The organism is Flavobacterium crocinum, from assembly GCF_003122385.1.
GTDB lineage: Bacteria > Bacteroidota > Bacteroidia > Flavobacteriales > Flavobacteriaceae > Flavobacterium > Flavobacterium crocinum.
Window position 1 is genome coordinate 4267685 of record NZ_CP029255.1, and the last position, 115343, is coordinate 4383027.

Here is a 115343-nt window from a genome sequence, read left to right on the forward strand (position 1 = left end):
CCACTTTTACAATCTTTAAACAAAATACGGCCAACAGCAATAGTATCGTTTCAGACAATGTAAACTGTCTTGTAATAAACAGGCAAAATAAAATATTTATTGGAACTGATGTAGGTTTAAATATTTATGATATTGATAAACAAAGATTCAGTTTTTTTGAAACCAACGGAAAAACATTTTTATACAAATCAATTAATGCCTTGTATGAAGACAGGAAAGGAAATATTTGGGTAGGCGGTCCTACAGGAATTCATATCTACAAAAATTCAAAACTCGAATATCAACATTTTAGACAAGCTTCAGGCGAATCACTTACTTATGATATAAACTGTTTTTTTGAGGACAGCAAAGGGCAAATGTGGGTAGGAACCTATCATCACGGATTAGCATTACTCCAACCCAAAAACAATAATTTTAGAATATTTGATACCAATAAAGGCTTGCCTAGTGATAATGTATTAGCTATTACTGAAGATAAAAATGACAATTTATGGATAAGCACAGATAATGGACTTGCTAAATACGATCCTTATGTAAATGCTTTCAGAAGTTTTAACATAATTGATGGTCTTCCTGATAATCAATTCAATACAAATTCTGTTCTAAATGATAGTGAAGGCAAGATTTTCTTCGGCACTTACAATGGTCTCGTTAGCTTTAATCCTCAAAACATACAAAAAAACACATTTGCTCCTACAACTGTGTTTTCAAATCTTAAATTATTTAATATACCTGTCAAAATTGATGATAAAAGCGGAGTTTTAAATGCGGACATTAATTTTATTAAAAATCTGACTTTCAAACACGATCAAAACATTTTTACAATAGAATTCTCCGCTTTAAACTTCGTCAAATCGAACAAAAACAAGTATGCGTACATGCTTAAAGGTTTTGAAAAAAACTGGAACTATGTTGATATTCCGTCTGCGACTTATACTAATTTACCGGCTGGAGATTATCAGTTTTTAGTAAAATCAGCCAACAATGATGGTATATGGAACAGGAATATCAAAAAAATTAATATAAAAGTTCTTCCTCCATTCTGGAGAACCTGGTGGGCTTATCTCATTTACTTAACTGCAGTGTCTATAATTGCTTATTATATCGCCAAATTTTTAAAAGCCAGATCACAACTTAGACAAGAACTTCATTTTGAAAAAATGAAACTCGATTTTTTTACAAATGTTTCTCATGAAATCAGAACTCCGCTAACTTTAATTTTAGGGCCAATTGAAAAACTTGAAAAATTAACTACAGAAAATAGTCTTGCAAACAAATATGCCGTAAGCATTAAAAACAATACAAACAGATTGTATCGTTTAGTTAACGAACTATTAGATTTTAGAAAGGCTGATTCGGGTAAAATGCATCTTTACTTTGTTAAAGAGGATCTTGTCGGTGTTATAAAAGAAGTTTTTGATAGTTTTCAAACACTAGCAGAGGTAAAAGACATTCAGTATACATTTAAATGCTTTTATCCTGAAATCCTAGTCTACTTCGACAAAAATCAAATAGAAAAAGTTTTTTTTAATTTATTGTCCAATGCATTCAAATTTACAAACAAGGGAGGCGCAATAAACCTTAAAGTTACATTAAAAGCAAAAAACGTAAAAGTCAGTATAACAGATAATGGCAAAGGCATACCAATCAAAAATCTGGATGATATTTTTACTAAATTTTATCAGGTAGATCAAAGTATGGGAACAGGTATTGGCTTAGCTCTTACCAAAAGTCTTATAGAGCTTCACAAAGGAAAAATAAGTGTAAAAAGTAAACCTGCAACACAAGATAAAGCAGGAAAAACCACTTTTACAGTACTATTAAAATTGGGTAAAGATCACCTCAATGAAATCAATATTTTACCAATGTCTCAAAATGAAAATATCATCATTGAAGATATTGAAGACAACCTGTCTGAAATTATAACTGATAATTTGACGGAAGAAAATAAAATTAAAACGGCATCCATATTAATAGTCGAAGATAACGATGAAGTCAGGGATTTTATAAAACAATCCTTAGAAACTAATTATTTTGTTTATGAAAGCGAAAACGGATTAGAAGGCTGGAAAACAGCACTTCAAATCATTCCCGATCTAATTATTAGTGATGTAATGATGCCTATTATGGATGGTTTGGAACTTTGCAAAAAAATTAAAACCGATTTGCGAACTTCTCATATTCCAGTCATTATGTTAACTGCAAAATCAGCTCCTGTTCATCATTTGCATGGTTTACAACATGGTGCAGATGCTTACATCACAAAACTTTTCAGCGATCAGATTTTACAGCTGAAGATACAAAACCTGCTTTCGTTAAAAGTTGCATTACAACAAAAGTATAGCGAGCAAATACTAAAATTACCTATTATAATAAATTCAGAATCCTCAAAGGACGAAGTGTTCCTCCAAAGGCTTCAGCAGATCGTAGAGGAAAATATAAGTAGTACAAATTTAGACTTAGCATTTATAACAACAGAAATTGGAATGAGTAAGTCTGTTCTTTATAAAAAATTCAGTGCACTTACCAATCTGTCTTTAAACGAATTCATAAAAAACCAAAGATTAAAACATGCGGTGGAACTATTCCAAAAAGGAGAAACTTCAACCTTAACAGTTGCTTTACAGGTTGGATTTAATGACGTAAAATATTTTAGTCGCGAATTCAAAAAAAAATACGGTATTACACCGAGTGAATATCTTAAAAATAAAGGGGAAATCTGATCTTAATTTTTAATTTCCTCAAACAATTAGTATTGTACTGACGGAAATGTGTCTCTATTGCTAAGGGAGAAAATAGAAATAATATGTTCCGATCCTATGGATCTTTTTAAATGAGACTTAAATCCATATAACCGGATTAAAATCCGACCCTACAATATCTATCGAGCCTATGGCTCTTTTTTCATTATTTCAAACAATTATATAAATTCCGTTAGGAATGAAAAATATTGTAGCAACGGATTTTAATCCGTTGAAATTAAAGACGATTTTAAGAAAGTTCCGTAGGAACGGCACATTTGTAAAGCGGATCATCGTGCTGGCGAGCTTGGTTTTATTACGCTCCAACGCTTCGGAGAAGCGAAATATTTATAGAAACATATTAATATTTATAACAAAGCTCGAGCGGAGCGACATTTTTTTACAATTTTTATATATTTCGCTCCACTGGAGCTTTTTCCATATGGGCATAATTGAATTTCTATAAATATTTCGCTTCTCCGAAGCGCGGAAACATTTTTAAAACGGTATTACTTTTCCAACAACGACAAATCCTCCCAAACATCAACATAATTGCCGTTTTCCGCAATTAAAAATCTGCTTCCGGGAGCTAATCCCAAATAAGGTAAAAGCAACGGGCAAATTTCTTCTAGATGAGACGCATGCAAAGGCTTAAAAAAATCATCGGCTTCAGAATAATTGCCTGCATAGATATACCATCCGTTTGTACCGTTTTCAGCGCGAAGTCTTGATCCGTAAATTGGCATTTCGTGCTTATTCTCAATTATATTTAATGAAATTCCAATCTTTAGATTTAGATCACAAGCTTCAAAATTCAAACCGTATTTATCGCAGATTTCTTTTTGAATTTCAATTAAATTATCTTTTTCTATCATTACTTCTAAAAATTAAAAATACTTTGGATCTGTCATCCATGTTATTTCGTTATCTTCATGAAATATCGGACAAAGAATTATTTCTTTCTCTCCTTTCTCATTGATAATATACCAATCTGTTTTGGTATCAACTATTAAATCAAGAAATTTTTTTTCCTCTTCTGCCTGACTTAGATATAGATCATCATCCTCAACTCCTTCACCTAATAAAATACTATCTTGTATAGAGAATTTTACAAAATCTGACATAAGTTCATTTTCAGATGGCTCAGCCAAATAATCAAATTTGTACACAATATCTCCGGAACTTCTCATGTCCCAGTTGGTTTCAACAATCGATCCGATATTAAGGTCTTTCCAATACAATTCGAATTTCTTCATTTCTCTTTAATTTTAAAATCTAAATATTACAAATTCAAACTAACCACTCACTAACCAACTTCCTGTACGTTTCACCAATCGGCAAAGCATTTCCGCTTTTCATGACAATCTGATTTCCATCAATCACTTTAATTTTATCTTTTGGAATAATATACGAACGATGAATCCGAATAAACTGATTCGTGAGTTTTTCCAAAATATCTTTCATATTTTCCAATGCCATAATTTTTTCATCATTGGTATGAATTCGGATATAATCTCTTAAACCTTCAATATACAAAATATCATTTAAAGCAATTTTATAATGTTTTCGGTCAGCTTTTACGACAAGATAATCATTGTCCGGTTTTTCATTAACCTGAAAAGTTTCCTGCCAGCGAATGAACTTTTCTACACTTTGATAAAATCGGTTAAACGTAATTGGTTTTAGTAAATAATCAATCACATGAAACTGAAAAGCTTCCAGAGCATATTGCGGATAAGCCGATGTAATAATAAAATTGTACTTCTGATTGAACATCTGCATCAACTCAATTCCCGTTAATTGTGGCATCTGAATATCAATAAAAATCAAATCGACTGATTCTGTGTTTAGAACTTCAATTGCTTTAAATACATCGCTGTCTGCATACAAAACATTCAACATTGGAACTTTAGAAGCATAATCGGCAATTAGTTTTACAGCAAAAGGTTCGTCGTCCAGAATAATGCAATTTATTTTTTTATTCATTTTAAATCTATTTCAAGTTCGGCTCTAAAATGGTTTTCTTCTTTTGTAATTTTCAGTTGGTGTTTTTCAGGATAATGAATCTCTAAGCGCTTTTGTAAATTGTCCAAACCTATGCCACCCAAACTATCTTTTTTCTGTGTTCCGATTGTATTTTTTACTTTGAAAGTTAGTTTTCCTGATAAGACTTTCAGGTCAATTTCGATTGGTTTAGTATTCGAAACCGCTCCGTGTTTTAAAGCATTTTCAACCAAAGGCGATAAAATGTACGGCGGAATTTCTTCAAATTCATTCTCCAATTCCAGCTTCAAATCGACAACAACATTTTCCTGATGCCTTAATTCTTCGAGTTTAATATACGCTTTTATATAATCAACTTCGTCAGAAAGTCTGATTTTTTCTTTTTGAGATTCGTACGTGGTAAAACGCATAATCTGACTCAGTTTATCAATTGCCGTCAATGACTTATCTGACTGAAAATAAACCATTGAGTAAATGTTATTTAAAGTATTAAATACAAAGTGCGGATTAATCTGTGCTTTCAAAAATTTGATTTCAGTATTCTTATTTTCCTCCAAAATAATCTGGTTGTATTCCAAAAGGCGAATCGAATAAATCACAAACCAAAGAAACGAACTCAGGATAATTGTCATACTGCTGTATTGCATATTATCGAGCATATAATTCAGAAAATTAATATCGGTATAATTTACTTTATCAAATAAAATTTTGGTTATGACTTGTTCTGAAAGAAATCGGAGAAAAGTAAAAACCAGATAAGAAACAAAAACACCAGCAAAAAGTCTTTTCCAGTTAAAAGCTTTAAAAACCTTTTTCATTACAATCAGATAATGAAAATAAAATGTCAGAACAAAGACAATAAAATAAGTCCAAAGAAATAAATCGGGTGTAAAAAAATGTGCGCTAATCGGATTTTTCACGAAAGTGAAATAAAAAATTAGAACCCAATAAATAAGATGAATCAAGCATTCGAGCTTTTTAGTAATAGTGCCTTTATACATTTGGTATATTTTTAAAACAAAGATATACATTCAGTAAAAAGCTTTTTTACGGGTTTGCAGATTAATGAGCAGGGTTTGTCGATAAAAGTGGTATTTCAGTTTTAATTGGAACAGTTTTGCCCTGTAATTAAATTCAAAACCATGAACAGAATCATTTTAATAGCCGTTTTATTTCTATTTCAAATTAACGCCAGTGCTCAACAATTTTCTATAAAAGGGAAAATTATCAATCAGAACAAAACGCCTTTGGAATTTGCTACAGCAACTTTATTACAAACCGATAAAAAACTTTACCAACAGACTTCTACAGACAGTTTAGGTAATTTTATGTTGAAAGCTGAAAAAGGAAATTATGTATTGATAATAGAACAATTTGGAACCGAATTCAGGAATAAAGAAATAAGCGTAAATCAAGATCAGGATTTAGGAATTATTGAAGTGAAAGAACAGATTCAGCTGGAAGGTTTGACGGTAAAATCCAGAAAAAAACTGGTAGAACAAAAAGTAGACAGATTGGTTTTTAATGTCGAAAACTCCGTTACTGCAACTGGAGGAACGGCTTTGGATGCTTTAAAAACTACACCAACAATAAGAGTACAAAACGAAACCATTTCTATTGTTGGTAAAGGAGAAGTTCTGGTGATGATTGACGATCGTATAAACAAAATGACACAGGAAGATTTAACCGCATTTTTAAAATCAATTCCTGCAGATAATATTAAAAGTATCGAAGTGATTACGACTCCGCCTGCCAAATACGAAGCCGAAGGAAACAGCGGATTAATTAATATTAAACTGAAAACCGCTAAAACCAATTCCTGGAATGCCAATCTTGGAACCTCTTTTGTTCAAAGAAGTTACGCCAGTGGAAATGTAAACGGATTATTTATTTATAATCACAAAAAACTTTCTTTGCAGACTTCTGTCAATAAAGGAAAAAACCAACTTAGAACTACTTCTGATAACCGAATTTATTATACAAATGAATTATGGAAACAGGACATTACAACAAAATCAGAAACTGATTTATTGAGTATAGGATTGGGTTTTGATTACAAACTAACAGAAAAATGGACCACCGGAATTAAGTATTTAGGAAGTTTTAATGACAGAACTTCGGCAAACAATCCGTTAACGACTCGTTACAATACTTCGGGAGAAATCAATTCTTATATTTTATCTGATGTAAAGGGCCAAAACAAACCGCAGATGAATTCTGTGAACTGGAACAATTCGTTTAATTTGGACAGCAATGGCAAAAATATTACAGTCGATTTAGATTATTTCAATTATCAAAAGAATGATTCCAGAATATTCTCAGGAAATGAAATGAATGCTGAAAAAGAAAATATAGACGTAACTTATTTTTCTGCTATTAATTCGAATGTTAATCAACTGAAGAATTATTCAGCAAAAATTGATGTTACACTTCCCTATTCTTTCGCCAACATTAGTTTTGGAGGAAAAGGATTTTATACGAACACCAAAAATAATTTGAATGTTTTTGATAACGAAACAGGAACACCGGTTTTAAATACCAATTACTCTAACATTTTTACTTATAAAGAATATAATCAGGCTTTGTACTTTTCGGCAAGTAAAAAACTAAATGAAAAATGGGAAACACAAATTGGTTTAAGAGCCGAAGCCACACAAACAGAAGGTTTTTCAGAGAATCTGGACCAAACGAACAAAAACAATTATGTAAAGCTTTTTCCAACTGCTTATTTGACGTATACGGCCAATGACAACAATTCTTATTCATTAAACTATAGCAGAAGAATCCGCAGACCCGATTTCGATTATTTGAATCCGTTTGTGATTAAAACGAGTCCGTTTTATTATTCAGAAGGAAATCCGTTCTTGAAACCGTCTATAATTGATAATTTGGAGTTCTCGTACATTCGCAATCAGAAATGGGTTAATAACATCTATTTCTCTCAGGTTTCAGACTTCGGACAGGAATTGGCTATTATCGATCCTGAAACAAACATCACCAAAAGCACACCTATTAATTACGCTAATACCTATCAGATTGGAATTTCGACTTACTATAATTTCAATAAATTCAGCTGGTGGAACAGTTTCATGGGTTTTAACCTGAATTATCAAAACGTAAAATCGAAAACGAATCTTATTGCATCTGTAGACGGCTACAACGGTTATATCTACAGTAATAATGATTTTACAGTAAATAACTCCAAAACAGTATTTCTTGGTTTAAACTACGGATTACAATTGCCAGGACGTTATCAGGTTTTTAATATTTCGACTTTAAATATTTTGGATGTTTCGGTTAAGTTTTTAGCTCTGAAAAAGAACCTATCGATCACGCTTACTGGCGAAGATTTATTAAATGCGCAAAAGCCATTAATTTCTTATTACTCTAACGGAATTAAAAATACAATGAAAAATTACGGAGATTCAAGAGGTTTTAGAATTGCTTTAAGCTACAAGTTTGGTAATAAAAATGTGAAATCGAAAGAAAGAGGTTTTGGAAATGAAGAGGAAAGGAATCGTGCGAATTAAACAAAAATTTAAAAAATTAACTTAGAAAAAAACAGCTCTAAATTTCCTTTATTCTAAGGGCTTTTCAGCTGTTTTTTACTCTTTTCAAAGAAAAATCAAAACAAAAAAACAAACAAAAACTTGCATATATGACCAATCGGTCATATATTTGCATCGTAAAATACAATTCACCATGACAAAAGGGGAAGAAACCAAACAATTTATTATAGAAAAAGCCGCTCCTATTTTTAACACAAAAGGAATTGCAGCTACTTCTATGAGCGATATTATGGAGGCAACCAAATTGTCTAAAGGAAGTATGTACGTTCATTTTGAGAATAAAGATGTTTTGGCCTGCGCTGCTGTAGACCATAATATGAACGTATTAAGCACAAAACTTCAGACAGCTGTTAGTCAGGGAAAAACTGCCGAAGAACAACTTATCGCTTACATAGATTTTTTCAGTAATCCGTTAAATCCACCAGTAATTGGAGGATGTCCGTTATTGAATTTTGGAACTGAAGCTGATGATACCAATCCAATTGTAAAAGAAAAAGTAAACGCAGCAATCAAACGCGGACAACAGCTATTAACATCCATCATAGAAAAAGGAATCGCAGACGGAGAATTTAACCAAAACTGGAATGCAGCAGAATTTGCAGCCGTTCTTTTTGCTTCGCTTGAAGGCGGGCATCTAATGACCAGAATGTCCGGTAACAACGATAAAATGAAAACCATAACAACAGCACTTAAAAAAAATATAGCTCATAAAAAGCTGTAATTTTTTTTATTATAAAAATGACCGATTGGTCATATTTAAAAATAATTCATAATTTAAAAAACAAATACCATGTCAAAAACAATTTTAATTACAGGAGCATCAAAAGGATTCGGAAGAGCCTGGACAGAAGCTTTTTTAACAAAAGGTTATAACGTTGCAGCAACAGCCAGAAATGTGGATACCTTAAACGATCTTAAAGAAAAGTATGGAAATTCAATTTTACCTTTAACACTAGATGTAAATAATCGTGCAGAATCTTTAGAAATCGTTCAAGAAGTAAAAAATCATTTTGGAACAATTGACGTTTTGATCAACAATGCAGGTTACGCACTTACAGGCGCTGTTGAAGAAGCGAGCGAAAAAGAAGCAAGAGAACAATTTGAGACCAATTTCTTTGGAACTTTATGGTTAACGCAAGCCGTTCTTCCGATTATGAGAGAACAAAAAAGCGGCCATATTATTCAGGTGTCATCTATTTTAGGATTAGCCACTTTACCAACCGGAATGGGATTATATAGCGCTTCAAAATTTGCAATTGAAGGTTTAAGCGAAACGCTGGCTTCAGAAGTAAAACAATTCGGAATCAATGTTACTTTATTAGAACCAAACGGTTACGCGTCTAACATTTGGCATACGGGAATTACCAGCGAAAGTTTACCCTATTATGACGAAATTAAAAAAGCTTTGGCTGAAAGAGAAAATATATTTGGTAAAGTAGAAGCCACAGCTCCGGCAATTGTAAACTTAGTTGAAAACGAAAATCCTCCTTTAAGATTATTACTTGGAAAAGTAGCTCTGCCATTCGTTAAACAAAGCTACGAACAAAGGCTTGAAAGCTGGGAAAAATGGAATGATGTTTCCGTAGAAGCCCATGGTTAATTTCATTTTAAATATTTAATAATAAAGGCAGTCAATCACAGACTGCCTTTATTATTTTTAGAAAGTATCTCTATATTTATCCATTATCGTTTTGAACAAATCTTTATTGGAAGGTGGTGATAATACAATAGCTTTAGAACCCGAATTAATAGATTCATCTATATCTGTTAAACTTTTTCCTCCGGTTGCCATTACAGGAAAACCCGGAAATTTAGCTGTAATTTCTTTTACAATTTTATTCGTGTTTGTTCCTCCCGAAACATGAAAAACATTTACTCCCGCTTCTATTCTATTCTTTAAAAAATCAAAATCAGAAGTAGCGACAGTTGCAAAAATGGGTATGGAAACTTTTTGTCTGATCTTTTTAATGTCTTTATTCTCAAACGGAATATTTACAATAATGCCCGACGCTCCCATTTCTTCTGCGTAAATTGCCATTTCCAGAGATTTTTTTCCTTTCGTCTTTCCTCCTCCTACTCCGCAGACAACAGGTTTACCAGAAAAATCAATTAGTGTTTTTATGATTTTTGGCGAAGGCGGAAAAGGATAAACCGCCAAAATAGCATCGGCATCATTATTCTCGATTAAAGCCATATCGGTAGAGAATAAAAATGATTTTAAATTATAATTTCCTAATATTAATCCCTGACAATTATTCTCAATAATATCAGGCGTACTCAGTTCTTTAGCGATGTTTTTATTTCTCCTAAACAGCTTGTCCCAGAATGAAATTTTCTTTTTGCTTCCCCAAATTGAATTGATCTGCATGCTTCTATTTTTTTACATTTTGACCAAATTTAGTATAGTGAAATTTATTTTTTTTATAAAATGCAGCCTAAAAATTACATCTTGTAATGAGTACAGGAAAATTTGTAGTGAAACCAAAAATTGAATATTTATCGGTGTTTAAAATCAAATTATCTCATAAAAAAGAAACATCTTTTGCGTGTATTTTTTGAGTAAATTTAGATAGCTAAATCAATTCCGGATTAGATTAAAAAACATTGCAAATGCTGACACAGGAAAATACAGGTTTAATAATCGTTGATGTTCAGGGCAAACTCGCCCGTATTGTACAGGAAAGCGAAAAAATGATTGCTAATCTTGAAAAACTAATTCGTGGCTGTCAAATACTTTCGGTACCGATTATCTATCTCGAACAAAATCCAAACGGACTGGGAAATACTGTTCCCGAATTAGAAAAACTATTAGCAAATCAAAAAGCAATAGAAAAATATACTTTTAATGCATTTGAAAACGAAGAGTTTCAGCAAACCGTTTTAAAAGCAAATAAAAAACAGTGGCTAGTTTGTGGTATTGAAACGCATATTTGTGTCTACCAAACTGCTATGGGGCTATTAGCTCATAATTTTGAAGTCGAAATTGTGGCAGATTGCGTTTCTTCCCGCTCAAAAGAAAGTGTTGATCTGGCTTTGCAAAAAATGCAACAAAAAGGAATTAACTTAACGAATGTTGAAATGTGCCTTTACGAATTGGTTAAAGATTCTAGAAACGAAAATTTTAAAGCGATATTGAATTTGATCAAATAATTTAAAATTTATATAAAGTATATTTTTTGTGTTTTTAAAGTGTTAAGTTTACACTTAACTTATTAACTTCAAAAACCACTTTATGAGATTAATTCTATTCGCCTTGCTTTTTCTCTTCTATTCTAGCGCATTAAAAGCACAATCTACTTCAGCCTTAAGTCCGGATAAAAGTCTGGAACTAAAAATATCAGTGACAGATGGGAAAGTATTTTATAATTTATTCTATCAACAAGAAGAATTTCTAAGCCAATCACCTTTAGGACTTTTGAGTTCAGTAGGGGATTTTACAAAAGATCTTAAATTAATTGGTAAAACTTCTTCTAAAATTCAAGAGTCGTATAAACTAAACCGTTCAAAAGTAAGTGAGGTAAACTATCTGGCAAATGAAACTAAGTTTACGTTTGTCAATAAAGAAAATGATACAATCCATATAGTCTTCAGGATTTCTAATAATGATGTTGCTTTTAGTTATTGGATTCCAAAAAGCAAAAAGAATAGCAATGATTGTATTGTTGAAAAAGAAATAACTGGTTTTAAACTTCCGTCGGGAACAACGACTTTTATAACACCACAAGCTCCGCCTTTAAGTGGCTGGGAGAAAACAAAACCATCTTATGAAGAAGAATATACAAGAGAAGAAAAAGTTGGAACAAAATCACAATACGGATTAGGTTATACTTTTCCTGCGCTTTTCCATTTAGGAAACAAAGGCTGGTTATTAATTTCTGAAACCGGAATTAGCGGTAATTACCCTGGAACAAGATTAAGTGATGCTGATTCAGAAGGAATTTATTCTGTTAGTTTTCCTCAGGAGGGCGAAAACAATTTTAATGGCGCGGTTACAGCCTCTTCTACTCTGCCCATGCAAACATCATGGAAAACAATTACACTGGGAAAAACATTAAAACCAATTGTAGAATCTACTGTTTCTACAGATGTTGTAAAACCGCTTATAAAATCTTCAAAAGTATTTGACACAGGTCGTGCAAGCTGGAGCTGGATTGTATGGCAGGATGAAAGTTGCAACTATAACGATCAAAAAACTTTTATTGATCTAGCAGCAAACCTAAAATGCGAGTTTATTTTAATTGATGCGCTTTGGGATGTAAAAATCGGTAAAGAAAAAATGACTGAATTGGTAAATTACGCAAAATCGAAAAATGTCGGCGTTATTTTATGGTACAACTCTAACGGGAACTGGAATACAGCACCACAAACTCCAAAAGATAAAATGAATACCGCAGAAGCCCGCAGAAAAGAAATGCAATGGCTACAGCAAATTGGAGTAAAAGGTTTAAAAATCGACTTTTTTGGCGGAGATAAACAAGTTACCATGAAATTGTATCACGATATACTAATTGATGCAGCCGAATTTGGTTTGGGAATTAATTTTCATGGCGCTACACTTCCGCGCGGATGGGAAAGAATGTATCCTAATTACATGACGAGCGAAGCAGTATTAGCGTCAGAAAATTTAGTTTTTCAGCAAGGATTCAGTGACAGATATCCTTCAACAGCCACTATTTATCCTTTTACCAGAAATACAGTTGCAGCAATGGATTTTGGTCCTGTTTTCCTGAACAAACGTCTACATCGTGATCCAAACAAAGGAACAGTAAGAAAAACAACGGATGCTTTTGAAATGGCAACTGCTGTAGTATTCTTTTCGCCAGTTCAGCATTGGGGCTTAACTCCTGAAAACTTACAAGAAAAACCTTCTTACCTATTTGATTACTTAAAAAATGTCCCAACAGTATGGGATGAAACAGTATACTTAGATGGTTATCCTGGAAAGTATTGTGTAATTGCCCGTAGAAAAAACACAAAATGGTATATAGCTGCAATTAACGGTGAAAACGTCCGCAAAAAAATCACAGTCAATCTTCCAATGTTAAAAGGAAAAGGAGTTTCTATTATAGCTGACGGCAATGAACAGGAATCTAAATTTAGTATTCAAAAATTGCAAAATACAACTTTTGATTTTAATCTTTCTCCAAATGGAGGAACTGTAATATTTACTCCTTAACAAACAAAAAAAACATTTTTATACCTAATAAAAGCTGAATTTCATATTCAGCTTTTTTACTTTAAACAAATTAATAAATGCTAAAAATAACACTTCGCTGAATGACGGAATTAATAATTAATCGTTATTTCATTCGCTAATCCTTTGTCAATGCCGACAATCTTTACTATTTTTATCAAATCGTGTAGTTCTTAAGCTACAGAATTTAATATTTTATAAAAGACAAATTTAGAATGAACAACCACAAAAAACTTAAAGCAGTCGCTTTCGGAGAAGTACTTTGGGATATTTTTGACAACATAAAAAAAATTGGCGGAGCTCCATTAAACGTGGCGCTTCGTATGAAAGCTCTAGGAGCTGATGTTAATATGATCAGCTGTGTAGGAAACGATTCAGACGGCGAAGCGATTATCAATGAAGTAAAGAAATTAGGTTTAAATACAGAAACAATTCTGAAATCAGATAATTATCCAACCGGATTGGTTAATGTGACTTTGGACGAAACTAAATCCGCCACTTATGAAATTCTTTATCCTTCTGCCTGGGACAAAATTATTTTAAATGATACTGCCAGAGAAACTGTTCAAAATGCCGACGTTTTAATTTATGGAAGTTTAGTTTGCAGAGATGAAGTTTCCAGACAAACATTGGAAGAACTACTTCATACAGACGCTTACAAAGTTTTTGATGTTAATTTAAGAAAACCTCATTATACTTATGAAATTCTAAAACAGTTAATGGACGCAGCCAATTTGATTAAATTTAATGATGAAGAATTAATGGAAATAAGTGCTGCTTTTGATTCTCCTTACACTACTTTAGAAGAAAACATGAATTTTATCTGCTCTTTTACTAATGCCATTGCTATATGTGTTACAAGAGGAAAAGATGGCGCTTTATTATTGTGGGACAAACATCTTTATGAAAATACTGGCTATGTTGTAAAGGTTGAAGATACTGTAGGTGCTGGAGATTCTTTTTTAGGCGCTTTGGTAACTTCGCTTTTAACTGGCAAGGAACCGCAGCAGGCTTTAAACTTTGCTTGTGCAACCGGAGCTTTAGTTGCTGGTTCTTCCGGAGCGAATCCTGAAATTCTTTTATCGAGAATTGATGATTTGATTAATCAGAATTAAATAATATCCTAGATTAGTTTCACGCAGATTTTGCAGATTTAAGCAGATTTCTTTGTTTTTTTTTATAAAAAATCTGCGTGAAAATTTAAAAGCTCAGTGGAGCTATATATTCTCACAAATATTTCATCAAATTGAAGAAATCAATCAAATTAAAAATCTGCTTAAATCTGCAAAATCTGCGTGAAAAACAAATAACATGAATCTTTCCATAAAAAACAACAAACTGACTTCTTTAGCAAATTTTTATAATTTAAACATCCAAAACACACTTCAAACATGGGAAATATGTAAATTTTAAATGGAATTATTTCTTCCTAATCTTTATGGGTGCAGTAACTTGCGAATTCTAAATAATTTAAGGAAGAATGATGAAAAAATTACGAATTTCTCTTATCAATATACACGGACTCTTAAAAGGTTCTGGACTCGAAATCGGTCGTGATGCCGATAACGGCGGACAGACCAAATATATTTACGAATTAGCCGAATTTTTATCCCAGCATGAAGATGTCGAACATGTACATTTGTTTACCAGATTAATCGACGATCCTTCTCTTTCGCCCGAATATGCAGTTCCTGTCGAAATTATAAATGATAAATTGGATATAAGACGAATTCCATTTCTGGGTAAAAAATACAAAGCAAAAGAACAGCTTTGGGAAGGTCTGGATACTTTTGTAAATGGTGTTGTACAGCACATCAAACAACATAATATTTTTCCCGACTGGATTCACTCTCATTACGGAGATGCCGGTTACGCAGCTGCCGAATTATCGGCAATATTAAATATTCCTTTTGCACATACTGGACACTCATTAGGTTTTTACAAGAAGAAAAAATTACTCGAAAGTGGGCAAACTGAGGAAGATCTTGAAAAGAAATTCAAATTTGCCGCCAGAATTGCCGCCGAAGAACGAACTTTAGAACTCTCCGAATTTATTGTTACTTCTACAGAACAAGAAATTGAAACCTACAAAGCTTACAAGAATTTCGAATTAGCCAAATACCACGCTATTTCACCCGGAATTGACACCAGAAAATTTGTTCCTTATTACTTTCAGGAAAGCGATACGGAAAAAAATCTGGAAGAAGCACAACGCAAATACTGGGTTGCCGAAAGCATTTCAAAATTCCTTACCAATCCACACAAACCCATTATTCTGGCGCTTTCAAGACCAGATCGTCATAAAAATCTAAATACGCTTATTGAAGTTTACGGTAAAGACAAAGAACTGCAAAGTATTGCTAATCTCGTCATTTTTGCCGGAATACGAAAAGATATTGCCAAAATGCCTGAATCTGAAAAAGACGTTTTGACTGATTTATTGCTGTTAATGGACAAATACGATTTGTACGGAAAAATGGCAATTCCTAAAAAACATGATGTCGAAAATGAAGTTTCTATCATTTATCGGTATGCTGCAGAGAAACGAGGTGTTTTTGTCAATTTAGCTTTACATGAAAACTTCGGCTTGACCGTAATAGAATCGGCAAGTTCGGGGCTTCCGGTTGTGGTTACTAAAAATGGCGGGCCTTCAGAAATTATTCCCGTTTGTCAAAACGGAGAATTGGTTAATCCGCAGGAAGAAAGTCAGATTAAGAAAGCGCTTCGAAATATTTTAACTGATGAAAATCGATGGAAATACTATTCGAATAACGGTGCACTTAATATCCAAAAATATTACAGCTGGGTCAGTCATGTCAATCAATATGTAGAATTGGTTAATGAAAATTTATCGCTTTCATCTGGTGCCGGCATTAAAAAACAGCATTATCCAAATATCAATATCAGTCGATTAAAAAGAAAAATTGATCATCTTTTGGTTTCAGATATCGACGGAACTTTGATCGAACCTAAACTGGCTAATCCGGGTTTAAAAGAATTAAAAACACACCTTACCAATCGTACGGATAAAATGGCTTTTGCAATGGCTTCTGGCAGGAATTTAGAGTTGGTTAAAAAAGTAATCGACGAAGAAGAATTTCCCCTCCCCGATTTTATTATCTGTTCTGTCGGAACTGAGATTTATTACACCAACGGAAAAGATTATATTTTGGATAAAGGCTGGGCAAAATTCTTAGCCGGAAGATGGAAAAGAGAGGATATCGTAAACCGGTTAAAAGCTGTTAAATGGATAAAACTTCAGGAAGAAGAAGCACAGAATCCTTATAAAATCTCTTATTATTATGAAAAAGAACATTACAATCATGACGAATTAATTGAAGCTTTGGGAACAGGCTGGTACAAAGTAAATATTATTCCGAGTCATGGGCAGTTTCTGGATTTCATTCCGAAAAGAGCTTCTAAAGGAAATGCAATTAAGTTTTTATGCCGAAAATGGTCAATTCCATTATCAAATGTTATTGCAGCGGGAGATTCAGGAAACGATGTTGATATGTTTAGAGGTACTATAAGAGGAATTATTGTCGGCAACCGAAGCGCAGAACTGGCAGATTATGAAACGACCAAAAGCATTTATGTTGCCAAAACATCTGCTTCCGAAGGAATTTTGGAAGGATTAAAACATTATAAAATAATAAAGTAAAAATTAAAGCCACGAATTTTTAATTCGAGAAAATTAGGGCAATTAGTGGCAAAAAAATATTAAACACATAGAAACATAGATTTTTTTAAAGATTAATAAAAGAATTTAGAAAAAAACTAGTTTCTAACACATAGCCAACACAGTTTGTCATCCTGACGAAGGAAGGATCTCCGCAAGTAGCTCCGCATAGTGAATCGCCAATCTTTGTAGAGTTTCTTACGGAGATCCTTCCTTCGTCAGGATGACAAGTTTGAGAGTAATATAGTAATAATGAAAACTATGTTTTTATTGTAAGTGAAATGCCTTTCAAGACAAATCGTAAATATGTTTCTATGTGTTTAAAAAAAAATTTAAGCCACGAATTGCGCTAATTTCCACAAATTTTTAATTAGATAAAATTCGTGGAATTTGTGGTAAAAAAAATTAAACACATAGAAACATAGATTTTTTTTAAAGATTAATAAAAGAATTTAGAAAGAAACTAGTTTCTAACACATAGCCCACACAGTTTGTCATCCTGACGAAGGAAGGATCTCCGCAAGTAGCTCCGCATAGTGAATCGCTAATCTTTGTAGAGTTTCTTACGGAGATCCTTCCTTCGTCAGGATGACAAGTTTGAGAGTAATATAGTAATAATGAAAACTATGTTTTTTATTGTAAGTGAAATACCTTTCAAGACAAAGCATAACTATGTTTCTATGTGTTTTAAAAAAAATTAAGCCACGAATTGCACGAATTTCCTCGAATGAAAAATTTGTGAAAATTCGTGCAATTTACGGCAAAAAAATTAAATACACAGAGCTATGTTCTTTATTGTAAGTGAAATGCCTTTCAAGACAAAGCATAACTATGTTTCTATGTGTTAAAAAAAAATTAAGCCACGAATTACACCAATTTCCTCGAATGAAAAATTTGTGAAAATTCGTGCAATTTGCGGCAAAAAAATTAAATACACAGAGCTATGTTTTATATTGTAAGTGAAATGCCTTTCAAGACAAAGCATAACTATGTTTCTATGTGTTAAAAATAAATTAAGCCACGAATTGCACTAATTTCCACAAATTTTTAATTAGATAAAATTCGTGGAATTTGTGGTAAAAAAATTAAACACATAGAAACATAGATTTTTTTTAAAGATTAATAAAAGAATTTAGAAAGAAACTAGTTTCTAACACATAGCCCTCACAGTTTGTCATCCTGACGAAGGAAGGATCTCCGCAAGTAGCTCCGCATAGTGAATCGCTAATCTTTGTAGAGTTTCTTACGGAGATCCTTCCTTCGTCAGGATGACAAGTTTGAGAGTAATATAGTAATAATGAAAACTATGTTTTTATTGTAAGTGAAATGCCTTTCAAGACAAAGCATAACTATGTTTCTATGTGTTAAAAATAAATTAAGCCACGAATTGCACTAATTTCCACAAATTTTTAATTAGATAAAATTCGTGGAATTTGTGGTAAAAAAAATTAAACACATAGAAACATAGATTTTTTTTAAAGATTAATAAAAGAATTTAGAAAGAAACTAGTTTCTAACACATAGCCCACACAGTTTGTCATCCTGACGAAGGAAGGATCTCCGCAAGTAGCTCCGCATAGTGAATCGCTAATCTTTGTAGAGTTTCTTACGGAGATCCTTCCTTCGTCAGGATGACAAGTTTGAGAGTAATATAGTAATAATGAAAACTATGTTTTTATTGTAAGTGAAATGCCTTTCAAGACAAATCGTAACTATGTTTCTATGTGTTTTAAAAAAAATTTAAGCCAAGAATTACACCAATTTCCTCGAATGAAAAATTTTGTGAAAATTCGTGCAATTTGCGGCAAAAAAAATTAAATACACAGAGCTATAGTGAAATGCCTTTCTAAGTAAAGGAAAGCTATGTTTCTATGTGTTTAAAAATTAAAAAAAATATAATAACAGATTAAAATAAGTAATAAAATGTATTCAGGATCAGGATTTAGCAACTGGGAAATTGGAGATGTCGATGTATTTATAGATGAAAAAGGAATTCATCATTTGTTTCACTTAATTATTCCTAACCACGATTATATTGCCCATGCGATATCTAAAGATGGCCTTTCTTGGAAACGTGTCAAGAACGCTTTGTTTGTTGGCGATCCCGGAGAATGGGACGACGATATGCTCTGGACAATGCACATCAGTAAAAGATCGGAAGGAGACGGTTATGAAATGTATTATACCGGTTTAAAACGTCAGGACAAAGGAATTGAGCAAAAAGTAGGAAGAGCCATTTCGACCGATTTATTAACCTGGAAAAAAGAGAATTTATATGGACTTCCGTTTCAAAGTGAAGCACCGCATTATGAAAGCAAAAACAATAATCCGAGAGAATGGATAAGTTTTCGAGATCCTTTTAAATATCAATATAAAGGAGACGATTATTTATTAATCTGTGCCAGAAGTGCTTCAGGACCAACTTACAGACGTGGCTGTATCGGAATTGCTAAAAGAGAAGCAGAAGGTTATGTTTTACAGAAACCGCTTCATATTCCGTATGTGTATGATGATGTCGAATGTCCCTGTGTTTTTGAGATTAAAGGAAATCATTATCTACTAGGTTCCATTCGGGAAGATATAAAAGTCCGCTATTGGTCTTCGGCTGAATTTAGAGGAGAATATTCGGCTTTTCATAATAATGTGCTGATGCCTCAGGGAAATTATGCGGCAAGAGTCGTAAAAGACGGAAAACATTTTCTGGTTTATAATTTCTATTTCGCAGATGGAAATGTGAATACGCACCGCGTTATTCCGCCTCCAAAGGAATTGGATGTGGATAAAAGCGGTCGTCTTTTGCTAAAGACTTATTATTATTGGGAAAAACTCTATAAGAAAACCATTCTTCAAAAAGACCTGCCACAGCCAATGCCGATTCTGGGAAATCCTACTGCTGAGTTTGTTCAGGAAAATGAAAATAAATGGCGATTTGGATGCCGAAGTGGTTATGAGATTTACGGCTTCGAAAAGCCTTCCAACGATTTTGTCTGGGAAGGTACTTTTTCTGTTGAAGGAATGGGAAAAACGGGATTTGTAATTGAATGTGATAAAGAAGGAACGGGTTATTATATTTCAATCGACTTTATGAATGGTTTCGTTCAGTTCAGAGCTTGGGGATTTAATGAAAAAGATGTAAAGAATAATTTTATCTTTGAAAATATTCAGACCAATCAGTTTGAAATTAGCGAAGAAAAACAGATTTCTTTTAAGATCATCCGTTATGGAAATTACTACGAACTTTCGATCAATGAAATTGTAAAACTGACCTTGCTAGATTTTAAATACAACGAGGGAAAAGTTGGTATTTATGTTTGTTCGGCGGTTATTTCTATCAGCGATTCTAAAATTCATGTTATTCCGGAACCAGAAAATGAATATGCAGCATCCGATCCTGAAAAATATGATAATGAGTTGCAACCGAATTCTTTAATTTGAAATCTATACAATTAATTTTTAAACACATAGCCCCGATAGCTATCGGGGATTCTCTTTGAGCGGAAAAAGACATTTCACTTTTAATAAAAACACATAGCATTAAGTTTTTAAAAGCCACGAATTTCTTGGATTTCCACAAATTTTTAATTCTCGAAAATCTGTGATTTTTTTTGGTAAAAAACAATAAACACATAGTGCTATGTGTTAGAAACTAGTTTCTTTTTGTACTCTTCATTGACAATAAAATTCTATGTTTCTATGTGTTTTACATTTATTGCCAGCAGTACATCAAAGAAATTAATTACTATTTAATTTAAATAATTATGAAAATTCAAATCCATAAAATCTTTATTGCTTTAGCATTTTTGCTGATTTTTAATTTAGCTAATGCACAGCAAAATGATAAAGAAAAATGCCGTTATATTAAAATCCCAAATGGTTATTTGATGGTGCTTCGCGAAGGCGATAATGTTTTGGCTTTGATTGAAAATCTGGCGAAAGAACAAAATATCCCGTCCGCTAATTTTACCGGAATTGGTTTTGCACAGGATGCAACTTTCGGATTTTATGATTTCAGCCAGAAAAAATTTCATCCTAAAACTTTCAATAAAGTCGAAATGGGAAGTATAACTGGTTCTATCGCCTGGAGCGGAGAAAAACCATCGATTCACATGCACGGCGTAGCAACCGATGATAAATTCGATGCTTATGGTGGTCATATTTTAGCGTTAAAAGTTGGAACGGGTTCTATGGAAATTTATATTACTGTAAACAGTGAAAAATTAGAAAGAAAGATTGAACAGCCGTTGAATGCTAATGTTTTACAATTGCCTTGTTTGAAGTAAGCTTTGAATATAATTTTTAAACCAAAAGCCCCGATAGCTATCGGGGATAGATTTTGCTTTGTCTTGAAAGGCATCTCACTTACAATAAAAAACATAGCTTTCATTATTACTATCTTACTCTCAAACTTGTCATCCTGACGAAGGAAGGATCTCCGTTAGAAACTCTACAAAGATTGGTGATTCACTATGCGGAGCTACTTGCGGAGATCCTTCCTTCGTCAGGATGACAAACTGTGTGAGCTATGTGTTAGAAACTGGTTTCTTTCTAAAGTCTTTTATTAAGTTTTTAAAAAGAAAAAATCTATGTTTCTATGTGTTAAAAAAAACTAATTCTCAAGTTAATACAGTTGTTTTTATTTTGAAAGATAAAACTTATATTGCCTTCTTCAACTGATAGTAAACAACATGCCACAAAGTCCTTCCCCTGAAGATGTAAAGAACATTTTTGAAACCTATTTTACCGCAGATATGACTATCTGGAAAGGATTCTCGGAGAAAATTAAAGTACGGGAATTTGAAAAATCAGAAATCATAAAAGATTACAATGCTATAGAAAGATATCTAAACATTGTTATAAAAGGATCAGCAGGATTATTTGTTTGGGATGGGAAAAGAGATATCTGCATCAATCTTCTTTATGAAAAAAGTTTCATTAGTGATTATATGTCTTTCTTAAATCAACAGCCCACAGTTATCAAAACGGAAGCATTGGAAGAACTGATTTTATGGTCAATTTCTCATTCCGATTTAAACGAATTATACCAAAAATCTGAAACGGGTTTACGAATTGGCAAAGCGATTTCTGAAATGCTTTATGTACGCAAACAGCAGGAACAAATTAATCTCTTAACGCTTTCTCCTCAGGAACGTTATTTAAAACTTATAGAAGGTCGCCCGGAAATATTCCAGAGAACGCCCTTAAAAATCATAGCTTCTTATCTCGGATTAACAGCAGAAAGTTTAAGCCGAATTCGAAAAAGAGTTATGGAAAAATGATTTCTTACCCAAAGTCAATTTTATTCTCATTTGAGCTCGCTAAGTTTGCTTTACTAAATCAAACGAAATAACTTATGAAAACTAAAATCAACTTTGGCGCTATAATAGTTTATTATGTAATTGCAGTAATCTGCAGATATGTTGCGGTTAAAACCAATTTATTATCAGGAATTGAAAATCCGTATTTAGCTATTCTTCTTCGTGGTGTCGGCCCAGCTTTGGGTGCTTTGGCTGCGATAAAAATATTTTCTCTGCAAAATCCAATGTCTTTAAAAGGAATTTACAAAAATGCCATCGTTCCGTTTGCTGTTTATTGGTTGTTACCGGCTGTTTTAATTGCTGGAACTTATTATTTTGTTATGGGTAAATTCCCAATTTTATTAATGTTTACGGTTTTAGTGTACGGACTTTTAGAAGAAATTGGCTGGCGAGGTTTTTTACAGGAACAATTAAAATCGCTTCCTAAATTTACTTCGATCTTAATTATTGCGGTTCTTTGGTTTGCGTGGCATTTAAACTTTGAAACCACTTCAAGCAATATGATTTTCTTAGGAATCATCTTCTTTGGCAGCTGGGGAATCGGAAAAGTATATTCTTCTACAGGATCTTTATTGGCAGTTGCCGGAGTGCATTCTCTAAACAATTTTTTCCGCAATGGCTTGCATGATACGGAATTAACGCTGATCGTGACTTTATTGATTATCTGGGTTGGCTTTATTATAATTTATAACAGAAAAAATAAAAAAGCACTAAATCCAATTGCTGAGTAGTTCCAAAAAATTAAATACATAGAAACATAGATTTTCTTAACGCTAAGAAAAGTCGTTTCACTTTTAATAAAACACATAGTAATACGTTATGTTATGCATTATGAGCTTTTTTTGTCATCCTGACGAAGGAAGGATCGCACTAGAAGCTCAGTAATCTACGTCGCCAATCTTTGTCGAGTTACGTTTGTGATCCTTCCTTCGTCAGGATGACAAACTGTGCGGACTATATGTGAGAAACCAGTTTCTTTTTCTATTCTTTTTCAAACTAAAAAAAAATCTATGTTTCTATGTGTTTAAATTAAACGGTTTTTTAATTCAATTGCTCTGAACTTTCTATTCTTAAACAATGTTCAGCTCCAAGATAAAGCGGATTTCCATGTTTTTCAGACCAGAATCCGTCGAGTACATCTTTGGTAATACATCGATAAACCGCGACACCTTTATAGGTTTCTTTATCATCTCCTTTGTAGCTGAAATTAATAACCAGAATATTGTCTTTAAAGAAACCGTGTCCTTTCTGAACTTGCGAATTATTGATGAGCCAATGCGCCACAATTCGGTTATTTTTATCCAGATTTAAAGTCAAAACACCTTTGTAAGTTATTTCGTTACTTTCGTCCTGATTGCTTCCTGAAATGGAATATTTACCAACTAAATCTTGTATCGTCATTTACTTTTTTCTAATCTTAAAATGAGGTTTTATGGGCTCAAAGGTACAAATTGAAAAAAGAATGTTTCTTTTGATTTTATTTCCCTAATTCTAAAACACTCTTCAACTCAAATTCAAAATTGTGCATTTGGAAACCATCAATCAATACATTTCCTTTTTTATCAATAACAAAATATTTCGGAATTGCTTCAAATTTAAAAAGTTGTCGAAGATAATTATAGTCATCTACTGATAATCTAAAGCTGTTTTTTAGTTCCTGATCCTTTATAAATTTAGAATAACCAGATAAAGGCGATTCTGTTTCTTCTGTTATAAACAGAAACTCAAAGTCTTTATTTCCTTCGTATTTTCTGCGTATCTCCTTCATATTTTTAATGTTTCCAACGCATGGCGCGCAACTGGTAGACCAAAAATCAACAAACAAAATTTTTCCTTTAAAGGGATTTATAATTTTATTAAAAATATCAGTCGCTTTTCCCGGAGGTAAAACATAAGCTTTGGAACTTTCAGACGGAAAAACCTGGTTCAGAAGAACGTTTCCTTCTTCAATTACAAAAGGAGTTGTTATTTCTTTTTTCTGATTTTCCCAATATGTCATGGCCTTTTTTCTGTCTGCTCTACTGGTATCAAATTTAAGTTTCCTCACTTTTGTAATATCATAAACTAAATTATGCTGTAATCCCAATACATTTGTTACTACAGAATCTCTTAGTCTGCTATATTCTTTTGCTATATTTAAAGAATTGGCATTCACTAATGGCATAACGTACTTTTCATTGTATAATTCGACTTCTTTCCTGTATTTTTCTCTAAATTGCTTTACTTTATTCTCTCTATTTTCGACAACTGTTTTAGATGCATTTGATGAATTGTAAATGGCATTTAGTAACTCTCTATCTTCCTTTGATATTTTGACTGCCTGCTCATCTAAATAAGCTAAGATATTTTTTTCTGGCGTGACTCTGAATATTTCCCGACTTGGCTCAACACTAAAAGGCTGGCTGAATTCAAAAAGATTCTCAAATGTTCCAAATAGAGAAGATACCAAAAGACTTTGATCATTTAAAGGGAATTCTTTCAGGAAATTATAGAAACTATTATCAAGTGTATTAACTGCTTTTTTGTCCGGGTGTGCCAGAGATCTGAATTTTATTTGCGGAAACTCAAACAAATTAATAGCCGTTTTTAAATAAATATCATTTTTTATAATAACAGCCGCTTTACTGCTGAATTGATGACTTTTGATATAATTATCAAGGCTTTCTAAATTTTCTTTTTGCTCTGCAAATTGATTACTTTTGAAATCCTCGGCAGGAAGAGAATTTATCTTTCGTTCTGTATCTTCAAAATCTATTATATTGTAATCAAAATTTAGCAAATCGTTGTTTATCTGCTCCAGTGTTCCTTTGTAAAACACTTTCTTAAATTTGGAATTATCAGAAACAGGCAGTAAATCCTTTATATCAACTATACATGCAACAACCTGTCCGGGTTCAATATACAAAGGAATCGAGACATCTTTAATTATGGCATTCAAATATATAGGGTATGATAATGGAAGATCAGCTTCAAAACGTCCATCAGGATGAATTTGTATCACCGCAGGTAAATCCTCTGAAGTAATCTCATTAATCCAATAGACAATTCCGGTAGTAAACCCTAAGTTTTTATTGTAACCGTTAATATATCCGATAAGTCGTCCATTAGTTTTATTGTAAAAATCCGAAGAATTAAAATCTGCAATGGGTTGCTTTTTTATTTTTAAGAACTCACTATTCATCCATTCCTCAATTTCTTTTGGAACTTCTACAGCAACTGCTGTTTTCTCTTTTGAAACATCCGCAATCTTATTGTTTTTTTTATTTGCTGTTTGTCCATTCACTTCAGGAATAAACAATGACAATGTCATAAACACTAGTAACAGTCTTACTTTTTTAATTTTCATATTTTTTACTCACTTTTAAGTTTATTAGTAAGTAAAAAAAATCGGACATATCCCCTAGTGAAGAAAGTCATTTTTTAAAATATTTTTCCAATTCCACTAAAATTATGATTGAACTAAAATAAAAACAGACTGTCTTTTGACAGCCTGTTTTTTCCAAAAACTAATTCTAAAATTAGTTAAAAATAATTGTGTGATCTTTTTCTACTCTCAACAGAGAATTAGATTTTTTTGCTGTAAAATTCTTTGCTTCGGAACGACTTACATTTCCTTTATACTGCATTACAAAATTGACATCATTCTCACTCGAAGTAAGTACTCCGTCTTTATAATAACTCGCCGTGCCTTTTCCCGTAAAACTGACTTTATAATTTTCCCCATTTTCCGAAACTTTAAATGTGCCGCTGGTTGGTTTTATACTGACACCATTAGTTACCGACATACCGCCTTTTTCTGCATTAATGTTTTTCCCTAATAATGATTGTCCCCATTTTGTAAAAGTATAAGCCGTTGCTTCAGAATATCCGCCAAAACTGTAATCGCCCTTTGCTAAATTATTTTTTAATGAAGAAAACAATTCGAAGTACACTACTGCTCCATCTTCTTTATCCGAAATGGATTTTGATCGTAACGAAAAATCGATATTATAAGCATTTCCCCTTACACCATAATTTTCAAGGTATCCCTGTGATAATTCTACCGTCTGGCTTCCAATTTTCAGATAACCCTTGTTTGCATTAGCATCCTGATCACTTTCATTATCACTTGAACAAGATGATAATAAAGTAATGAAAACCAGCATTATTATTTTAAAACTATTATTCATATCTATAATGATTTATTTTTTATACTGATGAATTTCGTGTTGCAAATCAGGGATGAAAATTGAAAACTTTCATCCCATGATTCTATAAACTTATTTAACTATAATTCTAGCCGTTTCTCCTGTTTTTAAACTTTTGATAAAGTAACTTCCAGAAGCTAAATCAGAGATTGAGATGTCAGTCTCTAAACCAATCACATCTACTTGTTTAACTAAAAGTCCATTCATACTGAAAATAGCCAAACGATCCAATTCTGTGCTTGATCTTAAAGTAATCTTGCCACTAGCAACCGTTGGGAAAACTAAAAACTCTCCCAGCTTTTTCCAGCGTCCGTAAACCGTTGCATTTTCCTTTTGAGTAGTACCAAAACCTGTTACTTCTTTTCCGTATAAAGCATCAGCATACCAGCCTAAGAATCGGTAACCTGTAGCTTGTGCTTCTTCTAAAACAAAAGTGGTTCCGGTCTGTACACTTGTTTTATTTGGATTAACGGCTCCAGATGGCAGATTCAAATAAGAAATACTGTAGAAAGTCGGTGGAATTACCTCATCTTTTTTGTTATTCCCATCAACACCCCAGAAAGCATAAAACGTTTGATTTCCTGTTGCTGTAGCTCCAATTTCTTTAATCGAATTCGGTGTTGTTGCAGAAGCCGACCATCCGAAGAAAGTATAATCCTTTAAAGTTGGAACAGGTAAAGTCAGTGCAGTACCTTCTGTATATTCAACAGGAGTTAATCCAATTATAGCTTTGCCATCAATTGAATTCATGTAGCTAATTCCCGATTTTACAACAGGTTTGGGATCTGGTTTATTGTTTCCTCCTTCTCCCCAAAACGCATAAAACGTTTGATTTCCTGTCGCTGTTGCCGGAATGGTTTTGAGTAATCCTGGTGTAGTTACAGAAGCCGACCAGCCAAAGAAAGTGTACCCTTCCAATTTTGGTATTGGCAAATTGGTTACCGCTCCTTCCATAAATTCAGATGGAGATAATGTAATGGCTTTTCCGTCTATCGAATTCACATAATTAATTATTGAAAACTTAGCATCTGCTTTTAGCCATCTTGGATCTCCAAGAACTCCGCCTTCCAATGAAGCTTTTGCTAAAGGAGAATTTTTAGAGAAGCTAAAATCTCCCGAAACAGGATTTGGAAATGAAAGTGATAATAATCCTAAACTATTAATTGTTTTAACATTAGTTTCAGTAACCGTAACTGTTCCTTTAACAATTTGTGAAGTTACTCCAACCAAAAGATTATTATCCAAAACTGCTTTTCCTGCACCAATTGCGTGATTAGAATTGAACATAAAAATCGGTTTTGGATTTTCACGTTCGTCCTGCATGATATTGTTTTTAAAGGTATAAGTCGAAGTGTTGCTGTACTGATTATTGATAAACACAAAACCATCCTGGCTTCCCGAATTATGAATGGTATTATTTTCAATCGCAACATTTAAGCTTTCATTGACCGCATCTTTTTTCTGAAGCATTATAAAACTATTTCCTTTTTTGTAATTAAAAACCGTTGAATTTTTAACCGAAATCGTATTTACAATATGTGAATCGGGTTGAATAAAACTCGCGCTTTCTGAAGCCGTTCCATCAATAATACAATTCTCTAAAACTATCTTAGAAATTGGATGATCGCTCGCACCTTCCGTTACGAATAAGCTTTGTTTAATTCCTTTAATAGAAGCATTTTTTATTTCAAAAGCCGATACTCCAGAACCATTTTTAAACTGAAATACATTAGAGTAGGTATTCGTTAAATCAAAATCAACTCCTGAAAAACTGAAACTTCCTGAAAAAATTTCTGCTTGATCAGATAAAAATGAACCTGCAAACACTGGCTTTGAATTTTCGTCAGGAACGAAAGTGTATTTATGATTTTTAACCGTAAGTGCTGTACTTGTGGTATAAGTACCACTTGCCATTATAAACTTTGAACCATCTTCTGCGGCGTTGTATTTCTCTACAAAATTCTGCGGATTTACATACACATCTAAACTTCCATTTTGTACCGCTGTGATATGATTGACCAAACTATTGATATAAACTTCAATATTGGTATAAATTCCGTCAACTGTTTTTAGATTTCCGTCGGCCGCGCTGGCAGGATTTAAACCTTTTTCAGTTTCCCATTTATCTGGCATTCCATCTCCATCTGTATCTAATGGAGCTTCGCCAGTAGGAAGAACTGGCCATCCTCCAGTTGCCGATGGTGTATCAATATAACCGTTTGTACTTCCGTTGCCTCCGTTCATAATACTTGCTGTTCCAGAACGTGTATCATCTACCGCTCTTTTGTCAACAGCATCTCTAAAAAGATTGGCTCCAGCATTCTCCAAAACCAATTGATACGCTTTTGTAGCACTATGCGTTGTTATTTCGCCTGGTGCGTGAGGTGTACTCATTTTTATTGAAGCTTTATCAGCATCGCTTACTGGAAGCTGACTGCCGTGAAACTGACTGTAAACTCCATATGTCCAGTTATCCTGAGTAGCTCTTTCAGAACCTACCACGTAATTTCCATCCACAAAATATTTACCCCAGATGCCGTATAATGGCGAAGTCGTATCTAAACTTCTTCCTGTAGATAAAATTCGTTCTTTGGTAGAATTGGAAGTTCCAGGTCCAGGTTTCCAGTAATTGTTTACCAGATTCACGTTCATAGCATCTCCGCCATAACAGCTGTTTCCTCCCCAGTTATAGATTACGTTATTACGAATATCAACTAAATCGGTTTTAGCAAAAATATCATTGGCATATTCTCCTAATCTTGGATTACGGCTATCATGATGCGCTAACAAATTGTGATGGAAAGAAGCATTTTTACCTCCCCAAACACCTCCGTAACCGTGAGCTCCTTTTGCATGAACAGAATTTCGAAGACTTTCAGAAATAATACACCACTGAAGCGTAAAATTTTCATTTTGATAAAAAGATACACATTCGTCTGTAGACCAGCTCATCGAACAGTGATCGACAATAATGTTCTTTTGAAAACGTCCGCCTAAAGCATCATTTTCTACATCATGGGTATCTCCCATTCTAAAACGTAAATAACGCAGGATAATATTATTTCCTCTTACCTTAACGTTGTAATCTTTTAAAGTAATACCTCCGCCCGGTGCTGTTTGTCCGGCAATAGTAATATTATCGGTGATGTTTAATTCGCTTTTCAGTTCGATATTTCCAGAGACTTTGAAAACCACAATTCTCGGCCCAGCCTGATTAATGGCTTCACGAAGCGAACCTGCTCCGGAATCGTTCAGATTCGTTACATAAATTACTTTTCCACCGCGACCTCCAGTTACGTATTTACCATAACCTTCTGCTCCCGGAAATGCAGGAATAGTTTCACTTCCTCCGCCTGTCGCTTCTTTCTTAACTTCGATTTTTCCTTCTCCTGTAAAAAATTCCGGATTCGTTGTTTTGTCGTAAGTTCCTTCTTTAAATTCTACTCCGTTAACAGTTAATTTTTGTACATTTAAAACAGTATTTAAAGATGCTTTTCCGTTTTCTGTAATAATCAGATTTAAATTGGAACCAGCCGCTCGTTCATGGCTGAAAACAATATAATTGTCCTGACCAACTTTTATCGTTCCCGAACCAAAAGCATTTGCCGAAGCTCCTTCAATTACAGTTGGATAATTTAGGGCTGGGAATTTGGTGCTTTTTTGCGTCACGTCCCAAGTTCCGATAAACTCGCTGTTATCTCCTTTCAACAATAAAGTTCCTGTATTCGCATTCACTCCCTGACCTGTATTTAAAGGAGAAACAATTCCATTTCCTGAAACTGGTCCGCTTAAAGTCAATATGGTTTGATTAGCAATGCCTGAGATCATTTCGAATTTTACATTACCGGAAACAATCATTGGTGCTTCTAAAGTCATTCCTGCACCGCTTGTATTATAATAAACTCTTGTACCGTCTTTGAAAGTTAGATTTCCTGTCGATTTATGAGCGCCTCTTAATCGAAGTGTCCCTGCACCTGAAAAAGTCATATCGGCTGGAAAAACGGTTGCAGTTGTTTCTATTTCTTTAGTACAAGAAACAGTTTTACCTGCAGCAGGCATTTCGGCAGGACTAAAGTTGGCTGCATTATCCCAGTTTTTATTTACAGCTGCTGTAAAATCATAATCGAAACTGCCTGGAGGAATCACTTCGTCTGGTTTATTATTCCCCGCTGTTCCCCAGTAAGCATATACCGTTTGATTTCCTGTCGCTGTCGCTGCAATTTCTTTAAGTGTGTTTGGAACTGTAGCAGAAGCTGACCATCCGTAGAAAGTGTAACCATTTAAAGTCGGTACAGGTAAAGTTAAGGCTGTTCCCTCTGTATATTCGACAGGAGTTAGTCCGGCTATAGCTTTTCCATCAATCGAATTTAAATAAGAAATAGGAGATTTTACTACTCCACCGTTAATTGTCATGCTGATGCTACTGATTTCGCTCAATCCTCCATATTCATTTGCTGCCTGAATGGTGTAAGTATAAGTTCCCGCTTTTGTGTCCGTATCTGCATAAAGGGCATCTGTTGTAATAGCTAAGATTTTACCCTCTTTACTGATTACATAACACATCGCATATTTATTTTCATCCCATTTTAAAGTATTCTTGTCAGATACTAAAAGATTAGAAGGTTTTGTAACTTGTTCCACTATCGTGCGCGGATCCCATTTATCAGTTCCGCTTAATACATTTTCTATAGTATATTCGTCAGCCTGAGCTTTTGTCAAAACTGGATTGTAATTTCCTGTTTTTGAAACGCCATCAACAGTAAAGGTATTGGTTCTGTTATCGGTGTTAACAGCAATTCCGTTTCCGTTTACGCTGTTGTATTCTGCGAAAAGTGCCGGATACGTTCCCATATTTGCCCAACCTAATACATTTGGTTCGTTGATCATTTTAGTATTTAGGTAAACCGCTCTAGGTGCATTCTGCCACGGACGGCCTAAATAATAACTTGTAGCTGCAGTGATTGTATTGTTATTAAAAATATAACCGTATTGCGTTGCAGCGTCATGATTTGGTGCTACGATATAACCAGAAGCCACTGAAACCAGTTTACATTCTTCAAACCAATGTGTTCCGCCTCCGCAGATAAAATCCACATCACCTTCAATGGTTGATTTATAATAGAAACTTCTTTTTCCGCCTGTAACTTGCGTGTCTTGTTTACTTCTTAAACGAACTCCGTTATACACATTTCGATCTCCTGCCGGATTAAGAGCTGGTCTTTGGCCTGATGTTGTAATTCCGTCTTTATGCTCGATTGTTACATTTTCCATGTATAAATCATTGGCTTCAATAGAAAGAACCGCATTTTTGATTCCCCAGCCCGGATTTCCCTGCAGAATTACTTTATCTTTTGATTGTGCCACTAAGGAAACGTTATTTTTTCCTGTTGGAAGTTTCAATACAATATCCTGCGGATTTGTTCCGTCTCCACCTAAATTATAAGTTCCGTTTGTAATCAGAACTAGAAATCTTGAAGCAGAATTATTTGGTGCCAGATTAAATGCCTCTGCTATAGTTTTGACATATTTTTTTGAAGCAATTTGTTCATCCGTAGCATTGGCATCAACAATTAAATCAAAATTACGTTTAACAGGAACCGGTTTTTCCATTGTTTTAAAGGAAAGAGTCAATGCAGGCCCGTTGTTTCCTGAAAGATCTTTTACAAATCCTGCCGGAATGGTAAACGTATATTGTTTATTATATTCTAATCCGAAATAGCTAAACTTTACCGTTTTATTGATAAACTCCGCATTTAGATTTTTTCCGTTTAAAACGGCTTGTCCTGTACCAAATTGAACTTGTTCATTATAATTCAAAATGATGTTTCCATTTGCCCCAACTGAACTTGCTAATTCTGCAGGCAATGAAGATTCTAAAACAGGTGCATTCGTATCAACCACCAAAACCTCATCGGCTTTAATCATCAAGTTGGAAATAATCGTTGCAGTTACATCAACAGCAGATCCATGTTTTGGTCCGTTACTATTTGGAAACCATCTTAAATAGATCTTTTCTTTTCCTTCTGCTTCAGCTGGAAGAGTTCCTCCGATAGATGTAATTGTATTAGTATTTATGGTTGTTAAAGCTGAAACATTCACAAAGTTTACGCCGTCTAATGAATATTGAAAAGTCCATTCGTCAGCACCATAATAATACCCCAGTAATCCCGATGCCACATTTATGTTTTTATAACCCACTGTAGAAAGTGTAGTCATAAAATAATAGAAATTCCCTCTTTCGGTATTCCAGACACAAAAACCGTTTTTCCCGCCTCGGTTCTGAAGTCTTACGTTTGGAGCCAATACATTATCGGCAACATTATACGCCATTAACTGCGGGCGGTTTTCTATTTTAGAATATAATTCCGCTACACGTGGATTCGCATACTGATCGGTTTTGAAAGTCCATCCCGCAATAAAAGTCTGATTCGCATAAGTTCCTGTAACCGTTTGGTTCTGATTCATAACTACAGAAGTATTTAACGACGTAGAACCATCAGACCAATTGCTGAATTTCACAATGTCATTTTCTACAGCTGTAACCGTAACATTCGTGCCTTTTTCATAAACAGAAAATGCACCGTCTTTTCCCGCAGGAGAAATGGTATAATCTCCCAAGCCAAATGCTCCATTCACATTTACGGTCAATGAATACGTTTCTAATGTTTCATATTGTGCAATTAAAGTGGCATCTGCCTCAATAGTATAAGTTAATGGGTTTGCAGTCGAAACCACAACTCCTTTATCATCTACCCATTGTTTGAAGTTATAACCAAAATTTTTGTTTGCTGTTAGCTTAATTTCAGTTCCTTTTACGAAAGTAGTTCCGGCAGGATTCAGCGTAATCGTTCCTGCTGATGACGGACTAACACTAGTGGTCAGTTTATGCGTTACAGCATTTGGATTATCTGTTACTTTTTCGAAATAATCAAGGTTGAATAAATATCCGGTATTGGTTGGATGTTTAAAAAGAAATACCAAATCATAAGTTCCTGTTGTGGGCTGAATTGCCACAGAAAACTTCTTATAATCTGTAAAACTTGTACTTCCTGAAACAGTTGCCGTTCCAATTAAAGTTCCTGTATCTGAACCTAATCTCAATTCGATAGTTCCACCTGTTGCTCCCGCGGCGGCGATATCAAAACGGGTTAAAAATTCAGTAAAATTGACCGCATTAAATTTAATCCAGGTATTGTTTTTAATGTAACCTACGTTTCCGCCTCCCGAAAGAGAAGCATTGGTTTCGGCTCGTGCTCCGGAAGCCTGATTGAATTTTTCGGCTTCAATTCTCTCAATGGTCTGAGAGTACCCCATTACTGTAAACAGTATGAGGAATAGATGAATAAATTGTTTTTTCATTTGGTTTAAAAGTTGGTTTTAGTTAGTAAATAGTTGTCAAAAGGACTTTTATCTTCACATCCTCTTGACGGTTTTATAAAATTTTAAATTATTAATTGTAGCTATAGTTTTTTCTACCATTAAGGCATTAAGAGAATTAAGCTAGCTTTGTATTAAAACTTAACTGACTTAATTTCTTAATGGTAAAAAGCTCACTTCGGTTTCCAATCTTTAAAAATTGCTTTCATTGAATACTCCTTTTTAATTTGTTCCGATGAAAGCTGATGCGACCAGCTTACTCTTGCTTCTGTATTAGCTCCTTTTCCTGTTGATTGGTATTCGGCATAAAAAGCGGTCTTTTCTGCTTCAGGTTTTCCCCAATTGTGCCAACCCAAAGGTTTTATGTGTGAATCCATTTCACATTTTATAAAAACAGTTCGGGCATAATTTCTCCAAGGCCTTCCTAAGAAATAAGAAGCATCTCCTGAATTGGTTGTTAGTTTACAGTTTAGAAATACAAAACCGCATGAATTCGATTCCGGAGTATTTGCGGCAGTGATATAAGAACCTCCTTTTTTAGCGAAGATTTCACATTGGTCAAATAGGACTGTTGAACCTCCGAAAATGAAATCGGTCGTTCCTTCGATATAACAATTTTTATAGTATTGTCTACTGTTACTTTCTCTTGGGTATAAAGTATCCTGAAAACCTAAGAACTTACAATTATCAAAAATGATTCGGTCTCCGTCTATTCGTACCGCAACGGCTTGTCCGACTGGGCCTGATGAATTTTCAAAAGTGATGTTCTGCGCTTTAAAATCGTTTCCTGTCACAATAAAACTAGCCGATCCTGAAGTTCCAATTGTTCCTCCTGTTCCATTTGATTTTGAAGCAAAATCATCATAAGTCAGAATCACTTTTTCTTTGCTTTCTCCAATCAGAGTAATGTGATTTTTATCTAAAGGCAATTCCAGCTTTTCTTTGTAAATGCCGTTTTTGATAAAGATTGTGGTCTCCGTTGTTTTCAAAGAGGCAACCGAATTAAATGCCTCCTGAACCGTTTTAAAATCTCCCGTTCCATTTGCATCCACTACAATATCATATTTAGATTTCGCTTCGTCTGTTTTAATCCTATTAGAATTTCCATCTAAAGAAAAATGGACAAAGAAAACTACCGTTGTTAGAAGATTTAGAATCATAGTTTTTTTTAATTAATCTTCACTTCATTTTTAACCGCTTCCAGGACTTTTACATCTTTATCCCAAATCATTTTTCTGCCTTCGCTATTTAATGTAATATCCTTTGTAGCTGTTCCGCCAACCCAGAACATTTGATTTTCTCCGGTCGATTTAAAGCCCTCAATATTTACATTCTGACTGTTCGAAAAACTAACCGCAATTCCCGGTTTATCCAATCTTAAATCCAAACCTTTGAATTCGATTTTACTGGTATAATTCATCTGAATGCCAACATCTGAACGAATAATCATATTCTCGAACACAATACCTTCAACAGGCATTTCCGGAATTCCCATAATTTTCATTGCCTGAGAAGCTCCGTTTACATAAATGTTTTTGAAATACATATTTTTGAATGCAGGTGTTTCTTCAGAAACGGGCTCTTTTGCCACTGCTACTTCGCCTGTCTCTTTATCTTCTGTTAATGATTTTCCGAAATAATACAAATTGAAGTTGATGGCATCTGTTGGAATATTGTTCATTCGGATGTCTTCCATCCAGATATTCTCTACGACTCCGCCACGTCCTCGAACCGATTTAAAACGAAGTCCGCAGTCTGTTCCGTTAAACGTCAGGTTTTTGGCATAAATATTTTTAACTCCGCCCGACATTTCACTTCCAATGGTAAATCCACCGTGTGCGTGATACACAACACAATCTGTAATGACGAACAATTCTGTTGGTTTTCCTCGGTCTCTGCCTTCTTTGTCTTTTCCTGATTTAATACAAATCGCATCGTCTCCTACGTCAAAACGGCAATTGGTTACCGATCCGATTCTACAGGATTCTAAATCCAGTCCATCGCCATTTTGAGAATACCATGGATTACGAATCGTCAAATTGCGCAAAGTAAGATGTTCACACATTAACGGATTGACATTCCAAGCAGGAGAATTCTGAAATGTAACACCGTCTAAAAGCAGTTTTTTACAATTCACAAAATTGACCATAACGGGACGAAGCGCTTCTTTATAAGGCTCCATATTTTCTACGGTTTGTTTTTTAGGCAGTTTGTCTTTTTCTTCATTCCCCAAATAAGCTCCTTTTGACGGATACCAGATTTTACCGTCTTTGGATAAAACACCACCCGATTTTACCAGTTCATCCCATTGCCCGGCAGTCATTTTTCCAATTTTGACTGGTCGCCATTTAGCCCCATTTCCATCAAAAATACCTTCTCCGGTAATGGCAATATTTTCCAGATTAATTCCCATAATAGGCGATTCACAGCGAATGACTTTACTTCCTTCAAAATAAGATTCAATCAGTTTGTATTGTTTTAAATCACTTGTAAAAGAAACAAATGCACCATTTTGAGTATGGAGATTTACATTGCTTTTCATTTTTATCGGCCCCGTTGTCCATAAACCAGCCGGAATTAAAACAACACCTCCGCCAGATTCTGAACATTTGCTGATCGCATCGTTAATGGCTTTGGTACACAATGCTTCAGTATTTGGAACTGCGCCAAAATCGATAATATTTAAAGTGTCTTTTTTAAAAGTCGGAATCTGTATTTCAGGCATTTTGAACGGAATCTTCAAAGCGGAACTTTTTTCAGTAACATTTGAAGCTACTTTCTTTTGACTCACACAAGACAAGGCAGTAAAAAGAAATACTGTTATCAAAAGTCTATTTTTTATTTTTATCATAACTAATTGTTGTTTTGGGAAACATTATTTTTTGTCTAAAACTTTTTGCAATTCGATACCTGCCATAATGAAAGGTCCAACAGCTTTTGCATCGTCATCTCTGATAGGTTCCGAAATATAATATTCAAATGAGCCATCTCGGTCTTTGGGATTTTTCCCTCCTAATCCGGCTACGGCACAGCATTTTGTTATAGAAACAGTTCCGTCCAGGTTTTCTTTGATGAACTCTTTCTGAATTCCGTTAAAACCAATTCTAGCCGACTTCAGAAATTTTTCTCCTACATACCCTTTGTTATATGCTTTCGCGAAAGCATACACAAACATGGCTGAACAAGTTGATTCCAGATAATTTCCTTTTCGTTCCGGCTGATCCATAACCTGCCACCAAACTCCTATTTTTTTATCCTGAGCTTTTAGAACAGCTCCATAAACTTTTTGAAGAATTTTTATTAAATCTTTCCGTTTTGGATGATTCTCAGGGACAAAATCCAAAATATCAACCAATGCCATACAGTACCAGCCTTGCGCACGCCCCCAAACATGCGAGGAAGTTCCTGTTTTTTTATTCGCCCAAAACTGAACTTTTTTTTCATCGTAACCATGAAAGTTTAAACCTGTTTTAGGTTCATAAGTATGTTTCTGAATTAACTCTGCCTGTAAAATAGCGTCATCAATCGCCTTCGGATCATTAAAAACTAATCCGTATTGCGCTGAAAAAGGATCAGCCATATAAACACCGTCAAGCCACATCTGCCACGGGTAACTTTTCTTATGCCAATAACCGCCGTCTGAATTTCTTGGGTGTCTTTCCAATTGTTTATGAAGCATATCCAGTGCTGTTTTATAGCGCTCATCTTTGGTTTTAGTATAAATCTCAAAAAGTATTTTTCCTGAATTGATTAAATCCAAACTGTATTTCTCGAGTTCGTAACCTCCACCTATTTTTCCGTCTTTATCAATAAGCTGTTCGGCATACGAAATTCCGTAATCCCAATATTTTTGTTCTTTCGTATAATCAAATAATTGCTGATTCGCCAATGTTACCAGACCATTCGTATAATTCCATTTAGGGAATTTCACGCCATCCAGATAAACCGGATTTGGAATACGCTTTTGATCGGAATAGGCCATTTTCTTAGCCCATTCAATTGGTGTTATTGGTGATTGTCCAAATGAAACCAAATGAACGAACAAAGCGAGAAAACAATATTTTATTTTATATATCATAATTCTTTAATTTTCTTCTACTCTAAACCAATCATAATCGGCATAATCGCTTTTGTTACTGAGGCAAAAAATCAGTACATAGAAGTATCCTCAACCACAAGGATACTTCCTGAGTACTGAAACCACTTAACTTAATTAACAAAATTTATGGCAACCATCTTGTATCTCCTACTCTGTTGGTCACAATTGGAGAATTAGAATCTTTAATCATCAGATTTCCATTGGCCGGATCGACAAATAAATTCTGTGCACTGATTCCTAATTCTGTTCCTTGAATAGCAGAAGCTCCAAGCAGATAATTTGTTGTTGTATAGTTATTACCGTATGTAGAAGTTGTATTGGCTCCAATAGCCTGAATCACTTTTCCGCACGCCGAAGCTAACAACACATTTTTAAAGATCAGCGTAGATCCAACAGCAGACGGAATATTAATTAATGCTCTGTTATAAGCATAATCGTAAATCGTAATATTTTGATATTCCAAATGAATTGGATAAGCTGATGTACCGTAATCCCAAAGATTTTTAAAGTTTCGGTTTTGATCTGTTGTCTGATAGTAATCTCTCATGAAAGTACAATTCGAGAAAACCGCTTTTTTCACATTATCAGCTCCGGCAGAACCAAAAGCAAATGTTCCGTACGGCCCGGTGTGACCTCCAACCTGATCAAACGTACAATAACTCATATCAAAATTTCCGATTTCTTTGTATTTACCATTCCCCTGATGTCTCCAGAAACCACGTTTGAAATAATTGAAAACACAGTTATAGAAAGTAATCTCATCAATTTTCCAGGCTGTTCCACTGTTAAAGAAATAACTCGCATCGATAGTTTGATAGAAACGGATATTCTCAAAAGCAAGAGAAGACAAATAAGAACCTTCGGCAATATTCCAGTTTCCGTTCATTTCAATCTGAGGGCGTTCTCCCTGCGTTCCTCCAGTCAGTTTAAATCCTTTTGAGATAGTAAACGGAGTAATTTTAAACAAGGAACCTGCTTCAAGGAAATATTCTGTTCCTTCCGGAATAGTTGGATCGTCATTATTGGTTCTCAATAAAGCATCTAGATCCATTCCTTTTGTTACAATAATAGTAGAAGCTGAAGGCCCTGCAGAACGGAAAGAAACCTGATTGTATGGTTTATCATAACGTCTCGGTTTAATATTATCGAAAATGTTTAAGTTGTATAAAGTATTCTTTTCTAAACCGGTAACGGTAGCTTCTCCTTTAGACATTTCATCGGCTGTTAATTTACGTCCGATAGCTGGAAGCTCTAATGACTGTGCCGGCTGTACCGAAATACTGTCTACAGGATTTTTTGAAGAAACCGCCCAGGTTACTGTAACATCTGTTTCCGTGATATTTACTCTTTCTACTGCATTTAAAATAGGATCAAAAGGCGGACGATCTTCTGTCAGGGCATTTGTGTAAGCCCATTGTGAATTGTGTGCTCCGTTTACATGGTTTGATCTTACCCTGATATAAAACTGGGTTTTATACGGAATATCATCCATTAAAATCTGCGTATCTGTTGTCGTGTACGATTTGTACAAACTTTTGTAATAATTGTCTAAATGTAATTCTACTGTATAAGACGCCGCGTCGTTTACTTTGTACCAAACCACAGCAATTGAATTACTTTTTACCAAAGGCGCTGCTAGCACAAATTTTGGCTGAAATAAATCTTCTACAGGTTTATAGCGAAATTCGTCATTGTCGCAGGATTTTAGTATTTCTCCAAAAACAATCAATCCGATAAGGGATAAAATATAAATTAGTTTTTTTGAATTTTTCATGATTGATTCAATTAAAAATTAAAACCATAATAATTTTGAATGGCTCCGCGATGATCTGTAATCACCTTTGATGGATAAGGACATAAATAACGCAACGGATTATTTGGTGAAACCGATGAAGCGTTATTGTAGTTAATGAACCCTCTAAAACTCCATTTGATTTCGTTTATCGGTTCGTAACTCGCCGTATCATTATTTAAGGAATACCAGCTAATCGCAAATGGATGTACGGTATAACCTGCAGGATTTGCCGTCAGGATTTGATTAATTCCCTGTATATCCAGAATTTTTCTGCCTGAATTAGCAGGATCATTAACCAATTTATAGTAGACATTGCCCGGAACCTGATCTATTCCCGGAACATACGCTCCGTTTGCTACACGTCCCCAGTTGAATAATTTGTAATATTGGTTGTAAACCACTTCACTATATTTATTCCAGCGTGCTAAATCGAATTTACGTTTACTTTCCCCTCCAAATTCCCATTTACGTTCGTCCATAATCGCTTTAAAGAATAACTCTGGAGAAGATTGAGCGTTTACATAATTATCAACTTTCATTCCCCAATCTGCTTGTGCGAAAGCTCTTCTTCTTACACGTCTCAGACATTCTTTAGCATCTTCACGTGGGCCAAAACGTTCGTTTACAGCTTCGGCATACATTAACAATACATCGGCAAAACGCATCCAGGAATAATTAACTCCCGTTCCTTTTTCGCTAGTGCCCCCTAAAGGACTGGTCATGTATAATTTAGACCATTTTCCAACGGCTAAACGAGCTATCCCCAAACGCATTTCCTGATTTAGATTTAAATCGTAACCATAAGGTGCACAAGTAACATCTCTTCTCAAATCTTTATTATCAAATGAAAAAAGGTATTCCCCGCATAAACTTAGACTTCCCGAAGCAGATCCGTAAGGATGATTCCCGGACGCAATAGGAATTCCGGCTAAATAACCGTATTCTCCGGAAGAGTTTTTCAACATGGCGATAGAGAAAATCACATCATCATTAACCGGAGTTTCCCAATTGTTTTGTTTGATCCAGAATTCTCTGAAACCTAATTTCAAATCGTGTTGTTTTCCCTGAATTACTTTGTCTAAATACTGAATAGCAATGTCATAATATTGCTCATAGTTTTTTCCTCTTTCCATGTGACCAATGTTCGCTGGATTATTTTCGTCCGGGCGAAGTGTCCATCCACCACGAGTTAAAGCCAATAAACCAATTAATCCCTGATTGAAACTTCTTGATGCACGTTCTACGCCATAGTCCAATTCACTGGCATTTTTCATCAAAGGTTCAACTGACTTTAAATCGTCAATTAGGAATTCTAAAATGGTATTTCTATCCGTAACTCCCACAGCAAAATTTTCATCTCCTGTTGAAGATTTAGTTCTAAAAACAACATCTCCCCAGATACGAATCATATCCAGATAAACCATTGCACGAATAGTTTTTACTTCACCATACATTTGCATTACGTTAGAAGGCTGTGTTTTTGGATCTGTTTTGTATAAATCTGAGCTTTCAATTCCTTCAATAACGTCATTCGCCATATTGATAATTTTGTACATGGCACTCCAGGTTGAGTTTAACGTTGTCCAATAAGGTTTTGGATCATAACAGGCAATGTCTGAACCATTTCCGTTTACTGTATTGGTTCCAACACCAGCCATTTCTACATCGGTATTGGTATTAAAAACAAAAGCAATACGGTTGGAATAGGCATCTTCTGCAAGCATCAGGGTATAAACTCCTGCAACAGCAGACTGCATGTCTTTTTCTGATTTAAAAACTTCTGCCTGAGTAAAACCCGATCCAGGCTGTACATCTAAATAATCTTCGCAGGCTGTAAAAGTCAGCGCAAAAATCAACAGAAAACTTAATACTATATTTTTCATCATTTTGTGATTTATTCGTTTAATTAAAATGACAGCTGTACTCCAAAAGCGTAGTTACGCGTTCTTGGATAAGCGTTATAATCAATGTTTGGTGTAAGACCTGTTTCTAAATTGATATCCGGATCATATCCTGAATAGTTTGTCCACACAAATAAGTTACTTCCTGTAGCATACAATCTTACTCGGCTTAATCCTATTGCTTTACTTTGTTGTTTTGGAATTGTGTAACCAATACTCAGCGTATTTAATCTTAAGAAAGAACCATCTTCAACTGCATAAGACATTGCAATTGGACGACCAATACTTACCGGATTCCACATCGTAGCATTTTCGTTTTGTTTTGCCAGTAATTCAGGAGAATAACGAAGATCATTCCCCATATCGTCATAATTTCTCCAGCGTTTATCCAATCCTACTTCCATTCCAAAATTGTTTTGGTTGTTTTGGAAGAAAGAAGTCATCATAATCTTATTAGCATTGTACACATCAAAACCATACATGAAATTGAAGAATGCTGTTAAATCGAAGTTTTTCCAAACGGCATTCACACCAAATCCACCAGAGAAATCAGGATTTGTATCTCCGATCACTTTTCTGTCTTTATCTCCAATTACATAGCTGTTTGGGTCTGAAGGATCAGTTGGAGTTAATTTTTTAAACTTTGCACTTCCCGGAACCGGCTCTCCTGAAAGGTTTTTTGAGTTGGCAACTCCTTCTTTTAGTTTCCAAACTCTGGTTACAGCATCAAAAGATTCGAAATCATCCATTGTATAGAATCCGTCATTTACGAAACCGTAAATCAAACCTTTTGTTCCGCCGACATATGCACGGTAATCATCGTCATTTAATAACTGCGTTCCTGCCCAGCCCGAACTTAAAATCCATTCCTGTTCTCCGCTTGCCAGTTTGTCAATTTTATTTTTGTTGTAACCAATGTTGAAAGTCAGATCAACCTGAAAGTCTTTTTTTCTAATTACACTTCCGTTAAGCGCCAATTCAACACCTTTATTAGAAGTCTGTCCAACATTCGTCATCATTTTGGTAAAACCGGAAACCGAAGCGATATCAGAAGGCACCAATAAATCTTTTACTTTATTGTAATAGAAATCAAGTGTTCCTGTTAATCTTTCTTTGAAGAAACCAAAATCAAGACCTGCGTTAGCTGTATAAGTTGTCTCCCACTTTACGTTTGGATTGTTCAGATACTGACTGTTGTAAAAATTATAATAATATTGATTTTGCTCTCCCCAGCCTATAGAACGATCTCTGGAAACACCATAATATTTCGCATATAAATCGGCTTTAATTCTGTCATTTCCTGAAGCTCCATAACTCAAACGAAGTTTAAGATTAGAAACAGTCTGACTTTCCTTTAAGAAACTTTCGTTTGAAATTCTCCAGGCAAAAGCTCCTGCAGGGAAAACGCCCCATCTATTATCCGGACCAAACTTTGTAGAACCATCGGTACGAACCGTGAATGTAAATAAGTAACGATCATCATAACCGTAATTGGCTCTTCCAAAAAAGGAAGCGATTCTGTTTGGAGATTCAGCCAATGAACCATTGTCGAAAGGAGTTCCTAATGCCAAGTTATCCAAAGCTTTTGGGCCCGAAATATCGTCAGGAAAATAACGGGAACGGTAAAATTTAGCCTTAGATTCCTGATCTTTGATCTCTTGTCCGATCATCAACTGAAAATCGTGACGCTCTTTTACTTTGAATCCGTAGTTTAATACGTTATTCAACTGCCAGCGTGGCGATTGTGTCATCGACCAATATACTACTGGTAGATTGTTATTATCGGTTGCCGTACGCGTATCGGTTCCCCAAAAACGTCCGTCTTCTGCATATTTGTATTCGTAACCAAAAGAAGAACGTAATGTCAGTCCTTTTTGGATTGTCCAAGTCAAGGCTCCTTGTGTATTAAAAATTCTCGTAATACGTTTACGGTAATTCTTTTCTGCTTCTTCCAACGGGTTAAAACGAGGTTTTGTTTGATAGTCTTCCGGATCAAAATAAGTGTTGTCATCCGGTAAAGTCATATAATCTTCCAAACCTCCTGTTGGTGCTTCGCGTAAAGCTCTAAGGAGACTCACGCCATCTGTACCAGAACCATCAATAGTCTGATTGGTTAAACGCGTCTGATATTCGAACAAAAGATTATCCGTCAGCTTGGTATTCATAATCAGGTAAACATAATTCTGACGCATTCCTGTTCCTACTAAAGCTCCAGGCTGATCCTGATTTACAAACGTGAATTTGAATTTTGTTTTTTCGCTTCCGCCGTTCACATTGATATCAGTATATCTGGCAATTGGGTTGCTTCCGAAAATTTCGTCCTGCCAGTCTGTACCTTTGTTTCCTTTATAAATATATAATTCGTTAGCTTTTCCATACTGATTATAAAATGCGGTTGGATTAGAACTTCCTTTACGCGCATTCTCATACTGCAACATCACAAACTCATACGGATCCATTACATCCAAATGATTGGCAAGCGTTTTAATCTGGGTATAATTATGAATGTTTACCTGAACTTTTCCTGCTTTTGGCACTTTAGTAGTAACAATAATAACTCCGTTTGCTCCTCGCGCACCATAAACCGCTGTTGACGCCGCGTCTTTTAAAACTTCTACCGATTCAATATCAGTTGGCGGAATATCATTTAGATTCGCAACTTCAAATCCATCGACTAAAATCAAAGGCGAATTGTCTTCTGTAATAGATCCTCCACCACGAATTCTAATCTTTACCTCTGCACCCGGCGAACCATCAACAGTAGTAACCTGAACTCCGGGAAGTCTTCCTGTCAAAGCTTCGGCCACGTTAGCAGTTGGCACTTTTGCCAGTTCCGTTCCTTTTATACTGGCAACGGCACCTGTTAAGTTTTTACGTTTTTGTGTACCGTAACCAATAACGACAACTTCATTCAATTCACTGTTCGATTCTTTCATCTGAACTGTAATTCCGGAAGTACGTCCTTTTACCGCTACAGTCTCATCGGTTAACCCAATAAATTTGACAATCAAAACTGCTGTTGCCGGGTCATTTACCGGGATACTGAATTTCCCGTCAAAATCGGTAACGGTATTAGTATTTTCATTCTTTACAATAATGGTTGCGCCGGGAATAAGCCCCATGTTATCCCTTACTGTACCGCTTACAGTAACACGCTTCTGAGCATAAGCACTAACTGTCAAAAACAGTACGACTAAAATGCTCCAGATATATTTTTTCATCTTCATAACTAGAATATTTCTTTAATTATTTTTAAAGCCTTAAAAGTGGATTTTTACAAGGAACTGCAAGACATTACGATGACAATACATCGTACTGCGTGTTCCTGCCTTTATGAAATCCATCAAAGAGGCTTAGTATGTTTTGCAAGTATTTTAGAAAACAGCATTTTAAAGTGCGTTCAAATAGAAATCAGCATTTGTGACTTTACTGGCTTCAATGGCAAAAGTTCCTTCGATCTCTTTTGTTTTGACAACCTGCTGATTTTGATCTAAACATTCGATTTTAATTCGGACATTGTTTGCAGGATCACCAGTTTGAAACAGAATAAAATCTTCTGCATAATTTACACCACCACTGGTTGTGGCTTTGCTTCTGGTTACGAACATGTCTTCGTTGATATAAGTTCCGTCCAAAACTTTGTAACCGCTTCGTTTTATAGAAATAGTAGTTTTAATAGTCGTGTAACTTTTATCCGCATTTAAATCCAAAGATTTTAAACGAAGTATTCCCGTTCGAGTTTTAATGTTCAGCGTAAGCGGTTGATCAAATGGCGAAGCATAAGGCATCGCGTCCGAAAGATTCACATGCTGATTGGCCAATGCCGGCTGTTGCACAATAAGGTCATTCAGATTTGTTGGAGACGGAATCATCTGTTCCGGATAATCTGAGGCTACAAATTTGTATTTTCCGTCATTTAGTGAAAAAGGATAAAGCGAACTGTAGTTGGCAAAATATTCTCCGTTGTCTTTGTACACAAAAAGCGGTCTTGTAGAAATTCCGACATTCAGGTTCCAGGGCACATCATTTAATTGAAAATCTAATAGTTTTACTGTAGAGCTTTCGTATTTAAAATCGTCACTTGAACAAGAACTTAATATTGAAAGCAATACTCCTGCTCCAAATATTAATTGTTTCATGATTTTCATAACAGCAAAATTTAAAGATGACTACTATTTTGCTTTTCGAACTTTCTACAGCTACAGTTTGTAGAATTTGGTTTTGAGAGTTGAGTTAAGATTTTGGTTTGGTTCATAATTTTGGTTTTAAGGTTAGTTAGTAAAATCATTTCCGATTATGAAGCAAAACTAGATATAGCGTATTGTATTGAGGGGTAAATTTTGCTTTTCGAAAAGGGTTAAATTGCTATTTCACCCTAAAAGCATAAGTTTTTATTAATTATCAATGCTGTTTTTTATTTTATGCAAAAAAATATTCACAAATAAAAACACATATCACAATACAATTCTCAAATATTGAACAAACAAAAAAATAGCAATCTAATAGTGCCCTGGAGGGGCATAATATTTATAGAAATTCAATTATACAGAGCAAAAAAAAGCTCCAGCGGAGCGACATATTACCCACAATGTAAATAATTATGTCGCTCCGCTGGAGCTCTTAAACAGATAACGAATACTATTTCTATAAATATTTCGCTTCTCCGAAGCTTTATTTTTAAAAGCAAAAAAAGGTCATTAAAAAAAAACCGTGTTTTTGATATAATGTTTTTCAATCTAATAGTGCCCCGGAGGGGCATAATATTTATAGAAATTAAATTATACAGAGCAAAAAAAAGCTCCAGCGGAGCGATATATTACTCACATTGTAAATATTTATGTCGCTCCGCTGGAGTTCTGATGCAGATAATGAATACGATTTCTATAAATATTTCGCTTCTCCGAAGCTTTATTTTTAAAAGCAAAAAAAGGTCATTAAAAAAAAACCGTGTTTTTGATATAATGTTTTTCAATCTAATAGTGCCCCGGAGGGGCATAATATTTATAGAAATTAAATTATGCAGAGCAAAAAAAAGCTCCAGCGGAGCGATATATTACTCACATTGTAAATAATTATGTCGCTCCGCTGGAGTTCTGATGCAGATAATGAATACGATTTCTATAAATATTTCGCTTCTCAGAAGCTTTACTTTTAAAAGCAAAAAAGGTCATTAAAAAAAAAACGCATTTTTGATATAATGTTTTTCAATCTAATAGTGCCCCGGAGGGGCATAATATTTATAGAAATTAAATTATGCAGAGCAAAAAAAAGCTCCAGCGGAGCGATATATTACTCACATTGTAAATAATTATGTCACTCCGCTGGAGTTCTGATGCAGATAATGAATACGATTTCTATAAATATTTCGCTTCTCAGAAGCTTTACTTTTAAAAGCAAAAAAGGTCATTAAAAAAAACGCATTTTTGATATAATGTTTTTCAATCTAATAGTGCCCTGAAGGGGCATAATATTTATAGAAATTCAATTATGCAGAGCAAAAAAAAGCTCCAGCAGAGCGACATATTAACCACAATGTAAACAATATGCCGCTCTGCTGGAGCTCTGATGCGGATAATGAATACGATTTCTATAAATATTTCGCTTCTCCGAAGCTTTACTTAAATATCTATTAAAAAATATCTTATCTCACTAACGAAACTGTCGTCGATATTCTGCAGGAGTATAATTGTATTTTGATTTAAAACATTTTCCGAAATATTTCAAATCACTGAAACCGACTTCAAAACAGATTTCTTTAATTAATAAATCTTCATTTTTCAGAAGATTCGCCGCCTCATTTAATTTCATGTCTCTTATAAAAACAACCGGAGAAACTCCTGTAACATCTTTCAGTTTATTAAAGAAACTGGCTCGTGACATACACATCAATTTTCCTAATTCATCTACAGAGAAATCGGTTTTAGAAATGTTTTCTTTTACCAATTCGATTACTTTCAGCATAAACTTATTGTCTTTCTCTGAAATATGTAAAGGCTCTTCTTTTGCAATTTGCGCAATACTTCCTGTTGAATACAACTGCTGTAAACGAATGCGCTGTTCCAAAACATTCTTTACTCTTGCTTTTAAGAAACTCACATTAAAAGGCTTTGTAATATAATCATCTGCACCATATTCCATTCCGGCTAATTTACTTTCGATAGCCGTTTTTGCACTCAATAAAATCACAGGAACATGACTGATTGCAAAGTTGTTTCGAATAATTTTAAGCATTTCGATTCCGTCCATTTCAGGCATCATAATATCACTGATTATGAAATCCGGCGATAATTCTTCAGCTTTCACATGACCTTCTTTTCCATTTTCAGCGATATAAATGGTATAATCCTCTTTTAAAATAGAAAGAATAAAGTTTCTTAATTCAGGATCATCTTCTATTATTAAGCCAACTGGTTTTTCTCTTATTTCTTCTGTAACCAATTCTTCAGTTACTATTTCATTCGGTTGAATATCTTCTGTAAAATGTTCCTCTGTATCTTCAAAATGAATTTCTACATCATCAGAAAAATGATTGTATCCTTTTTGAAAATTAATTTCAAAACTGCTTCCCTTTCCTAATTTTGTTTCAACTGAAATTTCCGCTCCGTGTTTTTCAACCGAATCTTTTACAATCGAAAGCCCTATTCCAGTACTTGGATTAAAAGGATTTTCATTGTAATTGGAAAAACGCACAAATAGTTTCTTCTGAACCACAGCACTAATTCCAGGGCCATTATCAATCACTTTTAAACAAACATTTTTCTCCGTTTCTTCTACTTTAACTTCGATAACATTTCCTTTTTTACAATATTTAAAAGCATTCGAAAGCAGATTGACCAAAATTTTATCCAGACTATCAGGATCTGCCCAAATATGTGGTTTTCTATCGGCGATGCTGACGTTCAGCTGTATATTTCGACGCTGGCTCACTTCTGTAAAACCTTCGCAGACTTCCTTTACAAATTCTCCCAAATCAATTTCGCGAACTTCCAGTTTTCTGTCCTGCATTCTTCTAAAATCCAGAATCTGATTAACCAAATTCAATAATTTATTACTGTATTTTTCAATAATCCGAAGCTGTGATTTTGCCGATTCATCTAACTTATTATCCGAAAGCATCACTTCTAAAGGAGCGGTAATCATAGTAAGTGGTGTACGGATTTCATGTGAAATATCAGTAAAGAAATTTAGCTTTAAGGCGCTAACTTCTTTTTCTACCCGTACATCATTTCGCAATTTTAAGATTGTTGAAATCGCGCGTCTTACTAATAAAAACAAACCTACAGCCAATACCAAATAACAGAAATAAGCGAAGTATGTTCCCCAAATAGAAGGCTTAATCGTAATTTTGATTTGTCTTTCGTTATCCAGCCACAAATTGTGTCCGTTTGTAGAAGATACTATTAAGGTATAAGTTCCTCTTCCTAAATTGGTATAGTTAATTGACTGACCTCCTTTAAGATAATTCCAGTCTTTATCGATTCCTTCCAGTTTATATCGATACACAATATTTTCATTTTTGATATAATCTAAAGCTGAGAACTGAACTCTGAAAAAATTCTGATCGTGTTTTAAAGTAACTTCAGTTAAAAGATCCGGATTCTTTGGTGTTTCAGGATTTACCTCAAATAATTCTTTATTGTTGACCAAAAATCCAGAGATTGCTAAATAAGGTTTAAATTTTGAAGGTTTAATCGCATCTGGTTTAAAATAAATTACCCCATCTGAATAACCTGCGGCGATTTCACCATTGGATAATCTGCATTTGGTTGCTTCTGAGAATATCTCGGTTCCTATAATAGATTTTAATTCAGGAAAAGTTTCACTGCTGTTGTTTTTAGGATCAAAACGTACAATCTGATTATCGCCCATGAGCCATATTTTTCCGAATTTATCTTCCTCCATACCCACGACACCTTCTAATGGAAATCCGAAATTTTCGCTCCAAAATGTTTCTGCTTTAACCTGGTCCTGTTTATCAATATCAACTAAAATAAGCCCTTTCCCATTTGTAGATAATGCCAATTTCCCATTTGAAGTCACGATAATATCCAAAATATCATTTCCCGAAGCCTGAAAATGATCTTTAAACTGCATTTTATCAGCTGATAGCTTTTCTCCTGCTATAGAAAATAATCGGTAAGATGAAACAAAGAAAATTCTATGATCTTTAGTTTCCACAACCGAACGCACTTTATCTGCTCTGCCAATTGGATAATTTTTGAGTTCATTTCTGTAACTTATAAAATTCGCTTTGCCAGCAGATTCTTTAATCAAATTAAGTCCACCTCCCCAAGTTGCAAGGTAAATCTGCCCGCTTGATGCCTGAAAGATTTTGTAAATATCATCACAACTAATACTGTATTTATCGTCTTTATCATATTTATATTGTTTGACGATGAAACTGAAAGAAAGCGGTTTTGGGGTCAGACAGAAGACACCGTTCCCTCTTGTTCCAATCCATATCCGGCCTTTGGCATCCTGCATCATACTATAAATATCTGCTCCCCAGCCCGAACTGTTTGGAGACAAAGTACCATCAGATCCTAAATTTCCTATTCTTCTTTTTTGAGAATCAAAAATTTCAATTTTCTCATCTCGACTGGCAACCCAGAGATTTTTCTCTCGGTCTTCCATTAAACTTCTTACATTGTGCTTTTTATGATTTCCTGATGCGCTTAAATTTAATTTTAGAAAATTACTGTTATTAAATACAATCAAATCTAAACCTTGTTTATGAGAACAAAACCAAAGATTTCCCAATTTATCAAACGCCGCAGTGTGCATTACATCTGAAAATGTTTCTTTAGATTCTTTGATGCATCTGATAACAGAAAAAAGTCTGTTTTGTTTTTCATCCCAATACGAAAACGCACCTTTACCAGACTGAAGCCAGACGGTTCCATTTGGAGAAGTCAGCAGAAAACTTTTTTGTCGGCCCGCTGCCGCAGAAGGTTCGCTTGGATCTACTTCCAGTTTCTTCAATTTTTCAGTCATGAGATCAAACATAAATATCCCGGAATTTGGGGTGTCAAACCAAAATCGACGTAAAGCTGTAAGTCCTAAAAAATTAATACTTTCCTTCGGAAGACCTGCTAGTGTGGTACTTTTGTAATTATTGAATTTTCCTGTTTTAATATCGTAAGTACAGAAACCTTCCTTCTTTTTTACAATTAATATTTTGCTGTCGCCTATTTCTTTTAAAAGCAGAATATCATCTTGAATTCCTAAATCCAAATTAAAAAATGTCGTTGATTTTTTATTGTACCGAATAAATTTTCCCTGATCGCCTCCAAACCAAAGATCATCTTTTGTTTCAACAGCAATATTGAACGAATTTCCTTTTCCTGTCTGCTCTGAAACATTAGTAAAGAAATATTCAGGTTGTTTAGCTCCTTTATTTAATCTTGAAAGTCCAGCATTGGATAAAAACCAGGTTACTCCGGCTTTATCTTCTAATACATCCGCAATTTTTCCAAAATGTCTCGTGTTTTTGAAACTAACTTTTCTAATTTGTCCGTTACTTTCAAAAGCTATCATTTCATTTTTATCTTTTGGAAAAAGCCAAGTTCTGCCCGAACGCATTATTTTGAATTGCTCTAAAACAAGCTCGTCTGTATTGGATTCTATCGGATTATGAAATTTTAGTTCATTAGTATCAAAATAATAAACATCATTTTTCTCTGACTGAATCCATATTCTTCCATTGTTATCAAAAATAAATTTGGAAACACGATTCGATTGTATGTTTAATGGAGTATCATCCTGTCCGACTTTGAATTTTCTAAAAGTATTTCCGTCATAACGAATCAGACCGTTAAAAGTAGCCAGCCAGATAAATCCTTTTTTATCCTGCTGAATACCTAAAACTCTTGATTGACTTAACTTGCCATCATTAGAAAAGTGAGTCAAAACGCCCTGAGGCTGAGATATACCTTTAATACAGATAAAAGAAAATAAAAAGACAAGTAAAGTGTGTTTCAACATGGTAAGTTTTTCATTTTGGCAGGAATAACAAAAATATCAAAATTCTTTACCTAACCTAGAACTGAGGACTTAAATAGCAGAATGTCCTCCTTTAATTAGCAATTTATCTCCCTTTTCTCTTTTCAACAAATTAATAAAAATAGACTCCAAGCTTTACCACACCCTTTAAATAGCAATTAATACTCAGCTGGAAAATACTAAGATTTAATTTTGTATTTTCAAATGTTGTAAACACTTACGAAAAAACCACAGTAAAAAAGAATAACTATCAAACCAAAAAACACCCAAATAATTTGATGAAAAAAGTATACAAATTAGCTTTAGTGTTACATTTTGCGACATTAACCTCTTTCGCGCAGGAAAACCCTGCATTTAAAAATCCTAACTTACCTATTGAACAGCGTGTAAATGATTTAGTTTCCCGAATGACTGTAGAGGAAAAAATCAGTCAGCTGATGGATTCTGCACCGGCAATTGAACGTCTCGGCATACCGGAATACAATTGGTGGAACGAATCCTTACATGGTGTTGCAAGAGCAGGATTTGCAACTGTTTTTCCGCAATCTATTTCGATTGCCTCTTCTTGGGACAAACAATTAGTTTTGGATGTTGCCAACGCAATCTCTGATGAAGCTCGTGCCAAACATCATGAATATCTTCGACGAGGGCAACACGGTATCTATCAGGGATTGACGTTTTGGTCGCCAAATGTCAACATTTTTCGTGATCCACGCTGGGGACGCGGACATGAAACTTACGGCGAAGATCCCTATTTAACTGGTCAATTGGGACTTAATTATGTAAAAGGTCTTCAGGGAACTGATCCAAAATATTTAAAAGTAGTGGCGACTGCCAAACATTATGCTGTACATTCCGGGCCAGAACCTTCTCGTCATGAGTTCAATGCGAATGTCAGCGATATTGATTTATATGAAACCTATTTACCAGCATTCCGCACTCTTGTAAAAGACGGAAGTGTTTATTCTGTCATGGGAGCTTATAATCGTTTTAGAGGAGAATCTTGCAGTGCCAGTCCGTTTTTATTTAATATTCTTCGAAATGACTGGGGTTTTCAAGGTTATATTGTTTCAGACTGTGGTGCTGTTACAGATATTTGGAAATATCATAAAATTACAAAAGATGCCGCTTCGGCTTCGGCGCTTGCTGTAAAAGAAGGTTTAGATTTGGAATGTGGCAGCAGTTATCAATCTTTAAAAGAAGCATTGGATCGTAAACTACTTTCGGAAGCCGATATCGATTTAACCATAAAACGCCTTTTTACGGCTCGTTTTAAATTAGGAATGTTCGATCCGGACGAAATTGTGCCTTATGCGCAGATTCCGTTTTCAGTTAACAATAATGCCGCAAATGACTGGCTGGCACGAATAGCTTCTCAAAAAAGTATCGTTCTTCTAAAAAATCAAAACAATGCTTTACCGCTTTCTAAAAACTTAAAAACAATTGCAGTAATCGGTCCTAATGCAGATGATGTACAATCTCTATGGGGTAATTACAGCGGCGTGCCAAGTAATCCTGTTACAGTATTAAGAGGCATTCAGAATAAAATAGAACCGAATGCAAAAGTATTGTACGCAAAAGGAACCGATCTTGCCAAAGGTGTTCCGGAAATGAATGTTATTCCATCTGTCTATTTTCAAAATGAAAACGGAAAACAAGGTTTAACAGGAGAGTATTTTGATAACAGCAAATGGCAAGGAAATCCGCTTTTTACCCGAAATGATGATAATATAGATTTTCATTGGGATATTAATACACCAGATCCTAGAATGAAAATGGGGAATTACAGTGTAAAATGGTCGGGCTATCTTAGGGTGCCAAAATCTGGAGTTTATGAAATATCAGACTGGGCAAAACCTTTTATGACTGTTGAAATTGAAACCGGGAAATTAACTGGAGGAAAAAATAATCATCATCCTAGAATCCGTCCGCAGAAAATTGAACTAGAAGCAGGAAGAAAATATAAAATAGAAGTAAAATATCAAAACTTTTATGGTGATGCCATAGCACAGCTTTTATGGGCAGAACCACAAGAAAATGTTTTGAAAGAAGCTGTTGAAACCGCCAATAAAGCAGATGTAGTAGTTTTAGTTTTAGGATTAAACGAACGTCTGGAAGGCGAAGAAATGAAAGTCGAAGCCGATGGTTTTGATGGCGGCGATCGTACAAGCCTTAATTTACCAGCCAATCAGGAAGAATTAATGAAGGCTTTAGTTGCTACAGGAAAACCTGTTGTTTTAGTTTTAATTAACGGAAGTGCACTTTCCATCAATTGGGCAAATGATAATGTTCCTGCTATATTAACTGCCGGATATCCTGGTCAGCAAGGAGGAAATGCCATTGCAGATGTTCTTTTTGGCGATTATAATCCAGCCGGGCGATTACCTGTTACGTATTATAAATCGGTAGATCAGCTTCCTGCTTTTGAAAACTACGATATGAAAGGTCGTACTTATCGCTATTTTGAGAAAAAGCCTTTATATCCGTTTGGCTTTGGCTTGAGCTATACCAAATTTAAATACAGTAATTTACAGCTTCCATCAACTCCAACAACAAATAAAGATTTAAAAGTATCTGTTGATGTAACCAATATTGGTGATTGTGACGGCGAAGAAGTAGTGGAATTATATATTAAAGATGAAAAAGCTTCAACTCCTCGTCCAATCATTCAATTGGAAGGTTTTGAACGTATTAATCTAAAGAAAGGCGAAACCAAAACAGTAGATTTTATACTGACTCCAAGACAATTATCATTAATCAATAAGAAAAAACAAAGAGTTGTAGAACCGGGATGGTTTACTATTTCAGTTGGAGGAAAACAACCTGATGGTTCTGCTGATGTTCAAACTGGACGTGTAAATATTACTGGAAAACCACTTACGCTGGATAAATAAATATAACATCATTTTTCTACCGATGAGATGTTCCGAAGGAACATTAAAAAAAATAAGCTGTTTCAAAAATTGAAACAGCTTATTTTTTATTCTTCGTTTGGTCTGTAACTTCCATCGTTGGGATATTTAAGCGTATCTTTTAATTCTTCGACACGTTTAGGGTCGAATTTAGGTAATTGCAATTCATTATTTTCTTTCCATTTTTTTATGGTTTCAGAAATTGCATCTGATTTTTCTGTGGAAGGTGGTATATGACGAGTCATATAAAGTGTTTGCGATGGATAGGCCAAAGAGGTTCCACTCTGCTCTATTATATCCATCATTCGTAATAAAATATCTTCCTGCACTTCCTGAGACGTTTCTACATTTATAGCTTCAATGTAAGCTGTTACTTCCACTTTTAATGCATCAGCTGTGATTCCTGTAAAACGAACAATTGGATTTGAATTATTTATGGCAGGATGGGCATATAATAAAGATCTCAATTCGACCAAGAGATAACGCATCTGATCCGGAGAAGTCTCCATTCTGAAATTGAATATCGGATTAAATATAAAGCGATCGCGATGCGTAAAATTCTCTATTTTACTCGCTGAAAGCTGTCCATTTGGAATAGTTACAATAGTTCGTGCAGAAGTTCTAAGTGTTGTAGAGCGCATTCCGATCGATTCCACTGTTCCTTTTATATCATCAACTCTGCAATAATCTCCAACACGCAAAGGCTGATCGGCAATAAGACTCACACTACCAACAAAGTTCTCAATTGTTTTTTGTGCTCCTAATGCCAATGCGATACCTCCTATTCCCAGTGCAGCAAGTCCGGCAGTAACATCTACTCCAATAATTCCTAATAAAGCAATTATCCCTATCACTACGATGGCTGCTTTAGTTGTTCGACTTAGAAATAAAATAGCAGAAATGGCAGAAATACGCCCACTCCTACTCATTCTGCTTCGGGCATACATACTTACAAAATCGGTCATTCTCCACAGCAATATCAAAAAAGCAAGAATTCCAATTGTTATTATGATGATTCCAAAACGCTGCCGCACGATTATCGAAATGCCCATACGCTGTGTAAATGCCACAAATAAAAGTACGGTAAGATACATATGAACCGGCAATGTAAGCGCTTCAATAATAGCTGTTCCTTGTTCTGTGGCCGCTTTTTTCCATAATTTTTGTACTAATAATCCAATCAGGAAAACTAGCAACCTGGCAAGCAAATAAGATAAAACAGTCATAACTACTACAACGGTCCAATGTCCAATTGGAACATTTCCTAATTTTCTTTCTTTCAAAACCGTAGGCAATATGCGATCTAAAAAAGTTTTTGCCTTAGAAACATCAGCAGAAAGAATCGATTCTACCGTTTCAGCAGAGAAAAGCCATAAAGCAGGCTGACTGTCATCTGACTGGTTTTCTACATAAAGCTGGATTGCCGTTTTACTGGTAGTAATACTTCCAACATGATCAACACCCGTTGCTAAATCATCATCGGTACGTCCGGTCTCTTTATTACTGATAATAGAAGATGGCGATAGATTTCCTCCCTGATCCAATAATTGCTGAAAAGTCTTAGCGATACGAATTCTTTCAGCGGTTTTACGATACGAACGTTTACTTAATACAAAATACTGACTTGCACGAAGATAATTCTGATCACCTATAGCTTTTATAAAGCCATTAACGGTTCCTTGCGGGGTTCTTCTGCCTAAAGAATCTTCGGGAACTTTTGCTGGTTCTTCAGTTGCACTTTTACTTGTTCCTAATAATTGGGCCGTTAATGCTTCGGGTTTAATTAGTAATGCCAACCATAGTAGAAAAAAAAACAGTAAACGTTTTGTGTTTAAACTCATATCACTTCGATTTTCTGATTTAATAAACTAAAAATAAGAAATATAGAAGAGAAAAAGAATCTAAAACATTTTTTTTAATTTAGAAATAATGCTCTTTTACATCATTCAGATCTGATGTTTTTACTTCATTTTAAAAAATAAATTGAATGCTAAATCTATAATAAATCGTAAATTTAAGTTCTTCAAATTTTTCTTAACCTAGATTAATCGACAAACTTGTATGTCCTATCTAAATTTGTAAAAGAAATTTAACAACATCAAATTATAACCTAAAATAATATGGAAACGATAAAACTAGAATTAGACGAGAAAAAACACGGCGCTTTTAATCTTTATGTTGATGGCAAAAAACAAGGCGAAATGACGGTAAGCCTTAAACCGGATTTATTAACTGTTTATCATACCGGAGTTGAACCGGAAGCTGAGGGAAAAGGTTACGCAAAAAAACTTCTGGAAGAAATGGTATCTTATGTTCGTGCTAATAATTTAATGGTTTTACCGTTTTGTCCATACGTCCATGCACAATTCAAAAGACATCCGGACGAATATCAGGATATCTGGAAGAAATAATTTAGCCATTTTTTAGCCACAGATTAAAAGGATTAAAAAGATTTTAAATCTGTGAAAAACCTTACTCTATTTAACTTAAAAAAACAGCAATTATGAATACAGAAATCTTAACAGACGGTATTCCTTTAAATGAAGCTAAAAAAGCTTTAATATTAATTCATGGCCGTGGTGCAAGTGCTCATGACATCCTTTCGGTTGCCAAACATCTTAAAGTAGATGACTTTGCATTGGTAGCTCCTCAGGCAGAAAACAGAACCTGGTATCCTTATTCTTTCCTTGCTCCTCTTAACGAAAACGAACCTTCTTTTTCAAAATCATTAGAAGCTATTCATCAGGTCGTGGTGGCAATACAACAAAACGGAATCGAAAAAGAAAACATCTACTTTCTTGGATTTTCACAAGGCGCTTGTCTTGCTTTGGAATTTACAGCGAGAAATGCTGCTAAATATGGAGGCATCGTAGCTTTTACCGGTGGATTAATTGGTGATAAAGTTTATGAAAATCATTATTCAGGAAATTTTGAAAACACACCAATCTTCATAGGAACCAGTGATCCGGATTTTCATGTCCCGGTTGAAAGAGTAAATGATTCTGAAACTCTCCTTACAAAACTGGGCGCAGATGTTACCAAAAAAATCTATCCAAATATGGGACATACCATTAGTAAAGACGAAGTAGATTGTGCAAATGCATTAATTTTCAATAAAAAATAATGATCACGATAACCCGCATTTACAGCAATGCTGATGGTGAAAGTCATTTTGAAGACTTTGAAGTTCCGTTGAAAAACAATGGAGATATAGGATTTCTATCTGAGGATGAACCTGTAAAATCTATAGTTTTCAGAGAAGTAATTTCTTCTTACGATTACGATTTTCATAATGCTCCGGATCGTCAATATATTATTCTTTTAGAAGGCGGTGTAGAAATCGAAACTTCATTAGGAGAAAAAAGAAAATTTGAAACCGGATCTATTCTCTTAGTTGAAGATACTACAGGAAAAGGACATAAAACAAAAAATATCGAACCCAAACTTCGAAAATCAATATTTATAAAATTATAAAAACAGCCGGCAAATTGTCGGCTTTTCTATTATTACACCCCTTCTAAAACAACAAAGAATCCAAATACAAAATATCTATATCTATTTTCTTTATTCTATTTTCTAAATACAAATAACCACATTCCTAAAATGACGATATATCGTAAATCTTCACGAGAACAACTCAGTCAAAACATTAAAAACCAAATATTTAACACAAAAGGAACAGTATTTGGATATTATCTTCATAAAGATAAAAAAGAGTTTCGTATTTCTTAATCTAGGTTAATCAATCCAGAGCTATAACGGGTGTAAATTTGTATAAGAAATCAATAACAATTTAACATTATAAATACCATGGAAAATACAATTTTAGGTTTACACCATATCACTGCAATTGCAGGTGACGCTAAAAGAAACTTCGATTTTTATTCTAAAATATTAGGATTACGTTTTATCAAAAAAACAGTAAACTTTGATGATCCGGGAACTTACCACTTTTACTTTGGTGATGAAGTTGGAAGTGCCGGAACAATCTTAACCTTTTTTCCTTGGGGAGCAGGAATTCAACAAGGCAGAAAAGGTTCCGGAATGGCTACAGAAATTGGTTATTCTGTTCCTAAAGGAAGTCTGGATTTCTGGCAAAAACGTTTTGAACAATACAATGTGATTTACAATAAACCAGCTGAGAAATTCGGCGAAAAATATCTTACTTTCTTAGATCCTGATGGTTTGAAATTAGAATTAATCGAATCTAAAACCGAAGACAATAGAAAACCTTGGGAAACAGATGAGGTAAAAGCGGATGTGGCAACAAGAGGTTTTCATAACATTACTTTGACTCTGAATGACATAAAACCAACGGCAGCTATTTTGACTGAAATATTTGGTTACAAACTAATCGATCAGGATGTAAATCGTTATCGTTATGCTACAACTGCAGTAGAAAACGCTGCAATTGTTGATCTGGTAGAATTAGCTGATGAAAAAAGAGGTTTAAACGCGAACGGTACTGTGCATCATGTGGCTTTCCGCGTTAAAAACGATGAAATTTTAATGCACTTCCGTGAAAAAATTGAAGCTTACGGATTGTCTATTACCCCTCAGATCGACAGACAATATTTCCACTCTTTGTATTTCAGAGAACCGGGAGGCGTTTTGTTTGAAATTGCTACCGACAATCCTGGGTTTACTGTAGATGAAAGTTTAGAAGAATTAGGTCAAAACTTAAAACTTCCTGCTCAATACGAAGCACACAGAAAAGCAATTGAAGATCATTTGGTAAAAATTAATTAATCCAAAACATTTAAATAGCAAATGGAAACATAAAAAAGAGTATTTTTATTAATAAATTGATAATCAGAATCTTATTTTATGTTTCCTTTTTTTTAGCATATAATCCCATACCAATTAGTAATCCATAAAAACAAATATATCATGGCAAAAATAGCATTATACGGATTTGGCCGAATCGGAAGACAATTTCTCCGCATAGCTTTAAAAAACAATCTTTTTGTTCCTGAAGTCGTTGCTGACATTCAAGATATAGATTTGCTCGGAGCGCTTTTTAGTGTCGATTCTAACTACGGAAGATGGCACGAAGAAGTAAAGACGGCAGATGAAAATTTTATTATTGGAGACCGAAAAATTCCCTACAAGAATTCTAAACTGGATATTCCGGATTGGAAAGCTTTAGGAGTTGATTTGGTTGTAGATTGTACCGGACGTGCAACAAATAGAGAAAACGCGCAAAAACACATAGACAAAGGAGCAAAATATGTGCTGATAAGTGCTCCAAGTAAATCTCTAGCAGATTGTGATGCAGTACTTTTAAAAGGGATTAATCTTGACGAATTTAATGCCGAAAATCACAAAATCATCAGTATGGGAAGTTGTACGACTAATGGTTTAGCTGCGGTCGTAAAAGTAATTAAAGAGAATTTCGGAATTGAATATGGTTTATTTTCAACGGTTCATTCTTACACTAACACTCAATCCCTGACAGATCAGCCAATGAAAGACAGGCGAGACTCGTGGGCTGCTGCAGAAAATATAATTCCATCATCATCCGGAGCTGCGAAAGCATTACAGTTTATATGGAGTGATTTAAAAATTACCGGAAAAGCCTATAGAGTTCCAACTAAAACAGGAAGTATTGCCGAACTGAATTTGGTTACAACCAAAGATTGTTCTGTAGAAGAAGTAAATGACGCTTTTAGAAAAGCCGCTAAAGAAGGTTCTTTAAAAGGTGTTATGGATGTTTTGGAAGAACAATGGAGTTCTGCCAGAATTGTAGGCGATCCTCATTCTTCTATTATCGATTTACCACTTACAACGAAACAAGGAAACTTACTTTCTGTAGCAGCATGGTACGATAACGAATGGGGCTTTGCCAACAGACTTGCTGAAGTTGCGCAATACATTTCGAATAAGATATAATCTAATATTTATAGTATTTCTGTTCTTTAAAATAAAAAATCCATAACAACAGAGCTTTTACAATACTCTTTGTTATGGATTTTAATTGATTTTTATTTATAACTTATTTCAAAGATTATATTTTACTTTCATCTTCAACAGCATCCTGCCATTTATCCCAGACTTTTACTCCTGCATTATAGCCATCATAACCATAGTTCTGGCTTAACTGACCTCTAATATTAGGTTCTATAGCAAGTCTAAATGGAATTGGCCAGTAATTATTACGTTTATCCATAGAATAAAACTTTACACCCGGTTTTAAAGAAATACCTGCAGGGTATTTGTTATATAAAGTATAATGTACAATACGTTGCCACCAATAACTTCCACCTGCTGCATCTGTTCCTGATTGTTTATCCCAATTTGAGATGCTGTAAGTATGCCCCCATTCATCCGGTTTTCCGCTAAGAGCCAGACAGTGAGAAATACGTTTTAACTCTACATTTCTCCATTCTTCCATATAAAGTTCTCTCCCTCTTTCTGCACAAATATCGCCAATCGTTACTGTAGTGTACATTTGCGAAGCTTTTGCTCTTGTTCTTACCACATTCACATCCTGCGCCGCTCCTGAAGCATTTCCCTGATAGAAACGTGCTTCGGCGCGCAATAAATAAGTTTCAGCTAAGCGATAGATATACATATGCGCACTTGCTCCTGCCGTAGCTCCCTGAAAATCATTTGCCGCCGGATTTGCCTCCGCTACAACGTCATGATAAAATATTTTATAATGTGGAAAATCAAACCAGTCACGAATAGAATCCTGTGCCAATAGCTTTCCTGTTGCATCCTTCATTCTGAAATTTTGACCGGCCCACGCCGCACTTCCACCTGCTCCTGAAGCATATTTAAGATCTTCCATGTTTACCCAGTTCCCAACAGTACTGTTATGTCTAAGATCTACTTTGTCTTCAACACCATTTACAACCCACATAGGATGCTGTGAATAATAAGAACCACTAATTGTACCAATACCACGACCTATAGCTCTTTGATAGTCATATTTTGCATTATAATTTGTTTTATCTGTTAATGGAAAACGAGGTGCCGCAGTTTTACCATCAGGCGTAATTAAATTGGCATCATTCCAGTTTGGTCCAAAAATCCTCATGGAAGAAAATGCTAAAAACGACTGAGCTCCTCCATTTGGTGCAACCAAAATAGCTTCGGTATTAGCAGCAATTACTTTGTTCTCCGGTCTGTGCAAATCCCAAATTACATTTCTGGTAATAGGCCAGGCTGTTGGATTTCCTCCCGGATCAAAAATTCCTAAGGTATTTTGTACTAAAGAATACCCTGACTGGTTGATCAAAATAGTAGCTTGTGCTTCAGCATCTGCAAATCTTCCAGATGCTAAATAACACTTAATTAATAACTGGCGACAAGCACCTTTACTAACCATACCAACATATCCTATTTTTGCCTGTTCCGGTACCCATTGTACAGCTTTCTCCATATCTGCCGTAATCATTTCAATGATGGCTTCCTTTTTAGTAGAATAATAACTTTGCTTTGGTACTTCCAAAATTTTAGTAATCAACGGTATGTCTCCAAACTGATATACCAAATTAAGGTAACGGTATGCTCTGTGAAAATAAGCTTGTCCGATATATTTATTTTTAACCTCCTCTGTTAAACTTGTTACATTACCAATATACGTTAATACAGTATTAGCATTCTTAATACCTGTGTAGGCTTCTGTCCACATAAATCCAAGATAAAGGGACTCACCACTTGGGTCTCTTCTAAAATCTCCGGTAGGAACAATCGTATTGGCGTAATCAGCAATATTACTACCTGTATCTGTTTTTCCATATTGCGCCATGTCAGAGAAAAGATACTCTGTACCAATTGGCACACTAACACCTGAATAACCGTAGTGAATATAATTGTTACGAAGTTGTTTATCGCACAATGCTAAAGTTGCCTGCAACCCTGCTTCTGTAGAAAACGTAGTTTCGGGTTCATAAAACGAAAGCGGATCTGATTCAAGGAAATCTTTTGAGCAAGAACCCGACATCAAGGCCAATATTGCAAAAGGCACTAGTCTTGTAATTTTATTTTGTATATATTTTTTCATTGTTGAATAATTTTAAAGTTGGAAATTAAAACCTAAATTAAACTGTCTCGTAGCCAATCCTCCTGTTTCCGGATCTCCAAAATATTTCCATTCTTTAGAAGCAGACCATGTTGCAACGTTTTGAACAGAAGCATAAATTTTTATATTTTTAACGTGTACTCGATCTAAAAGATCTCTAGGAAGTGTGTAGGCTAACGAAATGTTGTCCAGACGAATAAAACTTCTGTCATATAATCTTCCCGGCGCAACCGGAGTTCCCGCAGGTCCTTTCGCATCCAGACGTGCCCATTCATTGGTTGGGTTATCAAGTGTCCAATATGGATTTACGTATGGATTGAAATTGAATTTGTATAAACTGGCATCGTTAAAAGTGTTCATGTAATTCGAATTAAGCGATTTACCTCCCATATTGGAGTACATACTGATACCCAAATCCCAATTTTTATATATCTTAAAATCATTACGCATCGACCATTGTACAGGAGAATTATAATTCCCTAAAAACTGCTTATCTTTTTCATTGTAAACTGCTTTTTTATAAGGCTGACCATCTGCATCTACTGCATCTATATCATCTGCTGTATAGCTGTTAGCCACTTTTGGATCTCCTGGGCGCTGTCCATATTTCTGCGCCTCCTTCCATTCGTCTTTTTGCCAAATCCCGGTTACTCTGTAATCCCAGATTTGAGAAATTGGTTTTCCTATAAACCAACCATTAGCGGAATCATTTCCTTCCTTTTTTCCAATAACATTCCCATTTTCATCCTTAACATCTACCATATTACCATATAATGAAACAATCTTATTTTCGTTGTAAGAGATACCAAATGTAGTACGCCATTCAAAGTTTGATTTTTTCATATTAAGAGTACTAAGACTCAATTCAACACCCTGATTCTGAACTTCTCCAAGGTTGGTTGCAATAGATGAAAAACCAGTAAAACCAGGCAAAGACTGGCTCATAATCATATCATGAGTTGATGCCTTGTAAAAATCTAAAGTAGCAGTAATACGATCTTGTAAAAATCCCAAGTCAAGACCAATGTTTGTTGAGGTAGTTTTTTCCCATTCCAGATTTGGGTTTGCCATACGATCAAGTGCCAAATACTTTATTTCAAGAGCTTTTCCTGAAGCATCCAAATAGCCCATTGTTCCGGTGTTTACTAAGTTTGCCAAAGAAATGTACGGATCTGCAAGTGATCTGTTTCCATTTTTACCCCAGGACACACGTAATTTACCTGTACTCATCGCATCCCAATTAAACCATTTTTCATTCTTAAAGTTCCATGCAACCCCAAAAGAAGGGAAAACTGCATAAGGATTTGAAGCTCCAAATGCCGAATATCCATCACGTCTTACAGTTGCTGTCAACATATAACGATTATCAAACGAATAGAAAAGTCTGGCCATTAATGCGTCTGCCGTTTCATGTGAATCGTATGATCTAAGCGCACTATTTGCCATTGTTGCTGTATTAACAAGGTGAAATCCTAAAGCATCTGAGGGCTGAATATTATAAGCATCCATTCCATCTGACCAATAACGACGTTCTTCTGCTTCCTGAACAAAAGTGGCAACGATGTGATGTTTTTCAGCAATCGTATAATCCCATGTTAAGGTATTATTCAGGTTATAATCAAATCTTGTAGCATTATTTCTGTTTACCCCAGTGGTAGCGGCAGGCCAGTTTGGATTCTGTGTTGATCTGAAATAACGATCGTGAAAAAACTGATAACGAGGTGCAATATTAAATGAATACGTAATCCCCAGAGGTAAAGTTACCTTTGCATTTAAAATAGTATTCAATGTAGTATATCCTGTCTCCTTATCTATAAATTGTCGCTCGTAGTAATAGTTATAATTCTGACCTGAAACATTTTTCCCCATTGGCTGTCTCTCGTAGTTACCATTTGCATCTCTAAAGGTTCCGAACGGGCTCGTTCTCATCATATTATTATCCCCAGCATTTGTACCTAAAGAAGGAGTAACATCTCCATCTGATCGATCCTGAAAATTGACGTTTACTCCCAAGTCCAGCCAATCTGTAACTTTAGCATCAACTTTCATGTTGGAGCGGGCTGACTTATAATCATTCCCAACGATAGCTCCTTCTGAAGTTAAATAACCAAAAGACACATAATAGTTTACTCTGTCGCCTGCTCCAGAAATACTCAAATTATTATCATGATTAATTCCTGTTCTAAAAGAGCTATTACTCCAATCGTGTGTTTTATCTGCCAGGAAATTTGCCATCAGTGAAGGATCAAAATTCAGTCCTAAACGTGCTCCCCACACTTCTTTAGAACTTTTTCCTGTTGTTTGAGAAACAGGCTGATAAGCCAGCCACTGTGCTTCAGTAATTCCCCACTTGGACAAATCGTTTGGATTTGAAAAATATCCGGGTTTGCCATTAGCCACTGTTCCTGCTATAAATGCTTCGTATTGCTGGGTTGCTGTGTTGACGCCATAAGTTTGGGCAGTTTCCCAATCTTCACGATATTTTAAGTACCCTTCCGGAGAATACACTCCACGATAAGCACTCTTGTTGCTAATTGTTGTATTGGTAGTAAAACTAACGATAGGTTTACCTGTTTTTCCTTTTTTGGTCGAAATAAGAATAACCCCTGCTGCCGCTCTCGATCCGTACACAGATGCTGCCGAAGCATCTTTTAAAATATCAAGTTGAGCAATATCATCAGGATTGATTTCTGAAAGTTCTCCATAAAACTGCATTCCATCTAAAATAATAAGTGGTGAGTTATGGCTTCCTCCGGTATATACAGAAGTCTGTCCTCGAACCTGAATACTACCTCCTCCTTTTGCAGAAGGATCATACCCAACTCTTACTCCGGGAGTACCTCTTAATATATCCTGAACAGTCTGCGGGTTTTGGTTTGCTAATTTGTCAGGAGTAACCTGAACAACTGCTCCGGTTAAATCCTTTTTCTTCATCTTACCATAACCTACAACAACGACTTCCTCTAACGAAGCTGTAGTTCTTTGCATCTTTACGTTTACAGTAGCTTTTCCTTTTATGGAAACCTCAGTATTGGTATAACCTAAAAAGGAGAATACCAATACTGCATTTTCATTTTCTACTTTTAAAGTAAATTTTCCGTCAAAATCTGTTAAAGCAGCATTTTTACTGCCTTTTTCCAAAATAGTTACGCCTGGGAGTGGCATACCATTTTCATCATTGACCTGTCCGCTAATGCTTTTTTGCTGGAAAGCATTTTGCGCTTTTGTTGTACCCTTAAAACTAATGGCATATCCCTGAACTTGAAATAAAGAAAACATAACAAAAAAGATCATCATTTTTGCTTTCAAATTAAATCCAGATGCACCATCAGGACTTTTAATCCTAATAAAATTTGTCATTTTGCTTGGTAATTTGGTTAATTAAATAGTTAGTTTTGAAAATTACTTATCGGCTGAATGCTTTAAACCAAACCGTAATTCTTGATGCAAATTTGAATAATAATGATTTTTGCAAGGAGAAATAAAATACGTTTTAGGGGATAAAATAGTATTGAGAATAAATTTTATCCTGTATTTATCATAAAAAATTTACAATATTCAAAAATACAACGGTAAAAATGTATGAAATACAATTATTGATCTACTATTGAACAGCTAAAAAGGAGGTGTCTTATATTTTTATAAATATGTTTTTAGAGAAAATCCCAAGTATCATTTTTTCTCATTTATTCCTACATAGTTTATTTCAGTTCCCAACTACATACTACACCCTTCATTAAAAACAACGAAATATCGTCGGCAATCAATTTTATCATATTTTAAATTTAAATACATAATAATCTATACCTTCGTATAGCCAGTTTAATCCTAAGAAAATGCACTCTAATCAATACAGAATAGTTCTGTCTCTCCTTGTGTGGTTCATATTTGGAGAACTAAATGCATTGACTTCTTTTACCAACGAAAATCAGGTTGAAACGGCTGAAAAAAATCTGCCTGCTTTTGGAAATTATTTAAATAAAGACCTTCCTTATACCGATCAAGAGGTAAAAAAAACAGAAAAAATACTAAGCGAATTACAGGAAAACATAGATAAAATAAGGACTTTACTGAAATTAAGCGACTGGTATGAAGCTTCTTTTAATAATCCTGAAACATTAGAAAAAGCTTTTAATTATGCTGAAGACGCTCTTCGTTTAAGCAGAAATCTGCATTCTGATATTTATGCAGGAAAATGTTATCTGCAGTTTTCAATGCTGTACCAATTAAGAAATAATGATCCAATGATCGAAACCAGTGCCAAAAAAGCAATAGCATTATTGGCTAAAACTAATCAAATAGATGATTTGGGCGAATCCTGGGTAATGATCTGGTCGGCAAAAATGCGTACACATGCACCAATAGAAGAAAGACTGGATCCTATTTTCAAAGCAGCTGTCTTATTCGAAAAATCTGGAAATAATAAAAGAAGTGGTGACTGCTACAGAGAAATTAGTGAACTCTATTTTTCAATCTCAGATTTTAATCATTCGTCAAACTTTCTAAAAAAAGCAATCTCTTTTTATAAAGCATCGCATCTTAAAGAAAGTGACATTTATCCTATTTCTTCCAGACTGAATATTATTTACGAAGCCGAAAAAAGGAACAGGGATATTATTAAACTAAAAAACAAAACCCTTATACAGCAAAGCAAACTTAAAAACGAGGTATTTCTCCGCAATTCCATGATCATTTTTATGATCCTTCTGCTTATAATTCTTGGCCTCCTTTATAAAAGTTACAGATTCAAAAAGAAAACAAATAAAATACTGGAAACACAACAAAACGAAATCAATAAAAAAAATCATGCGCTTCAGAATCTGGTTACTGAAAAAGAATGGCTTTTACGAGAAATTCACCACAGAGTAAAAAACAATCTTCATATGGTGGTTGGTTTGTTAGCAAGCCAGATTGAATTTTTAAAAAATGAAGAAGCTGTTCAGGCCATTAATAATAGTCAGAACCGAATTCATGCCATGTCGTTGATTCATCAGAAATTATATCAATCCGAAAATTTATCGATAATTGACATGCCTTCCTATATTTTTGAATTGACTGAATATTTAAAGGATTCATTCGAAATCAAGAATTCTATCCGGTTTATTCTGGATATCGACAGCTTTACGCTGCCCCTATCTCATTCCATTCCAATTGGGCTTATTTTCAATGAAGCTGTTACAAATGCAATTAAATACGCATTTCCAAACAATGAAAAAGGAAAAATTAATATTTCACTAAATAAAAATGATAACGGTAACTATACTTTAGTTATTCATGATAATGGTATCGGGCTTCCTCCTGATTTCGATCCTTATAATAATCCTTCATTAGGTATAAAATTAATGCGTGGATTATCTGCAGATATTCATGGGAAATTTCTAATTGCAAACGCAAACGGAACCAAAATAACTTTGGAATTCTCTTTAGTCGAAAATAATCCAGATTAATTTAATTCTACAAAATGGCAAAACCACTAAAAATACTTATTGTTGAAGATCAGTTTGTTGAGGCAAATCACTTGAGATTGATGCTGAAAAAAGCAGGTCATACTGTCACCGGAATGGCACGCTCCGTAACTGATGCCAAATATTATATTGCACAGGAAAAACCGGAATTAGTGCTTCTGGATATTTTCTTATCCGGGAAAGAAACCGGAATTGATCTTGCCGAAATACTGAAAAATGATAACATCCCTTTTATTTATCTTTCCGCTAATTCCAACGAAGAAGTATTAAGCAAAGCTAAATTGACACATCCGTACGGCTTTTTAGTTAAACCTTTCCGGGAAAGAGATTTACTGGTAACTATTGAAATTGCCGAATATCATCAGCAACACGGAATCGAATCTTCTATCCGGAAAGAGCTATTATTTCAAAAACAATTAAAAGCAATAGTTCGTAAAAGCGGCACATGGGATGAAAGGGTTTTAAATATAATAACATCCTTGCAGGCGCTAATTTCCTTTGATCTTGTAATGGCTGTGTTCTACATGGATAATAAACTTACCAACCGGGTATTAGGATATGCAAGAACAGGATTGCATGAATATCAAAAAATAGGAATCGAAGAACTCCAAAATATTACAGCACTAAAGGAATCTGAAATTAACGAACTAAGAAGTAAAAGCAATGTAGAAACAACAGCTACATTTTATAACGATACAGACTTCATAAAAATATGTGACAAAACGCCCATTAAAAAAATGATCGCGACATCAATGAATATGAAATCTAATCTAATGCTTCCTATTCCGTTTACTCTTCATGAGAATGGCGGATTGTATTTATCTTTTTTCAGCAGACAACCCCATAATTACAATAAGAATGTTTTAACAACTTGCGAAAGACTTCAGGAAACTTTAATTTTTGCTATAGAAAATTTAATTAGTGCCGATAAAAAATTAAGCGGAAAAAATAATTCCACGAAAAATCAAAACCCAAAAAAAGAATTAAAACCATCCTGTTTCAGTTCAATTGTAGGTAAAAGTCCTGTACTTCTTAAATTATTTGATCATATTATACAGGTTGCTCCTGCAGATACTACAGTTTTAATTACCGGCGAAAGCGGTACCGGCAAGGAAAGTATTGCAAACAGCATTCATCAATTATCAGGAAGAAAAGACGAAGCATTTGTAAAAATCAACTGCTCCGCTCTTCCTCCAAGTCTAATTGAATCTGAATTATTTGGTCACGAAAAAGGATCTTTTACCGGAGCAACAGAAAAACGAATTGGTAAGTTTGAACAAGCAAATAACGGAACTTTATTTCTGGATGAAATTGGAGATATGCCTTTGGAAATGCAGGCAAAACTGCTTCGGGCAATTCAGGAAAAAGAAATTGAACGCGTGGGTGGAAATCTTCCGATAAAAGTAAATGTCCGAATTATTGCCGCAACTAATTGCAATCTCGAAAAAGAAGTTGCTGACGGCCGTTTCAGACTTGATTTGTACTACAGATTAAATGTATTCCCAATTCAATTACCTCCATTGCGTGAGCGAAAAGAAGATATTGGCCTTCTTGCACGTCATTTTATTGCTGTCTATAGTGCCAGAACGGGAAAAAATGTAACCGAAATATCTGAAAGTGCCTTAAAAAGTCTTTTATCCTATCAATGGCCCGGAAATATCCGTGAACTGGAAAATCTAATAGAAAGAAGTATTCTTTTAGCCAAAACCGATACCATTGAACACATTCCACTTCCTGCTATTGATGAAATCAAACTAAACAATAATTCAAACGAATGGTATTTTAAAACCATCCAGGAAAACGAAAGAGAACACATTATCAACGTTCTCGAAAAATGTAACGGAAGAATCAGAGGCGTCGGCGGAGCTTCTGAAATTCTTGGACTGCCTCCTACTACACTCGCATCCAGAATGCAAAAACTAGGAATTAAGAGAAGCCATTTTTAAGACAGTGAATTAACAGTTATGAGTTAGAGGTTATAGGTTATGAGTTATAGGTTATGTGCTAAAAAGTTACATGAAACTTTGCGTCTTTGCGACTTTGCGAGATTAAAATTGTAAGCCTTTTTTTAGCAACGAGAAATTTGCTCGCAAAGACGCAAAGTTTTTAGAAATCCTATTGTTATTGTTTTAAACTAACAATTCTTAACTTTTAACTCTTAACCTTTAACTTCTAACTTCTAACTTCTAACTTCTAACTTCTAACTTCTAACTTCTAACTCTTAACTTCTAACTCTTAACTTCTAACTCTTAACTTCTAACTCTTAACTTCTAACTCAAAAAAACGTTATTCCGTTGCTTATTTTTCGTTGTACGACGAAATATAGTTTGGCACACTTAATCAAAACCAACATAAATACCTATAAATAAACAGATTAACAAAAACGGTCTGATTTTAGTCTGTAGTTTGGCATAACATCAAAACAATGTATTATGCTAACTGAAAATCCTACGACGATTCTTTTTATTACCGGCGCCTTTGTCAGCAATAAATGCTGGGACGAATGGAAAGTTTTTTTCGAAAACAAAGGCTATAAAACTTTAGCGCCTGCATGGCCTTACAAAGATGCTCCGGTCGAAGTCCTGCGCGAGCGCCATCCTGATCCACAAGTTGCCGGACTGAGATTGACGCAATTAATTGAACACTTTGAAAATATTGCTAAAAATTTACCTCATAAACCTATTATAGTTGGTCACTCCATTGGCGGACTTTTAGCACAAATACTTTTACAGCGTAACCTTGCAACTTCGGCAATCGCGATACATTCTGTTCCGCCACAGGGAATTATAACTTTTAAATTCTCCTTTTTAAAAGCTGGCTGGGGTCCGCTTGGCTTTTTTACTTCGACAAAAAAAACATTTATGATGAGTTTTAGTCAGTGGCAATATGCTTTCACAAACGGAATGCCCGAAGAATGGCAGGAAAAAGCCTATTGCGATGCGGCAATTCCTGAATCAAAATTAATCGTTCGGGACACCATAACTTCCGTCGCAAAAGTAGATTTTCATGCACCTCATAAACCTTTATTACTCATTGCAGGATCTATCGATCACACGATTCCAGAATCATTGAATTATTCTAACTACAAAAAATACTCAGACAAAAATTCTATTACCGATTACAAAGTTTTCCCCGAAAGAAACCATTTTGTATTAAACCAGCCGGGTTGGCAGGAAATTGCACTTTATATACAAAATTGGATCGAAAAACTTCCGATTCAAAATTCATAAAAACCAATTATTCATTAACTAATTAAAATTTTAAAATCATGAAAACGAATTTATTAAACAATGTTTTTTCTAACCTAAAAAACAAAACGGCTCAATTATTTGCCGTTGTAATTTTACTATTGACTTTTATTTCTTGTAATAAAAAAGCAGAAGAAACTCCTGCCACAGAAGCTAAACCTGCCAAAACAACTGAAACTACTCAGCCTGCACCGGCAAATCCTCCAGCAAACTTTAAACACGCCACCGCGACTGTAAACGGAATCAAAATTCACTACGTTATTGGTGGTCAAGGCGATCCGTTGGTTTTAGTTCACGGATTTGGACAAAACTGGTACATGTGGAATCGCTTATTGCCTGAATTATCGAAACATTTTACCGTTATCGCTCCAGATTTAAGAGGCGTTGGCGAATCAGACAAACCGGAAAGCGGTTATGACAAAAAAACAATGGCATCTGATATACATGAACTGGTAAATCAGCTTGGGTATAAAAGCATTAATCTGGCTGGACACGACATCGGATTAATGGTGGCTTATGCTTATGCCGCGCAATATGGCGACAGTGTAAAAAAAGTCGCTTTAATGGATGCCCTTTTACCTGGAATTGAACCTGTTTGGTCAAATGTAAAAGGATCTGCATGGTGGTTTGGATTCTTTGCATGGCCAGCATCCGGAGATATTGTAAAAGGAAAAGAAAAAGAATTCTTAACTAATTTTTGGCCAGTTGTAGGTCACGTTAAAGATCCTTTTACTGCCGAAGAATCTGCAGAATTTATTAGAGCATATGCTACTGAAGGCGGAACAACTGCTGCTTTTAAATGGTTTGGCGCTTTCGATCAGGATGGAAAAGACAACTTAGTTTTTGCGAAGAAAAAACTAAAAATGCCACTATTAGCAATGGGCGGAGAATATTTCGCGGCTGCTTTCCTTAAAGATCATTCCAAACTAGTGGCAGAAAATGTAACTGAATCTAAAATTGCGGGCGCTGGACACTGGTTGGTTCAGGAAAATACAGCTCAGGTTCAAAAAGATTTATTGGCATTCTTTCTTGGTAAATAAATAACCCTTTGGATATCGTTTTTTCAACACATAGAAACATAGATTTTTATTTATATAAAAGTTTTTAAAAAGAAACTAGTTTCTAACACATAGCTAGCTATGTTTATTTTAAACAAGTGAAACGCCTTTTCTGAGGCTTTGGATAACTATGTTTCTATGTGTTAAAAATTACCCTCAACAGATTAAATAACAAAAATTATGAAAAGGTTAATTCTATTTTTTCTGTTTTTTTCTGCGCTTTTATCTCAAGCGCAGCAGAAAGCAGACTTGATTATCTACAACGGAAAAATTGCAACCATGCAGAAACAAAACGAATTTGTTGAGGCAATTGCGATTAAAGACGGAATTATTCTGGACACCGGAACGGAGAAAAATATTCTTTCTTCCTATAAATCTTCGGCAACAAAATTAGTTGATGCTAAAGGCAAAACGGTAATTCCGGGATTGAATGACAGTCATATGCATGTGATTCGCGAAGGTTTAAATTATAATTCGGAGTTGCGCTGGGATGGCGTAAAAACCTTAAAACGCGCCATGGAAATGCTGAAAGAACAAGCAGCAAGAACACCGGAAGGCGTTTGGATTAAAGTTATAGGAGGCTGGAATGAATTTCAGTTTGAAGAAAAAAGACAGCCTACAATTGACGAAATCAACGCTGCAGTCCCTGATAAACCAGTTTTTATCACTTATTTATATGGAAAAGCTTTCCTGAATAAAAAAGGAATTGAAGTTTTAAAATACACCAAAGACACGAAATACGAAGGAAGTCTTTTGGAACAAGATGCAAACGGAAATTTAACCGGTTTGATGTATGCCAAAGAAACCCCAAAAGCCATTTACACCACTTTAGGATTGACTACAAAATTAACTCCGGAAGAACGCATCAATAGCTCGATGCAGTTTAATCGCGAATTGAATCGCTTTGGATTGACTAGTATAATCGACGCGGCCGGCGGAAGTCAAAATTTCCCTGCGGATTATGTGACTTCTTTGGAATTGGCAAAGCAAAACAAACTAAGTCTTAGAATTTCTTATTATTTGTTTGCTCAACAAAAAGGCAAAGAATTGCAGGATTATGAAAAATGGGTTTCGGAAACTCAAATCAATAAAAATGATAATTTGATAGTTCCAAATGGTTATGTAGAAGAAGGCGCCGGAGAAAACATAGTTGCTTCTGCAGCTGATTTTGAAAATTTCCTAGAACCGAGAATTGTTTTGTCTGACGAAATGGAAAAAGATCTTGAACCAATTATCCGATTATTAGCGAAAAACAAATGGCCTTTTAGACTTCACGCGACGTACGGCGAATCGATTGACAGGATGCTGAATGTATTTGAGAAAGTAAACAAAGAGATTCCGTTTAATGGTTTGCGATGGTTTTTTGATCATGCTGAAACCATTACGTCTTCAGAATTGAAACGTGTTAAAAAATTGAATGGCGGAATTGCAGTTCAATTCAGAATGTATTATCAGGGAGAATTGTACAACAAACTATACGGAGTGCCGAAAACACAATTACCTCCTATCAAAAAAATGTTGGAACTAGGAATTCCGGTTGGAATGGGAACCGATGCTACCCGAATTTCAACTTATAATCCTTGGATGTCTTTGCATTGGTTACTTACAGGAAAAACAATTGGCGGGATGCAGTTCTGGCCAAAAGATCAGGTTTTGGATAAATTCACTGCCTTGAAATTATACACTTCTGGAAGCGCTTGGTTTTCGGGCGAAGAAAAAGAGAAAGGAAAACTGGTAAAGGGAATGTATGCCGATTTGGCGATTATTTCTGATGATTATTTTTCGCTTAAACCAGATGATATCCGAAAAATAGAATCGGTTTTGACGGTTGTGAATGGCAAAATTGTTTACGCTTCTGCAGAATATAAAGATCTGAATCCTGAGATTCCTGCTGTTATTCCGGATTGGTCTCCTGTTAAATATTTTGGAGGTTACCAAAGATAATAGCTCGTTGAATAAATGAGAATTGCACGCAGATTTAAACAGATTTAGGCAGATTTAAAAGGGATTTTATTTTAAATACTCTCTTTTGAAATGATTGCAAAAATGCAAAATGTTTCTCTTTAGCCCTGATCGTAGTGATATCCTTTGCTTTTTTTCTTTAAAAAAGCAAAGATATAACGGAGAGCAGGAATCCATGCTGCCAAAAAATGCCTTTTGCCTTTGCTTCTAAAAAATACTGACCACTTAAAAATTATAACCATGAAAAAGATTAATCTTATTTTAATGATAATAGTAATGCTGTTTTTAGTACAGCATACTTATGCGCAATTTCCGATGCCTCCTAAAGTTCCGATTTGGGATGCGAATAAAGTGACTTTGCAATTGCATAAAATTTCGGATAATGTTTATGCGGTTTCGCCATCGACAACTGAAACTGAAACTACAAAAGGAATTCCGCAAGCGACTTCGGCGGGGTTTATTGTGGGCGATAAAGGCGTTTTGCTGATTGAAACGATGTTGAGCAAACGTCTGTATGATCAATTGCATAAATTGATTCGGTCTGTTACGCCAAAACCTATTGTTTATGCTGTAAATACTAGCGATCACGGCGATCATTGCTTTGGAAATTATTTACTTCCGAAAGAAACCATTTTGATACAAAACGAATTCTGCAAAGAAAATCTTGCCAAGAATTACGACGGAATCAAACAATTTATGATCATGCTTTTTGGAAAAGACCGCGGGATTGAACAAAGCGTTTATCGTCCTGCGGATCTTACTATTGCTCTAAATCAAAGTTTGAAAATTGATTTAGGAAGAGGGAAAATTGTTGAAATCCTCAATGTTGGAACGGCACAATCTCCTGCAGATTTATTTGTTTTTCTGAAAGATTCAGGCAAAAATGTATTGTGGGCAGGAAATCCTTTTATTGCTGAAAGTCCGACGATTCCCTGGCTTTTTGACGGCTATTTTCTGGAACCAGTTCGGAATCTTCAGAAAATCTACGATATGATTGACGACAATGATGTTGTCGTTCCGGGGCACGGTCGAATTACTAATAAAAAAGGAATTAAGTATACAATTGATTATGTCAATGCTTTGAAAACGAATGTTGAAGATGCCGTTAAAAAAGGCAAAACTTTAGACGAAGTTAAAGCAACCGTGACGATGAAAGAATTTGATAAAGGTTATGTGCTTTTTAACTGGTTGCATTACAATTTCAATATTGCGAACGCTTACAATGATATTAAGAAAAACAGTTTAGGCAAATAGCCATGAAAAAATCTATTCTACTATTTCTTATTTATTTTCAGCTTCAGGCGCAATCTTATCCTGACTTTAAGCCATTGCGTTTTGACGAGAATTATGAAGTTTTGCAAAAAGATACGGTCAAAAAAAACTGGTACAAAACGATGAAACATATACCTCTCTCCTCCTCGGGGAAAACGTATTTGAGTTTTGGAGGAGAGATTCGGTATCAATATTTCTATGTCAAAAACGAAAAATGGGGTGACGATCCTCAAGATCCGGACGGTTATATTTTAAACCGTTTATTGCTTCACGCCGATTTTCATTCAAGCAAATACTATCGAGCTTTTATTCAATTGCAAAGCAGTAATGCTAACGGAAGAATCGATCCGAGTCCGGTTGACAGTGATCCGCTTGAAGTACATCAGGGTTTTATTGATGTGAATGTGATTTCAGAAAAAAACAAAAAATTGATTTTTAGAGCTGGAAGACAGGAGTTAAGTTACGGTTCTCAACGTTTGGTTGCTGTTCGCGACGGGCCAAATAATCGTCAATCTTTTGATGCGGTAAAAGCTATTTTAGGTTTTAATAATTATAGAGCCGATTTCTTTTACAGTCATTATGTAGTCGCTCAAGACGGCATCTTTGATGATTATTCGAATAAAAAAAGACAATTCTGGGGAAGTTATTTTGTGATTAATAAAATTCCAGCCATCAAAAATATTGATCTGTATTACCTCGTATATTACAGAGAAAACGCCAATTTTGATGATGCCAGCGGAAAAGAACATCGCCATTCTGTCGGAACCAGAATCTGGGGAAAATATGAGGAGTGGCGTTATGATTTTGAAGCGCTTTATCAGTTTGGAAGTGTTGAATCTAAAGATATTAAAGCTTGGACGGCTTCTTTAAATACGGGTTATAGATTTACTTCGGTCGTTTTACATCCTGAAATTGGATTTAAATTCGAATTAATCAGCGGAGATAAAACAAACGGGGACAATACGTTAAACACCTTTAATCCACTGTTTCCAAGAGGTGCTTATTTTGGATTGGCTTCTGTAATTGGACCTTCAAATTTGGTTGACTTCCACCCTTCTATTAGTCTTGAATTGTCCAAAAATATAGATTGGGTAATAGATTATGATATGTTTTGGAGATACAGCAATCAAGACGGAATTTATGGACCAAACACGATCATGATTTATCCGGGAGATTCGACAACGGCAAAAGAAATTGGAAAACAATTGGAAAGCGAGATTATTTATACTCCAAATCAATATCTCTATTTCAGATTTGAAGCAACTTGGTTTAAAGCGGGGGATTTCCTTAAAGCAGCCGGAACTGGAAAGAATATGTTTTTTACGGGAGTTACGACGCAGATTAAATTTTAAGTTTTTGTGCTGAAAATTGCTCGCAAAGTCATCAAGGCGTAAAGTTTTATTAAAATGCTTTAAGCAGAATAACTTTGCGCCTCTGCGACTTTGCGAGACTAAAACATAAAGAATAAAAATACTTTGATAAAATTCAAAAAAGTAAAAAAATGACAACAAGAAGAAATTTCATAAAAATGGCAGGTTTGACTAGCGCGGCTGTTATGGCAAATCCTGCTGATACCTTTTCAAATCCTATAAAAGAAGAAAAAATAAAACTCCAAACACAAAATAAATGGCTAGATGGATCAAGATTAGTAGTTTCTGTTTCTATGCAGTTTGAAGCCGGAGGTCAGCCACAAAATGCAGAAAGTCCGTTTCCGCAGAACATGCAGAAAGGCTATAATGATTTTCCTGCTGAAACCTGGTACCAATACGGTTATAAAGAAGGAATTCCGAGAATGTTGGACAATTGGGACAAACATGGCATAAAAGTGACTTCGCACATGGTAGGTTCTGCTGTATTGCAAAATCCGCAACTGGCAAAAGAAATTGTACAACGCGGACATGAAGCTGCGGCACACGGAATGAACTGGAGTTCGCAATACGCCATGCCTTACGACGAAGAGAAGAAATTCATCAAAGCCGGTGTTGATGCTATCAAAAGTGTTACCGGTTTTACTGCTGTTGGTTATAATGCCAACTGGCTTCGTCGTGGCGAAAATACATTGAAAATCCTTCAGGAATTAGGTTTTACGTATCACATAGATGATTTAAGCCGGGATGAACCTTTTATTATTCAGGTCAATAAAAAAGATTTTACGGTTGTTCCTTATACCATCCGTTGTAATGATATTGTTTTGATTGAAGGCAAAAACTTTTCTTCAGACCAATTCTTTAATCAGGTAAAAGCAGAATTTGATCAGCTTTATGCGGAAAGCGAATTTAAACGCAGACAACTGTCTATAAGTTTTCATGACAGAATTGGAGGCACTCCGCAAATGGTTAAAATGACATCTGATTTATTAGAATATATCAAAAAACACAATGGAGTGACTTTTAAAAGAAAAGACGAAATTGCTAAAATGGCTTTAGAGGATAAAACTTCTATCAGGGAATAGTATTATTTAGAAATAAAATATAGAACCAACTTTATAGCAAAAAAAAAGACGCCGATTTACGGCGTCTTATATAAAAATAATCAGAAGATTAAGCTAAATCGAATCGATCCAAATTCATGATTTTATTCCATACTTTAATAAAATCATTTACAAATTTTTCTTTTGCATCACTGCTTGCATAAACTTCTGCAACAGCTCTTAGTTCTGAATTAGATCCAAAAACAAGATCGGCACGTGTTGCAATCCATTTAGGCTGACCAGTTCTTCGGTCATTTCCTGCATATAATTCTTTATCATTTGAAACAGCCTTCCATTGCGTATTCATATCCAATAAATTAATAAAGAAATCATTCGTAAGCTGACCAGGGCGAAGCGTGAAAACACCATTTTTAGAACCGTCAGTATTTATGTCCAATACACGTAAACCTCCTAACAGTACTGTCAATTCAGGTGCTGTAAGCGTTAATAAATTAGCTTTGTCAATCAAAAGTTCTTCTGTTGTTACTTCCGATTTTGTTTTTCTGTAATTTCTAAATCCGTCAGCTTTAGGCTCCAGATATCCAAATGATTCTACATCTGTTTGGTCTGCAGATGCATCCATACGACCTGGAGTAAAAGGTACAATTACTGAACTTCCTGCTGCTTTAGCTGCTTTCTCAACTCCTGCATTTCCTGCAAGAACGATTAGGTCTGCCAATGAAACTTTTTTTCCATCACTTTGTGAAGCATTGAATTCTGCCTGAATAGCTTCCAGTTTACTTAAAACCTGTGCTAGTTTTGCAGGATTATTAACTTCCCAGTCTTTCTGTGGTGCTAATTTAATTCGTGCACCATTTGCACCGCCTCGCTTGTCTGATCCTCTAAACGTAGAAGCTGAAGCCCATGCTGTAGACACTAACTGAGATATAGATAATCCAGAATTTCCTATTTTATCTTTCAACTGTGCTGCATCATTTTCATCTATCAATTTATGGTTTACTTCAGGAATAGGATCCTGCCATAACAATACTTCCTGAGGAACATCTGATCCCAGATAACGGGCACGAGGTCCCATATCACGGTGTGTCAATTTAAACCATGCACGTGCAAAAGCATCGGCAAATTCATCAGGATTCTCTAAAAATCGTCGTGATATTTTTTCATAAGCCGGATCTAACCTTAACGATAAGTCGGTAGTAAGCATGGTTGGAAGATGTTTTTTAGAACTATCAAACGCATCCGGAATGATAGCTTCTGCATTTTTTGCAACCCATTGATGTGCACCTGCAGGGCTTTTAGAAAGCTCCCATTCGTATGCGAATAAGTTTTCAAAGAAATTATTGCTCCATTGTGTTGGCGTTTTAGTCCAGATTACTTCAAGTCCGCTTGTTATAGCATCGGCACCTTTACCAGAACCAAAACTATTATTCCATCCAAACCCTTGCTGTTCCAAACCTGCTGCTTCAGGCTCTTTACCAACATGGTCAGAAGAAGCAGCTCCGTGAGTTTTACCAAAAGTATGTCCTCCGGCAATTAAGGCTACCGTTTCTTCATCGTTCATTGCCATACGGCCAAAAGTATCTCTTATATCTTTTGCTGCTAAAATAGGATCAGGATTTCCATCAGGTCCTTCCGGATTTACATATATAAGTCCCATCTGAACTGCTGCAAGTGGTTTTTCTAAATTTCTGCTATGAACATCACCATCTGCATCATCATCAGATGAAACAACACCGTGATCTTTTGGCACACCATCTGAACCATTATTATAACGTTCATCTCCTCCTAACCATGTAGTTTCTGAACCCCAGTAAACAGACTCATCCGGTTCCCAGACATCTGCTCTTCCGCCGGCAAATCCAAATGTTTTAAATCCCATTGATTCAAGAGCTATATTTCCTGTCAGTATCATTAAATCTGCCCATGAAATTTTCTGCCCGTATTTTTGTTTTATGGGCCAAAGAAGTCTTCTGGCTTTATCAAGACTCACATTATCAGGCCAGCTGTTCAAAGGTGCAAAACGTTGTTGTCCCGCTCCTGCACCGCCTCGTCCATCATGTACTCTGTACGTTCCTGCACTATGCCATGCCATTCGGATAAAAAGTCCTCCATAGTGACCAAAATCAGCAGGCCACCAATCTTGCGAATCTGTCATCAATTCATGAAGATCTTTTTTTACCGCTTCCAGATCCAGACTTTTAAAAGCTTCTGCATAATCAAAATCCTTATTAAGCGGATCAGATAATGATGAATTCTGTCTCAAAATATTCACCTTAAGCTGTTTTGGCCACCAGTCGTTATTTTTTGTACCTGATGCGGCTTGCTTGTCCATACTGCCATTATGAAAAGGGCATTTGCTAATGTCGTTTGATTGGTTCTCCATAATTAAATTTTTTATTTTTTTACTAAATTACAAAGTATACAAAGAGAAGATTCCAGGTGTTTATCATTTATAATTCTCCTCTTATAGATAAAATTTATTGAATTAAAATTTTGAATTAATTTTCCCATTACACAACAATAAATACATTAAAAATTGAAAAGCAAAAGTGAATAAGTATTTAAAATCAATGATTTTATCTTTAGACATATTAAAGTTAGTATTTTTTATATTCTTGTCATATAAATTTGAGGCTTACTTACCTTGTTAACGTTTGATTTATAATGATTTTAAATACAGAAAATGCGAAGTATTAGTTCAACAATCTTCACTTAAATAAATAAAAAAAGCCGAAACTATAAGTTTCGGCTTTCCTGCTATTTTGTAATATTCTTATTTACCACTAGAAGCGGTAATATTTCCTAATTTAAGTCTGAAATCCGGTCTTCTTGCGTTGTAAGCATCAACAAAAGTTTCCTGGTTTTCAGTATGCGAATAAACATTAGCAAAAATGCTGTTTCCATACCAATTTTCTAAGTCAGTATTATCTTTATTGTTTTCTGTAAAGATGTTACCGTTACATTGATTGAAAAACATTTCTTCAAATTTTATTTTCTTAAGATTAGCAGAATTGATTTCTGTTTTACTGTCTATTAATACTGCCGGATTAAATCCTGAAACAACACTTCTTTTTAATTCTAAAGATGCATTTTCGGCAACATAAACCGCCTCTTTTACTAAGCCAGACTGGATATCTGCTTTAATATTTTCACTATCGTTAAGCAATGTAACGTTTGAAGCTGACACTGAAGTAAACTTTTTAGTAAAGTCAGTTTCGTTTTTCTTTTCGTATCCTTTTACTTCCAAACATCTTGAGCCATCTTTATTACTTGATAAATAAGAAGATCTAACTGCTAAAGAATTATACAAACGTGCCTGAACACCTTGTGTAAATTTAAAATCGTCATTAATTGATTTGTATGAAACCAATTGAGAAGCATTTACATCTCCGCCATAAAAAGCAAAAGAGTCACCTCCAGAATAGCTCACCATAATATTTTCAATCACAGTTTTATTACCAACTCCCGCAACAGTTAAGCCATTAAAAGTATCAAATCCTTTAACTTTTTTACCTGCAAATTCGATTCTCACAAACTTTAAAACTCCTGAGTTAGCAGCTTCATTGGTTCCACCATAAACAGTAAGGGCAGGATCAAGATCTAAATTATAAGAACCTACACTTCCAAATTTATTGATAGGAGCATCACCAAGAACTACTACTCCACCCCAGTCACCAGCTTTTTTAAGGCTTTTGTTTGAAGTAAAAATAATAGGATCTGTTTCCTGACCGATTGCCATAATCTGAGCTCCTTTCGTAATAACTAAAGTACCTTTAGTTTCAGCATCTCCAATGATTACAGTCCCTGGTTCAATTGTAAGCACAGCATTATTTGTAACATATACATTTCCCTGAAGAACGTATACATTTCTTTTTAGCAATTTTGTATTCTCCGTAATGTTTCCTGCTAAAATTTGATTTGCTTCCTTAGATTCAACTTTATGAGGTTTGAACTCTGTCCAGTTATCCAACCAGTTGTTGTATCCAATAATTCCTTTTTCCTGTTGTGCATTTACGCCGGCTGCTGTCAGCAATAAACACACTAATAAAGTAATTTTTTTCATAATCTTGGGGCTTTAGTGGTATTATTAATTGGCACGTTGAGTTAAAAAAATATCAGTTATATATTTAAACCTCAGTACTTAATCCGGATAAATCTCATTTCATCAGCAGTAGAAATTAAAAACTATTAACGAAATCCGGAAATGCCTTTATACAAACTTAAGCAAATAATTGCATAAAATCCCAGTGTTTACTGATATTTAACAATTGTTAACCGCAAAATAACATTCTCTAAAATCAAAAAAACCTCTTAACCTGAAATAAAAAATGCCGGAATAAAACAATTCTCTAAGTAAAAATGCTTAGTATCGAACATCACTTTGGCAGAAATCATTTAAAACAAGGCTAAACAGAGTCTTTACAGCTTCTCAAACAAAAAATTGATTTATGTTTTTGCAGTTTGTACTTTTGCCTTTATGAATGATAATTTTACAAATGAGTATTTCGGGATAGGAATACAAAATGGTAAAACGCCCGAAAACCTGGGTGTTTTATGGCGATCTGCTCAAAACTTAGGAGCCACTTTTATATTTACCATTGGTAATCGATACGCAAAACAGGCTTGTTATACACACGATGCTGTAAAAGCAATTCCTTATTTTCATTACGAAACTTTCGAAGCTTTTTTTGAAAATCTACCAAAAGGAGCTCGATTAGTTGGTGTTGAACTAACTGATAAAGCTGTAGATCTGGAAACTTTTGAACATCCCAGACGTTGTGTTTATCTGTTGGGAGCAGAAGATCACGGCCTGTCTAAAAAATCTATGGAAAAATGCCATCATTTAGTAAAATTTAAATCGGTAAAAAGTTTAAATGTGGCTGTTGCAGGAACTATTATTATGTATGATCGAAATTTACCTAAACCACGCTCTTAAAATTAATCCATTTATACGTAAATCTAGCACTGTTTTTATTCTTTGGTAAGAAACAATTTCCTATTTTAGTGGCACTTACTAAAACCTTACCAAGACTAAACTTCAATGCATTTTTTCAAGAAAAATTCCCATTATACTTTAATCCTTTTTTTACTTTGTAATCTGGCCGCATATTGCCAGCAGAACTACAATTTTAGTCATTATCTTGTTGAAGACGGGCTTCCGCACAATATCATCAACCATATCATTCAGGATAAAAAAGGATTTATGTGGTTTGCCACTACTAACGGCCTAAGCAAATACAACGGATATCGTTTCAAAAACTATAAAACCGAAGCTACGGATAAAGTTTTGATGAAAAATAACCGTATCGACTGGATTATTGAAGATGCCTATGGCAAGATTTGGATGCGTACCTTATCCAACAAAAATAAAGTCTATTGTTTTGACCCCGCTTTAAACGAATTTTGGGGAGCCGAACTGATACCGGAAGTGATAAAAAACAATATAGAAATTACCCAAATAATTCCTCAAAAATCGGGTGTAGTATGGCTCATTACAAAAAACAATGGCTGTATTGCTATAACGAGCAATAGTTATTCCTATCAAATTTTTAGCAAAGAAAATGGAAAATTAAACAGTAATAAAGTTATCACTGTTTTTGAAGACCGTTCTAAAAATAGCTGGATTTTAACTGATCGTGGTATTATGCAGCTTAAAACAAATAAATTACTAACTAATCCAATATCACTTTTTCGAACAAATGAACAGACAAAAGCATTCTACACTGCGCTCGAACTGGAGGACGAAATATGGTTTGGAGGAGCCGACAGAAATTTACTCCAATACACAAAAGGCACACAAAACTATAGAACTCATCAATTAGGTTTAAATGGTGAAATTATTATTCTAAAGAAAATAGATAATAGTACAGTTGTCGCCATAACCGAGCAAGCAGAGTTTTGTTTAATAAATATTTTTACAGGACAAACGACTAAATTTAAAACTTCTGAAGTGTCAAATCTGGCACATAAGAAAATCAATGTTATAAGCCTTGCTCAGGATTTGTTATGGTTTACTTGTAATGATGAGGCCGGTATTTATGCTGTCAATATAAAAAGTAAAAAAGTAAGTTATTTTCCTGCGGGAACTGAAGAAACGGGATCAAGTCAATTTTCTGTAAAAGCGTCTGTACTGACTAATACGAAAGGAGAAATCTGGGTTCAGCCTAATAATGGTAGTTTTTCAAAATATGATCCAGCTACTAATCGCTTAATTCCATTTGAAACCACGTCCTACTTTCCTAAGGGGAATTTCAGTAATAAATTTCATATCGCCTACTTTGACAGACAAGGTAATTTGTGGTACAATACACAAACAGCTGGAATTATAAAAGTTACTTTTAGTCAAAATAATTTTAAAGCTTTAAAAATTGAAAATCCTCAAATAAAACTAGGTATCAAAGATGTTCGTGCTGTATTTCAGGATAAAAATGAAAACATTTGGGTTGCCAATAAACAAAACCAACTTATTCTTTTTGATCAAAACTTTAAAAAACTTGGATGTATATCATCAGATGGCAAATTGGTTCCTCAGGCTGTCTGGAAAAAACCAATTTACAGTATTATTCAGGATAAAGAATCTGTAATATGGATTGGTACACGTGGAGACGGACTTTACAAATTTACTTCAAAAGATCAAAGTTACAGCTATCAGGTACAGCAATTCAAAAATATAGAAAATAATCCTAACAGCTTAAGCAATGATAATATCTATACCATTTTTGAAGATCAGTCCAAGCGTTTATGGGTAGGTACTTTAACCGGATTAAACTTAATTCGAAAACACGGAAACACTTTAGATTTTATCAATCAAAATGGGAGATTAAAGAACACGCTTCTTGAAAAACATTTACACATTCGCTGTATCAAACAGGATAAACAAGGAATATTATACATTGGTTCTACAACCGGTTTATTGGTTGCAGATGGCAAAAAAAGGTTTCCGGAACTTGTTTCTTCTATTAAAATTTATGAAAAAACACAGCAGGAAACAGCTTGTCCAAAGAGTAACGATATCATAGATTTCTGTATGACTAAAAACGGTCAGGCTTTTATTGCAACTGCTGATGGAGGAATTAGTAAAGTACTGAGCAGAGAACTAAACGGATATCCAAAGGAATTTAAACATTACACACAAAAAGAAGGACTTCCTTCCAATAATATTTTATCATTATTAGAAGATAATGATCAGAATTTATGGATCACAACCGACTATATTTTAACCCGTTTTAATCCGCGTGCTGAACTCTTTGAAGTTTACTCGGAAGTAAAACCAATTTTAACCTTTAATAATTTTACTGAAGCAACAAGAATTAAATTGCAAAGTGGTGAATTGCTATTTGGCTATGCTGAAGGATTATTACATTTTTTTCCAAATAATATAAAATCAAACAATACTGTACCTACATTAGCCTTAACCGATTTTCAGGTTTACAACCAGAATAATAATGCCCCTTTTAATTTATCGTATTCAATAGACAGTAATTCCGTAATAGAATTAAAGCACAATCAGAACTTTTTTAATATAGAATTTGCTGCTCTGGATTATATCAATCCTGAAAATATCAAATATGCTTATAAATTGGAAGGCTTTGATGAAAATTGGAATTATACCAATGAACAGCATGCTGCTTTTTACACCAACGTTCCTAAAGGAAATTACATTTTCAAAGTAAAATCGACCAACAGTCAGGGCAACTGGGTAAACAATGAACGCCAAATAAACATCACTGTTTTACCTGCAATATGGAACACTTGGATTGCCTACATTATATACTGCATGCTGGTGTTGGGTATTATTTGGGGAATTAATTATGTAGTACTGACCATGTACCGATTAAAAACCAATACCAAAATGGAAAAGGACATTTTTGAAATGAAGAATAAATTTTTTATCGATATTTCGCATGAATTACGCACTCCTCTTACTTTGATTACTGGTCCTGTTGATTATCTTATTAATGATTCCGGAACTTCTGAAGTAGTAAAAAAACAATTAACTTATGTTTCTCAAAACACCAATCGACTGCAACGATTGGTTAATCAGATACTGGATTTCAGAAAGATACAGGATCAAAAACTACAAATCTCAGAAATCAATCTTACTGTATTTGCCAATGACATATTTAATAATTTCCTGGAAACCGCACAAGAACGAAATATAACTTATCTATTTGAAGTTGAAGGAGAAGATATTCGTTTATGGGCGGATAAAAATGCCCTCGAAAAGATTTTAATGAACTTATTGTCCAATGCTTTTAAATATACCCCTGATGGAAAATCTATAACGTTAAAAATTACCAAAACGTCAAATCAATTACAATTACAGGTTATCGATTCAGGTTTAGGTATACAGGAGGATTTTCAGAGCCGAATATTCAATAGATTTTCATCTTATAATACCAATTCCAATAATCCAAGTACCGGAATTGGACTTTCTATGGTCAAGGAACTGGCAGAACAGCACCATGCCGAAATTACTTTCAGTAGTAAAGCCAATGAAGGAAGTACATTTACTTTGAACTTTAAAACCGGTTATGACCATTTTAATGAAGATGTAGAAATCATTAATGAAGAACCTACGGAAGTAACAGAACCTATAACAGACGAAAATACTATAACTCAAAAAAATGAAAAAGTCAGAGTATTAGTCGTTGAAGATGATTTGAATTTACGCACCTTTATAAAAAATGTATTGGAAGAAGATTACGAAGTAATCGAAGCCGAAGATGGCGAAGAAGGATACCAAAAAATAGTCGAAAACACTCCCGATTTTGTGATTAGCGATATTATGATGCCAAAACTTAGCGGAGTAGATTTATTAAAGAAAATTAGAAACAACATCGAAACAAGTCACGTTCCTGTAGTGTTATTAACCGCAAAAACGACAATCGAAAGTCAGTTAGAGGGAATGAATTACGGTGCAGATGATTACATCACAAAGCCTTTTAGTGTAAGTTATTTACGAGCCCGTATTGTCAATTTACTGGAACAGCGTAAACGCCTGCAAAGCATTTTTGAAAATTACGATAAGAATACCGACAAAGAAGAAACACTTCCTAAAGAAAACTACGAACCTAAACCGCATTTAGTAAGCGACAAGGACGAAGAAATGATGCGAAAAATCATGGATTGCATCGAAGAAAACATTGACAATAATGAATTTTCCGTTGAAGTTCTCGGAAGTACTGTAGGTTTGAATCGAACAACTTTATACTATAAAATAAAAAGTTTAACAGGTTATTCTCCTGTAGAATTTATTCGTGACATCAGAATAAAACGTGCCGCACAATTGTTATCTGACAGTCAGCTGTTGATTAAAGAAATAGCTGATATGACTGGTTTTTCGGATATGAAGTATTTTACCAAATCCTTTAAAAACAAATACGGAGATACTCCAACTGAATATCGACAAAAACATAAAGCCTAAAAGTTAAAGAGATTATGCAATCAGTAAAAATCTAAAAATAGGATTGTAAATTTTAATTCAACCATAAATTACACAAATCTTCGCAAATTAATTTGTGTGAATTTGTGCAATTTGTGGTTATCAAACTTTTTAAAATACAGACTTCTTTTTCTATGAGTCAGTGAAAGTTTATTCGCAAAGACTCAGAGACGCTGTAATAGTATTTAAAGTTTAAGTTTTTTTGATGAACTAAAAAAATCGACCTAATACCTGCAGAAATTCATTTGTGAAAATTTGTGTAATTGCTTCGCCTGTTCGCTATCGCTCGGTTTGTGGCTAAAAAACTAAAAAAAACAGAATTCTTTAAACATAAAAAAAGAAGTCCGAAGACTTCTTTTATCCTAGTGCCAGTGAAAGTAACTAATTACAATTAACCACAAAAATACTTAATGACTTAAACCATAACCACCAGATCGAAAAAAAATTAAACTTAAACTTAAAACCTTATTTTTCAATTTTAGAGACTCTAAACCAATCCACATCAGCATAACCGGCATTATTAATTGTACCTTCTCTTAAAGCCACAAAACCAACTTTTGAACCGATCCATGTTCCTTCTGAAGCAATAAATTCAGAACCCGCTTTTAAGTACTTTTTATCATCTAAACTATAATAAAACTGACACTTCCCTCCTTTTTGCACTGTAACTCTAAAGTAAAAAGTATTATTTGTAAGTGTTGCTATTTCGGTTGCTGTTTCTATTGCACCTTTATCAGCTTTAGCAGCTGATAACTGCATTAATTTTAACTGACCATTAATTTGTTTTACCGTTAAACTGCTGTAGCTTCTTCCCATCACAACCAATCCAAATTGTTCATTATCAAAATTGGGCGTAAATGTTATTTTAGAGGTTGCCATAAACTCTTCAGCAGGAAATTTTTGCGCCAGAATATTAGGCACCTGCCACAGACTTTTAAAATCCGCTGGTTTTGGAATACAATTCAAACGGAAATAGCCCATACCAGCAGAAGGATAGCCCCAAACCAACTGTTTATTTGCATGCCATTGCCACTGCAACCCTTGTACAGGCTCATTAAATTCGTCGGAATCCGGAGGTGTTGCTAAAGGGTATTGCCCGTTTACATTTGGCTTTTTAAAAGTCATTACCGGTTCTCCAATACCATTTTTATCATTATCTACCCCCATAACCGGCCAGTCATTTTTCCAAGACATTGGATTTAAATGTACCACACGGCCATAAGCACCCTGATCCTGAAAATGTATAAACCAGTCTTCTCCTGTCACTGTATCGACCCAAGCTCCCTGATGTGGCCCATTTACAACTGTTTTTCCTTGTTCCAAAACAACCTTTTCTTCATATGGACCATAAATAGATTTTGATCTCAGGATTAATTGCCAGCCTGTTGCCACACCACCTGCAGGCGCAAAAACATAATAATAGCCATTTCGTTTATAGAATTTAGGCCCTTCAACAGTCGTATGATTTTTATGACCATCAAACAAAAGCACCTCATCATCATTAGCCATACAGGTTACAGGATCTATAGAACAAAGCATTAGAACACTTTTGGTTCCGGCACGGCTTCCTGCTAATGCATAACCCAGATAAGCCTTACCGTCTTCATCCCAAAAAGGTGCAGGATCTATGATGCCTTTGGCTGCTTTAATCAAAACAGGTTCTGACCATTTACCGTACGGATTTTTAGTTTTAGTCATATAGATTCCGAAATCGGGATCAGGATAAAAAATATAATATTCTTCGCTATGAAAACGAATGCAAGGCGCCCAAACTCCATTACCATGCTGTATTTTATCATAGGTTTCTACAGGAGGTTGTTTTGGCAAAGCATAGTTCACTAATTTCCAATTGACTAAATCATTCGAATGCAGAATTGGAAGTCCCGGAATACAATTAAAAGACGAAGCAGTCATAAAATAATCTTTTCCGACGCGACAAACATCGGGATCAGAATAATCGGCGTAGATAATTGGATTTTTATAACTTCCGTTGCCTAAGTCGGATACCCAAACCTTAGAAAGCGTTTCTGTATTTTTTTGTGCATAAACACTGCTCATTTTTGTTAGGGCCAAACAAGCCAATGCCACATATTTTATTTTCATCTGAATATATTTAATTTCGATTTTAGATTAAAGGACCGCCCATTGAGGATGTTTTTCCAGCATTAAACAAGCCATTATAAAAGGACCAATTGCTTTACCATCATTAGATCTAACCGCTTCATGAATATAATAATCATAAGTCCCGTTTCGAACCAGATTGTCTGCCGGACCTAAACCAGCTCCAGCGCAACACGAAGTAATTTCTATTTGCTTATTGGTGTCTATTTTAATGAACTCTTTCCTAAAACCTGAATAGGCTTTTTTCAGGTGTTTAAGGTATTTTTTATTTAAAACTTCTAATTGAATTCCTTTGGCTAAGCCATAAACAAACATTGCTGAGGCTGTGGCTTCACGATAGTTCCCTTCTCGTTTTGGATAATTAAGCACCTGAAACCAGACTCCTGTAGACGGATCCTGAACTTTTACAAGAGCATCAGTCAGATTCTGAAACATAACTTCTACTGCTTTACGATCTTTATGATTTTTTGGAAGATATTCCAATACATCAATCAATGCCATATACACCCATCCTACGCCGCGTCCCCAGAAATTTTGAGATAATCCGGTTTTGGGATCGGCCCAGTAAACGGTTTTACTGGCATCCCAACCGTGATAATACAATCCTGTTTTGGAATCTTTTAAATATTTATCTACAGTTAGTAATTGACTGGCAATGTCATCGAAAGCCTCAGGGGCTTTAAATGTAGCAGCATATTGGGCATAAAACGGAAGTCCCATATACAAACCGTCTAACCAAACCTGATTGATATAAATTTTCTTATGCCAAAATGCTCCCTGATCGATTCTGGGTTGTTTTTTTAATTGCTGATGAAGTGTTTCAATCGCTATACGATAGCGTTCGTCTTTTGTCTTTTCATATAAAGAAAACAATATTTTACCCGAATTAACATCGTCAAGTTTAAAAGACTCTAAACGATAGCCATCAATACCTCCCTTATCGTTGATCAATACATCAGCATAAGTGTTTTTGACATAGTCGAAATATTTTGGATTGTTCTTCTCTTTGCTGACTTCTTGTAACGAAAGACTAACCAAACCTTGTACATAACCCCATACCGGTTTTTGCTGAAAATCGGTCATCCAGGCATTGGGATTATTATACATTACAGATTCGGCCAATTGTACTGAAAGGTGCTTTTTTTGATTCTGCCCAAATACGATAACTGAACTACACAAAAAAGCCACAAAACTTAGCTTTCTTAATATTAGCCTTTTTGTTTTTTCTTTTTTAAACTTAAACATAACAACCTTAATTAATCGAGTATTATTTTCATTCGCTCCATATTTCCCGGAGAGAATGATTCAAAATTTATAATCACAAAACTACTTGCTGGCAAGGAACAAAGGGAGGTCAATATGCAAAATGTAAGGGGTCATTTGACGAAAAAATGCCTTCTCAGCAATATCAAGTTAAAAGACGAGGCAAATCATTATAAAAAGATGTCCTCTTTTCAAATTATTCCTCGGCATAAAAAGTACAACTACCTCCTTTTTCCATTTTGATATCATATTCAAAAACTTTTGGACTTTTTATACCAATTAGTTTCGCTTTCGCCGAAATAATTGGATTCTGTATGTCCGGAATTTTGAAAAAGGAATTCGGATTTTCACCTTTAGCAAATGTCAAACCTTTCCCTTTTAGTTTTGAATGGCTTCTCAAACGAAGATTTCCTCCAAGATTTGATTTTATTGTTACTGAAATAATTTTTCCTTTATCCCATTTCATTTCTCCAATTTCAAAACCGCCCTGAGCTTTCAATCCTGCAACATTTCCTTTTTCCCATTCATCCGGCAAAGCTGGTAATAAATGAACTACACCATCATAACTTTGCAAGAGCATTTCGGATATACCAGCGGTACAGCCAAAATTTCCATCGATTTGAAATGGCGGATGTGCATCAAAAAGGTTTGGATAAGTACCGCCCGATTCTCCTTTGCTTTCCATTGGTGCCGGACGAAGCTGATCTTTAATCAATTTAAAAGCTTTATTACCGTCCAATAATCGCGCCCACCAATTTACTTTCCAACCCATTGACCAGCCGGTAGAAACATCTCCTCTGGATATTAAAGTATTTTTTGCCGCTTCAACCAGTTCCGGCGTTCTTAACGGAGATAACTGACCAGAAGGAAACAATCCGTACAAATGCGAAATATGTCTGTGTTTATCATTTAGCTTATCCCAATCGTGCAGCCATTCCTGTAATTGCGAATGTTGTCCTATCTGCATAGGCGGTAATCGCTTTAAAGCTACAGCAACAGAATCAGCAAAATTCCTGTCAGTTTCCAATACTTTACAAGCATTGATTATATTATTAAATACATCAAAGACCAATTGATTGTCCATTGTAGTTCCTGCAGAAACCCCAACACCGCCTTGATACGTATTTTCAGGAGAAATGGATGGAGATACCACTAGCCATTTTTTCTCCGGTTCTTCCTGCAGTACATCAAGGTAAAACTGCGCTGCTCCTTTCATAACCGGGTAATATTCTTTTAAAAATGCTGTATCTCCCGTATAAAGATAATGTTGCCATAAATGCTGTGTTAACCAAGCCCCGCCCATAGGCCACATTCCATAAAATCCGCCATCTACTATGCCTGTTATTCGCCATAAATCGGTATTATGATGCAGGTTCCAGCCTCTGGCATGATACATTTCTTTTGCACTTTCCTGTCCCGTTACGGCTAAATCTTTTAGCATACTGAAAAGAGGCTGATGCATCTCGCTTAAATTGGTTGTTTCAGCAGGCCAGTAATTCATCTCGGTATTAATATTTACCGTGTATTTGCTATCCCAAGGCGGACTTAATTTATGATTCCAAATTCCCTGAAGATTCGCTGGCTGGTTCCCGGGCTGCGAACTGGAAACAAGCAGATATCTTCCAAACTGGAAATAAAGCGCCACCAGCTGCGGATCATAACTTGCATTGAATTCTTTAATCCTTACATCAGTTGTTTTTTTTGACTGGGGCGAATCTCCAAGATTCAACGAAACTCTATTAAAGTATTTCTGATAAGCCGAAACATGATTTTGATAAGCTGTCGCATAGTTTTTCTGAGATGCTTTTTCTAAAACAGCTTCTGATTTCTGAAACGGATTTTCTGAGAGTTCTTTATAATTTTTAAAGTTAGTAGCCAGTGCAATCCGGATTACAACCTCATCTGCTTTATCAATAAAAAGTTTGTCTGCTTTTACAGTTAAAGTTCCTCCTTTTAAAATGCAGCCGACTTGACCAACATAGTTTATTCTTCCAATTTTATTATCAGTGCTCCCAGAAGTTCCTGCGAAAATTAATCTGTTTTCTGATGTTTTTACAGAGTTTAATACCTGCGGACTTGTAGAAGTTATGGAAAAACTTATACTTTTTTTCTTGTCTGCAGTCAGTTTTACTATAATAACATCATCAGAAAAAGAAGCTAAAATTTCTCTTTTATAAGAGATGCCATTTACTTTATAACTGACGGAAGTAACCGCATTTTCTATATCCAAATCCCTTTTATAATTAGAAAACTTTTCATGTTCAGGAAAATCAAACCATACACTTCCAGCGGTTTGATAGGGCATTCCATAATTTAAATCTTTTGGAGCCTGTCTTGGAAAAGTCTCATTAGAAAGGTCTTGAGCTTCCTTATATTTTTTATCGAAAATCAGTTTTCGAATAGCCTCAATATTACCAAAGGTATTTTTAGGCACATTATTCCCGGGTTCACCTGCCCAAATGGTTTCTTCATTTAGCTGTAATTCTTCTTTTTGCGGATTTCCAAAAATCATGGCTCCTAAACGTCCGTTTCCAATAGGAAGCGCTTCGTTCCAATTGGATGCTGGTTTGTCGTATTTCAGGATTAGTTTCTGAGCATTTAACTGGATTGCAAACAACATGAAGAAAAGGAATCCGGCTACTCTTTTATATTTTATTATTTTCATTTTTTACTAAAGATAAAAACACGTTTCCAATAGTCGGCTTACCTGCAAAAAAAACTGTTCTCTGCAGGCGGAGCTGGCTAAAAAACAAAAACGAATTGAATAATTCTATATGACTGTCCGTTCAGCAGACTAAATTTATTTTAAAGCCACAGATTAAAAAGATTTTAAGGATTTTATATAAAACTATTCCAGCGTTTTTGGACTGTTTACTTTAATCTGTGTTAATTCACTTAATCTGTGGAAAAAAATTGGTTAAGTATGATTTACAGTTAGTCATATAATTTAAAAAAGGATTATAATTTTAACTGCTCTTCGGTCTGTTGAGCTGCTATGCTATTTATATAGACTTCAATATTATCGTATGCCGTGCTGAGATTATGTTCTTTAGCATCATTTTTTACAGGGTTAAGGCCATTACTTTTTTCCCATTCATCTGGCATTCCGTCATTATCAGTATCTTTTAAAACAATACCGGAAGATAAATTCGGCCAGCCACCTACAGCATTCTGACTGTCTATGATGCCATTTTTACTGCCATTTCCTCCATCCTTAATCGTTACTTTACCGCTTTTCACATCATTGATGATACGAATATCAATTGCATCGCGAACCAAAGAGGCTCCGGCATATTTTAGTACTAAATCATACGCTTTTTGAGCTGTATGAGTCGTAACAGGCAAAGCGTTATGAGGTTTATTTTGTTTAATTGCATTTTTATCTGCATCCGAAACTACTCCATAACCAGGGGAAAATTGATTGAAAACACCATAGGTCCAATTATCCTTTGTAGTTTGTGGAGATCCTTCGATTACATTTCCATCGATGTAATATTTTCCCCAAATATTATATACAGGATTGGGAGAAATATTCGCTTTTGTATTTTTATCGATCGAAACAATGCGATCCTTTTTTACAGTAGCTGGTCCTGGTTTATAATAACAATTTACGATATTGACATTCATGGCTTCTCCTCCGTAACAACTATTGCCTCCCCAATTGTAAATTACATTATTACGTAAATCGACTAAATCGGTAAGTGCAAATTCATGATTGGCATATTCGCCCAAACGAGGATTACGACTGTCATTACTAGCCACTAGATTATGATGGAAAGTGGCATTTTTACCGCCCCAGATCCCTCCGTATCCATGAGATCCTTTAGCATGAAAAGAGTTTTTTAAAGCTTCTGAAATGATGCACCATTGCAACGTAAAATTTTCATTCTGATAAAAAGAAACACATTCATCTGTTGACCAGCTTACGGAACAATGATCTATGATGACATTCTTTTGAAAACGTCCTCCAAGAGCATCCGCTTCAATTTTGTTTACATCTCCCATTCGGAAACGAAGGTAACGCAGTATGACATTATCAGCGCTGACACTTACATCGTAGTGCGCCACACAAATACCATCCCCAGGTGCCGTCTGACCTGCAATGGTTATATCACTGTTTTTAATATGCAGCGCTGACTTTAAATAAATTGTCCCACTGATATCAAAAACTACAATTCTTGGTCCTTTTTGGTTGATGGCATATCGCAAAGTACCCGGTTTATCTGTATCTTCTAAAGAAGTCACTTTGATTACTTTTCCGCCTCTTCCACCAGTTGTCTTAGAACCTCCGCCCTCTGCACCCGGAAAAGCAAAAGCTTCCTCTGTTATTGGTTCTTTATTTATGAATTTATCTTTATTGTCAAGCCATTTATCAGCAGGTACAAAAGATAATATACTGTAAGTATAAAATATTCCTAATACAGTGCCGGTTAGTTTTTTATGCATAATAAAAATATAGTGTTAGTATAGCAAAAACAAAGGGAATATGAATTATCAAAATTCCCTTTGTAACTAATATTATTAGTAAATTAAAACCATCTCTTATCTCCTGCTACGCCTGTACCGGCGAAACCTGTACCTTCTTTTATGTGGAAATCACCAAGAGCAGGATTTACAAATAAACCGTAGACATCTAACGGAACTGCTGTTATACCTGTAAGAGGTCTGGCATCGACAATTAAATCTTTTGTCATATAACTTCCTGTGTATGAAATTGGAATACTTGCATATGTTCCGTTGGTACTATTAATTTTAGCACCCCCGTTTGGACCTCCAATAATCATATTCTGAATCGTCAACTGTACTGGTTTTGCATTATCAAAAAGCCATAAATGTCCCATTGCAGTTGTAATATTAACGCAGGTAATATTCGAAAAATTGATTTTTGTTGCCACACGAACATCCGCAAAACGAGTACTGATTTCTGTTAGAGTACAATTTTGAGCTGTAATCGAATTGATAACCTGTCCTGCTGCTACGTTAAATACACCGTAACCTCCTGTTCTAGAAATCTTGCTATTTACGACATTCACATCATTTACTACAGAAGTACCGCTTAAACGTACTATAGAGTTGATATTATCTATTTCGCAACCATCAATATTAATGTTGTGTACATTTTTGGTTCCTAAATCAATAAAAAATGCTGCTGCAGAAGTGGTGTTCAGATATTGAATAATTAAATCATTAATCTGTGTTTGTACTCTAAAACGTGCATTCAATAATTTTGGCAGGACACCGTTAGAATCGGCAACACCCACAAAAGCAATATCATTAACTCCTGTCGGAATAGTGATATCTCCACCAATGTTATAAGTTGTATTTTTATCGAAAACAATGGTAAAATTTTTAGAACCCGAAGCTACCAAACCGCTAATAGCCGCTCCAATTGTAGTTGCATTATCAGCAGGCAGTACATTGTAAATCGTACTTTCAAATATACCTGTAGTTCTCACGTTCAATGAACCTCTTACATTTGACTCGTTAAGAATCTTTACAACGTAATTCGTTCCAATAGCCAAATTATCAATGACTAAAGAACCAGTTGTTTTCTGCTGATCTGTTAAAGATATTTCTCTAATACTTACTCCTGCCTGATCGTATAAAATTACTTTAGTAACCCTTGGAGAAATAGTCCAGTTAACAGTTAAATTATTTGCCGCTGGAGTATAACCTTTAAATAATTGCTCCGCTGGAGTTCTAAAAAAAATCTGGCTTAATTTAGATTCAAGCCCTGTTGTTTCATTAACACTTTTCATACGAACCGAATAACCTGAATCTCCATCTAGTTCACTAAATAACTCACGGTATTCTACTTTAGTCTGATTGGTAGAAGTGGCAAAAGGAATCAAACTAGCACTTGATAATTCCACCGTTTTTACAATTTGATTGAATAGCAAACTATCTTTACTAAATTCAAATATATATTTAGTAGCGTCTATAGATTTTGTGAATTTTAATTCTACTTGAGTAGATGCTACTTTAGAGACTTCAAAAATTAAAGATTTAAAAAGACGTTCATGTCCCTCCTCTACATCCCAATCGTTATAATCTTTTTCGCAGCTTACGAATACTAAAGCAAGCAAAGAAAATAATCCTAATATTATATTTTTTTTCATTTGTTCCAATTTTACAGGTTGAGGTTTAGTATCCAAAAGAGTTCGTTAAATTACCTTTAGACTCAAATAAATCTTCATAATAAATACAGAAATAATGTCTGTAATTACAGCTTTTATTTCCCATAGTGTATTGCACCAAATTGGATTGAATCTCTCCTCCATTAGTCATAGAACTTAAGAAGCTAGAATAATCATACGATTTATTAATACCGGTAGCCGCCAATAAAACACGGGTTGGCCAGTCAATATAATTTTTATTGGTTCCGCTGGTTGGTTTCTGCGCATTTTTCGTAAACCAGGAAGCTGATAAATATTCCGGTCCAGGGCTGGCTCCTAAATTTCTATAATAATTAATCGAACTCTTATCAATATATTCTGCATTCTTGAACTTGTAATAAATTGTCTGTGGAAAGTCAGATGCCTGATACGTTTTGTCAAAAATGGTAACTGCTTGTTTATTGTCCAGCATTAAACACAATGTTTTTTTCATGGTTTCAATTTTATCGTATAATAGTCCCCATCTTACCAAATCATGTTTACGGATAGCTTCACAACCGAATTCCCATGCACGCTCATTCACAATGGCATTAAAGAAATCAGCATCATATTGTTTTACTTTCGATGAATTTGCTCCAAAAGCACGCATTCTAACAGTTTCCAAAGCCTGACGCGGTGTCATTCTTGCCACTGAATTAAAATTATCGGGGCTTGACAGCTGGCTTTCTGCTTCGGCAAACATCAAATAAATATCAGAATAACGCATTATAATCCAATTTACCCCAGTGGCAATACGGGAATTCGCTGTTTTATGCAAAGTCAAATATGAAGGGTTCATCCAGTCAAGACGCCATTTTGCAAAACTAACACTAAGAGCATCTGTTTTCATTGTCTCTTTGTTTTCGCTTCCGTAGCTGGTCCAGGACAAAGTAGTATCCCTGCGTAAATCATCTGGGTCAAAAGAATAAAAATAATAGGCCTGTGAACTCACATAACTTCCTCCAAAACCTCTTGAACCGTATTTGGTATTAGAAGCTACTTCATAGCCCATTAACGACCCAATATCTCCATTATTCCCTAGACCAAAAGCCACCTCGAATAAGTTTTCATTTGAAGCATTCTGCCCTAGATTGCAAACTGTTTTCCAGATATTTTCATAATTAGGATCTAAAGAATGCTGATGTTCTGAACTTCCTAAGATTTCTGCAGTTTGCTGTGCCGCAATCTGATAATAATCACGCCAGTTTTTAACACGTCCCACATAATATCCATTTTCAGCCTGCATGGTTGGATGATGTTCTACATTTTCATCGGAGAAAAGATTACCATCATGCAGTGACCATCCTCCTGCAAATAATGCTACTCTCGCTAACAATCCTTTGGCGAAAGCCTTAGAAATACGTTCTGCTGTAGTATATTCCGGTGCCATTTTAAGGTATGGCAGGTATCCTACAGCTTCTGTTAAATCTTTTACCAGTTCTGCGTAAACGACATCTCTGTCTGTTTTGCCAATATAAACATTAGAAAGATCCGATTTTGATGGTTCACCTTTATAAGGGATATCACCCCAAAATCTAACCAATTCAAAATAAGCAAGAGCTTTAAGGGTTAAGGCTTCACCTAAAAGCGGTTTCATTTCGTTTGCTTTGGATTCGTAAATAGGAGAATTGCGAATACCATCTACAGCAGTGGAAGCCAATTCAGCGAACTGAAACAAACTCTCCCATTTGGTCGTAGTGTTATAAGGATCATCATAAAAGTTGCCCGCTCCGGAATCAGAACTTGTTGAGTTATATCCTGTTGTGGTAAATCCGGAATTGGTTTCAATATCGCTCACTCCCTGCCAGTTTACAGACAATTTTTGTCCATAAATGTAAGTATCCGTCATTTTTCCATACACTCCCATCACGGCAGCTTTAGCCATTGAAGTAGTATTGAAAACCGTTTGTGAACTTAATTTTGAAGGCGAAGTGGTTTCTAAAAAGTCCTCATTGCAGGAAACGGTTCCTAAGGCAAGAAGAACAAATGCAGTATAAATATATTTTTTCATGATAATAGACAATTAAAAAGTTATGTTGGCACCAAATAATAGGGTTCTGGCTTTTGGATAAGCCGACCAGTCAAGTCCAGGTGTTAAAGGAGAACTATTTGTACTTACCTCCGGATCTTGTCCTGAGTAACGAGTCCAAACTTTTAGGTTATTACCCGACACATAACATCTTACTTTTTGAATAAATTTTCCTTTGGCAATAGTTTCAGGAAGTGTATAACCAATAGTAAGATTTCCTAAACGCAGAAATGAACCGTCCTCAATAGCCCAATCTGTAATAATAGTAGAATTAGACAATGGATGCCAGATACTTGCACCTTGGTTTATTTCCTGCAATAATTGCGGATTGGCATCATTACCAAACATGATATTATTTCCTGTAACTGGATCAATGGTTGTAAAACGATTATCCAGACTCATCAATGCATTAGCGTTATTGTAACGTTTAGAACCGCTGAAAGTTGAGTTATCTATTTTATTGGCATTATAAATATCATTTCCATAAGACCAGTTGAAAAGTGCTGAAAAATCTAAACCTTTAAAAGCACCGCTAAGAGCAAAACCTCCCGTATGTTTAGGCTGTGCACGTCCAATAACTTTTCGGTCTTCATCAGGATTAATTACGTTGCCTGTACCGCTTAGTTTTTTTAGTTTCATATGTCCTGGCCCAAAATAATTACCAGAAGTCGTAATTACTTTTGAGGCATCGGCAACACCTTCTTTTAGAATCCATTTTTTCTGTACAGTATCGAAATTAAAATCATCGAATGTATACATTCCATCAGATACATAACCATACATCAAACCAACTGGCTGTCCTACACGAACTCTATAATCGTCACGTCCAACATTCGGCGCCCAGTTCGATGCTGCAATCATTTCATTAGAACCATCTAAACTTTTTACAACATTTTTATTAAAGGCAATATTAAAGTTAGCTGATAATCTAAATTGAGAGGTTTCAACAATGTTTCCGTTTACTGTAAATTCGAGTCCTTTGTTAGAAGTGCTTCCAATATTTTGGTATTGTGAAACATATCCTGAATTGGAAGGTAATGCCACAGCTAATATCAAGTCATTGGTATCAATTTTATAAGCATCAATGTTTATGGTCAGTCTTTGATTAAAGAATCCAAGATCTAATCCTAAGTTGGTAGAAACTGTAGTTTCCCAAGTAAGATTTTCGTTCTTTAAAGTATTAGAAGGTTTTAAAGAACTCTGCCCCACTTCACTTACGTAAATAAGGCGATTCGCTGCTGTTTCAAAACTATAATCCTGACGCCAGTAAGAACCTACACGCGCATTACCAACTTCTCCGTAGCTTAAACGAAATTTAGCATCGGATAACCAGCTTTTGGTCTTTTCCATAAATTTCTCATCAGACATACGCCAAGCAAATGCTGCTCCCGGGAAGTATCCCCAGCGGTTGTCCGGAGCAAAAACGTTTTTACCATCAAAACGGGAAGTAAAACTGAAAATGTATTTATCACGAAGCGTATAATTAATACGTCCAAAATAAGACGAAGTTCTCGTTGGTTCTCCAATTGTAGTGTAAGTTGGCAAAGGTGTACCATAATTCCACATTGCCAAAACATCGTGAGCACCAAAATCAGCAGGAAAGAATTTAGACTGAACCAAAGTTTCATCTACTTGAGAACTTCTTGCTTCTTGTCCTAACAAAACGTTGAATTTATGCACTGCTTTATTAAATGATCTATCATAACTTAAAGTATTTTGAATAGACCAATCTGCTCCTTTCACATCCTGACGTTTTGCTACCGGCTGACCTCCGTTGGCACTTGCCTCTCCTGTATTTCGAAGCCAGATATTATCTGTATAATTTCTATTTACCGCATAACTACCTTGTGTAACTATAGAAAGTCCTTTTATGGGTTTCCAAGTCAAACCTCCATTCATCGTCAGGTTAAGATTATTCTGCTCTTTGTATTCGTTGGTAATATTGTAAATAGGATCATTTAAACTACTTAAAGCTTCTGCTGAACTTATATTGTCTGAACCGCCCAAAGCTAATGCAGGATCCAGATAAGTCAAACTTCTTACGGGAGCATATTTAATACCGTCTTTGAGTTTTCCTCCATTAGAAACACTAGGTCCTGTAATTATGGTATTGGAGAAACGAGAGTTGAAATCAAAACGGAATTTAGAACTCAATTCTTTATTCAGTTTAAAACTCACATAATCCCTTTTGTATGCTGAATTTATCATGATAAAGTCTTCCTGATCATGTGTGTAATTTACTTTGTACTGCAGTTTTGCATCTCCACCGGTTAATCCCATATCAGTATGAGTCTGCACGCCTGTATTTCCGTAAAGTTGTTCCTGCCAGTCAAAACCTTTTTTAGATTTGTAAATGTCCCTGTCTTCCCATAAACCATAGGCAGAATAAAAACTAGTACCTGCTACATTGGATCCCGGGTCAAGTTCTTTCTGAAAGTATACATACTCGTAAGGAGATAAAACATTGGTAAGATTATAAGTCTTTTTTAAACCCGTATAGGCATTTACCGTAATTTCGGTCTTTCCTTTTTTTCCTGATTTCGTTGTAATCAATACTACTCCATTTGCTCCCTGAGAACCGTAAATTGCTGTTGAAGAAGCATCTTTTAATACGTCAATAGTTTCAATATCTCCAGGTGGAATATCGTTAATGGTATTAACCTGAAAACCGTCTACAATATAAAGCGGTGAATTATCCTGCGTAATAGAACTTCCTCCACGCACTCTTACGTTAATCTGTGCATCTGGAGAACCTTCTGTAATCGTTACATTTACCCCCGCCAAACGTCCAGCGATAGCCTGTAAAGCCGAAGTTGCAGGAATATCTTTTAAATCCTTCATGCTTACAGAAGCTACAGAACCTGTTAAATCTTTACGTTTAGCCGTTCCGTATCCAATTACAACTACTTCATCAAGGTTGGTTGAGGAATCTTTCATTGTAACATTTATACTGTTTCTTCCTCCAACAGCAATATGCTGGGTTTCCATACCAATAAAAGAGAAAGTCAGTGTGCCTTCTGAAGGAACTTTTTCAAAAACAAAACTTCCGTCAATATCAGTCATTGTTGCTTTTTTAGTGCCTTTTAATACAATTGACACACCTGGAATTCCGAGTCCTTTTTCATCTACCACTTTCCCTTTTACCGTTATTTCATTTTGAAAAGATGGCAATAAATCAAAGGGAAAATAGTTATGGTTCTTACTGTTTCGGGAAAAATCGAAACGGGTTAGTGTGCTTGAATTTGAGTTCGTATTGGCATTGGCAGAAAAATCAAAGAGTAAAACTACTGCTGAAAGCAAAGCGGCTTTATTCCTAACTTTCTTTACCATGCCAAAGTGATTCTTTGACAAATTCTTTTTCATACAATAATGGTTTAAATTGGTTAGTTAGTATAGTTAAATAGTGAAATATTTATTCTAAAAATGATCTCGTCTTAGGCCTAGTTTTGAAGCCGAAATAAGATCATGATTAAACAATGCTTAAATAAGCGACATTAAAAAAACACATTCCGAAAAAACGGATTTGTTTTTATGATTTTTTGTTAAAACAAAACTAGATTTTAATCCTAAATTGAAGGAGGTCTAAACACAATATGATGGGGGGCATTTCACAGAATCCCTTTATTTTCAATACTTTCAGGAATAACATCAGAAAAAACATCTATTTTTTATCATTACAATTCCTAAAAAAACATACAATGCTTCTGTATAAAAAAAGAGCTGTGATTTTAAGAATATCACAGCTGCTTTTTATCTTTAGAAAACAATCAAAAATTAATTGGCATACTGAAAAGTATAACTTTTTCCTTTTTCTGTTTTAACATCAAATTCGAATGTTTTTGCTACTGCTGTTCCTTTAAATTCGGCACTGGAAGAAACCACTGGTTTTTCGACCGGCTGATACTTGTAAAAAATGTTTGGATTAATTCCTTTGGCTGTACTTAATCCTGAACCTTTTAATGGAACATAGCTTCTCATACGAAGATTTCCGCCCAGATTTGATTTAACTGTCACCGAAACTAATCTGCCGTTTTTCCATTGCATATTTTCGATTTCAAAACCACCTCGGGCTTTTAATCCTTTAATTGAACCCTTTTGCCAAACATCCGGTAAGGCTGGTAATAAACTCAGAGCGCCATCGTGACTTTGCAGCAACATTTCGGCAATACCGGCTGTACATCCAAAATTTCCGTCAATTTGAAATGGAGGATGCGCATCAAACATATTGGTATAGGTACCACCATCCGGATCTTTGATTGTTGCATTGGCAGGTTTCAAATTCAACTGATTCGTAATCAGTTTATAGGCATGATTTCCATCTAAATATCTGGCCCACAAACACACTTTCCATCCCATTGACCAGCCACGGCTTGCATCTCCTTTTCCAATAAGCGAGTTTCTGGAAGCTTCAAAAAGTTCGGGAGTTTTAAAAGGTGAAACTTCACGTCCCGGAAACACTCCCCATAAATGCGATACATGTCGATGTGCATCATTTTTGCGATCCCAATCTTCCAGCCATTCCTGCAATTGTGTGTATTTCCCGATATGCATTGGCGGCAGTTGCTGACGGATTTTTTTCAATTCAGTAATCCATTGCTGGTCTACTTTCAAAATTTCAGCCGCATCAATGGTATTCGAAAGCAAATCAAAAACCATTTGATTGTCCATCGTCACACCAGCAAAAACAATACAACGTTCTGTACCTATACTTCCATCGGGTTTTGTATATTCATACGATTGCAAACCGGGAGTATGTTCAGGAGAAATAGAAGGCGAAACGACCAAATATCCCGTTTTCTTATCTTTAATTAAGAAATCCTGATAAAACTCTGAAGCACTTTTAAGTATTGGATACACTTCTTTTAAATACGATTGGTCTCCAGAAAAAAGAAATTTTTCCCATAAATGTGAAGCAAACCATGCATTACAAGTCGGCCAGATTCCTGCAGTCGCATCTACTGCACCAGTAGAACGCCATAAATCGGTATTATGATGCAACGTCCAACCTCGGGCGCCATACATTTCTGAAGCTGATTGTCTTCCTGTTTCACTGACCTCTTTAATTAATTGGATAAAAGGTTCATGACATTCTGAAAGATTGGTTACTTCCGCAGGCCAATAATTCATTTCTACATTGATGTTAGTCGTATATTTACTGTCCCAAGCGGGATACTGTCCCGCATTTGGATTCCAAATTCCCTGCAAATTAGCTGGCTGAGTGCCTGGTTGCGAAGAAGCAATAAGCAAATAACGTCCAAACTGAAAATAAGTTGAAACTAAATCAGGATCATCTGTTTTTGAAAATTCGGCAATACGCTGGTCTGTAGGTTTATTTATCTGTGGAGAACTGCCTAAATCCAACTGAACTCTATTGAATTGTTTTTGATAAAAGGCAATATGATCTTCTTTCGCTTTTTGATATGATTTAGAAAAAGCTTTCAGATAATCTTTTGCTCGTTTCTCGGCATCGGCACTAATATCTTTATAATTCTTAAAATTGGTTGCTACTGATATGTAAATAAAAGCTTCATCGGCATTTTTCACATTGATGGATTCTCTTTCTTTGGATTGAGTTCCTCCCTTTGCCTCTACTTTTATCTGCGTATTAAAATGCAGTAAGTTGGTTATATTTTCTTCTTTCTCACGAGCACATTGACCATTGACTACAAGCAATTGATTCTGATTTGCTGTCACTGAAGCTGTCACTTTTACCATATTGGTTTTAAGAGGTCCTGCAAACGAAGCATTAAAATTAACAGCACCTTTTTTATCTGCAGAAAGCCGAATAATGATAAGCTGATCTGTAAAAGAAGTAAAAACTTCACGCTGAAAGTTTACGCCGTCTACAGTATATTTAGTCGTTGCAATAGCCGTTTTTAAATCTAGGTCTCTGTAAAAATTAGTATACTTTTCATGGTTCGGAACTGATAAAACCAAATTTCCAATGGATTGATAAACCTGTCCGTGCGAAGTTATTTTGCGATCTGCAATAATATCTCCTAACGCCAATTTCTGCGCTTCGATAAAATTTTCATCCTGAAGATAATTCTGAATCTGTTTCAGACTTTTTTTAGCATTTGAATTGATGTTCTGATAAGGACTACCAGACCAAAAAGTATCTTCGTTTATCTGAATGGTATCCGATTGAGGCACTCCGTATACCATTGCTCCTAATCTTCCATTGCCAAGAGGAACTGCATCTGTCCATGCTTTTGAAGGCTTATCATACCATAAGACTAATTTTTTCTGGGCTGAAGAATGGAACAGAAAAGACAAAAAGACGACAAACGATAAAAACGTTTTATTTAAAAGAATTTTCATAAGCTTTTATTTTGCCGAAGGCTTCCAATTATCAGATCCGTTTAATACATTTTCTACCGAATACAATTTGGCTTCACTAGCAGAAATTGCTTTTAAACCTTCCCATTTTGCACGACCAGTCATATTTGCCCCTTCTCCTTTATTGTTGTATTCATAAAGATGCAAATCGGAACTGGTTGATGCATAATCCATACGCCAGGTTGTAGGCCATCCCAGCGGATTCAATTCTTTTGACATTTCACAATTCAGCCATGCTACCTTTGGATAATTATGCCAAGGTCGCCCAAGACTGAAAGGCTGTTTATCATCATTAACACGAGGACTGTTACCAATAAAAGTCAGTTTGCATTTGTTGAACACAAAACCATATTTTTGATCTTTTGGTGTACTTGGAGCCGTTATCCAGCCACCGCCATAACTTCTGATTTCACAACTGTCGAAATAACCTATTCCGCCACCGTAGATATAGTCTGTTCTGCCTAAAATCATACAGTTTTTAAAGTAGCTTCGAGTGCCATCTTTTCCAAGCAACATGGTATCCTGATACCCTAAAAAATTACAATTGATAAAAGTGTTTTTATCTGAGGTAATAAAAACAGCTAAAGCCTGTCCCACAGGACCAGCGGTATTTTGAAAAGTTATATTCTCCGCTCTAAATTCATCTCCCTGAATTGTTACCGAAGCTGAAGTTCTAATATTCTGACCTTCCCATTTCGCGGCATCTTCGGCTGGGCATTTATTGTTTAAACCGCCTGTACAGTCAAAAATATGATAACTTAGAATCGTTTTTTCTCGATTTTCGCCTTTAAAAGTGATTCTCTTTTTGTCAGCAGGAACAATGATTTTTTCGGTATTGTATAATCCGTTTTTTATAAAAATCATCGTGCGTGTTGCTTTCTCGGCTGGAACTGCATTAACTGCTGCCTGAATATTTACATAATCACCGCTTCCATCTATGGCTACTGTGATTTTATCTTTAGTCTGGGCTGATAAATAGTTCGGTACAATTATCATGCAAGCTATACAAACAGCCCATTTGTAAAAGGATTTTTTCATAATTTAAGTCTTGGAAAGTTATTAATTTGGTTTTGTAAGCTAATTGCTTACGGATAGTTAGTTTTATTTCTGCGGTTTCGCAAGAAAGCCCATTTCGTTTAACCAAGCTTCACATAAAACTGTCCATAATTGTGTAGAACCCGGATTATTGCGAAGCGCGATGTTATGATCTCCCTGCGGAAAAATATGCAAAGCCGCTTTGATATTAGCTTTTAAAAGCGCCTGATAATATTGAATGCTATTGAGTGGATTTACCACATGATCATCGGCGGCACAAATAACAAATGCAGGTGGCGTAGCACTAGTGACATTTAATTCACCCGAAAAAAGCTGTTCGTTTTTGGGATCTGGATTTGTTCCCAATAAAGCTTCATAACTTCCTTTATGCGCATTCTGCGTCATGCTGATAGCTCCAGAAATAAGAATTTGAAAATTCGGCTGTATGCTTACAGAATCCAAATCGTCTTTAACTTGAGCATAATCTGTAGTAATTGTGGCAAGATTGGATGCTAAACCTCCACCTGCAGAAGCTCCCATTACCCCAATTCTGGAAGGATCTATTCCCCATTGAGAAGCTCGGCTTCGAATCATTTTAATAGCTCTCTGTCCATCCATAATTGGCCCAAAAGCAGGATTTACCAAATCAGGCGAAGTTGGAAGCCGATATAGGACCACAAAGGCATTTACTCCAAAAGTATTGAACCATTTAGCCAATTGAAATCCCGCAATATTGTAGGTCAATTTTTTATAACCTCCGGGAGGGAAAATTAAAACTGCCGCTCCCGTATTTTCTTCTTTAGAAGTAAAAAAAGCATATATCGACGGATTATCAACCTGAGTTATTCGTTCACGATCTTCTCTTTTATTCAATTTCATCCCTTTGGAATTCGGCATTTTACCTTTTTCCCAAAGCGGAATAATTTCTTGGCTAAAAGCTGTATTTAAAGAAACTAGGAAGAAAAAAAGCAATACAATCTTTTTCATTTTTATTTGTCTTTTTTAATGAAAGGCGTTTTTACAAGAGATAAGAAATTAGCACCCTGAATCACATCAGAATTAACAGCTTCAACAAAAACGGAAGCAGGTGCTTTCTGAAAACAGTTGTTGACCAATATCGTTTTACAGTTTTCTAATTTAATTATAGGCTGATCTGCAGTCGGTTTTTTAGATTTTACATCATTAAACAGCAGTTTTTCACAATTTGTAAACTCGAAAGCAGCTCCTTTTTCTGTTGCTATATCAACATTAGAAAAGGTAAGATTGGTTCCCAGATTTCCTGTAAAGCCTTCTTTGGCTTCCATATTAATATTGGTGAAAGTAAGTTCATCAATAGGAATTTCTTCGATACCATAAATCACTCCGACTTTATTAATACTTCTTCCTGTTACATTACTGATGGCTATATTCCTAAAAATTGGAGTACGCTCAGAAACAGGTTCTACTTTAGATGATCTATCATAAAAGAGATCAAACGTAAAGGCATTACGACCAATATTTCGCATGACTATATTGGAGACCATAATGTTTTCCACAACTCCTCCACGACCTCTGGAAGCTTTCATTCGGATTCCTGCATCTGTTCCGTCAAAAACACAATTGGTAATTACTACATTTTTTACGCCGCCAGACATTTCGCTTCCAATTACAACGCCTCCGTGACCTGCCAGCATCACACAATTGGTAATGGTAATGTTTTCACAAGCTTTTCCGTATTCGCGTCCGTGAAAATCTCGTCCTGATTTTATGGTAATACAATCATCTCCTACGCTAATAAAACAATCGGATATTCTAACATTGGAACAAGATGACGGATTAATTCCATCTGTATTTGGGCCGTGTGGTTCTTTATCAGGATTCAGGATTGTTACTCCATGCACTCGTACATCATTACAACCTACTGGATTAATAGTCCAAAAAGGGGAATTTAAAATTCGAATTCCTTCGATATTGATTTTATTACATTCAAAAAACTGAATAAAAGGAGGTCTAAAAAACTGTGTTTTTAATGTATTTTCATAATACGGTTCTACTTTTAATTCTTTGTTCTGTTCTGCCCAAAGTTTTTGTAATTCGGTTGGTTCTTTAAGTGTCCCATTCAATTTTAGTTCCTTATTGATTCTCATTGCCTCTTCCCACCACGCAAAACCATTACCGTCTATAGTGCCTTCTCCTTTAATGGTTATATTTTCAGCATTTTGAGCATTAAACAAAGGAGCAAATGTTTTCATAAAAACTCCTTCGTAACGCACTTTTTGAAAAGGCAGATAATCATTAAAATTGGAAGAAAATTTTAAAGTGGCACCACCTTCTAAATAGATGGTAATATTGCTTTTTAAAGTGATAGCGCCTGTTAGATAATTACCGGCTGGAAAATACAATGTTCCTCCTCCGTCTTTTGAAGCCAGATCAATAGTTTTATGAATGAGAGCTGTACAGGATTTTTTACCTGAATTATCAGCTCCAAGCGTCTTAAGATCATAGCTTTTTGCCAAAATGTTCAGGGAATTTAGAAAAAAGATGAAACAAAGTAGTTTGTAATAAAATTTATGGTTCATGGTTTAGTGAGTATGATAGTAAATAAGAATATTTAAATATTTTATGGTGTAGCCGAACTGAGATTCCATTGATTCTCTACTTTGAAAATAACATTGAAAGTAAGTCTGGAATTTTGTTCAACAGAAAGCAGATGTGACCATTTGACACGCTTAGTTGTCAAAGCTCCCGGGCCGTAATTTTTAAACTCAGCATAATAAGCTGTTTTTTCACTTTCAGGTTTCCCCCAATTGTGCCAGCCTTCCGGATTGATATGGGAATCCATAAAACAACTGGAAAAAATTACATTCGCATATTCACGCCACGGACGCCCGAGATACACTTTACGAACATTTGGCGCTGATAAAAGTTTACAGTTCAAAAAGACAAAACCATATTTGCTGTTTTTGGAAGTATTTGCCGCTGTGATATACGAATTGGCTTTACTGTATAAGGTGCAATTATCAAAAATAGCAGTAGCCGATCCAAAAATATAATCGGTAGTGCCTTCTATGTAACAATTATTAAAATAATGGCGTCTATTTTCTCCAGCTGTATATAAAGTATCCTGATTGCCTAGAAACTTACAATTGGATGCTTTAAAATAATCTCCTTCGACATGTAAAGCCACAGCCTGTCCCACAGCACCTGCCGTATTTTCTATTGTGATGTTTTGAAGACTAATATTATCGGCTAGTATTTTTAAAGTATAACTTGTAAAAGTGCCAATATCAGGCTGGCCATTATAATTATTAAATGAAATAATGGTCTGATCTTTACTTTCTCCAATAAGAGAGATATTACTGTTAAAAGAATCAATGATGATTTTTTCCTTATAAATCCCTTTTTTAATAAAAATAGTTTTCGGATTAGATGGAAAAGCACCGCAAGCGGTAATCGCTTCCTGAATCGAAATAAAATCAGCTGAACCGTCTAATGAAACTGTAATAGTATCTTGAACAACCGCACTCCATGCATTTGAAAAGGAAGCAAAAAATAGAAAAAAGCAGAATATTAATGTGATATTTTTTTTCATAATAGTATTTCGTGCAGTTTAAATTTCAAACTGTCAACAGGTACAAACATAGAACGTTTCACAGTAAAGAATATGGGACATTTTACAATTACTCTAGGGTGAAATCGCAAAAAAGCCTTAAAAACAGTAGAATAATTAAAACTGAAAACAATTTGAAAAATACTATCGATTTATTGCTAAACAGATTGTCTTTGGATTTCATCTCTTTGCAAAAAACATCGCAGCAATTTTCGAAAGCATGAAGTTCGCTCTCATCAATAGACAATATTGGAACACTCGTTATATTAAAAAACAAGGTTCATTTTAAGCTGTTTTCAACTTCACTACCGATATCATTTATAAAAGGGAGATTAAATTTTATTAATCTAGCCGATTCAAAACCTATATTTTAAATTTGATGATGATTCGTTAGAATAATAATATCATTCGCCATCAGTTCATAAACTATCCGATTTACCATAATAGTCATCGAAAATTCCCTGTTCCAAACAAAAGTCAAATCTGTTGAAGTGGTATCAAAAGAAACTTGTCCAGCCAGTTTACTGATCTCCATAATTTTTAGTAACTCGAGAGTGTTGTTTTCATAAACCGTAATTTAATCTATTTTGGGTGTGGTATTTTTAATCGTATTAGGGAAAAAGAATTATCCTCTAAGTTTGTCATTAAAAAAAACCAAAACACATACCAAAAAAGAAAACAACATTATAATCAACGGCTTAAGATAAAAGCTGCCTTTTCAGCTCTCGAAATAAGAGAAATGAAAATAATCTCGTCGAAATATCGATACCTTACTTTCGCAGAAAATAAAACAATGGATAATTAAACAAAAAACGCCTCATTTAAAAAATGAGGCGTTTAATTTTTTAGAAATCTTTATCAAGATAAAGTATCAATCTTTTTTGTTTTGCATAAAATCAGGAAAACCGCTTTCTGTCCATTCTACAACACGAGCTCGAGTTGCACGATTTACATCCGACAATTCATCTCCTTGAATTTCCTTGTAATCTCTTGCATGGTAAATCATTATAGTTGTTTTTCCATCTTCAGAAGTTGTAAATGAATTGTGTCCTGGCCCATATCGTTTTAAATCTGAATTTGTATAAAAAACAGGAGCTGGAGATTTATTCCAATTAGCCGCATTTAGCAGATCGGCATTTTCATTAATCCAAAGTAATCCCATGCAATAATTATGATTTGTTGCACTGGCGGAATAACTAACAAATATTTTTCCGTTTTTTTGAATGACAGCTGGCCCTTCGTTTACATTATACTTTTCTCTTTCCCAGCCAAATTCAGGTTCTGTAATAACTATTTCTGGACCTGTAAGCGTAGTCGGGTTTTTCATTTCTGATAAAACCAAAGCTGTACCATGTTTTCCTCCTCTTACATTCTGCGCCCAAATTAGATATCTTTTGCCATTATGCACAAAAGTTGTGGCATCTAAAGAAAATGAATCTATTTTAGTTTTTATCTGACCTTCTTCTGTCCATTTACCCTGCATTGGATCTGCTGATGAATTGGTCAATACCCAAATTCTGATATTCCATTTATTTTCAGCTTCACCAGCGGCAAAATAAATATACCACTTCCCATCTATCCAGTGCAATTCAGGAGCCCAAATATGATTTGCCATCACTCCAGTTGTATGTTTATGCCAGATTTCTTTCTCTTTAGCTTCCTTTAGTCCGTTAATACTATTCGCTTTTCTTAGTACAATGCGATCGTATTCAGGAACAGTAGCGATTAAATAATACTCACCCGAAGCGGTCTTATGTACCCACGGATCTGCACGTTTTTCTGCTATTGGGTTATTGAATTCAATGGACTGTGAATAACTCTGTGATGAATACACCACAGCCAATAAGGTCAAAATAGATAATCTAATAAATTTCATTTTAGGCTTTTAATTTTATCTCTTGTTAATATATATATTTCTATTGATTTTTTTTCCATTCAAAATTCCCGTTCTGACTTATATTAAATTTTGTGACCTTTCCATTTTCCTTTACAAACTCACATTCTGCCCCCAGAATATTCTTAAACTGGAATTTTGTATCTGATTGGAAAATTAATGGAACTGTTCCCTGTCCCGAAATCTTAGCCAATAATTGTCCGTTTTCATTTGTGATTGTTATGGTTCTTTTCGTATCTATTGATAAAGTATAAACACCAATATACTCATTTAGTAAAGCGGTATCCACTTTTACTTCCTGCTGAAATGTTTTACCTAATGCAAAACTAGCGATATCAACCGACAATTCGTCCTTTGGAGCACATTCACAATTAAATAATGCGACTACAAACACTTTTTCTTCAGGATAATAAATTTCATTGGTTAAAAATCCTGTAATAGCGCCTCCATGCTCAATTGATTTTATTCCATTTACATTTTTTAATATCCAGCCATAACCATATTCTATCACACTTCCATCTTTTAATTTAAAAGGTACAAATGCTTTTTCTAAGGTTTCTTTTTTTAGAATTTTGTATGAATATAATCCTTCGTTCCATTTCAATAAATCTTCAGTATTAGAAATCAATCCACCAGCGGCATACGCAATTGTCATACTCCAATAATCAGCATTTTTAAATACCTTACCGTCTTTTCTATACCCATTTACCCGGTTAGGAATAATATTGTTGGAATTATCAAAATAAGTGTGATTTAAAACCAAAGGTTTCAGAATGTTTTCCTCTAAATAAGTACTGTAACTTTTACCGCTTACTTTTTCGATAATATATCCCAATAAATAATACCCCGAATTACTATATTTATATTTAGTGCCAGGTTCAAATTCTAATGGAACGTTTTTAAAAAGGTCAATAAGTTCCTTTGGTTCAAAGTCTCTTCTTTCTAAATAAGGTTCCTGATAATCAATCTGCATATAATCTTTTATCCCCGATGTATGAGTCAACAGATTCTCAATCGTTATGTTTTGAGAATAGGATGGATAATCAGGTACAAATTTTTGCAGATTATCTTGCAGAGAGATTTTACCTTGCTCTACTAATTGTAAAATCGCAACAGCTGTAAATTGCTTTGTTATAGAACCCAGCTTAAAAACCATATCAGGTTTAATCGGTACGTTTAATTCGAGATTTGCACTTCCAAAAGCTTTTTTGTAAACGATTTCACCTTTTTTTGCCGCCAAAACTTCAACACCAGGTTCCGATAAGCTAAATTTAGAAGAAAGCAGTTCATCCAGCTTTTTTTCTAATTGTTTGTCTTGTTTCGATTGCCCGTAATTACAGGCAGATCCTAAAATGCAAATAAAAAAAAATAATTTATACATCTTTCCATTAATTAGATACTATTAAACCATTTCATGCCATACAAATATAAAAATGAATTACACCATTATTCGTTTTTAAAATCAATCAGCTTCTTTACTCCATTATTAAATTCTACGCTGATAGTCCCATTTTTCTGTTCTTGAATTTTTAGTGGCATTAATTCTTTATTCTTCCATTTTTCACCTGATTTTTTCCATAACATCAAAGTTGCATAAATATTGACTTTTTTATCATTCGGATTAAAATTAGCAGTTACATCAATCACTTTACTGATTTCGCTTTCGGGATGTAAATCTTTACAGGCAACAACTTCAGTTTTTTCCCAGCCTAAAAGCGGAATCATCGCTAATTGGTATTTTCCATTATCAATAATGGTTACTATTTTACCATCGATATTTTTTGTTGTTGTTTTAATTTCTCCGTCTATTTTAGGCAACGCATAATGTCCTAATCGCATAGAAACGGCATCGGAACTGCTATTTTTATCAATCCTTAAAATACCGTTTGCTAAAGGAATATCTGCTAAATTCATCTGAATATGTTCATTCGTTTCCAAAACAGCATTACGATAATAAACGTCATCTTCGAACTTTTTAAAAGTGAATAATCGTAGTGGCTCCCATTCTTGTTTGGCATTTTTAAAAACATAATTCATGGCTACTTCTCCATTGGAACCATCTGCCTGCCAAAGAAAAGCACTGTTATAAGACAATCGGTTATAATTTTCTGTAGATCTGAATCCCTGCCAGTCATCTTTCTTTTTCTCATGACACCAAGCTCTGATTTCTGATGCTCCTATGTTCGGATAATCTGTAATTAAAATCTTCGAACCGTTTAGAAAATTATTATAAACATTCTCTTTTTTGAATTTGTTTTCCCAGTCTCCTTCATTTTCTTTTGCTGTCCAAAACGGATTATTATCCGGTAATAAAAGTCCCAGGAAAGCTTTTCCCATCCAGTACACACTTCCTCTACAGCTGTATACCTGAACGGCGGGTTCAAATGCTCCATAAAATCCAAGTGTCGGCACATTGTCTTTCATAAAATCAGGATTTTCTAAAAACTGTTTTAAAACTCCCGAAGAAATTCTGCGTAACCATCCATTATTAACCGCAGGATCATTTTCTAATCCCATAAATGGAAAAGCTGCAATTGACGCAATTCTATAACTGATGCTTCTTCCAAACATAATCATCTCGCCATTTTGGCTGAACATTGAAGGATAATTAGAATTAAGATCTCTGAAATTACTTCTGAATTTTTCGGCATATTCCGGATAATACTTGTTTCCAAAATATTCAGACCAAAGTGCTCCATACAATTGAAATCCCCACATACTGTAATAATCGTATGCCGGACTGTCGTTATACCAACCATCACCTCTGTAATCGTTTAAGCATTTTTGCAGGTATTCTTCCAGTAGTTTTTCATTCACAGTATAACCTTGTTCTTTAAAAAAACTTAATACAAAAATGTTGAAGAACTTCCAGTTTGAAGATACTGTGGGTCCATCTCCATAACTAAGCATCGATTTTGCCAATGCATCTTTCTGCTCTTGTGGTAATGGTTTCCAAAGTACTTCAGGATTCGTAAGTAAAGACATCGCAATCGCACCATATTCTACCAAATTCTGACTTGGACCACCATTTTTAGCTCGCGGCGTAATATAAGAAGGACTTTTTGGATCAACTAATTTGCTAAACTGATGTCTGTAATAATCTGCAACTTTGATGTTATTGATGACCAAATTCGGATTTTCTTTAAGAAGTGGAGAAGCAATAAACAGTGTTCTGCTCAAACCTTCCAATTTTTCTGTTGGTACTCTACCTTCATCCTGCGGATAACTTTTTC

At 35.0% G+C, this 115343-nt stretch carries 66 protein-coding genes and 1 pseudogene (2 of these 67 running past the window's edge); 29 read left to right on the forward strand and 38 right to left on the reverse strand.

What is annotated here, in order from left to right:
• Nucleotides 1-377, forward strand: a pseudogene (locus tag HYN56_RS25325) (ligand-binding sensor domain-containing protein) (its annotated part extends 97 nt beyond the left edge of the window); the annotation flags it as partial.
• The gene (locus tag HYN56_RS18980) at nt 357-2723 is read left to right on the forward strand and encodes a hybrid sensor histidine kinase/response regulator transcription factor (protein WP_394336284.1); all 2367 of its coding nucleotides are present in this window, start codon (nt 357-359) and stop codon (nt 2721-2723) included. The pseudogene HYN56_RS25325 and the gene HYN56_RS18980, both read left to right, overlap by 21 nt.
• A gap of 527 nt (nt 2724-3250) precedes the next feature.
• Here HYN56_RS18980 and HYN56_RS18985 read toward each other — a convergent pair.
• From HYN56_RS18985 to HYN56_RS19000, 4 genes are read right to left on the reverse strand one after another with little or no spacing between them, the layout of a single operon-like run.
• Nucleotides 3251-3616 (reverse strand): immunity protein Imm33 domain-containing protein, encoded by a 366-nt coding sequence (locus HYN56_RS18985; protein ID WP_205727627.1) that lies wholly within the window; start codon nt 3614-3616, stop codon nt 3251-3253.
• A gap of 12 nt (nt 3617-3628) precedes the next feature.
• Nucleotides 3629-3997: a hypothetical protein gene (locus HYN56_RS18990; protein WP_109193615.1), complete on the reverse strand. Its 369-nt coding sequence runs from the start codon at nt 3995-3997 to the stop codon at nt 3629-3631.
• 34 nt (nt 3998-4031) lie between these two features.
• The gene (locus HYN56_RS18995; RefSeq protein ID WP_109193616.1) at nt 4032-4727 is read right to left on the reverse strand and encodes a LytR/AlgR family response regulator transcription factor; all 696 of its coding nucleotides are present in this window, start codon (nt 4725-4727) and stop codon (nt 4032-4034) included.
• Entirely contained in the window at nt 4724-5563 is an 840-nt protein-coding gene (locus tag HYN56_RS19000; RefSeq protein WP_240622587.1) for a sensor histidine kinase, read from the reverse strand. Before HYN56_RS19000 ends, HYN56_RS18995 begins: the two co-directional genes overlap by 4 nt.
• Nucleotides 5564-5887: 324 nt before the next feature.
• Between HYN56_RS19000 and HYN56_RS19005 the strand changes: the two genes are divergently transcribed.
• From HYN56_RS19005 to HYN56_RS19015, 3 genes are all read left to right on the forward strand, one after another.
• Entirely contained in the window at nt 5888-8275 is a 2388-nt protein-coding gene (locus tag HYN56_RS19005; protein WP_109193618.1) for an outer membrane beta-barrel family protein, read from the forward strand.
• 172 nt (nt 8276-8447) lie between these two features.
• Nucleotides 8448-9035, forward strand: coding sequence for a TetR/AcrR family transcriptional regulator (locus HYN56_RS19010; protein WP_109193619.1), 588 nt, complete (start codon nt 8448-8450; stop codon nt 9033-9035).
• A 69-nt stretch (nt 9036-9104) separates the two neighbouring features.
• The gene (locus tag HYN56_RS19015; RefSeq protein WP_109193620.1) at nt 9105-9914 is read left to right on the forward strand and encodes an SDR family NAD(P)-dependent oxidoreductase; all 810 of its coding nucleotides are present in this window, start codon (nt 9105-9107) and stop codon (nt 9912-9914) included.
• 57 nt (nt 9915-9971) lie between these two features.
• On the opposite strand, the gene HYN56_RS19020 is transcribed toward HYN56_RS19015, so the two are convergent.
• A complete protein-coding gene (locus HYN56_RS19020) occupies nt 9972-10682 on the reverse strand; it encodes a hypothetical protein (RefSeq protein WP_109193621.1) in 711 nt (236 codons plus the stop codon).
• 242 nt (nt 10683-10924) lie between these two features.
• On the opposite strand from HYN56_RS19020, the gene HYN56_RS19025 reads away from it, so the two are divergent.
• The 8 genes from HYN56_RS19025 (at nt 10925) to HYN56_RS19060 (ending at nt 23233) form a co-directional block, all read left to right on the forward strand.
• Nucleotides 10925-11464 (forward strand): hydrolase, encoded by a 540-nt coding sequence (locus HYN56_RS19025; protein ID WP_109193622.1) that lies wholly within the window; start codon nt 10925-10927, stop codon nt 11462-11464.
• 82 nt (nt 11465-11546) lie between these two features.
• Entirely contained in the window at nt 11547-13490 is a 1944-nt protein-coding gene (locus tag HYN56_RS19030; RefSeq protein ID WP_109193623.1) for a glycoside hydrolase family 97 protein, read from the forward strand.
• A 233-nt stretch (nt 13491-13723) separates the two neighbouring features.
• Complete coding sequence (locus HYN56_RS19035; protein ID WP_109193624.1) at nt 13724-14623, forward strand: carbohydrate kinase family protein; 900 nt, start codon at nt 13724-13726, stop codon at nt 14621-14623.
• 365 nt (nt 14624-14988) lie between these two features.
• On the forward strand, nt 14989-17169 hold the full coding sequence (locus HYN56_RS19040) for an HAD-IIB family hydrolase (protein WP_109193625.1): 2181 nt from the start codon (nt 14989-14991) through the stop codon (nt 17167-17169).
• Nucleotides 17170-19110: 1941 nt separating this feature from the next.
• A complete protein-coding gene (locus HYN56_RS19045; RefSeq protein ID WP_109193626.1) occupies nt 19111-20622 on the forward strand; it encodes a glycoside hydrolase family protein in 1512 nt (503 codons plus the stop codon).
• Nucleotides 20623-20945: 323 nt separating this feature from the next.
• Complete coding sequence (locus HYN56_RS19050) at nt 20946-21467, forward strand: PPC domain-containing DNA-binding protein (RefSeq protein WP_109193627.1); 522 nt, start codon at nt 20946-20948, stop codon at nt 21465-21467.
• Nucleotides 21468-21872: 405 nt separating this feature from the next.
• Complete coding sequence (locus HYN56_RS19055; protein ID WP_109193628.1) at nt 21873-22463, forward strand: Crp/Fnr family transcriptional regulator; 591 nt, start codon at nt 21873-21875, stop codon at nt 22461-22463.
• Nucleotides 22464-22537: 74 nt separating this feature from the next.
• Nucleotides 22538-23233 carry a CPBP family intramembrane glutamic endopeptidase gene (locus HYN56_RS19060; RefSeq protein WP_109193629.1) on the forward strand — a complete coding sequence of 232 codons (696 nt, stop codon included), beginning with the start codon at nt 22538-22540 and terminating at the stop codon, nt 23231-23233.
• Between the two features lie 310 nt (nt 23234-23543).
• Here the strand turns inward: HYN56_RS19060 and HYN56_RS19065 are convergent, their stop codons facing one another.
• From HYN56_RS19065 to HYN56_RS19120, 12 genes are all read right to left on the reverse strand, one after another.
• A complete protein-coding gene (locus HYN56_RS19065; protein WP_109193630.1) occupies nt 23544-23903 on the reverse strand; it encodes a hypothetical protein in 360 nt (119 codons plus the stop codon).
• Nucleotides 23904-23979: 76 nt separating this feature from the next.
• On the reverse strand, nt 23980-25848 hold the full coding sequence (locus HYN56_RS19070) for a TlpA family protein disulfide reductase (RefSeq protein ID WP_109193631.1): 1869 nt from the start codon (nt 25846-25848) through the stop codon (nt 23980-23982).
• Nucleotides 25849-26020: 172 nt separating this feature from the next.
• Entirely contained in the window at nt 26021-26671 is a 651-nt protein-coding gene (locus HYN56_RS19075; protein ID WP_146194610.1) for a hypothetical protein, read from the reverse strand.
• A gap of 90 nt (nt 26672-26761) precedes the next feature.
• On the reverse strand, nt 26762-34048 hold the full coding sequence (locus HYN56_RS19080) for a pectinesterase family protein (RefSeq protein WP_109193633.1): 7287 nt from the start codon (nt 34046-34048) through the stop codon (nt 26762-26764).
• A gap of 191 nt (nt 34049-34239) precedes the next feature.
• Nucleotides 34240-35226, reverse strand: a complete 987-nt coding sequence (locus tag HYN56_RS19085) for a pectinesterase family protein (protein WP_109193634.1) — start codon at nt 35224-35226, stop codon at nt 34240-34242.
• 8 nt (nt 35227-35234) lie between these two features.
• Nucleotides 35235-36917 carry a glycoside hydrolase family 28 protein gene (locus tag HYN56_RS19090; RefSeq protein ID WP_109193635.1) on the reverse strand — a complete coding sequence of 561 codons (1683 nt, stop codon included), beginning with the start codon at nt 36915-36917 and terminating at the stop codon, nt 35235-35237.
• A gap of 24 nt (nt 36918-36941) precedes the next feature.
• Nucleotides 36942-38144 carry a glycoside hydrolase family 88/105 protein gene (locus HYN56_RS19095; protein WP_109193636.1) on the reverse strand — a complete coding sequence of 401 codons (1203 nt, stop codon included), beginning with the start codon at nt 38142-38144 and terminating at the stop codon, nt 36942-36944.
• Between the two features lie 145 nt (nt 38145-38289).
• Nucleotides 38290-39939: a DUF5123 domain-containing protein gene (locus tag HYN56_RS19100; RefSeq protein WP_109193637.1), complete on the reverse strand. Its 1650-nt coding sequence runs from the start codon at nt 39937-39939 to the stop codon at nt 38290-38292.
• 11 nt (nt 39940-39950) lie between these two features.
• Nucleotides 39951-41843, reverse strand: coding sequence for a RagB/SusD family nutrient uptake outer membrane protein (locus tag HYN56_RS19105; RefSeq protein WP_240622588.1), 1893 nt, complete (start codon nt 41841-41843; stop codon nt 39951-39953).
• 23 nt (nt 41844-41866) lie between these two features.
• The gene (locus HYN56_RS19110) at nt 41867-45088 is read right to left on the reverse strand and encodes a SusC/RagA family TonB-linked outer membrane protein (RefSeq protein WP_240622589.1); all 3222 of its coding nucleotides are present in this window, start codon (nt 45086-45088) and stop codon (nt 41867-41869) included.
• A 162-nt stretch (nt 45089-45250) separates the two neighbouring features.
• Nucleotides 45251-46000 (reverse strand): hypothetical protein, encoded by a 750-nt coding sequence (locus tag HYN56_RS19115; protein WP_146194611.1) that lies wholly within the window; start codon nt 45998-46000, stop codon nt 45251-45253.
• A gap of 1510 nt (nt 46001-47510) precedes the next feature.
• A complete protein-coding gene (locus HYN56_RS19120) occupies nt 47511-51845 on the reverse strand; it encodes a hybrid sensor histidine kinase/response regulator transcription factor (protein WP_109193641.1) in 4335 nt (1444 codons plus the stop codon).
• Nucleotides 51846-52141: 296 nt separating this feature from the next.
• Here HYN56_RS19120 and HYN56_RS19125 point away from each other — a divergent pair, with 296 nt between their 5' ends.
• Nucleotides 52142-54757: a glycoside hydrolase family 3 C-terminal domain-containing protein gene (locus HYN56_RS19125; RefSeq protein ID WP_109193642.1), complete on the forward strand. Its 2616-nt coding sequence runs from the start codon at nt 52142-52144 to the stop codon at nt 54755-54757.
• A gap of 86 nt (nt 54758-54843) precedes the next feature.
• On the opposite strand, the gene HYN56_RS19130 is transcribed toward HYN56_RS19125, so the two are convergent.
• Nucleotides 54844-56616: a mechanosensitive ion channel family protein gene (locus HYN56_RS19130; protein ID WP_109193643.1), complete on the reverse strand. Its 1773-nt coding sequence runs from the start codon at nt 56614-56616 to the stop codon at nt 54844-54846.
• Between the two features lie 279 nt (nt 56617-56895).
• Between HYN56_RS19130 and HYN56_RS19135 the strand changes: the two genes are divergently transcribed.
• From HYN56_RS19135 to HYN56_RS19155, 5 genes are all read left to right on the forward strand, one after another.
• Nucleotides 56896-57186 (forward strand): GNAT family N-acetyltransferase, encoded by a 291-nt coding sequence (locus HYN56_RS19135; RefSeq protein ID WP_109193644.1) that lies wholly within the window; start codon nt 56896-56898, stop codon nt 57184-57186.
• 92 nt (nt 57187-57278) lie between these two features.
• Entirely contained in the window at nt 57279-57899 is a 621-nt protein-coding gene (locus HYN56_RS19140) for an alpha/beta hydrolase (RefSeq protein WP_109193645.1), read from the forward strand.
• Nucleotides 57899-58249: a cupin domain-containing protein gene (locus tag HYN56_RS19145; protein ID WP_109193646.1), complete on the forward strand. Its 351-nt coding sequence runs from the start codon at nt 57899-57901 to the stop codon at nt 58247-58249. Before HYN56_RS19140 ends, HYN56_RS19145 begins: the two co-directional genes overlap by 1 nt.
• Nucleotides 58250-58585: 336 nt before the next feature.
• Complete coding sequence (locus HYN56_RS19150) at nt 58586-59524, forward strand: ring-cleaving dioxygenase (RefSeq protein ID WP_109193647.1); 939 nt, start codon at nt 58586-58588, stop codon at nt 59522-59524.
• A gap of 141 nt (nt 59525-59665) precedes the next feature.
• Entirely contained in the window at nt 59666-60667 is a 1002-nt protein-coding gene (locus HYN56_RS19155; RefSeq protein WP_109193648.1) for a type I glyceraldehyde-3-phosphate dehydrogenase, read from the forward strand.
• Between the two features lie 115 nt (nt 60668-60782).
• On the opposite strand, the gene HYN56_RS19160 is transcribed toward HYN56_RS19155, so the two are convergent.
• On the reverse strand, nt 60783-62786 hold the full coding sequence (locus HYN56_RS19160) for a RagB/SusD family nutrient uptake outer membrane protein (protein ID WP_109193649.1): 2004 nt from the start codon (nt 62784-62786) through the stop codon (nt 60783-60785).
• Nucleotides 62787-62798: 12 nt separating this feature from the next.
• A complete protein-coding gene (locus HYN56_RS19165; RefSeq protein WP_109193650.1) occupies nt 62799-66164 on the reverse strand; it encodes a SusC/RagA family TonB-linked outer membrane protein in 3366 nt (1121 codons plus the stop codon).
• A 476-nt stretch (nt 66165-66640) separates the two neighbouring features.
• Between HYN56_RS19165 and HYN56_RS19170 the strand changes: the two genes are divergently transcribed.
• The 8 genes from HYN56_RS19170 to HYN56_RS19205 all read left to right on the forward strand — a co-directional run bounded on the left by HYN56_RS19170 (nt 66641) and on the right by HYN56_RS19205 (nt 78261).
• The gene (locus HYN56_RS19170; protein WP_109193651.1) at nt 66641-68251 is read left to right on the forward strand and encodes a sensor histidine kinase; all 1611 of its coding nucleotides are present in this window, start codon (nt 66641-66643) and stop codon (nt 68249-68251) included.
• A 14-nt stretch (nt 68252-68265) separates the two neighbouring features.
• Nucleotides 68266-70215, forward strand: coding sequence for a sigma 54-interacting response regulator (locus HYN56_RS19175; RefSeq protein ID WP_109193652.1), 1950 nt, complete (start codon nt 68266-68268; stop codon nt 70213-70215).
• 486 nt (nt 70216-70701) lie between these two features.
• Nucleotides 70702-71499 carry an alpha/beta hydrolase gene (locus HYN56_RS19180; protein ID WP_109193653.1) on the forward strand — a complete coding sequence of 266 codons (798 nt, stop codon included), beginning with the start codon at nt 70702-70704 and terminating at the stop codon, nt 71497-71499.
• 38 nt (nt 71500-71537) lie between these two features.
• Nucleotides 71538-72557: an alpha/beta fold hydrolase gene (locus HYN56_RS19185; protein WP_109193654.1), complete on the forward strand. Its 1020-nt coding sequence runs from the start codon at nt 71538-71540 to the stop codon at nt 72555-72557.
• A 198-nt stretch (nt 72558-72755) separates the two neighbouring features.
• Nucleotides 72756-74519 (forward strand): amidohydrolase, encoded by a 1764-nt coding sequence (locus tag HYN56_RS19190; protein WP_109193655.1) that lies wholly within the window; start codon nt 72756-72758, stop codon nt 74517-74519.
• Nucleotides 74520-74777: 258 nt separating this feature from the next.
• Nucleotides 74778-75791, forward strand: a complete 1014-nt coding sequence (locus tag HYN56_RS19195) for an MBL fold metallo-hydrolase (protein ID WP_109193656.1) — start codon at nt 74778-74780, stop codon at nt 75789-75791.
• Nucleotides 75792-75793: 2 nt separating this feature from the next.
• Nucleotides 75794-77161, forward strand: a complete 1368-nt coding sequence (locus HYN56_RS19200) for an alginate export family protein (protein WP_109193657.1) — start codon at nt 75794-75796, stop codon at nt 77159-77161.
• A 149-nt stretch (nt 77162-77310) separates the two neighbouring features.
• Nucleotides 77311-78261: a polysaccharide deacetylase family protein gene (locus tag HYN56_RS19205; RefSeq protein WP_109193658.1), complete on the forward strand. Its 951-nt coding sequence runs from the start codon at nt 77311-77313 to the stop codon at nt 78259-78261.
• A gap of 88 nt (nt 78262-78349) precedes the next feature.
• Here the strand turns inward: HYN56_RS19205 and katG are convergent, their stop codons facing one another.
• Entirely contained in the window at nt 78350-80623 is a 2274-nt protein-coding gene (gene katG, locus HYN56_RS19210) for a catalase/peroxidase HPI (protein ID WP_109193659.1), read from the reverse strand.
• Nucleotides 80624-81013: 390 nt separating this feature from the next.
• Nucleotides 81014-82303, reverse strand: coding sequence for a hypothetical protein (locus HYN56_RS19215; protein WP_109193660.1), 1290 nt, complete (start codon nt 82301-82303; stop codon nt 81014-81016).
• A gap of 414 nt (nt 82304-82717) precedes the next feature.
• Here HYN56_RS19215 and HYN56_RS19220 point away from each other — a divergent pair, with 414 nt between their 5' ends.
• Nucleotides 82718-83176, forward strand: coding sequence for an RNA methyltransferase (locus HYN56_RS19220; RefSeq protein ID WP_109193661.1), 459 nt, complete (start codon nt 82718-82720; stop codon nt 83174-83176).
• 105 nt (nt 83177-83281) lie between these two features.
• Nucleotides 83282-87667: a hybrid sensor histidine kinase/response regulator transcription factor gene (locus HYN56_RS19225; protein ID WP_109193662.1), complete on the forward strand. Its 4386-nt coding sequence runs from the start codon at nt 83282-83284 to the stop codon at nt 87665-87667.
• 483 nt (nt 87668-88150) lie between these two features.
• Here the strand turns inward: HYN56_RS19225 and HYN56_RS19230 are convergent, their stop codons facing one another.
• The 16 genes from HYN56_RS19230 to HYN56_RS19300 all read right to left on the reverse strand — a co-directional run.
• Entirely contained in the window at nt 88151-89788 is a 1638-nt protein-coding gene (locus HYN56_RS19230) for a glycoside hydrolase family 43 protein (RefSeq protein WP_205727628.1), read from the reverse strand.
• A gap of 27 nt (nt 89789-89815) precedes the next feature.
• Nucleotides 89816-91051, reverse strand: a complete 1236-nt coding sequence (locus HYN56_RS19235) for a glycoside hydrolase family 88/105 protein (RefSeq protein WP_109193664.1) — start codon at nt 91049-91051, stop codon at nt 89816-89818.
• A 214-nt stretch (nt 91052-91265) separates the two neighbouring features.
• Nucleotides 91266-93734, reverse strand: a complete 2469-nt coding sequence (locus tag HYN56_RS19240; protein WP_109193665.1) for a glycoside hydrolase family 95 protein — start codon at nt 93732-93734, stop codon at nt 91266-91268.
• A gap of 293 nt (nt 93735-94027) precedes the next feature.
• Nucleotides 94028-95515 (reverse strand): pectate lyase, encoded by a 1488-nt coding sequence (locus HYN56_RS19245; RefSeq protein WP_109193666.1) that lies wholly within the window; start codon nt 95513-95515, stop codon nt 94028-94030.
• 83 nt (nt 95516-95598) lie between these two features.
• Nucleotides 95599-97188, reverse strand: a complete 1590-nt coding sequence (locus HYN56_RS19250; protein ID WP_146194612.1) for a DUF5123 domain-containing protein — start codon at nt 97186-97188, stop codon at nt 95599-95601.
• Between the two features lie 25 nt (nt 97189-97213).
• Nucleotides 97214-99235, reverse strand: coding sequence for a RagB/SusD family nutrient uptake outer membrane protein (locus HYN56_RS19255; protein WP_109193668.1), 2022 nt, complete (start codon nt 99233-99235; stop codon nt 97214-97216).
• 12 nt (nt 99236-99247) lie between these two features.
• Nucleotides 99248-102616 carry a SusC/RagA family TonB-linked outer membrane protein gene (locus HYN56_RS19260; RefSeq protein ID WP_205727630.1) on the reverse strand — a complete coding sequence of 1123 codons (3369 nt, stop codon included), beginning with the start codon at nt 102614-102616 and terminating at the stop codon, nt 99248-99250.
• 411 nt (nt 102617-103027) lie between these two features.
• On the reverse strand, nt 103028-105574 hold the full coding sequence (locus HYN56_RS19265; protein ID WP_109193670.1) for a glycoside hydrolase family 95 protein: 2547 nt from the start codon (nt 105572-105574) through the stop codon (nt 103028-103030).
• Nucleotides 105575-105580: 6 nt separating this feature from the next.
• A complete protein-coding gene (locus HYN56_RS19270; RefSeq protein WP_109193671.1) occupies nt 105581-106630 on the reverse strand; it encodes a pectinesterase family protein in 1050 nt (349 codons plus the stop codon).
• Nucleotides 106631-106693: 63 nt separating this feature from the next.
• Complete coding sequence (locus HYN56_RS19275; protein ID WP_109193672.1) at nt 106694-107614, reverse strand: alpha/beta hydrolase; 921 nt, start codon at nt 107612-107614, stop codon at nt 106694-106696.
• Between the two features lie 2 nt (nt 107615-107616).
• A complete protein-coding gene (locus HYN56_RS19280) occupies nt 107617-109122 on the reverse strand; it encodes a glycoside hydrolase family 28 protein (protein ID WP_240622590.1) in 1506 nt (501 codons plus the stop codon).
• 104 nt (nt 109123-109226) lie between these two features.
• Nucleotides 109227-110198 carry a pectinesterase family protein gene (locus tag HYN56_RS19285; RefSeq protein ID WP_109193674.1) on the reverse strand — a complete coding sequence of 324 codons (972 nt, stop codon included), beginning with the start codon at nt 110196-110198 and terminating at the stop codon, nt 109227-109229.
• Nucleotides 110199-110586: 388 nt separating this feature from the next.
• Complete coding sequence (locus tag HYN56_RS25105; RefSeq protein ID WP_167398332.1) at nt 110587-110751, reverse strand: hypothetical protein; 165 nt, start codon at nt 110749-110751, stop codon at nt 110587-110589.
• A 336-nt stretch (nt 110752-111087) separates the two neighbouring features.
• On the reverse strand, nt 111088-112092 hold the full coding sequence (locus HYN56_RS19290; protein WP_109193675.1) for a glycoside hydrolase family 43 protein: 1005 nt from the start codon (nt 112090-112092) through the stop codon (nt 111088-111090).
• Between the two features lie 40 nt (nt 112093-112132).
• Nucleotides 112133-113491, reverse strand: coding sequence for a serine hydrolase domain-containing protein (locus HYN56_RS19295; RefSeq protein ID WP_109193676.1), 1359 nt, complete (start codon nt 113489-113491; stop codon nt 112133-112135).
• A 65-nt stretch (nt 113492-113556) separates the two neighbouring features.
• Nucleotides 113557-115343: the 3' portion of a DUF2264 domain-containing protein gene (locus tag HYN56_RS19300; protein WP_240622591.1), read on the reverse strand. 232 nt of this gene lie beyond the right edge of the window; only the last 1787 of its 2019 coding nucleotides appear in the window; its start codon lies off the right edge, out of view — the gene reads right to left on this strand; its stop codon occupies nt 113557-113559.

Excerpts from the sequence above, each read along its gene's own strand:
- HYN56_RS19265 (WP_109193670.1), bottom strand. The coding sequence starts at position 105,574 with ATGAAAATTCTTTTAAATAAAACGTTTTTATCGTTTGTCGTCTTTTTG.
- HYN56_RS19145 (WP_109193646.1), top strand. The coding sequence starts at position 57,899 with ATGATCACGATAACCCGCATTTACAGCAATGCTGATGGTGAAAGTCAT.
- HYN56_RS19095 (WP_109193636.1), bottom strand. The coding sequence starts at position 38,144 with ATGATATATAAAATAAAATATTGTTTTCTCGCTTTGTTCGTTCATTTG.
- HYN56_RS19160 (WP_109193649.1), bottom strand. The coding sequence starts at position 62,786 with ATGAAAAAATATATACAAAATAAAATTACAAGACTAGTGCCTTTTGCA.
- HYN56_RS19085 (WP_109193634.1), bottom strand. The coding sequence starts at position 35,226 with ATGATTCTAAATCTTCTAACAACGGTAGTTTTCTTTGTCCATTTTTCT.
- HYN56_RS19090 (WP_109193635.1), bottom strand. The coding sequence starts at position 36,917 with ATGATAAAAATAAAAAATAGACTTTTGATAACAGTATTTCTTTTTACT.
- HYN56_RS19045 (WP_109193626.1), top strand. The coding sequence starts at position 19,111 with ATGTATTCAGGATCAGGATTTAGCAACTGGGAAATTGGAGATGTCGAT.
- HYN56_RS19260 (WP_205727630.1), bottom strand. The coding sequence starts at position 102,616 with ATGAAAAAGAATTTGTCAAAGAATCACTTTGGCATGGTAAAGAAAGTT.
- HYN56_RS19245 (WP_109193666.1), bottom strand. The coding sequence starts at position 95,515 with ATGCATAAAAAACTAACCGGCACTGTATTAGGAATATTTTATACTTAC.
- HYN56_RS19000 (WP_240622587.1), bottom strand. The coding sequence starts at position 5,563 with ATGAAAAAGGTTTTTAAAGCTTTTAACTGGAAAAGACTTTTTGCTGGT.
- HYN56_RS19050 (WP_109193627.1), top strand. The coding sequence starts at position 20,946 with ATGAAAATTCAAATCCATAAAATCTTTATTGCTTTAGCATTTTTGCTG.
- HYN56_RS19230 (WP_205727628.1), bottom strand. The coding sequence starts at position 89,788 with ATGAAAATAAAATATGTGGCATTGGCTTGTTTGGCCCTAACAAAAATG.
- HYN56_RS19055 (WP_109193628.1), top strand. The coding sequence starts at position 21,873 with ATGCCACAAAGTCCTTCCCCTGAAGATGTAAAGAACATTTTTGAAACC.
- HYN56_RS19040 (WP_109193625.1), top strand. The coding sequence starts at position 14,989 with ATGATGAAAAAATTACGAATTTCTCTTATCAATATACACGGACTCTTA.
- HYN56_RS19025 (WP_109193622.1), top strand. The coding sequence starts at position 10,925 with ATGCTGACACAGGAAAATACAGGTTTAATAATCGTTGATGTTCAGGGC.
- HYN56_RS19035 (WP_109193624.1), top strand. The coding sequence starts at position 13,724 with ATGAACAACCACAAAAAACTTAAAGCAGTCGCTTTCGGAGAAGTACTT.
- HYN56_RS19185 (WP_109193654.1), top strand. The coding sequence starts at position 71,538 with ATGAAAACGAATTTATTAAACAATGTTTTTTCTAACCTAAAAAACAAA.
- HYN56_RS19030 (WP_109193623.1), top strand. The coding sequence starts at position 11,547 with ATGAGATTAATTCTATTCGCCTTGCTTTTTCTCTTCTATTCTAGCGCA.
- HYN56_RS18980 (WP_394336284.1), top strand. The coding sequence starts at position 357 with ATGTGGGTAGGAACCTATCATCACGGATTAGCATTACTCCAACCCAAA.
- HYN56_RS19240 (WP_109193665.1), bottom strand. The coding sequence starts at position 93,734 with ATGAAAATAATAAAATATAAAAGAGTAGCCGGATTCCTTTTCTTCATG.
- HYN56_RS19200 (WP_109193657.1), top strand. The coding sequence starts at position 75,794 with ATGAAAAAATCTATTCTACTATTTCTTATTTATTTTCAGCTTCAGGCG.
- HYN56_RS19015 (WP_109193620.1), top strand. The coding sequence starts at position 9,105 with ATGTCAAAAACAATTTTAATTACAGGAGCATCAAAAGGATTCGGAAGA.
- HYN56_RS19190 (WP_109193655.1), top strand. The coding sequence starts at position 72,756 with ATGAAAAGGTTAATTCTATTTTTTCTGTTTTTTTCTGCGCTTTTATCT.
- HYN56_RS18995 (WP_109193616.1), bottom strand. The coding sequence starts at position 4,727 with ATGAATAAAAAAATAAATTGCATTATTCTGGACGACGAACCTTTTGCT.
- HYN56_RS19130 (WP_109193643.1), bottom strand. The coding sequence starts at position 56,616 with ATGAGTTTAAACACAAAACGTTTACTGTTTTTTTTTCTACTATGGTTG.
- HYN56_RS19180 (WP_109193653.1), top strand. The coding sequence starts at position 70,702 with ATGCTAACTGAAAATCCTACGACGATTCTTTTTATTACCGGCGCCTTT.
- HYN56_RS19215 (WP_109193660.1), bottom strand. The coding sequence starts at position 82,303 with ATGAAAAAAATTACTTTATTAGTGTGTTTATTGCTGACAGCAGCCGGC.
- HYN56_RS19170 (WP_109193651.1), top strand. The coding sequence starts at position 66,641 with ATGCACTCTAATCAATACAGAATAGTTCTGTCTCTCCTTGTGTGGTTC.
- HYN56_RS19070 (WP_109193631.1), bottom strand. The coding sequence starts at position 25,848 with ATGAAAATTAAAAAAGTAAGACTGTTACTAGTGTTTATGACATTGTCA.
- HYN56_RS19065 (WP_109193630.1), bottom strand. The coding sequence starts at position 23,903 with ATGACGATACAAGATTTAGTTGGTAAATATTCCATTTCAGGAAGCAAT.
- HYN56_RS18985 (WP_205727627.1), bottom strand. The coding sequence starts at position 3,616 with ATGATAGAAAAAGATAATTTAATTGAAATTCAAAAAGAAATCTGCGAT.
- HYN56_RS19125 (WP_109193642.1), top strand. The coding sequence starts at position 52,142 with ATGAAAAAAGTATACAAATTAGCTTTAGTGTTACATTTTGCGACATTA.
- HYN56_RS19290 (WP_109193675.1), bottom strand. The coding sequence starts at position 112,092 with ATGAAATTTATTAGATTATCTATTTTGACCTTATTGGCTGTGGTGTAT.
- katG (WP_109193659.1), bottom strand. The coding sequence starts at position 80,623 with ATGGAGAACCAATCAAACGACATTAGCAAATGCCCTTTTCATAATGGC.
- HYN56_RS19255 (WP_109193668.1), bottom strand. The coding sequence starts at position 99,235 with ATGAAAAAATATATTTATACTGCATTTGTTCTTCTTGCCTTAGGAACC.
- HYN56_RS19105 (WP_240622588.1), bottom strand. The coding sequence starts at position 41,843 with ATGAAAAATATAGTATTAAGTTTTCTGTTGATTTTTGCGCTGACTTTT.
- HYN56_RS19195 (WP_109193656.1), top strand. The coding sequence starts at position 74,778 with ATGAAAAAGATTAATCTTATTTTAATGATAATAGTAATGCTGTTTTTA.
- HYN56_RS19115 (WP_146194611.1), bottom strand. The coding sequence starts at position 46,000 with ATGAAACAATTAATATTTGGAGCAGGAGTATTGCTTTCAATATTAAGT.
- HYN56_RS19250 (WP_146194612.1), bottom strand. The coding sequence starts at position 97,188 with ATGAAAAAAAATATAATATTAGGATTATTTTCTTTGCTTGCTTTAGTA.
- HYN56_RS19150 (WP_109193647.1), top strand. The coding sequence starts at position 58,586 with ATGGAAAATACAATTTTAGGTTTACACCATATCACTGCAATTGCAGGT.
- HYN56_RS19235 (WP_109193664.1), bottom strand. The coding sequence starts at position 91,051 with ATGTTTAAGTTTAAAAAAGAAAAAACAAAAAGGCTAATATTAAGAAAG.
- HYN56_RS19205 (WP_109193658.1), top strand. The coding sequence starts at position 77,311 with ATGACAACAAGAAGAAATTTCATAAAAATGGCAGGTTTGACTAGCGCG.
- HYN56_RS19175 (WP_109193652.1), top strand. The coding sequence starts at position 68,266 with ATGGCAAAACCACTAAAAATACTTATTGTTGAAGATCAGTTTGTTGAG.
- HYN56_RS19100 (WP_109193637.1), bottom strand. The coding sequence starts at position 39,939 with ATGAAAAATTCAAAAAAACTAATTTATATTTTATCCCTTATCGGATTG.
- HYN56_RS19220 (WP_109193661.1), top strand. The coding sequence starts at position 82,718 with ATGAATGATAATTTTACAAATGAGTATTTCGGGATAGGAATACAAAAT.
- HYN56_RS19275 (WP_109193672.1), bottom strand. The coding sequence starts at position 107,614 with ATGAAAAAGATTGTATTGCTTTTTTTCTTCCTAGTTTCTTTAAATACA.
- HYN56_RS19075 (WP_146194610.1), bottom strand. The coding sequence starts at position 26,671 with ATGAATAATAGTTTTAAAATAATAATGCTGGTTTTCATTACTTTATTA.
- HYN56_RS19155 (WP_109193648.1), top strand. The coding sequence starts at position 59,666 with ATGGCAAAAATAGCATTATACGGATTTGGCCGAATCGGAAGACAATTT.
- HYN56_RS19080 (WP_109193633.1), bottom strand. The coding sequence starts at position 34,048 with ATGAAAAAACAATTTATTCATCTATTCCTCATACTGTTTACAGTAATG.
- HYN56_RS19140 (WP_109193645.1), top strand. The coding sequence starts at position 57,279 with ATGAATACAGAAATCTTAACAGACGGTATTCCTTTAAATGAAGCTAAA.
- HYN56_RS19165 (WP_109193650.1), bottom strand. The coding sequence starts at position 66,164 with ATGACAAATTTTATTAGGATTAAAAGTCCTGATGGTGCATCTGGATTT.
- HYN56_RS19120 (WP_109193641.1), bottom strand. The coding sequence starts at position 51,845 with ATGTTGAAACACACTTTACTTGTCTTTTTATTTTCTTTTATCTGTATT.
- HYN56_RS19020 (WP_109193621.1), bottom strand. The coding sequence starts at position 10,682 with ATGCAGATCAATTCAATTTGGGGAAGCAAAAAGAAAATTTCATTCTGG.
- HYN56_RS19135 (WP_109193644.1), top strand. The coding sequence starts at position 56,896 with ATGGAAACGATAAAACTAGAATTAGACGAGAAAAAACACGGCGCTTTT.
- HYN56_RS18990 (WP_109193615.1), bottom strand. The coding sequence starts at position 3,997 with ATGAAGAAATTCGAATTGTATTGGAAAGACCTTAATATCGGATCGATT.
- HYN56_RS19270 (WP_109193671.1), bottom strand. The coding sequence starts at position 106,630 with ATGAAAAAATCCTTTTACAAATGGGCTGTTTGTATAGCTTGCATGATA.
- HYN56_RS19060 (WP_109193629.1), top strand. The coding sequence starts at position 22,538 with ATGAAAACTAAAATCAACTTTGGCGCTATAATAGTTTATTATGTAATT.
- HYN56_RS19005 (WP_109193618.1), top strand. The coding sequence starts at position 5,888 with ATGAACAGAATCATTTTAATAGCCGTTTTATTTCTATTTCAAATTAAC.
- HYN56_RS19295 (WP_109193676.1), bottom strand. The coding sequence starts at position 113,491 with ATGTATAAATTATTTTTTTTTATTTGCATTTTAGGATCTGCCTGTAAT.
- HYN56_RS19285 (WP_109193674.1), bottom strand. The coding sequence starts at position 110,198 with ATGAAAAAAAATATCACATTAATATTCTGCTTTTTTCTATTTTTTGCT.
- HYN56_RS19225 (WP_109193662.1), top strand. The coding sequence starts at position 83,282 with ATGCATTTTTTCAAGAAAAATTCCCATTATACTTTAATCCTTTTTTTA.
- HYN56_RS19110 (WP_240622589.1), bottom strand. The coding sequence starts at position 45,088 with ATGAAGATGAAAAAATATATCTGGAGCATTTTAGTCGTACTGTTTTTG.
- HYN56_RS25105 (WP_167398332.1), bottom strand. The coding sequence starts at position 110,751 with ATGGAGATCAGTAAACTGGCTGGACAAGTTTCTTTTGATACCACTTCA.
- HYN56_RS19010 (WP_109193619.1), top strand. The coding sequence starts at position 8,448 with ATGACAAAAGGGGAAGAAACCAAACAATTTATTATAGAAAAAGCCGCT.